Origin of the sequence: Schwartzia succinivorans DSM 10502 (genome assembly GCF_900129225.1) — a bacterium.
Classification (GTDB): Bacteria; Bacillota; Negativicutes; order Selenomonadales; family Selenomonadaceae; genus Schwartzia; species Schwartzia succinivorans.
Map to the genome: position 1 here is coordinate 88,221 of NZ_FQUG01000006.1, position 115,343 is coordinate 203,563.

At 47.8% G+C, this 115,343-nt stretch carries 88 protein-coding genes, 3 tRNA genes and 1 other RNA gene; 66 read left to right on the plus strand and 26 right to left on the minus strand.

Going from position 1 to position 115,343, the window contains the following annotated elements; all coding sequences use genetic code 11:
• Positions 1-260 precede the first annotated feature (260 nt).
• Together BUA83_RS08500 and BUA83_RS08505 are read right to left on the minus strand one after the other, a co-directional pair.
• Entirely contained in the window at positions 261-2,672 is a 2,412-nt protein-coding gene (locus BUA83_RS08500; protein ID WP_072935818.1) for a homocysteine S-methyltransferase family protein, read from the minus strand.
• Between the two features lie 324 nt (positions 2,673-2,996).
• Complete coding sequence (locus tag BUA83_RS08505) at positions 2,997-3,683, minus strand: hypothetical protein (protein ID WP_072935819.1); 687 nt, start codon at positions 3,681-3,683, stop codon at positions 2,997-2,999.
• Between the two features lie 1,632 nt (positions 3,684-5,315).
• Here BUA83_RS08505 and BUA83_RS08515 point away from each other — a divergent pair.
• From BUA83_RS08515 to BUA83_RS08555, 8 genes are all read left to right on the plus strand, one after another.
• Positions 5,316-6,083, plus strand: a complete 768-nt coding sequence (locus tag BUA83_RS08515) for a ParA family protein (protein WP_327288517.1) — start codon at positions 5,316-5,318, stop codon at positions 6,081-6,083.
• Entirely contained in the window at positions 6,076-7,056 is a 981-nt protein-coding gene (locus tag BUA83_RS08520) for a ParB/RepB/Spo0J family partition protein (RefSeq protein WP_072935822.1), read from the plus strand. Before BUA83_RS08515 ends, BUA83_RS08520 begins: the two co-directional genes overlap by 8 nt.
• 22 nt (positions 7,057-7,078) lie before the next feature.
• On the plus strand, positions 7,079-7,579 hold the full coding sequence (locus tag BUA83_RS08525; protein WP_072935823.1) for a DUF4446 family protein: 501 nt from the start codon (positions 7,079-7,081) through the stop codon (positions 7,577-7,579).
• Complete coding sequence (locus BUA83_RS08530) at positions 7,572-8,174, plus strand: SprT-like domain-containing protein (RefSeq protein ID WP_072935824.1); 603 nt, start codon at positions 7,572-7,574, stop codon at positions 8,172-8,174. The genes BUA83_RS08525 and BUA83_RS08530 overlap by 8 nt, the downstream gene beginning before the upstream one ends.
• A 78-nt stretch (positions 8,175-8,252) precedes the next feature.
• Positions 8,253-8,328, plus strand: a tRNA-Gln gene (locus tag BUA83_RS08535).
• A gap of 675 nt (positions 8,329-9,003) precedes the next feature.
• Positions 9,004-10,041, plus strand: a complete 1,038-nt coding sequence (locus tag BUA83_RS08545) for a TRAP transporter substrate-binding protein (protein WP_094756559.1) — start codon at positions 9,004-9,006, stop codon at positions 10,039-10,041.
• An 18-nt stretch (positions 10,042-10,059) separates the two neighbouring features.
• A complete protein-coding gene (locus BUA83_RS08550; protein ID WP_072935826.1) occupies positions 10,060-10,587 on the plus strand; it encodes a TRAP transporter small permease subunit in 528 nt (175 codons plus the stop codon).
• Positions 10,581-11,858, plus strand: a complete 1,278-nt coding sequence (locus BUA83_RS08555) for a TRAP transporter large permease (RefSeq protein WP_072935827.1) — start codon at positions 10,581-10,583, stop codon at positions 11,856-11,858. Before BUA83_RS08550 ends, BUA83_RS08555 begins: the two co-directional genes overlap by 7 nt.
• A gap of 171 nt (positions 11,859-12,029) precedes the next feature.
• On the opposite strand, the gene BUA83_RS08560 is transcribed toward BUA83_RS08555, so the two are convergent.
• Positions 12,030-12,668 carry an HAD family hydrolase gene (locus BUA83_RS08560; RefSeq protein ID WP_072935828.1) on the minus strand — a complete coding sequence of 213 codons (639 nt, stop codon included), beginning with the start codon at positions 12,666-12,668 and terminating at the stop codon, positions 12,030-12,032.
• Positions 12,669-13,046: 378 nt separating this feature from the next.
• Here BUA83_RS08560 and BUA83_RS08565 point away from each other — a divergent pair, with 378 nt between their 5' ends.
• The 3 genes from BUA83_RS08565 to BUA83_RS08575 all read left to right on the plus strand — a co-directional run bounded on the left by BUA83_RS08565 (position 13,047) and on the right by BUA83_RS08575 (position 16,019).
• Positions 13,047-14,249 (plus strand): ribonuclease H family protein, encoded by a 1,203-nt coding sequence (locus BUA83_RS08565; protein WP_072935829.1) that lies wholly within the window; start codon positions 13,047-13,049, stop codon positions 14,247-14,249.
• A 147-nt stretch (positions 14,250-14,396) separates the two neighbouring features.
• Positions 14,397-15,203 carry a bifunctional hydroxymethylpyrimidine kinase/phosphomethylpyrimidine kinase gene (thiD, locus tag BUA83_RS08570; RefSeq protein WP_094756561.1) on the plus strand — a complete coding sequence of 269 codons (807 nt, stop codon included), beginning with the start codon at positions 14,397-14,399 and terminating at the stop codon, positions 15,201-15,203.
• Between the two features lie 78 nt (positions 15,204-15,281).
• Entirely contained in the window at positions 15,282-16,019 is a 738-nt protein-coding gene (locus BUA83_RS08575; protein ID WP_072935830.1) for a sulfite exporter TauE/SafE family protein, read from the plus strand.
• A gap of 197 nt (positions 16,020-16,216) precedes the next feature.
• Here the strand turns inward: BUA83_RS08575 and BUA83_RS08580 are convergent.
• From BUA83_RS08580 to BUA83_RS12660, 3 genes are all read right to left on the minus strand, one after another.
• A tRNA-Gly gene (locus BUA83_RS08580) sits at positions 16,217-16,290 on the minus strand.
• An 88-nt stretch (positions 16,291-16,378) separates the two neighbouring features.
• Positions 16,379-16,771 (minus strand): type II toxin-antitoxin system death-on-curing family toxin, encoded by a 393-nt coding sequence (locus tag BUA83_RS08585; protein WP_072935831.1) that lies wholly within the window; start codon positions 16,769-16,771, stop codon positions 16,379-16,381.
• A complete protein-coding gene (locus tag BUA83_RS12660; protein ID WP_159430498.1) occupies positions 16,768-16,911 on the minus strand; it encodes a hypothetical protein in 144 nt (47 codons plus the stop codon). The genes BUA83_RS08585 and BUA83_RS12660 overlap by 4 nt, the downstream gene beginning before the upstream one ends.
• Positions 16,912-17,108: 197 nt before the next feature.
• Here BUA83_RS12660 and BUA83_RS08590 point away from each other — a divergent pair, with 197 nt between their 5' ends.
• On the plus strand, positions 17,109-17,594 hold the full coding sequence (locus tag BUA83_RS08590; RefSeq protein ID WP_072935832.1) for an Rrf2 family transcriptional regulator: 486 nt from the start codon (positions 17,109-17,111) through the stop codon (positions 17,592-17,594).
• A gap of 82 nt (positions 17,595-17,676) precedes the next feature.
• Here the strand turns inward: BUA83_RS08590 and BUA83_RS08595 are convergent, their stop codons facing one another.
• A complete protein-coding gene (locus tag BUA83_RS08595; RefSeq protein ID WP_072935833.1) occupies positions 17,677-20,106 on the minus strand; it encodes a tetratricopeptide repeat protein in 2,430 nt (809 codons plus the stop codon).
• A gap of 18 nt (positions 20,107-20,124) precedes the next feature.
• Entirely contained in the window at positions 20,125-21,036 is a 912-nt protein-coding gene (locus tag BUA83_RS08600; protein WP_072935834.1) for a Ppx/GppA phosphatase family protein, read from the minus strand.
• Positions 21,037-21,176: 140 nt separating this feature from the next.
• Here BUA83_RS08600 and BUA83_RS08605 point away from each other — a divergent pair, with 140 nt between their 5' ends.
• On the plus strand, positions 21,177-21,782 hold the full coding sequence (locus BUA83_RS08605; RefSeq protein WP_072935835.1) for a hypothetical protein: 606 nt from the start codon (positions 21,177-21,179) through the stop codon (positions 21,780-21,782).
• Positions 21,783-22,511: 729 nt separating this feature from the next.
• Here the strand turns inward: BUA83_RS08605 and gyrA are convergent.
• A complete protein-coding gene (gyrA, locus tag BUA83_RS08610; RefSeq protein WP_072935836.1) occupies positions 22,512-24,941 on the minus strand; it encodes a DNA gyrase subunit A in 2,430 nt (809 codons plus the stop codon).
• Between the two features lie 1,387 nt (positions 24,942-26,328).
• On the opposite strand from gyrA, the gene BUA83_RS12750 reads away from it, so the two are divergent.
• Both BUA83_RS12750 and BUA83_RS08625 read left to right on the plus strand, forming a co-directional pair.
• On the plus strand, positions 26,329-26,523 hold the full coding sequence (locus BUA83_RS12750) for a type II toxin-antitoxin system RelE/ParE family toxin (RefSeq protein ID WP_200796032.1): 195 nt from the start codon (positions 26,329-26,331) through the stop codon (positions 26,521-26,523).
• On the plus strand, positions 26,516-26,872 hold the full coding sequence (locus BUA83_RS08625; protein WP_094756562.1) for a helix-turn-helix domain-containing protein: 357 nt from the start codon (positions 26,516-26,518) through the stop codon (positions 26,870-26,872). The genes BUA83_RS12750 and BUA83_RS08625 overlap by 8 nt, the downstream gene beginning before the upstream one ends.
• Positions 26,873-27,045: 173 nt before the next feature.
• Here BUA83_RS08625 and BUA83_RS08630 read toward each other — a convergent pair whose 3' ends face one another.
• From BUA83_RS08630 to BUA83_RS08640, 3 genes are all read right to left on the minus strand, one after another.
• On the minus strand, positions 27,046-28,227 hold the full coding sequence (locus BUA83_RS08630; protein ID WP_144340524.1) for a linear amide C-N hydrolase: 1,182 nt from the start codon (positions 28,225-28,227) through the stop codon (positions 27,046-27,048).
• 136 nt (positions 28,228-28,363) lie between these two features.
• Complete coding sequence (locus tag BUA83_RS08635; RefSeq protein ID WP_200796033.1) at positions 28,364-29,191, minus strand: 5'-methylthioadenosine/adenosylhomocysteine nucleosidase; 828 nt, start codon at positions 29,189-29,191, stop codon at positions 28,364-28,366.
• 240 nt (positions 29,192-29,431) lie between these two features.
• The gene (locus tag BUA83_RS08640; protein ID WP_072935839.1) at positions 29,432-31,939 is read right to left on the minus strand and encodes a cell division protein FtsA; all 2,508 of its coding nucleotides are present in this window, start codon (positions 31,937-31,939) and stop codon (positions 29,432-29,434) included.
• A 176-nt stretch (positions 31,940-32,115) separates the two neighbouring features.
• Here BUA83_RS08640 and BUA83_RS08645 point away from each other — a divergent pair, with 176 nt between their 5' ends.
• From BUA83_RS08645 to BUA83_RS08660, 4 genes are all read left to right on the plus strand, one after another.
• Positions 32,116-33,414, plus strand: coding sequence for a DAK2 domain-containing protein (locus BUA83_RS08645; RefSeq protein ID WP_234988306.1), 1,299 nt, complete (start codon positions 32,116-32,118; stop codon positions 33,412-33,414).
• A complete protein-coding gene (locus BUA83_RS08650; RefSeq protein ID WP_072935840.1) occupies positions 33,408-36,647 on the plus strand; it encodes a DEAD/DEAH box helicase in 3,240 nt (1,079 codons plus the stop codon). Before BUA83_RS08645 ends, BUA83_RS08650 begins: the two co-directional genes overlap by 7 nt.
• A 45-nt stretch (positions 36,648-36,692) precedes the next feature.
• Positions 36,693-37,850, plus strand: coding sequence for a DNA polymerase IV (locus BUA83_RS08655; protein ID WP_072935841.1), 1,158 nt, complete (start codon positions 36,693-36,695; stop codon positions 37,848-37,850).
• 270 nt (positions 37,851-38,120) lie between these two features.
• Positions 38,121-38,489 carry an endonuclease domain-containing protein gene (locus BUA83_RS08660; protein ID WP_072935901.1) on the plus strand — a complete coding sequence of 123 codons (369 nt, stop codon included), beginning with the start codon at positions 38,121-38,123 and terminating at the stop codon, positions 38,487-38,489.
• Positions 38,490-39,504: 1,015 nt separating this feature from the next.
• Here the strand turns inward: BUA83_RS08660 and BUA83_RS12755 are convergent.
• Both BUA83_RS12755 and BUA83_RS08670 read right to left on the minus strand, forming a co-directional pair.
• The gene (locus tag BUA83_RS12755) at positions 39,505-39,660 is read right to left on the minus strand and encodes a hypothetical protein (RefSeq protein WP_200796037.1); all 156 of its coding nucleotides are present in this window, start codon (positions 39,658-39,660) and stop codon (positions 39,505-39,507) included.
• A gap of 240 nt (positions 39,661-39,900) precedes the next feature.
• A complete protein-coding gene (locus BUA83_RS08670; RefSeq protein WP_072935843.1) occupies positions 39,901-40,560 on the minus strand; it encodes a helix-turn-helix domain-containing protein in 660 nt (219 codons plus the stop codon).
• Between the two features lie 133 nt (positions 40,561-40,693).
• Here BUA83_RS08670 and BUA83_RS08675 point away from each other — a divergent pair, with 133 nt between their 5' ends.
• Complete coding sequence (locus BUA83_RS08675) at positions 40,694-42,853, plus strand: phospholipase D-like domain-containing protein (RefSeq protein WP_072935844.1); 2,160 nt, start codon at positions 40,694-40,696, stop codon at positions 42,851-42,853.
• 20 nt (positions 42,854-42,873) lie between these two features.
• On the plus strand, positions 42,874-43,482 hold the full coding sequence (locus BUA83_RS08680; RefSeq protein ID WP_094756563.1) for a hypothetical protein: 609 nt from the start codon (positions 42,874-42,876) through the stop codon (positions 43,480-43,482).
• 359 nt (positions 43,483-43,841) lie between these two features.
• Here BUA83_RS08680 and ssrS read toward each other — a convergent pair.
• Positions 43,842-44,020: non-coding RNA, 6S RNA (gene ssrS / locus BUA83_RS08685), on the minus strand.
• A 263-nt stretch (positions 44,021-44,283) separates the two neighbouring features.
• On the opposite strand from ssrS, the gene BUA83_RS08690 reads away from it, so the two are divergent.
• From BUA83_RS08690 to BUA83_RS08700, 3 genes are all read left to right on the plus strand, one after another.
• Positions 44,284-44,643, plus strand: a complete 360-nt coding sequence (locus BUA83_RS08690; RefSeq protein WP_072935845.1) for a hypothetical protein — start codon at positions 44,284-44,286, stop codon at positions 44,641-44,643.
• A 307-nt stretch (positions 44,644-44,950) separates the two neighbouring features.
• Positions 44,951-46,156 (plus strand): dicarboxylate/amino acid:cation symporter, encoded by a 1,206-nt coding sequence (locus BUA83_RS08695; protein WP_072935846.1) that lies wholly within the window; start codon positions 44,951-44,953, stop codon positions 46,154-46,156.
• A 212-nt stretch (positions 46,157-46,368) separates the two neighbouring features.
• Entirely contained in the window at positions 46,369-47,799 is a 1,431-nt protein-coding gene (locus tag BUA83_RS08700) for an alanine/glycine:cation symporter family protein (protein WP_072935847.1), read from the plus strand.
• Positions 47,800-47,874: 75 nt separating this feature from the next.
• Here the strand turns inward: BUA83_RS08700 and BUA83_RS08705 are convergent, their stop codons facing one another.
• Positions 47,875-49,140, minus strand: a complete 1,266-nt coding sequence (locus BUA83_RS08705; RefSeq protein ID WP_072935848.1) for a phosphatidylserine decarboxylase — start codon at positions 49,138-49,140, stop codon at positions 47,875-47,877.
• A 185-nt stretch (positions 49,141-49,325) separates the two neighbouring features.
• Between BUA83_RS08705 and BUA83_RS08710 the strand changes: the two genes are divergently transcribed.
• Both BUA83_RS08710 and cysK read left to right on the plus strand, forming a co-directional pair.
• The gene (locus BUA83_RS08710) at positions 49,326-50,270 is read left to right on the plus strand and encodes an AEC family transporter (protein ID WP_072935849.1); all 945 of its coding nucleotides are present in this window, start codon (positions 49,326-49,328) and stop codon (positions 50,268-50,270) included.
• Between the two features lie 322 nt (positions 50,271-50,592).
• Positions 50,593-51,525, plus strand: a complete 933-nt coding sequence (gene cysK / locus BUA83_RS08715; RefSeq protein ID WP_072935850.1) for a cysteine synthase A — start codon at positions 50,593-50,595, stop codon at positions 51,523-51,525.
• 64 nt (positions 51,526-51,589) lie between these two features.
• On the opposite strand, the gene BUA83_RS08720 is transcribed toward cysK, so the two are convergent.
• Positions 51,590-52,603 carry an amidohydrolase family protein gene (locus BUA83_RS08720; RefSeq protein WP_072935851.1) on the minus strand — a complete coding sequence of 338 codons (1,014 nt, stop codon included), beginning with the start codon at positions 52,601-52,603 and terminating at the stop codon, positions 51,590-51,592.
• Between the two features lie 259 nt (positions 52,604-52,862).
• Between BUA83_RS08720 and trkA the strand changes: the two genes are divergently transcribed.
• From trkA to BUA83_RS08835, 24 genes are all read left to right on the plus strand, one after another.
• Positions 52,863-54,209 (plus strand): Trk system potassium transporter TrkA, encoded by a 1,347-nt coding sequence (gene trkA / locus BUA83_RS08725; protein ID WP_072935852.1) that lies wholly within the window; start codon positions 52,863-52,865, stop codon positions 54,207-54,209.
• Between the two features lie 6 nt (positions 54,210-54,215).
• The gene (locus tag BUA83_RS08730; RefSeq protein ID WP_072935853.1) at positions 54,216-55,661 is read left to right on the plus strand and encodes a TrkH family potassium uptake protein; all 1,446 of its coding nucleotides are present in this window, start codon (positions 54,216-54,218) and stop codon (positions 55,659-55,661) included.
• A gap of 15 nt (positions 55,662-55,676) precedes the next feature.
• Positions 55,677-57,134 (plus strand): TrkH family potassium uptake protein, encoded by a 1,458-nt coding sequence (locus BUA83_RS08735; RefSeq protein WP_072935854.1) that lies wholly within the window; start codon positions 55,677-55,679, stop codon positions 57,132-57,134.
• A 1,831-nt stretch (positions 57,135-58,965) separates the two neighbouring features.
• Positions 58,966-59,574, plus strand: a complete 609-nt coding sequence (locus BUA83_RS08740; protein WP_072935855.1) for an RNA polymerase sigma factor — start codon at positions 58,966-58,968, stop codon at positions 59,572-59,574.
• An 82-nt stretch (positions 59,575-59,656) separates the two neighbouring features.
• Complete coding sequence (locus BUA83_RS08745; protein WP_072935856.1) at positions 59,657-60,964, plus strand: SH3 domain-containing protein; 1,308 nt, start codon at positions 59,657-59,659, stop codon at positions 60,962-60,964.
• Between the two features lie 487 nt (positions 60,965-61,451).
• On the plus strand, positions 61,452-64,823 hold the full coding sequence (locus tag BUA83_RS08750; RefSeq protein WP_072935857.1) for an ATP-binding protein: 3,372 nt from the start codon (positions 61,452-61,454) through the stop codon (positions 64,821-64,823).
• Between the two features lie 2 nt (positions 64,824-64,825).
• Complete coding sequence (locus tag BUA83_RS08755) at positions 64,826-65,920, plus strand: BMP family ABC transporter substrate-binding protein (protein WP_072935858.1); 1,095 nt, start codon at positions 64,826-64,828, stop codon at positions 65,918-65,920.
• On the plus strand, positions 65,913-68,678 hold the full coding sequence (locus BUA83_RS08760) for a hybrid sensor histidine kinase/response regulator (protein ID WP_072935859.1): 2,766 nt from the start codon (positions 65,913-65,915) through the stop codon (positions 68,676-68,678). The genes BUA83_RS08755 and BUA83_RS08760 overlap by 8 nt, the downstream gene beginning before the upstream one ends.
• A 5-nt stretch (positions 68,679-68,683) precedes the next feature.
• Positions 68,684-69,472: a response regulator gene (locus BUA83_RS08765; protein WP_072935860.1), complete on the plus strand. Its 789-nt coding sequence runs from the start codon at positions 68,684-68,686 to the stop codon at positions 69,470-69,472.
• A 32-nt stretch (positions 69,473-69,504) separates the two neighbouring features.
• Complete coding sequence (locus BUA83_RS08770; protein WP_234988307.1) at positions 69,505-70,356, plus strand: DMT family transporter; 852 nt, start codon at positions 69,505-69,507, stop codon at positions 70,354-70,356.
• Positions 70,357-70,966: 610 nt separating this feature from the next.
• A complete protein-coding gene (locus BUA83_RS08775; protein ID WP_072935862.1) occupies positions 70,967-71,374 on the plus strand; it encodes a hypothetical protein in 408 nt (135 codons plus the stop codon).
• Positions 71,375-71,690: 316 nt separating this feature from the next.
• Positions 71,691-71,930, plus strand: coding sequence for a hypothetical protein (locus BUA83_RS08780; RefSeq protein ID WP_072935863.1), 240 nt, complete (start codon positions 71,691-71,693; stop codon positions 71,928-71,930).
• A 22-nt stretch (positions 71,931-71,952) separates the two neighbouring features.
• Positions 71,953-73,518 (plus strand): PD-(D/E)XK nuclease family protein, encoded by a 1,566-nt coding sequence (locus BUA83_RS08785; RefSeq protein ID WP_072935864.1) that lies wholly within the window; start codon positions 71,953-71,955, stop codon positions 73,516-73,518.
• Between the two features lie 19 nt (positions 73,519-73,537).
• Positions 73,538-74,524: a helix-turn-helix transcriptional regulator gene (locus BUA83_RS08790; RefSeq protein ID WP_072935865.1), complete on the plus strand. Its 987-nt coding sequence runs from the start codon at positions 73,538-73,540 to the stop codon at positions 74,522-74,524.
• A gap of 16 nt (positions 74,525-74,540) precedes the next feature.
• Positions 74,541-75,488: a hypothetical protein gene (locus BUA83_RS08795; protein ID WP_072935866.1), complete on the plus strand. Its 948-nt coding sequence runs from the start codon at positions 74,541-74,543 to the stop codon at positions 75,486-75,488.
• A complete protein-coding gene (locus tag BUA83_RS08800; protein WP_072935867.1) occupies positions 75,489-76,325 on the plus strand; it encodes a hypothetical protein in 837 nt (278 codons plus the stop codon).
• Between the two features lie 36 nt (positions 76,326-76,361).
• Complete coding sequence (locus BUA83_RS08805; RefSeq protein WP_072935868.1) at positions 76,362-77,765, plus strand: PolC-type DNA polymerase III family protein; 1,404 nt, start codon at positions 76,362-76,364, stop codon at positions 77,763-77,765.
• A 112-nt stretch (positions 77,766-77,877) separates the two neighbouring features.
• Positions 77,878-78,033 carry a hypothetical protein gene (locus tag BUA83_RS12665; RefSeq protein WP_159430499.1) on the plus strand — a complete coding sequence of 52 codons (156 nt, stop codon included), beginning with the start codon at positions 77,878-77,880 and terminating at the stop codon, positions 78,031-78,033.
• Between the two features lie 82 nt (positions 78,034-78,115).
• A complete protein-coding gene (locus tag BUA83_RS08810; RefSeq protein WP_072935869.1) occupies positions 78,116-80,707 on the plus strand; it encodes a PHP domain-containing protein in 2,592 nt (863 codons plus the stop codon).
• A gap of 25 nt (positions 80,708-80,732) precedes the next feature.
• Positions 80,733-81,224: a 5' nucleotidase, NT5C type gene (locus tag BUA83_RS08815; protein WP_072935870.1), complete on the plus strand. Its 492-nt coding sequence runs from the start codon at positions 80,733-80,735 to the stop codon at positions 81,222-81,224.
• Between the two features lie 306 nt (positions 81,225-81,530).
• Entirely contained in the window at positions 81,531-82,502 is a 972-nt protein-coding gene (locus tag BUA83_RS08820; protein WP_094756566.1) for a YybS family protein, read from the plus strand.
• A gap of 36 nt (positions 82,503-82,538) precedes the next feature.
• A complete protein-coding gene (locus BUA83_RS08825) occupies positions 82,539-84,518 on the plus strand; it encodes a DHH family phosphoesterase (protein WP_072935871.1) in 1,980 nt (659 codons plus the stop codon).
• 199 nt (positions 84,519-84,717) lie between these two features.
• Positions 84,718-88,383, plus strand: a complete 3,666-nt coding sequence (locus BUA83_RS08830; RefSeq protein ID WP_159430500.1) for an autotransporter outer membrane beta-barrel domain-containing protein — start codon at positions 84,718-84,720, stop codon at positions 88,381-88,383.
• 74 nt (positions 88,384-88,457) lie between these two features.
• Entirely contained in the window at positions 88,458-88,838 is a 381-nt protein-coding gene (locus BUA83_RS08835; protein WP_072935872.1) for a hypothetical protein, read from the plus strand.
• 91 nt (positions 88,839-88,929) lie between these two features.
• On the opposite strand, the gene BUA83_RS08840 is transcribed toward BUA83_RS08835, so the two are convergent.
• Together BUA83_RS08840 and BUA83_RS08845 are read right to left on the minus strand one after the other, a co-directional pair.
• Entirely contained in the window at positions 88,930-90,378 is a 1,449-nt protein-coding gene (locus BUA83_RS08840) for an FAD-dependent oxidoreductase (protein WP_094756568.1), read from the minus strand.
• 2 nt (positions 90,379-90,380) lie between these two features.
• Positions 90,381-90,998: a hypothetical protein gene (locus tag BUA83_RS08845; RefSeq protein ID WP_072935873.1), complete on the minus strand. Its 618-nt coding sequence runs from the start codon at positions 90,996-90,998 to the stop codon at positions 90,381-90,383.
• A gap of 178 nt (positions 90,999-91,176) precedes the next feature.
• Here BUA83_RS08845 and rplI point away from each other — a divergent pair, with 178 nt between their 5' ends.
• The 8 genes from rplI to BUA83_RS08885 all read left to right on the plus strand — a co-directional run bounded on the left by rplI (position 91,177) and on the right by BUA83_RS08885 (position 99,367).
• A complete protein-coding gene (rplI, locus tag BUA83_RS08850; RefSeq protein ID WP_072935874.1) occupies positions 91,177-91,623 on the plus strand; it encodes a 50S ribosomal protein L9 in 447 nt (148 codons plus the stop codon).
• Between the two features lie 57 nt (positions 91,624-91,680).
• Positions 91,681-93,570, plus strand: a complete 1,890-nt coding sequence (gene lonC / locus BUA83_RS08855; protein WP_072935906.1) for a Lon family ATP-dependent protease — start codon at positions 91,681-91,683, stop codon at positions 93,568-93,570.
• Positions 93,571-94,058: 488 nt separating this feature from the next.
• Entirely contained in the window at positions 94,059-95,231 is a 1,173-nt protein-coding gene (locus tag BUA83_RS08860) for an ABC transporter substrate-binding protein (protein ID WP_072935875.1), read from the plus strand.
• Between the two features lie 73 nt (positions 95,232-95,304).
• Positions 95,305-96,192: a branched-chain amino acid ABC transporter permease gene (locus BUA83_RS08865; protein WP_072935907.1), complete on the plus strand. Its 888-nt coding sequence runs from the start codon at positions 95,305-95,307 to the stop codon at positions 96,190-96,192.
• Positions 96,193-96,202: 10 nt separating this feature from the next.
• Complete coding sequence (locus BUA83_RS08870) at positions 96,203-97,156, plus strand: branched-chain amino acid ABC transporter permease (protein ID WP_072935908.1); 954 nt, start codon at positions 96,203-96,205, stop codon at positions 97,154-97,156.
• Positions 97,156-97,923: an ABC transporter ATP-binding protein gene (locus BUA83_RS08875; RefSeq protein WP_072935876.1), complete on the plus strand. Its 768-nt coding sequence runs from the start codon at positions 97,156-97,158 to the stop codon at positions 97,921-97,923. Before BUA83_RS08870 ends, BUA83_RS08875 begins: the two co-directional genes overlap by 1 nt.
• Before the next feature lie 8 nt (positions 97,924-97,931).
• On the plus strand, positions 97,932-98,636 hold the full coding sequence (locus BUA83_RS08880) for an ABC transporter ATP-binding protein (protein WP_072935909.1): 705 nt from the start codon (positions 97,932-97,934) through the stop codon (positions 98,634-98,636).
• Between the two features lie 83 nt (positions 98,637-98,719).
• Positions 98,720-99,367 carry a CBS domain-containing protein gene (locus BUA83_RS08885; protein ID WP_072935877.1) on the plus strand — a complete coding sequence of 216 codons (648 nt, stop codon included), beginning with the start codon at positions 98,720-98,722 and terminating at the stop codon, positions 99,365-99,367.
• Between the two features lie 161 nt (positions 99,368-99,528).
• On the opposite strand, the gene BUA83_RS08890 is transcribed toward BUA83_RS08885, so the two are convergent.
• From BUA83_RS08890 to BUA83_RS08905, 4 genes are read right to left on the minus strand one after another with little or no spacing between them, the layout of a single operon-like run.
• Positions 99,529-99,927, minus strand: coding sequence for an HIRAN domain-containing protein (locus BUA83_RS08890; RefSeq protein WP_072935878.1), 399 nt, complete (start codon positions 99,925-99,927; stop codon positions 99,529-99,531).
• Positions 99,928-99,934: 7 nt separating this feature from the next.
• Positions 99,935-101,059, minus strand: coding sequence for a coiled-coil domain-containing protein (locus BUA83_RS08895; protein ID WP_094756570.1), 1,125 nt, complete (start codon positions 101,057-101,059; stop codon positions 99,935-99,937).
• Between the two features lie 14 nt (positions 101,060-101,073).
• Complete coding sequence (gene mcrC, locus BUA83_RS08900) at positions 101,074-102,123, minus strand: 5-methylcytosine-specific restriction endonuclease system specificity protein McrC (protein WP_072935879.1); 1,050 nt, start codon at positions 102,121-102,123, stop codon at positions 101,074-101,076.
• Positions 102,120-104,225 carry an AAA family ATPase gene (locus BUA83_RS08905; RefSeq protein ID WP_072935880.1) on the minus strand — a complete coding sequence of 702 codons (2,106 nt, stop codon included), beginning with the start codon at positions 104,223-104,225 and terminating at the stop codon, positions 102,120-102,122. Before BUA83_RS08905 ends, mcrC begins: the two co-directional genes overlap by 4 nt.
• 359 nt (positions 104,226-104,584) lie before the next feature.
• Here BUA83_RS08905 and BUA83_RS08910 point away from each other — a divergent pair, with 359 nt between their 5' ends.
• From BUA83_RS08910 to BUA83_RS08930, 5 genes are all read left to right on the plus strand, one after another.
• Positions 104,585-105,661 carry an ABC transporter substrate-binding protein gene (locus BUA83_RS08910; protein WP_072935881.1) on the plus strand — a complete coding sequence of 359 codons (1,077 nt, stop codon included), beginning with the start codon at positions 104,585-104,587 and terminating at the stop codon, positions 105,659-105,661.
• Between the two features lie 18 nt (positions 105,662-105,679).
• Complete coding sequence (locus BUA83_RS08915) at positions 105,680-106,486, plus strand: ABC transporter ATP-binding protein (protein ID WP_200796039.1); 807 nt, start codon at positions 105,680-105,682, stop codon at positions 106,484-106,486.
• Entirely contained in the window at positions 106,483-107,415 is a 933-nt protein-coding gene (locus BUA83_RS08920) for an ABC transporter permease (RefSeq protein ID WP_094756571.1), read from the plus strand. Before BUA83_RS08915 ends, BUA83_RS08920 begins: the two co-directional genes overlap by 4 nt.
• A gap of 488 nt (positions 107,416-107,903) precedes the next feature.
• Positions 107,904-107,992, plus strand: a tRNA-Ser gene (locus BUA83_RS08925).
• Positions 107,993-108,235: 243 nt separating this feature from the next.
• Entirely contained in the window at positions 108,236-108,547 is a 312-nt protein-coding gene (locus BUA83_RS08930; RefSeq protein ID WP_072935882.1) for a helix-turn-helix domain-containing protein, read from the plus strand.
• Positions 108,548-108,617: 70 nt separating this feature from the next.
• On the opposite strand, the gene BUA83_RS08935 is transcribed toward BUA83_RS08930, so the two are convergent.
• Positions 108,618-108,992, minus strand: coding sequence for a rhodanese-like domain-containing protein (locus BUA83_RS08935; RefSeq protein WP_072935883.1), 375 nt, complete (start codon positions 108,990-108,992; stop codon positions 108,618-108,620).
• Between the two features lie 286 nt (positions 108,993-109,278).
• Here BUA83_RS08935 and BUA83_RS08940 point away from each other — a divergent pair, with 286 nt between their 5' ends.
• Both BUA83_RS08940 and BUA83_RS08945 read left to right on the plus strand, forming a co-directional pair.
• Complete coding sequence (locus BUA83_RS08940; protein WP_072935884.1) at positions 109,279-111,159, plus strand: DUF2075 domain-containing protein; 1,881 nt, start codon at positions 109,279-109,281, stop codon at positions 111,157-111,159.
• A 94-nt stretch (positions 111,160-111,253) separates the two neighbouring features.
• Entirely contained in the window at positions 111,254-111,901 is a 648-nt protein-coding gene (locus BUA83_RS08945; protein ID WP_200796041.1) for a class I SAM-dependent methyltransferase, read from the plus strand.
• A gap of 75 nt (positions 111,902-111,976) precedes the next feature.
• Here BUA83_RS08945 and BUA83_RS08950 read toward each other — a convergent pair whose 3' ends face one another.
• Positions 111,977-113,014 carry a substrate-binding domain-containing protein gene (locus BUA83_RS08950; RefSeq protein ID WP_072935885.1) on the minus strand — a complete coding sequence of 346 codons (1,038 nt, stop codon included), beginning with the start codon at positions 113,012-113,014 and terminating at the stop codon, positions 111,977-111,979.
• A gap of 14 nt (positions 113,015-113,028) precedes the next feature.
• Positions 113,029-114,726, minus strand: coding sequence for a methyl-accepting chemotaxis protein (locus BUA83_RS08955; RefSeq protein WP_072935886.1), 1,698 nt, complete (start codon positions 114,724-114,726; stop codon positions 113,029-113,031).
• A 178-nt stretch (positions 114,727-114,904) separates the two neighbouring features.
• Between BUA83_RS08955 and BUA83_RS08960 the strand changes: the two genes are divergently transcribed.
• Positions 114,905-115,135: a hypothetical protein gene (locus BUA83_RS08960; protein ID WP_072935887.1), complete on the plus strand. Its 231-nt coding sequence runs from the start codon at positions 114,905-114,907 to the stop codon at positions 115,133-115,135.
• The last annotated feature ends 208 nt before the right edge of the window (positions 115,136-115,343 follow it).

Here is a 115,343-nt window from a genome sequence, read left to right on the forward strand (position 1 = left end):
TCCACCTTGGATGGGGATTTTGCCACCTCCCTCATGGAGGGGGCTTTTAACTGCCTCCACCTTGGATGGGGATTTTGCTGCCTCTCTCATGGAGGTGGGCTTTTAACTGCCTCCACCTTGGATAGGGATTTTGCTGCCTCCCTCATGGAGGGAGGTGGCACGCGTAGCGTGACGGAGGGAGTACTCTATGAGGTGTCAACATGTCGGTGGTATGTTGTCTTGGCACGCTGAAAGCGTGACGGAGGGAATTAATATGTATTTTATTTTTTCATAAGCTCCTTCGCCAGACGTACTGCGGCAACTCCGTCTGCGGCGTAGAAATCGGCGCCTGCTTCCTGAGCGTATTCAGGAGTAACGGCAGCACCGCCTACCATGACCTTTGCGGTGGAGCCTGCTTCACGGAGCTTCTTCACAACGTCGTCAATCTCAATCATGGTGGTTGTCATGAGGGCGCTGAGTCCGACGATATCTGCTTTTTTCTCAAGGGCTGCTTTTACAATTTCATCACTTGGAACGTCCTTGCCAAGGTCGATAAGCTCAAAGCCGCTGTTTCCTACGAGGGCGCCGACGATGTTTTTACCAAGGTCGTGAACGTCGCCCTTCACCGTTGCGATGATGAAGGTGCCGAGCTTTTCGGTGGTTTTGCTTGGAGCAAGGCGCTGCAGCTCGTTGAAGGCTGTACGCATGGCCTCTGCGGAGAGAAGAACCTCAGGCAGGAAGATACGTCCTGCGCCAAAGTCGTCGCCCATGTCGTTCATGGCATCCGTAAGTCCGTGCTCGGTGATGTCATTCGCAGGGATACCCGCGTCCAGGGCCTTCTTTATGAGCTCAGGCATTGCTTCCTTTGAACCTTCGGTAACTGCTTCTTTTATTTCAGCAAGGATTCCCTCAGGTGAATCCTTCGGAGCTGTTTCCTTCTTCGCGGCTTTTTCCGTACCGTTTGACATGAACTGCGTCTTGATTTCGCCCTTTGCCTGCATGGTCTTGCTGTAGAGGCGTCCGTTGGGGTCTTTCCCAAGCAGGGCGGAGCTTGCGAGAAGGGCAAGCTGCATGTCATCGTTGTAGGGGTTCATGATAGGCGCGTCAAGTCCGTGGGATAGGCACATTGCGAAAAATGTACTGTTGATAAGAGGTCTTGACGGCAGACCGTAGGATATGTTGCTGAGGCCCATTGTTGACGGGTAGCCGAATTCCTTACGGTAAAGGTCGAGGGTACGGAGTGTCTCTGAGCCTGCTTTGGCATCTGCCGCCGCAGTCATTACAAGGGCGTCGAGAAGAAAGTCGCCGTCATCAAGTCCCTGTTCCTTTGCAGCTTTGATGATTCCGCGCACAGCTTCGATACGCTTGTCTGCTGTTTCGGGAACGCCCTCTGCCGTGATAGGCAGGCAGAGGATTGCCGCGCCGTATTTTTTCGCAAGTGGCAGGAATTTTGCTATACGCTCAGGCTCCGCGCTGACGGAGTTGATGAGCGCACGACCCGGGTACAGGCGCAGACCTGCTTCCAATGCTTCCGCGTCGCTTGTGTCGATTGCCAGCGGGGTTGTTGTCATCTGGGCGATTTCCTTGATGGCGCGCTTCATTGCAGCCGCCTGGTCGATTCCCGCTACACCCATGTTTACGTCAAGAACCTTTGCTCCTGCCCGTGTCTGTTCAAGAGCGTCCTTTTTGACTGTGAGAAGTGAGCCTTCCTTGATTTCCGCGGCGAGCTTTTTGCGTCCCGTGGGGTTGATGCGTTCTCCGATAAGTACAGTCGGGAGGGAGGCGTCGATTTCAACTGTTTTGCTGCGGCTGGTGAGTCGGAGCATTTTTTTGACAGGTTTTCTTACTGCCTCGGTGCATTTTGCGGCAGCTTCGGCAACTGCACGGATATGCTCAGGTGTTGTACCGCAGCAGCCGCCGAGATATGTGGCGCCTGCTTCAATGAGCTTCGGGGTCCATCTTGCGAAGTCCTCAGGATTCATGGGGAAGATGGTTTTTCCGTTGACGAATTTCGGAAGGCCCGCGTTAGGCTGAACGCTGATGGGTTTATTTGTATTCTCAGCGAGAGTTTTTACAACAGGGAGAAGCTGCTCAGGGCCGAGGGAGCAGTTTACGCCGATAATGTCCGCGCCAAGGGCGTCAAGTGTTATTGCCGCCGTCTGCGGGTCTGTGCCCGTGACTGTTCTGCCGTCCTCACTGTAGGAAAGCTGGCAGATGACAGGAAGGTTCGTGGCATCCTTTGCGGCGATGAGAGCCGCACGTGTCTCCTGTATATCAATGGAGGTTTCTATAAGAATATAATCCGCGCCGCCTTCGGCAAGGGCGGAAGCCTGCTCGTAGTAGTTTTTGTATGCTTCCTCGAAATCAAGGTCGCCAAGGGGCTCGATAAAACGTCCCGTCGGACCCATAGAACCGGCGATTTTGGCTTTGCCTTCCACGGCTTCCTTTGCAGCCTTTACCGCGGCAATATTGATTTCACGGACCTTGTCTGAGCAGCCGTAGTGCTCCAGCTTTATACGCGTTGCGCCGAAGGTGTTTGTCTCTACGATTGTAGAGCCTGCTTCAACGTACGCGCGGTGAACTGCCTTGATCATTTCAGGGCGTTCGAGGTTTACAAGCTCAGGGCACTCGCCGGGCTTGAGACCTGCTGCCTGCAGCATTGTACCTGTTGCGCCGTCAAATATATGTATCATGGATATTTCCCTCATTTCTGTGAAACAAAATTGTACAGTATGTATTATTATAATGCCTTCAATCAAAGTTTGCCATAGGCAAACTTTCCTCTGCGGCATTTCAACGAGGCGGGAGATATGCTCACCGCCTGTTATTTGTCCTAGCCCCCACTTACGACGCGCAGCTAGTCCTTTAGGGCAGAAGTGGGGGACATCTTTTGCCGAGTTATATAACAAAAAGTGTATATATGTATATCGGAGCCTGACGAAAATTTATTTCGATTTTTGCGGTGTATTTTGTAGATAAAGGAGTCAAAAAAATAAGCTAATGTTTCACGTGAAACATTAGCTGTTGTCTGCGATGAGAATCTTTCGACGAAATACACATTCCTTTTTGCCACAGGATGCGCAGCCTTGCATGTCCTGAGGGATTCTTTCTCCGTCAGGATATAAACCTATGACGGCGGTAATTGATTTTACCGGTGAAAGCATGTTTAGCTCTGTTATGCTTATCCCTATATCCTGACCGTGGCAGAGGGGAAGAAGCTTTGCCTGTTCCTCCAATGGCCAGTCACCATATCCCGGAGAATAACGCCAGTGCATTTTATAGCCCTTTGCTGCGGCTTTTGGGGTAAGCATACGCTCAAGTGCATCTGCGGTCTGTTCCACGGCGGTAGTCGCTGCGGCATCCAGCAGAAGACCGTGGGTATATTCGCCCTTTTGAAAATAACTGTTGGCTGTATCTGTAAGGGCAGAGCCGATTGTTGCCGCGATGCAGATTATTTTTGTCGCACCACGAAGATGCGCCCCGGCTTTTTCACCTTTGATGTGAACGGTGGGATTTGATTTTATGATTTGGCTTTTGCAGTCGTAATCATAAAGCTCCCATGAGGTCTTGGGCTCTATGTAAAGGAGCGCCTCACTGCGGGCAGCCTCAAGCCGTTCCTCGCTGAAGGAGACTTTTTGGAGGCCTGCGTATCGGCGCATTTCGTTTATATTGATTTGTTCAAGCCTTGCGTTGTATATCGGCACGCCAAAGCCTCCTTTTTGAAATGAGGTGGGGAATAAATGTTTCACGTGAAACATTTTGAAAGACTTTGTGATGAGGATATTGTACCATATTTTTGAGGGTTTATTTATTTTAAATGTTTTTGTGCTGAAGATATTTTCGTAAATAATTACATTGTCTTAAACTGAAAACTTTTTTCAGACGGGGCTTTGCCCCTTCTGGCTTCCTCACAATGGAGCCTTGCTCCCTTGACCCTTGCTTAACCGCTCCTTCGTCGCTCGAGGAACCCGCGGCGTTACACTCGTGGCAGGCTGCACACTCCGTCTCCCGCGTCTTTACTGTATTACTGAAGCTGATTAGTGGTAGCTTTTTACATAGAAGCATATCTGATATTATTCATCACTGCTCAACAGCTAGTCGCTAATTGGCCTGGGCACGACAGTAGATTCGCAGGCGACGTGCATAAGAGCCTCCCTCTTTGAGGTGTCAACATGCCAGTGGCATGTTGGCTTGGCGCGTAGCGCCGGAGGGAGAGAATAAAATCACGCCGCGGGAAAAGGAAAAAAGCGAAGCGTTGTAGGAGGGTGTCCAGCGGGAACGTAGTTCCTGCGGTAGGGAAGAGCGAAGGGGCGACGCCCCGTCGCATATAAACATTTAGCTATAATATATCCTAAAATCATCACGTCATATTTAGAGATATATCCGATTAGTTTAAATGCTATTCAAAAGCGGGATTAAAAATTTTTATCCGATTGTCAAAATTTAGTTTCACATACTTTATACTCGTCCCAGCTATAAATTTCTCTCAGACGGGGCTTTGCCCCTTCTGACTTCCCCACATGGGGGGAGACCCCCATGCCCCCCTTTAACCGCTCCTCACGTCGCTCGAGGAACCCGCGGCGTTACACCCGTGGCAGGCTGCACACTCCGTCTCCCGCGTCTTTACTGTATTACTTGAACCAATTAGTGATAGGCCTAGAACTCGGAAAAGGAATTTAGGTATATGTAAAGCTAATCACTAACTGGCTCTACTACGACAGTAAATTCGCGGGTTGACGTGCAATTCGCTTTAAAATAAAATCACGCCGCGGGAAAAGGAAAAAAGCGAAGCGTTAAAAAGGAGGGGTCCAGCGGGAACGTAGTTCCTGCGGTGGGGAAGAGCGAAGGGGCGACGCCCCTTCGCATGGAGTGTATAGCTATAAAGAAGTCTAAAATTTACATAGAGAAAAATCAAACAAAGTTTGATGAAACGCTTAAAAGGTATATTTTGCCGTTGGCAAAATCTGAACTATGGCTTATAACTCGGCAAAGATGTTCTCCACTTATATAGGTGCTGCCTGTGGTAAATAACAGGCGGCGAGCATATCTTCTGCCTTGTTGAAACGCTGACAGAGGAAGTTTTGCCTGCGGCAAAACTGGAATGAATGCGTTATAATGCCTTGAATCAGAGTTTGTCGCAGACAAACTCACCTAAACTGCATTTCAACGCGATTATTGTAGTTTCATTATGGAAAAACTACAATAAAGGCGTTATATCAAACAAAGTTTGATGAAACGCTCAAAAGGTATATTTTGCCGTTGGCAAAATCTGAACTATGGCGTTATAATAAGAAATATGTAATCTGTATGATAACTCGTACAGGGGAGATAAGGCGGTGAACTTTTTGGCAAAGATAATCGCGATTGCCAATCAAAAAGGCGGCGTCGGAAAGACCACAACGGCGGTCAATCTTTCCGCGTGCCTTGGAAAGCTCGGCAAGCGTGTACTGCTTGTTGACTTTGACCCGCAGGGAAATGCGACCACAGGCTGCGGGCTGGACAAAACATCATTGGAGAAAAGCGTATATCAGGTCATCATGAGAGAATTGACACTGAAGGATGTTGTGCAGCATACGGAATATCAGATTGATGTTCTGCCTGCAAGCATTGATCTTGCAGGAGCAGAGGTGGAGTTGGCCACATCTGAGGAACGAGAAACCCGCCTTAAGGATGCCCTGGATACTGCAAGGGGAGATTATGATTATATTATCATCGACTGTCCCCCTTCATTGGGGCTTTTAAGTCTTAATTCTCTTGCTGCCGCCGATGGAATCCTCGTGCCGATTCAGTGCGAGTTCTATGCTTTGGAGGGACTCTCCCAGATTGTCGACACCATTGACCTGGTGCATGAGGAAATAAATCCTGACCTTCAGATTGCCGGGGTGCTTCTTACCATGTTTGACCCGCGCACGAATCTTTCCGCGCAGGTGGTTGAAGAGGTAAAGAAGTTCTTCGAGGATAAGGTGTTTGATACGATTATTCCGAGAACAGTCCGTCTAAGCGAGGCGCCTTCATACGGTATGCCCGTTATCGCGTACGATTCTTCGGCGAAGGGCGCGAAGGTATATATGGAACTTGCGGAGGAGGTACTCAGACGTGGCTAAGAAAAGCGGACTCGGGAAGGGCCTGGGCGCGCTGGGTCTCAAAAAAGATGCAAAAAAGGAAATAAAGCAGCCGGCTGCTCCTGCGCCTGTTGAGCTGAAGGAAGGGGAGGTCGTAAGGGAGCTTGCCCTGAAGGATATACGCCCCAACGAAAAGCAGCCGAGAAAAACCTTTGATGAGGATTCCTTGGACGAGCTTAAGGATTCAATCCGTCAGTACGGTGTCCTGCAGCCGATACTTGTAAAGAAGTCAGATAAGGGCTATGAGCTTATTGCCGGTGAGCGCCGTTACCGTGCTGCGAAGCTGGCAGGGCTGAAAACTATTCCTGCCATAGAGCGTAAATTCACCCGTCAGGAGCTTACAGAGGTTGCCCTCATTGAGAATCTGCAGCGTGAGGACCTTAACGCTATCGAAGAAGCGCAGGCATACGCTCATTTAATGAAGGAATTTTCAATGACGCAGGAGCAGCTGTCCGGCAAGATAGGCCGCAGCCGTTCCCATATCGCAAACTTCCTTCGTCTTCTGAAGCTTCCTGAAAGAGTTCAGGAGAGTCTTGTCCAGGAGGTCATCTCCATGGGACAGGCAAAGCCGCTGCTTTCGCTGGAGGATAATGAGCTGCAGCAGAAGGCGGCAAATTATATCATCGACCATGAGCTTTCGGCTCGTGAGGCGGAGTCTCTCGTCGCAAAGCTGAAGAAGGATCCGTCTCTTCTTGATGAAAAGGGGAAGACACAGAAGCAGAAGCCCCAGAGCACGGCGGATGTTTTCATGGCTGACGCGGAGGAACAGCTTCGTGTGTTCTTCGGCACAAAGGTAAAGATCATGCCGGGGAAAAAGCGCAGCAAAATCGAAATAGAATTTTATTCGCCTGAGGATCTCAGCCGTATAGTAGAAACGATACATGAGTTCCACGGAAATGATGTTGCAAGAAAAACGGAGCTTCTTCGTCAGGCTTCGAGAAAATTTATAACCTGATTTTGGGAGGCAGTCTAGTCGGATGAACGAACTTTTAAAATTGATTTCGGATAACAGCAGTTATATTATTTTAGGGCTCAGCGGAGTATCGGTTCTTCTGCTGATTGTAGTTATTTATCAGAGCATAAGCATTTCAGGCCTGAAAAAGCGCTATGACAAGATGATGACAGGCGAGGAGACAGGTACCAGCTTTGAAAAAATGATGCTCGACCACATAGAAGAGGTGCGCAGGGTTTCGGCAGCCAATGAAAAGCTCAATGAGAAGGCAAAGGACATGGACGCGCTTTTGAATCTGGCTATTACAAAGGTCGGTGTCATCAGGTTCCGTGCCTTTGAGGACATGGGAAGCGATTTGAGTTACGCGGTGGCGCTTTTGGATTCCAATGATGATGGCGTCATTCTCTCCAGTATTTTCGGACGTGAGGATTCCAGAAGCTATGTGAAACCAATCGAACATGGAAAATCCAGCTACACCCTGACGAAGGAAGAGGAAGAAGCTATGAGGAAGGCACTTAATGGCTGATACGGGTGTGATATCAGAGGAACAGAAAAGCCTTTGGGAACAGATGCTGAAAACGGCAGACGGCGACTATAGACGTCGCCGTCTTGTTCTATCTGTAATAGAGTTTTATCAAAGGCCAATGGAGGAGCTTTTGAGCGGATACGCGGAAAAGAGAATATCAATGCGCCGTCCCGAGCGAATCCATATCTCATCGGGCGTCAGGGTATACGGCACCTGCCGCATGGAGCGGGGGAAAAATGACGTCTGCTCCATGACCTTCAGCCGGCATCTCTTTTTCGACGGAAATGTAGAGCGCCTCAGAAATGTCGTGTGCCACGAAATGCTCCACGCGTGCCTTCCGTACAGGGAAGGACACGGGCAGAAATTTCATTTTTTCATGGAAAAGCTCAACGAAGCCTTCCATATAAATATAGCGGTTCATTCCCCCGAAGACGCCATCAGACAGTCTGAGAGCCTGTATAAGTACAAGGTTGTCTGCAAAAGCTGCGGGAACACGTCCTATTATCTCAGGGCAGGAGCGCTGGTAAAGCACCCGGAACGCTTCCGCTGCGTGAAATGCAGGGAGAGCAGGTTCGAGGTAGAGCAGCTCAGATGAAATATTGAGAAATTTTTAAAAAGGCCTTGACATAATATTAATTCGAGCCTATAATGTATTCTGTTAACAGCGAAATATTGGGGTATCGCCAAGTTGGTAAGGCAGTGGATTCTGAATCCACCATGCGTTGGTTCGAGTCCAGCTACCCCAGCCATGAAAATTCAGCACCGCAATGCGGTGCTTTTTTTATTGCCATCAGAGCTTTTTAGCTGTCCTGATATTGTGCGGTCACAAAGTCATGCCCTCAAAATCCATTATCCTGTCATAAAATACAAGTGTATATTTATAAAAGACTATATGAAAAGATATATTTTAAAAATTGTAAAATAAATGCTTGATTATCCTACGGAACAATGCTATACTGTATCCAATCTGAATTTTACATAATTACATTTTAGTAAAGGTAATGAACGGAAGCAATCGACAAATGTCCTCTACAGAGAGTCGTCGGCAGGTGCAAGGCGATGTGGATATGGCGAGTTCTCGTCCGGGAATCCGGCTGATGAAATCATTAGTCAGCCGCGTGTGGCATACGTTACAGGCTGAGAGTAAAATGCAGGGTGGTACCGTGCGGAATCCGCGCCCCGGCTGGTGGAAACATCGGTCGGGGCTTTTTTCATGCCGGAGCTTTTTCCGTCATGCGTTGTCAGCTGCCGCTCGACGTAGTGTTGCTGCGGCGTCGAGCATTTTCCCAGCTTGACGAAAAATCCATTGGCATGAACACGATTGACTCAATCAATGTGATTTTTTGGATAGAAGCGCGGTCAAAGAAGCAGGAGTGCGGACATTAAGTCCGTTTAGGTATCAACAAAATGAGGAGGCTGTCAAAATGGTAAGGTTATCTAAGGTATTTCGAATGGCATTGATTGGAATGCTGGTTGCGGCGATGGCACTGGCAGCAGGCTGCGGTGCAAGCAAATCGGCGTCACAGAGCGGCGGCGCAGGCGGTAAGGTGGAGCTTAAGCTTGCGTATCATCTGCCTGTAGACCATCATCTTTCAAAGAGCATTGAGCGTTTTGCAAAGCGCGTAAATGAGAAGTCAAACGGCCAGATTACGGTTACAACGTATCCTGCGGGCCAGCTCTATACAGATAAGAGCATGAACGATGCCATCATGTCGGGCGGCCTTGATATGGGCCTCAACTCCACGGCTATGTGGACGACGGTGGTTCCTGTCCTGAACGTCCTCGATGTTCCGTTCCTGCTCCCGAACTACGACTCCGTTGCGAAGGCTATCGACGGCGGTCTTGGAAAGACTCTCGGCGAGGAAATGGAAAAGAAGGGCGTATATCCTCTGATGTGGGCAGATTACGGCTATGTGCAGTTCGCAAACAACGCACGTCCGCTGCAGAAGCCTGAGGATTTCAAGGGACTGCAGCTCCGCGGCTACGGTCAGATTCCTGCAGAAACCATCAAGGCACTGGGCGCTTCTCCTGTAACAATGGGCTCCGGTGAGGTCTATATGGCTATTCAGCGCGGCACGATTGACGGTCAGACCTCCGGTACAACGGCTATGTACAGCCGCAAAATCTATGAGGTTGCGAAATATCTTACCATGACGAACCACGCATTCTGCGAGTTTGTTGTAGCAGTAAATAAGGCTAAATGGGACAGCCTCTCCGCAGACCAGAAGAAAATCCTGACGGACGCTGCCAACGAAACGCGTGATGAAATCCGCAAGGAAACAAAGGCTGCCGACCTTGAGTCCATGGAGGCTCTGAAGAAGCAGGGCATGGAGGTCTATGAGATTCCTCAGTCCGAGATTCCTATGTGGCAGGAGGCTACAAAGCAGGTGCGTGATGATTTCATCAAGGCAAACGGTGAAATCGGTAAAAAGGTCGTTCAGGAGTGCCTGAAGGCCAACTAAGGGAAGGGTGAACACGGGATGTTGAAGCTGATGGAATGGTATGACAGGGCAGTGCTTATGATAAGCCGTGCCGCGGCTGTTATTGCGGGCCTTTTCATTCTTGCGACGGCTTTCATTGTCGTATACGAAATCGTTATGAGGGGTATCTTCAATTCTCCTACTGAGTGGGTGCTTGAAATATCAACGTATCTTATCATCGGGGCAGGCTTTTTGGGAATGGCGGTAACTCTAAGGCATAAAGCGCATATTTCCGTTGATTTTCTTACAAGCCACCTTCCTGTGAAGGCACGCTGCGCCCTTGAGCTCGTAACGACGGTGCTTTCAATCCTGTTGTTCTACGTATTTATGACGGAAAGCACGGATCTTATGATTGTTTCCTATGAGGTAAACAAGCTGTCGCCGTCTATCCTGCGTTTTCCGCTTTTTATTCCGCAGAGCGCCCTTGTCATAGGCTCATTCCTTTTGGAGCTTGAGCTGATTCGTCAGCTGCTTGATGATGTGTGCATCGTCATGGGCATAAGAGATGGAGGCGAGGGCAAATGCTGATAGGCTTTACGGCGCTGCTGCTGGTATTGCTCGTGTCGGGCATGCCGGTTGCCTTTACCCTTATGATTTCGGGCGTTTTGGGAATGCTGTTCTTTTTGGGAGGCCCTGCTTCCTTTGCGCAGATTCCTGTTATCGCCTACAAAACTCTTGATGATTTCGTCCTGACGGCTGTTCCACTTTATATCCTCATGAGTCAGATTCTCCTGAAGGGACGGGTTGGAAATCAGCTTTTCGAGCTGGGGAGCCGCTGGCTGGGACATCTGCCCGGGGGCCTTGGCGTTGCTACTATCTTCGCCTGTGCGATTTTTGCGGCTATTTCGGGTTCCAGTGTGGCTACAGCCGTCACCATCGGCGCTATGGCTATCCCCGAAATGCTGAAACGGGGCTACAGGCGTGAGGTTGTTCTGGGCACCGTCGCCGCAGGCGGAACACTTGGAATCCTTATTCCACCAAGTATACCAATGATTCTCTACGGCTCCATTACGGATGAATCCGTGGGTAAGCTGTTCCTTTCGGGTATCGTACCCGGAACGCTCCTCACCCTCTTTTTCATCGCCTACGTTGTATGCCGCTCCTGGAGCATGGAACGTCAGGCACCGTCGCCGTGGAACGTCCGATGGGAAATACTGAGGGAAAATATCTGGGGACTGCTGCTTCCGATTCTCGTTGTCGGCGGTATCTATACCGGCGCCTTTACTCCGACGGAGGCCGCCGCTGTAGGCACACTGTATTCCCTTGTCATCACCTTTTTCGTGTACCGCTCGGTTACGGTGAAGGATATGCCGGAAATTCTTGAGGATACCGTGCGCACTACCTCGATGATTTTCGCCATCATGATAGGCGCAATGCTCTTCGGATTTATCCTTACGGTTCTGCAGGTGCCACAGGCTATCATGGCCCTTGTGACAGAAAGCGATTTGAACCGCTGGATTATCTTCGTAGGGGTAAATATCGTGTTGTTAATATTGGGTTGCATATTAGAAACGATTTCAATAATATTGATAACACTGCCTATGCTGTTCCCTGTAATGCGTCAGCTGGGGTTCGATTTGATATGGTTTAACGTGGTCATGCTCATCAATATGGAGCTGGCACTCATATCGCCGCCTATAGGTATGAATCTGTTCGTTATCAAGGGCATCAGCCCCGACAGCAAGCTGCAGCAGATTATCGCGGGCTCCATGCCATTCGCGGCAATCATGGCTTTGGAGATACTTCTCCTGTGCCTCGTTCCGGAGCTTGCAACATGGCTGCCCGGGGTACTGAAATGATGCTGCGCAGAGGATAAATTGTCTTTGAATATCTTGTTATGAAAAACAGCCATCTAGTTTTCGAAACTAGATGGCTGTTTTTATCTCATACAGGGAGGTATTTGAGCCCCACTCTCGGAGGGGGTGACAGCCAAAGGCTGTCGGGGGGAGTAAGATCAAAATAATGTCGAATCAAAGTTTAAGCAACATAGACAAATCATCCATAATGCTTATATGGGGGTAGCTTTCCAGCTGCTCTTTTTTTGTTGTTCCTGTGGTGACTCCTGCGAAATCTATGCCGGCATTCTGCGCGGCCTGGGCGTCCACGATATTGTCCCCCACGTATATTGCCTCGGATTTTTCTGCACCGAAACGGGAGAGTGCCAGAAGTATTCCCTCCGGGTCAGGCTTGAGGTTTTTTATTTCAAGATTTCCTATGATGAAATCTATAAGCTCTGCTCCGCCGTCACGGTCAAACTTTTCCTGAATCCTGCTGCTTGTCTTCGAGGATATGATGGCGATATGCTTTCCTGCCGCGTGGAGCGCGGAGAGCGTTTTCATGGTGGAGGGGAAAAAGTGGGTGCCGGGAGTCATATATTCATCGGCAAAGACCTTGTAACGGTTGATGAAATCTGAAATCACCGCGTCATCGTCTGTACCGAGAATCTGTCCCACGGCAATCGGCATGGGAAGTCCGATGGTGCGCGTTATATTGTCCGCAGGAACGTGGGGACGGCCGAGCTGCTCGAGAGTCCGCGTAAAGCAGCCCACAATGCCCTCGGAGGAATCCACCAGAGTATAGTCAAAATCGAAAAGGTAATATGAGTACATCAAGAGACTCCTTTCAGATGGAGAAAACGTAGTTCCATTTCGTGATAATTGAAGAGATATATGTATAGTACCATGTTAGCACATCATCCGTAAAATAACTGGACTATATACTTGCCTGAATTTCCTCCTGCTTTGTTATCGTCGCTTGACGTAGCTCTACTGCTACGACTGCGCTCCTCTGCCTCGCAGATGAAAATTCATGCTGCGTCTCTAATCCAGTTATTTTTCGTCCGATGTACCAGGAGGGTTTTGCAAAAATCTTTTCTGTATGGTAAAAAAGCAGCGAAGGCATTATAATTAAGGGTAGAGCCGTCTGTACGCAGAGGTCGGCAGGCGGCTCTGGACTACAACGCAAAAGGAGGTGAAAAAGAAGAAACTATGGCATGGATTTACGCAGTAAGAAAAGGACATAAGCCGGGAATCTACTATGATGTAGAAGCGTATCAGAAGGCGATTGACGGATTCCCGGGAGCAGAAGGCCGCCGGTTTCAGGACGAGGCGGCAGCAAAGCGCTACATGGACGGCGAGGATCCGGTAAAAAAAGGCATCTATGCGGTACGCCGTGGACGAGTACCCGGAATCTATTTTACGGCAGCGGAATGCGAGGAACAGGTACGCGGATACAACGGCGCGGAGAGCCAGAGATTTTCGAATCTTGAGGAAGCGAAGCGGTACATGTCGTCACGGGACGACAACGGAGGTAAGGTATCGTCTAGGGGCGCGTCCTTCGGACGGGGAGGCGCACGAAACCGTGAGTCCTACGGAGACCGTCGGGACGGTTCGCGGCACAGGGAGTTTCGCAGGCGCAGATTTGTGAGAGCGCCCCACAGCATACGCGGACAGTTTGAAAACCATCCGGGGGCGGCATCGCAGCTCCGTGAGGGCGGAGCCCGGGCAGGGGAGCGTGTAGCGCAGCCCATAATGGTCTACACCGACGGAGGCTGCCTTGTACATGAGGACGGCGCAGGCGGATATGCCGCTGTAATATGCCTTCCAAACGGAAACCGCAAGGAAATCTCCGGCGGCGTTGATATGACACGCAGTGACCGTATGGAGCTTCTGGCGGCAGCGGCGGCGCTTCGGACTCTTGATACATATGCTGACAAGGGAGACCGCGTACAGGTCTACACGGACAGCCAGTATCTGTATCAGGGCGTGACGAAAAAAATCTGGACGGAATGGAACGACACAGAAGCGAAAAAACCGCTGAACTACGACCTGTGGACAGACCTCAGGGAACTGACAGAGGAATACGACATCACCTGGTTCTGGGTGAAGGGGCACAGCGGCAACCCCATGAATGAACGCTGTGACTGGCTGGCAACAGAGGCTGCCAAGAGAACCGTAGCAGAAAAACAATGGGTTCCGGACTTTGCGGCGCAGCTTGAAGCCGCGAAAAACCGTATCAAAGAGCTTGAACGTGAGAACAAGAAGCTCGCCTCGGATGCAGACCGCTTCCGCCTTTTGGCAGAGGACAGACTTTCGGTATCCGACAGGGACCTGTTCCAGGCTGTCTACAATGAAAGCGTTTCGGGATTCCTCCGCTGGAAAATGAAGCGTTGGATGGCAAAGCGCAAATGAAAAAGAATCCCATCACGGTGAGAAGGAAAGTATGATACGGCGATTCTTCTCATCGGGTGGGGTTCTTTTTTGTTGAGAAATGCAGAAACGAAAATACATCAATGTTATGAAATATAGATAAATTTTACGAGTACAGAGGTGGTTTCCATGAAGCTGAAACCTGTTTTGACTATTGCAGGGAGCGATTCCAGCGGCGGAGCAGGAATACAGGCAGACCTGAAAACAATGCTGGCCAACGGAGTATTCGGCATGAGTGCAGTGACAGCCCTTACGGCGCAAAACACCCGGGGAGTTACGGATATTCTTGAGGCCTCTCCTGAGTTTTTGAAGGCTGAAATTGACGCGGTGTTTACAGATATTCCTCCGGCAGCCGTGAAGGTGGGGATGGTAGCATCTGTGCCGCTAATCAGGACAATCGCGGCGTGCCTGAGAGAATACAGGGCAGAGCATGTGGTGGTGGACCCTGTGATGGTTGCCACCAGCGGAGCGAGACTCATCGCGGAGGATGCAGTGGAGGCTCTAACGGAGGAGCTTTTTCCTCTGGCTGAAATCATCACTCCGAACCTGCCTGAGCTTGAGGTGCTTGCGGGATATGAGATAAAAACAGCCGATAAGGCAGTTGAGGCCGCGAAGGCTATCAGTGAAAAATACGGCTGTGCGGTTCTTGCAAAGGGCGGACACGCCATTGGAAATGCTGACGATTATCTCGTATGGGACGGAGGAGTAAGGGTGTTCCGCGGCGAGCATATAGACACAAAAAACACCCACGGCACAGGCTGCACCCTTTCCAGCGCCATCGCCTCGAATCTTGCCAAGGGAGCGGAGCTTTCCGGGGCGGTGGAAAAAGCCAAGGCATACGTTACGGGGGCAATCGCCGCAGGACTTGAGCTCGGGCATGGAAACGGACCCCTGGCACATGGATTTGACCTGACGGGAACATATATTGATGTGTAAACAGGAATTTCAGTGGAAGCAAAGCAGAATGTTCTTGATATTTTTAAATAGTTATTGAAACCAAGAAGGTGTAGTACGATGGAACAGTATTTGGCAGCTCATGCCGGTCCGCTCATGGTGGTTTTTGTTGCATCTTTTTTGCAGTCCATTACAGGCTTTGGTCTTGTCATGATTATGGCACCGCTTCTGATGATGTTTTATGATCCGAAATTTGCGGTTATACTCGTAATCCTTATTGCTTCCTTTGGAAATCTTTCACAGGCGGTCGTGCTGAGAAAAGAAACTGCGTTTCACATGATACTGTGGCTTTTTGTGGGCTCTCTCGCGGGACAGCCCCTGGGGCATTTATTTTACCGAAGCTTTCCGTCGGAGGCTATAAGACTCTGGGTAAATGTCATCGTTCTCTTTTCGATTACGACTATGCTGGTTGCGAACTGGAAGGTTCGTCAGTGCAGGAGGAATACTCTCATAACTGGCGCTATAGCAGGTGTTACCTCTGTAAGTGCCGGTATCGGAGGGCCGCCGCTGCTCATATATTTCGCCAGCACGGATATGACTCCGGCAGTGCTCCGGGCGACAAGCATTACCTTTTTTGCCGTGTGCAACGTCTGCGTTCTTATCTCCTACGCTGTTACAGGGGTGAACGTCATGCCGGCATTTCAGGAGGCGGTGATGCTTCTGCCTGCGCTGCTCTCCGGCATTGGTCTTGGATATGTTGTTTTTCCTCATATACCGTCGAAGCTGTTTCGGAAAATTTTATTCGTTGTACTGTACATAGTCTGCAGCTATTCGGTTTACACCACGCTGATAAAGTGATTGGATGTTTTACTTTACTATTTAATTTCTTATACGAGGGAAGCCCGGTGAAGGACCGCTGACTCTTGACTTTGGCCTTAATGGCCGGGGCGGCAGTATTCAAATGGGCGCGACCTGGAACTTCTGATTATTGCTAGTCATTATTTAAGGGGCTGTGAATAAAATGCTTTCGCATTTTTCACAGCCCCTTTATTTTCTGGAGCGGGCGGGGGGAGTCGGACCCCTCTCTAAAGCTTGGGAAGCTTTCATTCTACCGATGAACTACGCCCGCGCTCACAATGTGTATGTTACCATAAATTGCGGACGCCCGCAAGATTTTTCAGTTTTTGCAGGCTGGCGATAGTGCAAATGCCGTGGTTTTAAATATGTTCCTTAATCCAACAAGCCATTTTCTCATAGGATATACTTCCTTCTGCTACACCCAATATAATGTTTTCCAATTCGTCATCGGTGCATTCCAAGGTTTTTTCATTCAACAGCAGGAACATTTCCATGGCGTGAACCGCAGTACGCTTATTACCGTCAATAAAAGCATGATTATTTGCTATACCATAGCAAAGCCGGGCAGCTTTTTCATGCAGCTCGGGAAATAAATCTTCCCCTCCAAAAGTTTGAAACGGTGCGTTGACAGCAGCTTCCAGCAATGCAATATCTCTAACACCTTCTCCTACAGGTATTTCGCTTCCCTCTAAATCGGAATGAAATTGCAGGATATCAGTAAGAAGAAGTTGGACTGAATACTCTACGTTCATTTGCTTGCAAGCCTTCTGTATAGATTTTCATTTTTTTTCATAAGCTGCTTGGAAAGCTTTGACATAAGTTCTTTTATTGCAATGCTGTTTTGAGAGGTCAAGACAACGCGGGTTGTGTTATTTTTTTCTGTATTCTTCATATTTCAGTTCACCTCATTTTATTATGTGTAATACCCACATCTAATTATAGCGCCGTAGTTGGAGTTTTACTATATGCAAAATGAACCCATTGAGAGGTCTTCTCACGCTTCTAAAAACATGGTAAAATATAAATAACATGTGAGCGGCATGAAGGTGATTGGTGCCGCAACGGACGATTTGAAAGTGTGGGAAGAAAGTGAAATATTCATCAAAACTAAGTGACGCAGTACATATTCTGGCATTCATCGAGCTGCTGAGGGACCGCCTGCGGGCGTGTATGCCCTCCAAGCTTACCAGCGGAGAGATTGCACGGAGCATACATACCAATGCTTCCTTTGTGCGTCAGCTCATGATGCAGCTGAAGAAAGCAGGACTTCTGGTGAGCGAGCGCGGCGCGGCTAATCCCCGTCTCGGACGGCCCGCGGAGGAAATATCCCTCTACGATATATATCGTGCCGTGGAAGGGAACAAACCCCTTCTTCACCTGGATGAAAACGTAAACGAAATGTGCGTTGTCGGAGTCCATATTCAGCTTGCGCTGCAGGAATCCTTTGATTCCATACAAAAGGCGGCTGAAAAAGAGATGCGCTCCATAACTCTTGCGAAGGTTATAGAGGACTATCATAAAAGACTGCCTGAGGAAGCAGATGAAAAGCCCTGCTTTGGACGATTTGAAGGGTAAAGGGCCATGAACGGCTGTATACTCATAACTTCATAGAATGCAAAAGGAGCCGCGATGCGGCTCCTTTTTTGTGTTCTTTTAGTTATTTCTCCGCAAGTGCTTTCATGCGCTGCTGCATTGCGGCGATTTCCTTCATATTCCCGTAGAGTCTTTCGTTGGCTTTTCTTTCCCATTCCTGTGCCTTTTCTTCATCCTCGGGTATGCCGTCGCCGCTTCTGTAGAGGTCGGCAAGCGCCTGCATGGCATCGGGATAGCCGTAGCCTGCGGCACGTTCGTAGAGTGCGACCGCGCGGTTTGTATCCTTTGGGCCTCCCTTGCCCCGGCGGCAGAGCTCTGCCATCTGGTAATAAAGGTAAGGTGCGTTGTAGCCTTCATATCCGACGGAAATGACATCCTCGTAGAGGGAACGTGCTTTTTCGTAGTCCTGCGGGACGCCTCGTCCGAAGCGGTATATGTTTGCGAGGTAGAAGCGCGCTTCCAGGTTTCCTGCGGAGAGTGCTTTTTCGTAAAGCTCCTTTGCCTTTGCACAGTCCTGCTGTACATGCTGGCCTATGTCGTACATGAGTCCGAGGAGGGTTGTTCCCAGGCTGCTGCCTGAAGCGTCTGCCATGGAGAACCAGTGGAAGGCTTCGGCGAAGTCCTTCTCCTCTCCGAAGTATGCCAGTTCGCCAAGCTCGCACATGGCTCCGGGGTGACCGCCCTGGGCGGCTTTTTTGAACCATACTGCTGCTTCCGCGTCGTCTTCGGTTACGACTTTTCCTCGGGAGTAGGCAAGTCCTACCTCGTATTGTGCCGACGGGTTTCCTTTTTCGGCGGCTTTTCTGTAGCAGGCGAGAGATTTTTCCCCGTTACGGGGGAGTATGTTCTCAAAGCCTGATTCGTAGAGGCAGCCGAGAGCGTAGATGGCAGGAACAAAGTCCGTTTCCGCGGCCTTCTCAAGGCAGGATACTGTCTTTTCGGGAGCGGGAGCAGTGCCTTCCCAGCCGTCACGGTACATGATGCTGAGGGCGTAGAGGGCAGGGCCGTAGCTGTTTGCCGCGGCTTTTTCATACCATTTTTTTGCTTCTTCAGGATTTGCTTCAAGGTGAAAGCCTGTGCTGTCGGTCTTGTCCGACTGCAGGAGGTCTCCGATGGCGCAGGCGGCATCCTCGGCATAGATGCAGTCGGCATCAGCGGCGCAGATTTTGTACTCCTCTATTGCCCTTTTGAAATATGACGGAAGGGCGCGTCCGTCCTCGTGAAGCCGTCCGAGGAAAAAGTGTGCGGAGGAAGAGCCCATTTCCGCGGCTTTGTTAAACCATTCCAGGGCTTTTGTGAAGTCGGTCTCGGGGCCTCCCGCGTATGGCTCCGAGTATATGCGGCCAATCATGACCGCGCCTTCGCTTATGCCGTCCTCCAGAGCTTTTTTGTAAAATTCCAGTGCCTTCATCGGCTCCTGTTTTTTGAAAAGGAAAAGCGAGCCCAGCTCCATCCACGCTTCAATGTCCGGGTCGTTATCGGTCTGGGTTGCGGCGATGAAAAGCTCTGCCGCGCTGTCGTAGAGACCTTCTCCGCGGGCAATGCTTCCAAGCGCAAAGAGGGCGTCGCCGTTTTCTTTTTCTGCGGCGAGGTTAAGATATTTTTTTGCTTTTTCGATATCCGGCTTTATTTCCGGCTCGCAGCCTCTCCGGTAGAGCTGTCCCAGGTGGAGCATGCAGGATTCGTTCTCCTTCTCCACGCCTTTTTCAAAGTAGGAGACGGCGCGGCTGATGTCTCTTTCCGCGTAATCGTCCTGAGTGTAGAGGCTTCCGAGCCATGAGTAGGCTTCGTCGTTTCCATGCTCAAGTGCCTGCAGGAAGTAATTTTTTGCTTTTTCGTAGTCCTTCGGAACGTCAGTGCCTTCGAAGTACAGTGCGCCGAGAATACATTCTGCCATGTCGAAATGCTCCGCAGCAGCTTTTTCATAGCAGTCAATGGCGGCATTTATGTCGACCTCTGTGCCGATGCCCTCGCGGTACATACGTGCCAGTGCCGTGAGCGGGATGGACTCGCCGTTTGCTGCCGCGCGCTTCATGAAGGAAAAGGCTTTTTCCTCGTTTTTTTCAACTCCGTCGCCGTGCAGGTAGAGATGGGAAAGAGAGTACAGGGCAGGAGCGTAGTCCTTTTCGGCGGCTTTTTCAAAGTATTTGACAGCCTTTTCCATGTCGGAAGGTACTTCTTCGTCGCCGCCTTCGTATATCTGTCCGAGTGAGCAGGCTGCTTCGGCGCTGCCTGCTTTTTCCGCTTCCTCGTATATAGCTATTGCGCGTTTTATGTCGCGCTTTGTGCCTATGCCGTAGCGCAGGCTTTCCGCGAGGTAGTCTGCCGCGGCGGTGTGGCCGTGCTTTGCGGCTGCCTCAAAGTATTTATTTGCCTTTTCAAGGTCCTGTTCTCCGTCTTCACCGTTGCGATATTTTAAGCCGAGCAAAAAAAGCTCATCCGGGTTCTCCGGCATCGGCTGAATGGCGTTTTTTATCCAGTCTCCGATTCCCATATTTATGTGTCCTCCTGTTTATTGCATTTTTGAAAGTATTTCGCTGTATAAGAAGCCTTCCCGTACGCCTGAGTCACTGTAGACTGCCTGCTTTACGCCGAAATGGCGGAAGAGGGTGTCGGCTATGACGAGGCCGGGGAGAAGGGTGTGTATGCGGTCGGGGTCCGCGCGGAGCAGTACAAGAAGCTCGCCCTCGGGGATATTGTCTCCCAGGGCGAAGCGCGACAAAAGCTGGGATAGCTTTTCCGTGTCCATCGTGCGGTTGTCTGTGGGCAGCCCGAAGCATGAGTTGTAAACGGCGCGTGCTCCCTTGAAGGTTCCTCCGATGCCGCAGATGAAGGGGGCTTCTATTCCTGACCATGTGGAGAGGTCAAGCTCCTTTTCGGCGGTTTTCCGCATGGCGGTAATTTCATCGGGTGTGGGGAGAGTTGCCTTTACCCGTCCTGTTCTTAAAGCCAGGGAGCCGAGGGGGAGGCTGGCCTGCCGCTTTATTTCCTTCTTTTCGTAGAGTACCAGCTCAGTGCTGCCGCCGCCGATGTCTATGAGAAGACCGCTGTCCTCCGGGACATCATGGGTTGCGCCCACGAAATCAAAGAGAGCTTCCTCGTCGCCTGAAAGCACGCGTATGGATATGCCCGTTTCCTCCTCGATACGGGACACTGCCTCGCGGCTGTTTTTGGCGTTTCTGAGGGCGGCTGTGGTGAAGGCCGCGACGTTTTTTATGGAAAGGCGCTTCAGGAAGTCCTTGAACTCCGTTAGGACGGAAACGGCTTTTTCTATGCCTTCCTCCTGCATGACACCGTCCTTTACGTAGGAAGCCAGCCCGACTATCTGTTTTCTTTTCAGAAGCTGCTCGGGGCATCCGCTGCCGACCTCATATAGAGCCATGCGGACGGTATTGGAACCGATGTCGATGACTGCCTGTATCATAAAATTTCTCCTTTTACTTTGCGTCCGTTGGCTGGGGAAGCATTTTTCATGTACTATTATCCTACCATATTTTAACGCTGTATGTTGCGAAAATTTCTGAAAAGAAATATATTGTAACAGGATGTGTTTGGAGGTGCTTTATGGACAAGAATGAACTGCCGTATTTTACCGTGGGAGAAAACGGTTATGGCGGAGCACAGGGATGGTTTACCGACAAGTGGATGAATATAGGCGGCTGCGCGGCTGTCACCGCCTGCGATTCAAGCATATATTTCGACCTTTACAGGGGGACCAGGCTCTATCCGAAGGACATGAATAATATCACCCGTGAGGATTATATTGATTTCGGTATGGAAATGAAGCCATATCTGAAGCCCCGCTTCACGGGAATAGATACTCTCAAGATATATATCAACGGTGTCAAGGATTTCCTTTTTGACAAGGGAGAAGACAAGCTTTATCTGGCCCCCTTTGACGGGACGGAGCCGTACAGGTCAGCGAGGAGTCTGGTAAAGACACAGATAGATGATGGATTTCCTATACCGACGCTTACGCTGAGACACAGCGCGCCTGCAATGGCGGATTATGTGTGGCATTGGTACCTCATAACGGGCTACCGCTACGAAAACGGAGTGGATTTGGTGAAGGTAGTGACCTACGGAACCTGGCGCTGGCTGGCCTTTGATATGCTGTGGAGCACGGGCTACAGCAGAAAGGGCGGGATGGTGATTTGGGGGGAGAAGTAGGGAAAAATTGATAATTTTACGTTTTATGATTTATGTTAGTTTACTGCTTCATACTTGTTTCAGACGGGGCTTTGCCCCTTCTGACTTCCCCACACGGGGGGAGACCCCCGTGACCCCCTCTAACCGCCTGACGGCTCGAGGAACCCGCGGCGTTACACTCGTGGCAGGCTGTACACTCCGTCTCCCGCGTCTATACTGTATTACTAAAGCCGATTAGTGGTAGGCGTTATATTTCCGCAAATAAGTTAAACTCGTTTCAGCTTTCGTACAAGTTTCAGACGTGGCTAGCTCTGTCGTGCTTGCTCCCCCCGACAGCCTTCGGCTGCCACCCCCCTCTCGGAAGGGGGCTTTTAACGGCCTCCCTCCATGAGGGAGGTGGCACGCTGAAAGCGTGACGGAGGGAGAGAGTAGAGTTGGCCGCGGGAAAAGAAAAAAGCGAAGCGTTAAAAAGAAAGGTGTCCAGCGGGAACGTAGTTCCTGCGGTGGGGAAGTGCGAAGGGGCAAAGCCCCGTCTGAAAGAAGTATTAAAGCTGAGGTAAATATAGAGCACAAGGAAATAAATTTAGCCAATCGAATAAAATTTTTGAGTAGCATCTAAGCCAATCGAATATATTCGGGAATATGACATGATGATTTCAGGATATGTTATAGCTAAATGCTTGTATGCAGGCAGCAAAAAAGGGTTATCTCCAAAGCCTTGTGCTTTGTGAGATAACCCTTTAATATTTCTTATTCCGATTTCTGATCCATTACAGCCAACGACGCGACTCTGTCGCCGTTCTCTGTCTTCATCAGTGTCACACCCTGAGTGTTTCTGCTGATTACGGAGATTTCATCCACGTTGGTGCGGATTACTATTCCCTCCTGGGTGATGAGCATGAGCTCCTGGTTCGGTGTTACGACCTTGAGGCCTACAACAGCGCCGGTCTTTTCAGTGACCTTCATGTTGATGACACCCTTACCGCCTCTCTGCTGTACGCGGTACTCGGTGGCTGCCGTGCGTTTGCCGTAGCCTTCCTCTGTGACTGTCAGGACTTCGCTGTCCTCTTTGACAGTATCCATGCCTACGACTTCGTCCATGTCGTTCAGGCGGATGCCGTGTACACCGCGAGCCTGACGGCCCATGGAGCGTACATCGTCCTCCTCGAACATGATGGCAAGTCCGTCGCGGGTTCCGAGGATTATGCGGCGTTCACCGTCGGTGAAGCGTACTCCGATAAGCTCATCGTCTTCATCCAGCGTGAGTGCGATAAGACCGCCCTTGCGCGCTGTATCGTACTCCTTGAGGCCCGTTTTCTTGACGATACCTTTTTTCGTCGCCATGAAGAGGAAGCGGTCCTCTCTGTATTCGCGGATAGGAATGACTGCCGTGATAGTCTCTCCGCTTGCAAGGGGAAGGAGATTTACGATAGCCGTGCCCTTCGCCTGACGTGTCGCCTCAGGGATATCGTAGCCCTTGAGACGGTAAACAAGTCCGCGGTTCGTGAAGAACATGATGGTGTGATGTGTCGTAGTGATGAGAAGGTGCTCGACGAAATCCGTCTCCTTCGTTCCCATGCCCGTTACGCCGCGGCCGCCGCGTTTCTGGTTGCGGTATGTGGTGAGGGGCATGCGCTTCACGTAACCGCCGTGGGTTACTGTGATGACAACATCTTCCTCTGCGATGAGGTCCTCGATATCCATGTCAGCGCCGGAAAGTGTGATGCGTGTGCGGCGGTCGTCGCCGTACTGCTCTTTGACCTTCGTGAGCTCTTCCTTGATGATGCCGAAGATTTTTCCTTCGTCAGCGAGGACACCCTGCAAGTATGCGATGGTTTTCAAGATTTCCTGATATTCTTCCTCAATCTTCTCGCGCTCGAGACCTGTGAGACGCTGGAGACGGAGGTCGAGAATAGCCTGAGCCTGCTTCTCCGTAAGACCGAAGCCGTCCATGAGCGCCTGACGGGCGATATCTGCCGTGCGGCTTTCGCGGATGGTGGAGATGACAGCATCCAGATGGTCCAGAGCTATTGTCAAGCCCTGCAATATGTGAGCGCGGGCCTGTGCTTTGTTGAGTTCGTATTTCGTCCTGCGTGTGATGACATCCTTCTGATGCTCAACGTAGTAATGAAGCACCTCTTTGAGGTTCAGTACGCGGGGACGTCCGTCAACGAGAGCCAGCATGATGACACCGAAGCTGTCCTGCAGCTGGGTGTGCTTGTAAAGCTGGTTCAGAAGAACATTCGCGTTTGCGTCGCGGCGAAGCTCCATTACAATGCTCATACCGTTGCGGTCGGATTCATCACGGAGAGCCGTGATGCCCTCAATCTGCTTGTCGCGGACGAGCTCGGCGATCTTTTCCACGAGACGCGCCTTGTTGACCTGATACGGAAGCTCCGTAACAATGATTCGCTGCTTGCCGTTGGACATAGTCTCGATATGAGCCTCGGCACGCATTGTGATAACGCCGCGGCCAGTGCGGTAAGCGCTCTTTATGCCGTCAAGACCGAGAATCTGTCCTGCCGTCGGGAAATCCGGTCCCTTGATGACAGTCATAAGCTCGTCAACAGTCGTTTCAGGATTGTCGATGAGCATGAGAACACCGTCGATTACCTCGCGCATGTTGTGCGGAGGAATATTCGTCGCCATACCGACGGCGATACCAGACGAGCCGTTTACGAGAAGCTGCGGGAATTTCGACGGGAGAACGGAAGGTTCCTTTAAGGATTCATCATAGTTCGGAACGAACTCGACTGTATCCTTGTCGATATCCTGAAGCATAAGCTCAGCGATTTTCGACATGCGGACCTCTGTGTATCGCATAGCAGCCGCCGGGTCGCCGTCCACGGAGCCGAAGTTTCCGTGACCGTCAGCCATAGGGTAGCGGATGGAGAAATCCTGGGCCATACGCACGATAGCATCGTAGACCGAGCTGTCACCGTGCGGATGATATTTACCGAGAACCTCACCGACGATACGGGCCGATTTCTTGTAGGGCTTGTTGGAGCCCATGCCCGCTTCCTGCATAGCGTACAGAATGCGGCGGTGTACCGGTTTCAGACCGTCGCGGACGTCAGGCAGCGCACGCGCGACGATAACGCTCATGGCGTAATCGATGTACGAGTTTGACATCACGTCCGAGAGGTTTACCGGCAAAACTTTATCCTTGCCAAAATCCAAAAAACTCACCCCTGTATGTGTGATTTGTAGACATAATCAGACTCTTAATTATAACGTATTTTTTCGGATTTTTCCATAGGCTGCGTGTTGTACATTTATGTAGGATACGTTCCTTTTGATTTGATCTCTGCACAATCATTTGGGGATAACATGTCCAGAAATCATCATGTCATATTTGGAATATATCCGATTCTGTACGTATATCCATTGTACGCATTAAAATTTTATGAACGCATATAGTTCTGTGTATCGCTAGCCACAAATTGGCTTGGGCACGACAGTAAATTCGCGGGTTGACGTGCAATTCGCTTTAAAATAAAATCACGCCGCGGGAAAAGAAAAAAAGCGAAGCGTTAAAAAGGAGAGTGTCCAGCGGGAACGTAGTTCCTGCGGTGGGGAAGAGCGAAGGGGCGACGCCCCTTCGCATGGAGTATTTAGCTATAACGAGATTTAAAAATTTCTATCTGATTTCCACAAATAACTCCCATATATTCTATGCACGATTCAGCCATAAATTTCTCTCAGACGGGGCTTTGCCCCTTCTGGCTTCCCCACACGGGGGACAAATTCCCCCATGTCCCCTTTATTTAACCGCTCCTCACGTCGCTCTGGAAACCCGCGGCGATACACTCGTGGCAGGCTGCACACTCCGTCGCCCGCGTCTTTACTGTATTACTGAAGCCAATTAGTGATATTTTTTTACATAGAGGCATGTCCTATATTATTCATCTCTACACAACGATTTGTCCCTAATTGGCTCTGCCACGACAGTAAATTCGCGGGCTGACGTGCAATATAGCCTCCCTCCATGAGGGTGTCAACATGCCGGTGGCATGTTGGCTTTGCACGCGTAGCGTGACGGAGGGAGTGAATAAAATCACGCCGCGTGAAAAGGAAAAAAGCGAAGCGTTTGAGGTAGGTGTTGACATGCCGGGGGCATGTCAACTTAGCGGGAACGTAGTTCCTGCGGTGGGGATGTGCGAAGGGGCAAAGCCCCTTCGCATACAAGGTTTCGCTATAACGAAACATAAGATATTTATCCGATTTCCGAAAGTGAATCCGATATATTTCATATTTCGTCCAGCCATAAAAATGTTTCAGACGGGGCTTTGCTATAACGGATTTTTCGAAATAGCTTTTGCACATTTCGCCTTCATGTATTTCTTGCCTTATGATGATGTTTAAGTTATCATATAAATGGGATGGGGGATTGAACAGAAGTGTACAAAATATATTTTTATGCAGATAAAAATGGAAATATGCCTGTTCGTGAATATATCAAAGAGCTTGCAGCGAAGAAAGATAAAGACAGCAGGATAAAGTTGAATAAAATTCGGGACTACATCAACGCACTAAGCAATATGGAGCTACAATAGGGGAACCGTATATGAAGAAGCTGGAAGGCGAAATATGGGAGCTCCGTCCTTTGCGGGACAGAATTTTATTTGCGGCGTGGACAGGAAGTAGTTTTGTACTTATTAGTCATTTTGTTAAAAAAATACAAAAAACACCACTCTCTGAAATTGAGAAGGCGAAGCGTCTTTTGAAGGAATATCTCGAAAGGAGTGAAAATGATGGATAAAGAATATAAAAAAGCTATCGCTCACGCACAGGCTTGCCTGGAAGATGCAAGGCAGCGTGGAGAAGAAGCAATTGGTGGAAGTTGGGATGACGAGTTCGAGAAAGAGATTTTTACGCCGGAAGAAATCGCGGAAAGTGATTTGCGCGTTGCCCTTATCGGGGAATTGATTAAAGCACGGAACGAAAAAGGAATCACTCAGAGAAAGCTGGAAGAATTGAGCGGAGTGAGTCAGCCTGTTATTGCACGCATCGAAAAGGGAAATATCAGCCCGCAGATTGGCACGCTTATTAAACTGCTCGCGCCACTGGGAAAGACATTAGGAATTGTTCCTTTGCAGTCAAATTCGTGAAAACGAAAAGAACGGGTACTTTCAAAACTGAAAAATTTTAAGGTTTTGAACGCAGAATCAAACCGTAAACAAAAAACGAGCCGTCGATTGTAAAAATCGGCGGCTCTTGTCATTTCATCTTTAATCCCTGCGACCGTGATTTCTTCTACGGGTCCAGTTTTCTCCTTCAGCAATTACAGCTTGAAGTCGTAATGCTTGGAATAATCCTCCTGGATGTTCAGACGGAGTGTTTTGTTCTTAAGGTCGTAAACCGCCGTGTGCCATGTCTGCCAGAAGTTGTTCGGCTGAATTTCTCTGTCGCGCAGCTGGTAGGTATCCACTCCGGACTGAATAGCAGCTTTGAAATCCATCGGCGCACTGTCGATTGTCAGTGTTCCGCCGCAGGACTCTGTGTACCAGATTGGATTTGTATCAGCCTCATAGGTCCGGGTGTATTTCACGCGCTCCATCAGGCGTGCCATTCCTTCAGCGGACTCTCCGCCCTCTGCGTAATGCTCCCTCAGTATGGCGTAACGTTCAACTCCGCAGGCATGGGGTGTAAGGATTGGGAAGTTCTCATAGGTTTTTCCCACAACCTTCTGTCCTGCCCGCGCTATATGCTTTGCGTAATTAGTATTCGGCGCGTAGTTGATATAGAAATTTGTCATGATATTGTCCGTGTTGTTTCTTGCCACAAGCTCGCCGTCGATGCACTCAACAATGTAGGTTTCCTTCGGGTCGGAGAGCATCCAGTGAATCCCGCACGTGCCATAGCTGCCGTAAATGTCCATATTCTTCAGAAGCTCTACACCATGAGCAGCGGATTCTGCGTGGTCAAGAACGTAGCGGACTACAGCAAGAGCATGAATTCGCGGTTTGCCGTAATTGGTTGACTGCAATGTAGCAAAGTCCAGATCCTCGGCAGGAACGACGTTGCTGTTCATCGCCACGCCGTTTTCATTGATGCCGTCAAAGGTCATGTTTGGCATTGCCTGAAGATCAGCCTCCGAAACGTTGTCAACCTCACCGGATTTAAGCGTAAGAATTGCGGCCATTCCGATACTTGCGTAACGGCCCTTTGACTCGTCTCCGGCAACCTTGATTACGAACTCAGGGACATCTGCGTAATCCAAATCCAGATTGCGGCCGTAGAAGTTTCCGTTGCGAACGGCGGAGCAGGCGAAGCCTGTTTTGACCTTTTCCCCTGTTGTGAGGTCAGGAACATAGTCTGTGTACTCCATGTAGTACAGGTACTTATCCAGCTTTTGGGGAGCTGTGTATGAAGCAGCCTGCGCCGCCGAACCGCAAATGGCGAAGCTTAACGCCAAAAACGCGGCAAAAAAGAGACCCAACAATTTTTTTCGGATATGCATCATATCTCCTCCTTTTTGATTGAAAAAGGCTTACGTCCTGCGGCTTTATTAAACCGTATTTACCGCGCTTCGGGCGTTCCTTCTTCATCGTTGACACTTATGGACATCCTGCGCCGCATTTACCTGAGAACCTTAGGTATCAATCGGCGAAGGCAAAATCCTGCCAATGCTCCAGCATGAATTGAATCAGCGTGGAAGAATTTTTCGCCGCGGTTTTCGTAAACTCAGCGAAGTCCATGTGACCGCTGTCATCGGCCTTGTCCGAAATTGCCCGCAAAATCACGAAGGGGACTTCATTGAGGAAGCACACCTGGGCAACGGAGCCGCCTTCCATCTCCGCGCAATCTCCTGCAAATTCCGCAACAATCCTGTCCTTTTCCATATGGGAGGCAATAAACTGGTCACCGGAGCAGATTCTTCCTTCCACGGCGGCAATCCCCGGCAATGTCTTCTGTATTGCCCGGACCGCTCTTTGACGCAGCTCCTTATCCGCCGCAAAGGCGACCTTGCCTGTATAGGGAATCTCCCCTTTTTGGAAACCAATCGCTGTCACATCGAAATCATGCTGCACGGCATCCACCGCAACCACAATATCGCCGATATTCAGTTTGGGGTTCAGCGAGCCTGCCACGCCGGTATTGATAACATGCGTCACCGCGAAATCATCAATGAGAATCTGGGCGCAAATACCCGCATTTACCTTGCCCATGCCGCATTGGACGATAACGGTGTCTGTGTTCCCTATAGTTCCCTCGTGGAATGTCATTCCCGCTTTCTTCACTTGCCGTTTGAGTCGCATCGCTTTCTTCAGATTTGCGACCTCCGATTCCATCGCGCCAATGATGCCGACCTTTGCCTTTGCTGTTTTCTGCGCCGCTGCCGTCCCTGTTTCCATGAAAAAGGAACCGCCCAAAACGCCGGCAGCTCCCAAAGCTGACAACCGCAAAAACTCCCTGCGATTCATCATCTATCGCTCCTCTGTCAAAATTTTTTAATCGGACTCAGAAATTCATTAATGAGGACTTATTCGATATTTTGTATTTAATTTCCTGCCGAACCGAAAATGTTTTTACGGAAAATGCCGTTTTCAAAACTTAAAAATTTTTGAAGCTTTGAAAGTAGAAATAAAGCGCGCAAAAAAACACAGCCGACGATTCAAACGAATCGTCGGCTGTTGTTTATGAACATTTTAACCCGGCTGCTGCTCTCAGGAATGGAATTTCTTCCACGGGTCAGTTTTTTCTTCCTTCTGTGCAGGGGCTTTTTCTTTATCGTCCTTGAGCTTTGAGAGGTAGTCGCCAAGGAGGCTTTCCTTGAGCTTTGGCTCCGGCTCAGGAAGGGGAGTTTTTCCTTCTCCGATGGGTTTTACGTTGATGTCGAGGCTGTCACCGTTCTTTATGGGGTCGGTGAACTGTGCCGGTTTTTTGTTGACGAGTATTTCCACCGTGACACGGCTGGTGGCGGAGGGAGGCACGAAGCCTACCGCGGCCATGGCGTCGGCTACGTTTGTAGCGCGGCGTTCGCTCTTTGTATAGCGTACAGATGAGCCCTCCGTAAGTATGGTGTTCGTGGTGGCAGGGCGTCCGTTGACCTCAAGGCTTACTACGGCTGAAGGTATGTGTTTTTCTTCGCCGTTGAAGTCTATCACGAGGCTCGCCTCAAGCTCGGATATGTCCAGAACATCACCCAGCTTCGGTTCCTTCGGAAGCTCGTAGTCTATGCGGTCGCCTTCATGAACCTCTGTGGAGAGTGTCACAGGCTCGTCGTCAACTCGGATTTCGGGTGCTGCCGTGTACTGTGAGCTGCTGCCGTTCAGGGTGTAGGGAACCTTGCGGCCTGTCGGGGAGAAGCCTGCTGCCGCGAGGGTTTCCCCGATGGTGCGGAGCTTTTTCGCAGTTATTACGTCCCCGTCCTTCAGAGCGTGGTCCAGCGGAGTCGGTGTCTGATTCAGAAGCACCTGCGGTGTGAGGACCGTTTCCTCTCCGTTGATGTAAACGACAAAGGATGGCGGTGTGTCGAGAACATCGGCGAGAGTGATGTGCGGGATGACTCCGTCCTGCCCCGGTTCTATGGTTATGCGGCTGCCGTCGGAGATAGGCGTGTCCAGGGCGGCTTCTTCGCCGTTCATTGTGAGCTTTGCGAGAGTTCCCATGGTGCCGGGGAAGAATTTCGACTGTCCTTCTACGGTTACCATGATGCCGAGGCCCGGTTTGCCGTTGAATTTTTTCAGCTGAATGCCTGCATTCAAAAGCGCATCCGATACTGTGAGGTCGCGGAAGTTAAAGAGACGGTATTCAATGTCGTTGACGTATACCGTGAGGAAATGCAGGGTGTTGAGGGACGCGATTTTCAAAATACCCAGCGGCGTCACGGCATCAGGCAGCTTCAGCTCGTCGGGGAGCTCGCTGACTCCTTCGATTTTTTCGGGGTGGCGTACTGCCACTCGTCCCTTCGGGAGCTTCAGCACCTCTGTCAGAATGTCCGAAAGACGCGGTGTGAGCGCGCCGCCGCCTACGAGAAGCACTGCCTGGGGCTCGCTTCCGTTGAGGTCTATTATCTGCTTTGCTATCGCTTCCGCAAGCTTTTCGATATTCGGAAGAATCGGCTCGATTATGTCCTTAGGCTTCAGCTTGTAGTGCATGCCCAGGATGTCGTCAAATTCCACCTCTCTGCCGTCGGCAGCTTCACGCTTTATGTGCTCTGCCACGTTGAAATCCAGAAGGAAGCGCTGGGAGATGGCTTCGGTGATTTCGTCGCCTGCCTGCGGTACCATGCCGTATGCGATGACGGAGCCGTTTTTCGTTATGGCAACGTCGGAGGTGCCTGCGCCGATATCTACAAGAACGAGGTTCAGATGGCGCATGGTGGGCGGAATGAGTACGTTGATTGCTGCAATAGGCTCCAGGGTGATTGCGCGCATGCCGAGGTTAACGGACTGGAGCGCGGAGTCCATGGAGTCGATGACCTGACGGGGCAGGAATGTGGCTATTACTGATGCCTTTGCGATTTTGCCCCGCTGTCCCACGAGGGTTTTCAGCTGTACGTCGTCGAGGGTGTAGCGGATAGTGCTGTAGCCTACGCAGTAGTAGCGCGTAGGGTCGTCTACTGTGCCGCCTGTTGCCAGCTTCGTCTGTGCCGCCTGTACGCCTGCGAAGTCAAGGCGGCGTTCCTGCTCGGCTGTGATTATGCCGCTGACCTCCATTTCGGATTCGGCGGTGGTGGTGTAGAGGGCGCGGCCCGCGGCTGCGACAGCGACGTTATGGAGCACGCCGACTCTCTTTTCGAGAGCCTTCTTAACGTCCTTGATGACAGCGGCTACCTGCGGAACGTCGTGAATCTGTCCGTCCAGCATGGCGCGTGTCTTATGCTCCTCGCGCTCCGTATCAAGGAGTGTCAGCGAGCCGTCTGATTCCTGCTCTGCCACGATGCCTATGACGCTTCTCGTACCGATATCGAGGGCAAAAATGCGCTCCTTGCGCGGTTTCTTTTCTGCTGCTGAGGCAGTTTTCTTTTTCGTCGTCTTGCGCTTCGTTGTTTTCTTTGCGGTTTTTGTCGTTTTCGCTGCCCTTTTCCTCGTCGGCGCTGCTGCCTGTTCCTCGGGCGCGGCTTCCGGTACGGAGGTTATGACTGTTTCTTTTTTTGCTTTGGCGGCTGCCGTTTTTTTCGTTGTTTTGGCAGCGGCTGTTTCTGTTGTTGTCTTTTTTACAGTTGCCATTAAAATAACTCCTCTGGAAAAATCAAAATAAAATTCAAAATAAATTCAAAAATAAGAGGTATTCTAGTATATATTCGCGAATAAATATAAGAATACCTTTTTTTAATTTGATTTCTTTTAAAAAAATTTGCAGGACGTGCCTGCGCACGTCGGATAAAATTCGGGGGTTATTGGTCATGACATTGCGTAATCTGACAAATCAGGAGGTTATAACGGGGAGTGATTTCCGCCGCATGATAACAGGCGCTTACAGTGAGTTTCTTCTTGAATACGAGTCCATAAACGAGCAGGCGGACAGGGATAATCCTTCCCTTGTTACAAAGCCGGGGACTAATATTCTGCGGACAATGGGGGCAGCAGTTATGCCGCTGGAGGACGCTCAGGACGATACCATAGGCGGCCTTGCGCGGCGTGTGGCATCGGCAGCGGCTCTCGGGGCCCGGGGCTCGTCGGGAGTTGTCCTTTCCCAGCTTTTCCGCGGCATAGCAAAGGGGCTCATCGGTAAAATCGACGCTACCTCGTCGGAGTTCGGAAAGGCGTTCCAGTATGGCATTCTCTACGCGCAGCGCGTGCTGCCGGAGGATGTGGACCGTCCGATTGTCTCCGCGGCACGGGCCGTTGCAAAGGGCGCGTACAAGGCAGTGCGTGCAAATCTTCCGATTTATGAAATTCTCGCGGCGGCGATAGAGGCAGGCAGCCACAGGGACGATGCTCCCTTCGTCGTGGGCGAGCGCATAATGATGGATTTCCTCAAGGGCTGTCAGAAGGGCCTTACGGGAAATTTCGTTTCTCCTGTGCTGAGCTTTTCCGTGGGAACGGGGGACCAGAAGCTGGGAATCCCCGACCCGCGGCAGGACGAGGTGCACCCATACTGTATGACCTTTGGGATTGAGAACTCAAAGGGGGACAGCAGACGTCTTGAGGAATATCTGCAGGGAGACGCCAGCTTTATCGTGGCAACGAGACACCGTTCGCGTCTGGAGGTTCATCTTCACACGGCGCACCCGGGGCTTGTGCTGGAAAAATGCATCGGGTTCGGACGTCTTGAGTCCATACGCATAAATAACATGGCGGAGCCTCATGCAATGATTCTCGCCCATCATTCCCTGATGCCTGTGGCGCTTCTCGCGGCTGCCTATGATGAGGCACATGCGGAGAGACTGCAGAAGCAGGGTGTGAACCTCATTACTCTCGGAGGCGAGGACAACACGCCGTCGGTTGGCGCACTGGTGAATGCGGCCCACAGCGATCTCGCGGAATCCTACGTGATGGTGTCGGACGGCACAAGGCTGAATCTTGAGCTTCGTCAGGTGAAGCGTATACTGGGTGACCGCGTGGAGATTATAACGGTGGATAATCCCGAGGAGCAGGAAATCGCCGTACGCGCCTTTAACAGGCACATGTCCGCGAAGGAAAACGCCGCAAGAATGACGGAAAGTCTTGAGGAATACAGAGGGAGAGACGGGAATTGCTGACGGATATTGAGATACGCTCTGCCGCAAACGACGCGGCGTATCCAAGAGGGCTCCGTTATTACAGGAACGGAGCGGTAAAGGATATTACCGCGGTCTCCGAAAGAGGCGGAAAAATCACATACACAGGCCATGTGCACGGAAATCTTGATACATACGAGGTAAGCGCCGTTATAAGGGGCAGCGAAATTGAGGAATGGGACTGCACCTGCCCTGCCGCCGCGCAGTATTCGGGAGCATGCAAGCACGTGGTGGCTTTTTTGAAGCGGATACAGGAAATCGAGCGGCTGAAATCCGTGGGCCGGAGCACTATTTCCAGCAGAAGGGAAACAGGGCTCAGGCTCTTTTCTCTTTTCGGTGAAAAGAATACCGCCGCCGCAATAAGAAAAGAGGATGCGCCCCTGCGTATGGAGGCGAAGCTTTTCGTTTCCCATGAATACAGCAATGTGACGAACTGGCTGGAGTTTAAGCTGGGCCGTGACAGACTCTACGTAATGAGGAATATTCCCGACCTCATGCATACCGTTGACAGCGGTCTTCCTGTGGAGTTCGGAAAGCAGCTTACCCTTGAGCCTGAGGATTTTAGGTTTGAGCAGGGAGTGTCGGAGAAGCTGTGGGATTTTCTGAGGCGCGCGTACCGCGATGTAGCCAGCACGGAGGTCTACAGCTCCTATTTCCGTTCCTCATACAACAACGTAAGCACAATGTTCGAGCAGAAAAGGTTCAAGCTGACTCCATCGCATCTTCGGGAGTTTCTTGAAATAATGAAGGATACTCCCTTTGTGCTTGCCGCAGGAGACAGGGAAAGAACGGTATACATAAAGGATGAAAACCCCGAGGTGCGGATACGGGTGGAGGACGTGGACGGTGGAGGAAGGATTTCCCTTCTGGAGCCTGAGAACATGATACTTCTGGACACCACAGGGGAGCTTGTTTTCATTGAGGATACCATATACAGAACAGAAAAGGATTTTGCGGAAAAGCTTCGGGCGATAGACAGGGCCTTTACCCAGTCCCGTTCACTGCGTCTTGGAGAGGAGCATATGGGAGGCTTTTTCGCGGAGGTTCTTCCTAAGCTTGAAAAGGCCGCGCATGTGGAGGTAGCCTCATCATTTACTGAGCGGTATGAGATGATGCCGTTGGCGGCAGAGGTGCACCTGGATTATTTTATGGACGGAGCCGCGGCAGAGCTTATTTTCAGCTACGGAGAGGAGACCTTTAATCCTGTTATGCAGGAGCCGCCTGTGAAAATAGGGGACAGGAGCCTTATACGGGACACGGAAACGGAGCGCAGGATACGGGCCATTTTTGACGCATTTTCCTTTGAGCAGGTGGGAGATCGTCTCGTGCAGCCTGAGGAAGAGCCCTTTTACGAATTTCTTGAGGATGGGCTGCCTGAGCTTTCGAAGCTGGCGGATGTTTACTACGCGGAGACCTTCAGGCGAAAACCGATTTCGAAGATGCCGCCTGTGACACTTGGCGTCAGCGTAAACGACGAAAATCTCCTTGAGGTCACCTTTCAGAACCGTGATTTTGACTTTGACGAGCTGATAGATATTTTGAAATCCTACCGCCTGCGAAGGCGCTATCACAGGCTGAAGGACGGAGGCTTTATCTCTCTCGGCGACCAGCAGCTGGCATCCCTTGCGGAGTTCGTTGAGGGCGCGGGCATTAAGGGCGGCGAGGGAGAAAAGGCGGAGATTCCTCTGGCCCAGGCGATGTACCTTGATACCCTCGCCCGTGAGGACAGCACTCTGAGGCTTGAACGGGGGCGCAGCTTCAAGGCTCTCGTCCGTGATATAAGAGAACCGTCGGAGACGGATGCTGTTGTCCCCGAATCCCTTTCGGGAGTGCTGCGGAGTTATCAGGTCACGGGCTTTTCGTGGCTTACGGCCCTTGCGGCCCACGGACTGGGAGGGATTCTCGCAGATGACATGGGCCTCGGGAAAACCCTTGAGGTACTGACCTTCCTGCTGTCCCAAAAAGAGGAAGGTGCCGCCCCTTCGCTGGTGGTTACACCTACATCCCTCATGTACAACTGGCTTGACGAAGCGGCACGGTTCGCTCCGGAGCTTATGGTTACGGTCATTGACGGAACGAAAAGGGAGCGTGGAGAAAAGCTTGCAAGTACGGATGCGGACGTCATTATTACCACATACAACATGCTCCGCCGTGACATAGATATGTATGAAAAGAAAAATTTCCGCTACTGCTTCCTTGACGAGGCGCAGCATATAAAAAATCCCTCCACACAGAGCGCAAAGGCGGTAAAGCGTATACGCGCCGGAGTATCATTTGCTCTCACGGGAACACCTATTGAGAACACCCTTACGGAGCTTTGGTCCATTTTTGATTTCCTTATGCCGGGTTATCTCGGAAATCACAAGCGCTTTCATTCACATTATGAAGTGCCGATTGTCCGCGCGCAGGACAGGGAAGCCTCCGAGGACCTCAGGCGTCATATCGCCCCCTTTGTGCTGCGGCGTCTTAAAAAGGACGTCCTCACGGAGCTTCCCGACAAGGTGGAAAGCCGCATGACAGCGGAAATGACATCCAATCAGGAAAGAGTTTACGCAGCGTATTTCGCCCAGGCGCAGAAGGATTTTAGAAAGGAACTCAAGGCTCACGGCTTTGACGCCAGCCACATAAAGATACTGGCGCTCCTTACAAGGCTCCGCCAGATTGCCTGCGACCCATCACTCTTTCTTGAAAACTATGACGGCGGCTCGGGAAAACTTGACCTTCTGGAGGAAATTCTCAGTGATGCGGCAGCCGCGGGACACCGTGTGCTGATTTTTTCGCAGTTTACGACTATGCTGCAGCGCATCGGAAGGCGTCTTGAGGCAGCAGGACTTGACTACAGCTATCTTGACGGGGCAACGCCGCCTCTCACGCGGCTTACCCTTGTGAAGGAGTTCAACGCGGGGAGCGTTCCCGTGTTTTTGATTTCCCTCAAGGCAGGGGGTACGGGACTCAACCTCACGGGGGCCGATATGGTCATACATTTCGACCCGTGGTGGAATCCTGCCGTTGAGGACCAGGCAACTGACCGCGCCTACAGAATCGGACAGGAAAAGAACGTGCAGGTGCTGAAGCTGGTAACTAAGGGGACTATAGAGGAGAAAATTTTTGCCCTGCAGGAAAAGAAAAAAGCCCTCATCGACCAGATGATACGTCCGGGAGAGAGCTTTTTGTCGAAGCTCAGCGAGGAAGAAATCGCGGAGCTTTTCCGCTGAACACAGAGATTTTTGGAAATTCGGTTAGGAAAGGGGGGAGACGGCATGGACCGCTGGATACTGCATGTGGATATGGACGCATTTTTCGCGTCGGTTGAGCAGCGTGACCACGAGGAATACAGGGGAAAGCCTGTCATAGTCGGCGGCCTCGGCCCAAGGGGCGTCGTCTCCACCGCCTCCTACGAAGCGCGGCGCTATGGCGTGCACTCGGCTATGCCTATGGCCACCGCAAGACGGCTTTGCAGGGACGGAATCTTTTTATCGGGGAGCTACGAGACCTACCGCGCCGTTTCGAAAAAGGTCTTTTCCGTGCTTTCGCGATTTTCCCCTGTTATAGAGCCTCTCTCCATTGATGAAGGCTTTCTGGATATCACGGGGATGGAAGGACTTATGGAAAGCCGCAGGGAATACGGTCTCAGACTGAAAAAGGAAATATTTGAGGCAACGGGACTCGTCGCCTCCGTGGGTATCGCGCCGAATAAATTCCTTGCAAAGCTTGCATCGGATTTGGAAAAGCCTGACGGCCTCGTAATAATCGAAAAAGAAGACATCATGCGCGTGCTTTCGCCGCTCCCTGTGAGACGAATCTGGGGCGTGGGAAAGAAAATGAACGAAAGGCTCGCCCTTCTTGGCATAAAAACAATCGGCGAACTGGCGAATACGGATATAAAAATCCTTGAGGAAAATCTGGGAACCCATGCGGCACGTCAGCTTTATGAGCTGTCCCACGGCATTGACAACCGCCCCGTAGAGCCTGAGCGGGAGGTTAAATCCATCGGCCGCGAGGAAACCTTCACAGAGGATATATACAAAAGGGAAGATATAGACAAGGCGCTTTTGTATCTGGCGGAGCAGGTGGGGTGGCGGCTTCGGAAGGCAGGGACAATGGCGCATACCATTCAGCTGAAAATTCGATTCGGAGATTTCTCTACCTATACAAGGAGGAAAACCCTGGAGCAGCCTACGGCATACGACGAGGAAATATATGAAACGGCAAAGGAGCTGTGTTCATCTGTAACAATGCCGAGAGGCATGGGAGTTAGGCTTCTTGGCATAAGCGGCAGCGGCCTCGGCACATCCTCGGAAATCTCCCTTTTCTCCGCAAGGGATACACAGAAAAAAGAAAAGCTGTACGGAGCGATAGACGACCTGAAGGCACGTTTCGGCGAAGGCATAGTGACAAAAGGAAATCTGATTAGGTAGGGAAAACATGGCAGGGTACTCCCTCCGTCACGCTTCCAGCGTGCCACCTCCCTCAATGAGGGAGGCAGAAAAAGCCCCCCTCATTGAGGGGGGTGCCCTGGAAGGGCGGGGGGAGTACCAGGGAGAGTGTTGATTACAAGCGTCCAGGTGCGGGGAGTACAGCAGCACTGTGTGTGGCGTGCCCTTAAAGGGCGCACAGTACCATGCTTGGGTATTCTGAATGGCGGGGGAGTACCGAAGGTCGCAAAAAAACGAAATGGAGACTTTCAAATGTCACTGACATACAACAAAAAACTCATTCCGTTGGCAAAAGCATTAAGAACAAAAATGACAAGGCAGGAAAGACATTTGTGGTACGATTTTCTACGTAATTATCCAATACGTTTTCAACGGCAAAAAACCATTGATAACTACATTGCTGATTTTTACTGCCATAAAGCCAAACTTGTTATTGAGATTGATGGCAGTCAGCATTACACAGAAGAAGGACTGGAATACGATGAAATTCGTACCAATATTCTGCAAGAGTACAGACTGGAAATTATCAGATTTACTAATGTGGATATTGACAGAAACTTTGTGAATGTATGTCAGGCAATAGATAATAAAGTAAAGCAGGTACTGAGCACCACTCCGTAAGAGGTTCGTGATGCAACTGACACTCCCTCCGTCACGCTTACAGCGTGCCAAGCCAACATGCCACTGGCATGTTGACACCTCAGCGAGGGAGGCTCCAAAAGCCCCCAACATAGAAGGAAGCAGATAAAAGTTCTACTCAAAGAGTGGTACTCCCTCCGTCACGCCTTCAGCGTGCCAAGCCAACATGCCACCGGCATGTTGACACCTCATGGAGGACACTCTCTCCGTCACGCCTTCATTTAGCAAAGCCAACATGTCACCGGCATGTTGACACCTCAGCGAGGACACTCCCTCCGTCACGCTTCCAGCGTGCCAAGCCAACATGCCACCGGCATAGTGACACCTCAGCGAGGGAGGCTCCAAAAGCCCCCAACATATAAGGAAGCAGATAAAAGTTCTACTCAAAGAGTGGTACTCCCTCCGTCACGCCTTCAGCGTGCCAAGCCAACATGCCACCGGCATATTGACACCTCAATGAGGGAGGCCTCAAAAGCCCCCATTGAGGAGTGCTAAGGAAGGATGATCAGCATGACGGCAGCTCCAATAAAATCCACTTCATTTAGTGGTGCTAAGGAAAAATGATAAATATGTCGGCAGTTCCAATAAAAGCCCCCCTCATTGAGGGGGGTGCCCTGTAAGGGCGGGGGGAGTATTGTAGGAGATCGCAATACATCTAAAAATGATAAGCCTAAAGGTGGAGATACGTTACCACCACTATTGGAAAGGGTTCGGAGGAGAATCGAATAACTCAAAAAAGATATGAAAACGACAAGAAATGCCCCCACATACATCAAAAGCCCGGAACATAGGCATGAAGAAAATAATCAAGATTGTCCGTAGTAAATACTTCCGCAATTCCATTGGAACACCATGAAAAAGAGGAAGTCGCTTGGCTTCCTCTTTCAGTTTAATCGTTGTCTCCTCAAAACTCTTTAGCTCAATCGGGGATATCATCTCCAAAGCGTTTTTCTACCCAGTCTGGGTGATTTGGATTATGCATGGTCAAAACCTCATTTTACTTATGAGTGTTGTGATGTGCGGCGTTGTTTGGATTGCACTGATTTGCGTGGTTATTGGCTGCTGCCGTGTGTGCGGAGTTGTTGGGATTGCTTTGGTTAGCGTGGTGATTCATTTGGGATTGTGTATGAGTGTTTCCTGATACTTTAGCCATCAACTGCACCTCCTTTCATTAACTTGTGTCATGCTTGTTGCTTTTTCACCCTTTCAGACACCTGTATGGTTAAATATCGAGAACAAGTCGCTTTTGCAAAAAAATAAATTGGGTTGATTATATTCCTGCCTCTTGAATTGCTAAATCCGAATCTTTAGCCATCATAAAAGGTGCCTTCGCTTTTTGATGAATTAAGATTATCATCAAAGAACGAAGACGACAAACAATTCGTAGTTGTATTTAAAACTGTATGGTGGATGTGAAACCTATTAACGAAAGATAATGTAAATAGTCTTTATGTGAGAGCCATGGATTATTGATATTATGCGGCATCCCTGATGAACAAGTTAATCCCCAAGTCTTAAACATTTTATCAATCCAAGCTTTCGAAACTTGTTCTTTATTCCCGTTAAATTCTTTCAATTTGTTTATGCACCAAACATAATCTGCCGGAGTGTCTAATGCGAATTTTACGCCATATTCATCAAGAACAGACCAAAACTTCACCGCATCCTTTTTGTCTGCATTTAAAGTTTTATAGCTATCCATTTCATTTTTGGAAAGCCTTAGAATAACAGTCATTTTATTATTGCAATCTATAAGCGCTCGTTTCATGACTTCTTTAACCTGATTGCTTTCGCGTTCCATCCGAGCCTTATAATATGGGGTAAAATCAATGTATAAGTCGTAATGTTTTTCGTCACAATATAAATCTGGCAAAGCAACATCAAGGGCAGATGAAAGTGCTTCCAAAGTATCAATCGGAGGCATAATCTTTCCTTTTTCGATACGTCCCACATTTTGTTGTGTCATATGTGCTTTTTTAGCGAGTGTTGTTTGTGTTAAACCGCGAAGTTTACGATAAAACTTCACATTTTCGCCTATAGCTTTAGCATTCATAAATACATTCCTTTCAATATAGGTATTCTTTGCTGTCTAAAAATATTGACCTATTTCTGGATTACTGCTACACTATATTAAGCCGTCTAAATTTTGCATTTTATTTTTGGAATAATGTAAGGGGGATAATAGTATGGCAGAAAATCAAGTAATAAGTCTATTTGGAAATGAAGAATTACCTAAAGTAGTAAATGGTAATAATTCTACAATTAATAACAAAATAAAATGTCATTGGGTAAATTATAAAGACACGACTATGGAATGTCCATTAAGTCTTTTTGATGGGTATCAGGATTTAAAGGTTATATCATTTTCGTATAATTTTGGATTTATTGCACAGCTAACAGAAAAATTTGAGCAATCACAAATTATTCTTGGGGCAGAATTTATTGCTTCAAAAATGAATAAAACGATAGTAAACCAGATGAAAGAAGTAATGGCCAATGCTGATGAATTACGCTTGAATCTTCATCGAAATAAGAAATTGGCTAAACGGGTTGTTGAAGAAGTAGTGGAAATTCGGTGTCCGTTGATGGTGATAGACCATCGAAAAATATATCTGTTAAAATCGGATGGTGACCGAAAGCGCGTAATTATGCCGTCTGCTAATATTTCTGCCCGTGCCTGGACAGGACTTAATCAAATTGAGAACTTTAATGTTAGTGATGATCCGGCATTATATGATGTATATTTAGCTGAATTTGAAACTGCTTGGGAATTGTCGGAACCTGTAGTTCCGAATGCGCGAGTCACAAAAGAAATAAACGAAAAATCAATTGATGAACTTCCGGATAAAGATGTATCAGGAAAAGAAACGGAAATATATTCTGTTGAATCTGATAATCCCATACTGGAAAATGCCACCAAAGCTGTAATTGACAAGGCTATCATTGTAAAAGAAGTCGATGATATGGAAACAAAGCTTGAAATTATTGAATATGATAAAGATATGGAAAAATTAAAACAGTTTCATGCTGAGATACTAAAGGAGCTTAAATTAAAAAACAATAGAAATCAAATACAGCTTGTCCCTAAGATGATAGAGGAATATCGCTTTAACGCAAATAAAATTAGTAAGAAAAAAATGAATTTTGAAAAGAAATCGGTGGCATATCCTCGTATGATAGTAGATTACTCAACAGAGGAGATTTTTTTAGACAAACAAAAGATGGATTTGTCTCCAACTGATGATGCTGTAAAAAATGACATTAAAGAGATGCTTGCAGTTTTTTCAAACTTTGATAATTTTATTGGACAAGTTAATAAAGCAAGGGAAAATTTTTTTAAACTAATGGTTGCGTTATTTTCCTCACCGTTTAATGCAAAGCTTCGCTGTGTTGCGTTTTTAAAAGATAAAGCAACTCAGGGCCTGCCATTGTATATCTTGTTAAACTCCCCTAGAGCAAATTGCGGTAAAACCTTTATGGTTAGGTATTTCCTGAAAATGATGACGGGTAAAAAGCAGCTTGGTTATAAATTTGAAAAAATAAAATCAAAAGAGTTGGAAGCTTTTTTGAAAAGTGATGAAGTACAGCATAAGGGTATTCCGATTTTTATTGATGAGGTAACTTCTGCTTTTAAAATATCGTTTTCGGGGATGATTAGAACAGTAGATTCTTGTGAAGAGGAATTTCGGGAATGTCAGCCGTTGACGATATTTGCTTCCAATGATGTACCTAAACCTGACGAACCTTTGCGAAAAAGAATGGTATTTATGAATTTTGATATTGGACTGCCAAGTGATGTAATGCCGCGCGAAATGGATACAATAGGCAGACAGTTAGTTAATCGGGTAAATACTGCGTTTTATCGCAAATATTTATCCTATATGCTTCCATATGTAACGGGTGAATTACGTAAAATGACTACAGGCGAAGGACTTACAGATGAATACTCTCCGGAGCTTATGAAAAAATCGTCCGAAATTATTATTGAAATAATAAAAGGATATGGGTTTGAGATTCCTGAGTATATGAAAATTTTATCCTGGGATACTGATTATGCAGCAAATTCCCAATCAATTTATGAAGATGAATTAAACAAAATAATTGAACTATACAAGACGGATAGAAAGCTGTTTAATATCGATGAAAGATATGTTACTATTTGCTTGAACGATGATGGAACAGGCTCTAAAATGATATCAAACTGGGTAAACCTTCTCCCTGGTGAAATTCAAGCAGAAAAACTTCCTAATTTTAAAATTCGCATGAATCGTAAAGCATTGGAAAAGCATCTTGATTATCATTTTGAAACAGGCCTCCGCGCGAAATTAAAAGACTGGTTTTCATAATTGAAAGGTTGATTATATCAATGAAAAAAATTGATAATATTTACATATATGCAAAACAGAAAGACAACATAGAAGAACTGAAATATGTCCTCCTAAATATTGATGCATTTCATAGGTGCGATAATGTTTATATTAGTCAAGAACCGAGACGAAGCTTTACTGAGCTTGAAAAAATAAAGGAAGTAATCAAAGAGAATGATGTTTGTATTATAACAAACCCTGCATCGTTAGGACTAAATGAAGCTGAAATTGTCAAGCAAATTGAGTGGTTTATTCAAAAGCCGAGGATATTGTTGATATACGATTTTTCGGCTACATACTCATGGGGTATTTACCAGCCTATGAATCAAGCTATTCTTCAAACAATACAGCAATCGGTATTAATTCAGTCAGGAAAGCATATTGTAAAAATGCCGGAAAACAGAAAATCGAATGCAGGGCGAAGTCGTGTAGACTTTCCTGAAAATTGGGAAGAACTATATGACGAATGGGAAAGGAAAATAATAACGTCTAAGGAATTCTTGGAGAAATCAGGGTTAAAAAGAGCTACTTTTTATAATATGATAACGGAATATAGAGAAATTAAAGAGGAAAAAAACAAGTTTTATAATTCATACAAAACACTATAAGGTGGGTTGCTGGGGAATGTTTATAGTCATTCTAAGAAATAAAACCTTTCTTTATATTCCCGTATACTGGTGGCTAAGAACAAATAAAGGTTAAAATAACGCAGATATGTCCGCTACTGGGACCACCAGCTGAGAGCATTAAGCATTTTGTATGTTTATTTTACACAGAAAAAATGGCTATCATGTTTCGATTACGTCTGAATGGGATGAATTTTAATGTATTTTCGTCAGACGATGAATCGGTCGTTACGGAGTAGCATGGTCTACGCCGAGTATCAGCTGACACAGCATGGCGGAAAAAGACAAGGAAAAAGACCACACAAAAAGGACCTACCGCAAGCAGTAAGTCCTTTTCAAAGATGGGGTCCAAAATGCCGTCGGCAATATCTGCCTAAACCTGCATGTGCAGGTGGGTACCCTAAGCCGTGTCTTTGATCATCGTCCTAAACGCTACATCAGCCACATGGTTCAAATCAGGTTCCCTGAAGGTAAAAGTCGGTTAGACATCAATATCTGCCAACGCACACCCCAGACGTTTCCTTCTTCACCTGTATAGTAGCACAAAGCAATGGCCAAAACAAGTCTTGACAAAGCGTTATGGCAGTGCTTTTCGAGCGTTTTTTATTGGATTTTCGGAAAATGTTTTTCATATTTAATATACCTCGGTCAGAATTGGGAAAACTGTACGGGAACGCAATGATTTCGGGAGAACGGGGGAGCGAATCTCATTTTAGGTTGGCAAAACTTGAATTAATGCGTTATAATCATTAGATAGAATCTACGGATGAAAGGAAGAAAAAAATGGCAAACAAGTTCAGCGTAGCCGTCCATTACAATGATGTCCTGGGCTATATCGAATATGATGAGGATACACATAAAGCTGTTGTAACGCTGCCTGATGAAAAGGGCAAAAAGCTCGCGGAGGAATATCTCGGCACAACCCATAAAATCAACGTACCTCAGAGCAATCTCGTTGATTTCAAGGAAGAAACCATTGACCCGCTGGCGGATGTAAGAAGCTTTCAGATTGCGCTCACACGTATCTGGGAGGAGACTGAGGTCTACGTTGACTGGAGCCGTCCGGTAGAGTTCATTAAAAAATATCCGACTCTCGACAGCCTGCCGAAGGGCGGAGAGCATTTCGAGCTTTCGGAAAACTAAAGCTGTACTATGAATTAAAGGGCACTGACTCTTATTGAGCCGGTGCCTTTTTCTATGCTCAGTGCCGGAAAACTCCAAAACGCAATAGTGGGATTCTGAGCATCACTCTGATATTTGTTGCTGTCCCGGAGATATACGACCGCGTAATACGTACATATATGTATACAATATACCACTATGAAAACCATGTACAATTAGGAAATGTCCACTTATAATGTTAAATGTCTTATTTTGTATATCGGAGATGGACGTGCGGTATGTTCAGAGTGGATTCTGCCCGCCCGGAGTTCTCCGAGGGAGGGGTTTTATGAACTTATCAATTAAAATTTTCATTGCTCTGGTTTTGGCTGCCGTCGTCGGTGTCGCCGCAGGTCCCGAGGGACTTCCTTTCATTAAATGGTGGATTGCTCCTATCGGAACGATTTTCATCAATCTTATCAAGATGATGATTGTTCCTGTAGTATTTACATCTCTTGTCGTTGGCATGACAAGCCTCGGAGATACAAAGACTCTTGGCCGTATCGGAATCAAGACGGTTCTTATCTATCTCGTTACGACGGCTGTCGCTATCGTAATCGGCTTCGGTGTTGCCAGCTTCGGTCATCCTGGCACAGGCATTCAGCTTGCCGCTGATGCAACGGTCACGGTAAAAGAGGCTCCGTCAGTCATGCAGGTTTTGGTGAACATGGTTCCGACGAATCCTGTTCAGTCCATGGCAAAGGCTGAAATCCTGCCTGTCATCATGTTCGCTATCTTCATCGGCTACGGTATCATTGAGGTAGGCGGCAAGAAGGCTGAGCTTTTGATGGTGGTTTTTGATGCTGCCGCTGAGGTCTGCTACAAGATTATTGCCGCAATCATGAAGGTTTCTCCTATCGGCGTATTCGCGCTCCTTCTTCCTGTTGTTGCCGCAAACGGCCCTAAGGTTCTTCTTCCGCTCATTTCCGTTATTGCCTGCATGGCAGTCGGAAGCATTATACATGTAGTCGGCGTTTACTCCACTATCGCAAGTGTCGGTGCGCATATTTCTCCGGCTAAATTCTTCCGCGGCATGGCTGAGGCTATGCTTATCGCTTTCTCCACCTGCAGCAGCGCAGGTACGCTTCCCGTCAACATGAAAAATCTTCAGGAGAAGCTTGGCTGTTCCCGTGAGGTCACCAGCTTCGTTCTTCCGCTGGGCGCGACAATCAACATGGATGGAACAGCGCTCTACATGGGCGTATGCTCCCTCTTTATCGCAAATGTATTCGGTGTTGACCTTTCTGTACAGCAGATGCTGATGATTGTCTTCACAGGTACGCTTGCTTCCATCGGTACGGCAGGTGTTCCGGGCGCAGGTCTTATCATGCTCGCTATGGTTCTCCAGTCCGTAGGTCTTCCGATTGAAGGACTTGCACTGGTAGCAGGTATTGACCGTGTTCTTGATATGTTCCGTACATGCCTGAACATCACAGGCGATGCTGCTGTTGCTCTCGCTATCGACCGCACTGAGCATCATAAGGTTGTTGCGTAATATCCCCGAAAACTCAAGATTTTCAGAGACCGTCCGCAGAAAACGGACGGTCTTTTCTTTTGCCTTTTTCTAATAAACATAAAATATTTAAGGGATATACCTGAAATACCTTAATGATTTCTTGATTTTGCCGTTATATGGTTACATTGAGTTTACAAAATTAAGCTGCGCCCCTATACTTATATACATACTTAACATCGGAGGGGTTTCAGATGGATTTTGCAAAGCTTTTGGCTGATATAAATAACTTCGTGTGGGGACCCGTCATGCTGGCGCTTCTCGTCGGCACAGGCGTATTTCTCACGGTTCGGCTTCACTTCCTGCCCTGGAGAAACCTTTTTTACGCCATGAAGCTCATTTTTACAAAAAAAGGAGAGACTGAGGGCGATATTACGCCGTTCCAGTCCCTGATGACGGCGCTTTCCGCTACCATCGGTACAGGAAACATCGTCGGTGTCGCTACGGCTATGGTGCTGGGCGGCCCGGGTGCTCTCGTGTGGATGTGGATCAGCGCGGCCTTCGGACTTTCCACGAAATACGGTGAATCCGTTCTTGCGGTCAAATATCGTGAGACCAACAGCATCGGCGAGATGTCAGGCGGCCCGATGTATGCCATGCGTAACGGCATAGGCGGTACGGTGGGCAAGGTAATGGGTGTTATGTTTGCCTTCTTTGCGGCAACGGCGTCCTTCGGAATCGGAAACATGACACAGGCCAACGCAATGGCAGCGGCACTTGAGAGCGGATTTTTTGTGCCGACGTGGATTACGGGCGCGGTTGTCATGGTTGCCTCTCTTATCGTTTTGACACGCGGCATAAGAAGCATAGGCGCTGTATCCGGGGTAGTGGTTCCTGCTATGTCAGTTTTCTACTTCTGCATGACGCTTATCGTTATCGTTATGAATTTCTCCGCTATTCCTGCAGGTCTTTCCGAGATATTCCGCATGGCGTTTTCCTTTGACGCTGTGGCAGGCGGCGTCGGCGGCTCCATAATCGCAACCATCCTCACCTCCATGCGCTGGGGTGTTGCCCGCGGCGTATTCTCCAACGAAGCAGGTCTCGGCTCCGCTCCTATAGCTGCGGCTGCCGCGCAGACAGACCATCCGGCGCGTCAGGGCTATGTAAATATGACAGGAACCTTCTTCGATACCATGATTGTATGTATGCTCACGGGACTTGCCATCTCCTCGTCGGGAGTTCTCGGCACTGTGGACCCTGAAACGGGAAAGCTTGTATCGGGAGTACAGCTCACGGTCCTGGCTCTCGGCACGGTATTCGGTGAATACGCGAAATACGTCGTGGCAGTTGCTCTGGCACTGTTTTCCTTCTCAACTATTCTCGGCTGGGAATATTACGGTGAAAAATCCTTCGAGTACCTTTTCAAAAACCGCAAGGCCATCATGGGCTACCGCATAGTCTACAGCATGGCGACCTACATCGGCGCAACAATGGCACTTGATATGGTCTGGAATATCTCCGATACAATGAACGGCCTCATGGCTATTCCAAACCTCATCTGCCTGCTGTGGCTCAGCAAGGACATTGCAGATGTGACCTTTGATTACGAGGAAAATGTAGTGGCTCTCGAAAAAAAGGGCGTAGAGAATAACTGCAAGGACACTTTTGCAGATACAAATCAATGAAATAAGCAAAGAAAAGGCTTCCGCGCCATGAAGTGCGGAAGCCTTTTGCTATTCAGTGTTTAGTATTTAGTATATTCAGCGTTTAACAGGGGTCAGCTTTGCGTATGCCTCACCCATGAGGAGATGCTTGAAGGTTCCCGCTGCTTTTCCCGGCGGACAAACCAAAGATACATCCACGCAGGACTGGAATACCATTACGATATCGCTGCCTCCGAAGAGGAAGTATCCCATGGGGTCGCCCTTCTTGACGACTTTGCCCACAGCAAGGTCTTTTTCCCAGTTGCAGGAGCATATCTGCGACATGCCGATGGGGAGAATAGCGACAAGTCCGTATTTTTCAGTTTCAACCACAACGCAGTCGCGGGTTTCGAGCATCTGCCATCCGGGGATGGTATCCTCGAGAACATAACGGGAGCTCTTGGGATCCCATACGGTGATGCCGCCGGCACCGTTGACGGCAGGAATTTTCCGAAGTTCAACAATTTTTCCGCTGACAGGGAAGTGATAGCGGTGATAGTCGTTTACATCAAGGAAGGTATGTGTCAGCGTGCCGCCCTTAAACGCGTCGGCGTAAGCAGAGCCCGGGCCCAGGAGCTGGGCAACGGAATTAAAGGTTGCGGACTTGATGGCAACGCCTTCTTTTTGCACCAGGTTGCCTTCATTGTCGATTTTCCAGATTCCCTGTGGCTGGGCATCCGCAGGAGAAACCACCTCGGATTTTGCAATCGGACGGACAGACGGGTCAATCAGATGACGGGCAAACCAGTCGTTAAAGCTGACCCATACGTTTTCCTCTGCATACCATCCGTGCTGCATGTTCATGGAGGGGTCCTGTTTTATCTTCTGATAATAGCTGTCGTTCCAGCTTTCCTTCGTTGAAAGATATTTTCCCCATTCAATGGAATATTCACGGAGCCATGAAGCGAGGGGCTCATGGTATTGAAGGGTAGGATAATAATATCCGTGCCCTTCCAGCTCCTCCAGAGGCTGGTCAAAAAGGAACCAGATGTAGTCCACGCTCTGGTCAATATGGCTATAAAGCGTGGGGTAGGAAGCATCCTTCAGAACGTTCCACGGCATACATGTAGCAGCCCAGTCCAGAAACGGATAAAGCTCCTGAACGCTCTGAACCGGATTCGTATTGCGGTCCGGATTGATTTCCTTCGCCTTTGCGATGGATTTTTCCATCAAAACCATAAGCTCCGGGTCGGATTCCAGACAATTCATCATTGCGATGGCGGGCTTCGAGTGGGGCGTATACGGGGCGGATGCCGCCTGAACACTTAGACTGAAGACCACGAGCAAAAAGCCGAGCAGCAGAGCAGAAAGCTTTCTTCTCATAAAAACTCCCCCTTTGTCATTATAAAAAGATTTTTGTACTTAAATTTTGACTGAAATAGAGAATATTGTCAATTATCTGTAAAATGTTTTTTGCCTGCAAATAACTCTGCCGCAGCTGAATTTAATATTTTTTTATGGAAAAACTTCATCGGGGGCAGTATATTAGAAGGGAAGGAGGGGCTTATATGGATTTTTCGGGCTTTCAGATTGCGTTTCAGGCTGTTGCCCCTGTGTTTGTTCTCATAGGCATCGGACTTGTCATACGCGCCCGTCATCTTTTGACGGATGAGGAGCTGAAACGGGTAAACGGCATGGTATTTCAGATATTCTTCTTTATCATGCTTTTTTACAGCACCTACACGACTAATATCCGTCAGACCTTTCAGCCGAGGCTCATCGCCTTTGCCTTATGCTCCCTTGCCGTTATCTACATTGTGCCCTTTCTGCTTGTGCCGCGCTTTGAGCCATCGGACAAACGCCGCGGCGCCATGATACAGGCGATATACAGAAGCAATTTTGTCCTTTTGGGCATTCCCTTAATAGCGAATCTTTTCGGCGAGGAAAATATCGCTGTAACAACCATGATGGTTGCTGTTGTTGTGCCCATATACAATGTCCTGGGTGTCATGACTCTTGAAATATTCCGGGGAGGAAAGGTCGCGCCCCTTACTCTCATGAGGAACGTTTTCAAAAATCCCATGATACAGGGAGCAATCGTCGGAGCATTGTTTCTTATCATTGGAATCCCTGTGCCGGAAATCGTGATGAAGCCCCTCAGACAGGTCACCGCAGCCACGAGTCCTATCGCCCTCATCATTCTGGGGGCGTCCTTTCATCTCGGCAGTACAGCTGACCACATGAAGCAGCTCGTTACCTGCGTTGTGAGCCGTCTTATTATCATACCGGGAGTGGTGCTGTCGTCGGCAGCCCTCTTGGGCTTCCGCGGCGTGGAGTTTGCCACTCTCATCGGAATCTTTGCGTCACCCTGCGCGGTAGCAGGCTTTGCCATGGCGCAGCAGATGGACAGCGACGCGGAGCTCGCCGGGAACTGTGTCGTGTTTACCACCGCTCTTTCCTGCCTTACACTTTTCGGGTGGATTGTTCTTTTCCACACTCTTGGCGTTCTTTGAATATCTATGAGAATTTAAGCTAAAACCCTTCGGGATATCCACGATACTGTGTGGATAACTTGAAAGGTTTTTCGTATTTTCGGGCAGGTTATCCACAGTTATGCACAGAGAACGGCTGTTTTGTGAATAAAATTGGGGATAACTGTGGAAAAATACATGATATTCCCGGTGAAAAATTTCCGACACCAGATATTGTATTGTTTTGCATATTTATGAAAATATGCAAATTAAAATAAACCCTATTGACAAAGTATGAAATAACCATTACTATATAAACATAGCAATCAACTATGTTATGTATTTTTTCAGGAGGCAGAGAAGCATGGGAAAAATCTATCAAAGTATTACGGAATTGATTGGGCATACACCGCTGCTTCAGGCAAACAACTTCATCAAGGCAAACAAGCTTGAGGCGAACATTCTTGTTAAGCTGGAGTATTTCAATCCGGCAGGCAGTGTAAAGGACCGCATCGCAAAGGCTATGATTGAGGACGCGGAGAAAAAGGGAATTCTCACGAAGGACTCCGTCATCATCGAGCCTACCAGCGGCAACACAGGTATCGGACTTGCAAGCTTTGCCGCGGCCCGCGGCTACCGCGCAATACTCACGATGCCTGAGACGATGAGTGTGGAGCGCAGAAATCTTTTGAAGGCCTATGGCGCGGAGATTGTTCTGACCGACGGAGCCAAGGGAATGAAGGGCGCAATCGAAAAGGCTGACGAGCTTGCGAAGAAGACACCCCATTCATTTATTCCGTCGCAGTTCACGAACCCTGTAAATCCCGCGGCACATAAGGGCTCCACAGGACCGGAAATCTGGGAGGACACAGACGGCAATGTGGACGTATTCATCGCAGGTGTAGGCACAGGCGGTACTCTTACGGGAGTCGGCTCGTATATTAAGGAAAGAAAGCCTGAGGTCAAGGTGATTGCCGTAGAGCCTGCATCCTCCCCGGTGCTTTCCGAGGGCAAGGCCGGAGCGCACAAGATTCAGGGTATCGGCGCAGGGTTTGTTCCTGATACACTGGATACGTCGGTGTACGACGAGGTTATCCCTGTTGCCAACGAGGATGCCTTCCGTTATGGCCGTGAGTTCTCCAGGACAGAGGGTGTTCTTGTGGGTATATCCTCGGGAGCAGCTCTGGCAGCCGCAGTGCAGGCAGCAGGCCGTCCCGAGAACAAAGGAAAAAATATCGTGGTTCTTCTTCCGGATACAGGAGACCGCTATCTCTCAACAGAGCTTTTCGCTGACTGAGCAGAAAAAATCCCGGCACGTTTTTCGTGTCGGGATTTTTTATTGGAATAATTGAGGCAAAGTCTTATTTCCTTAAAATATACTTCTCGGCATTCAGGTGGAATACCTTTTCTTTTTCTTCGTCGGTCAATTCCAGAGAATCCATATATTTCATCATAGCAGACAAGCATTCATAAGGATAATCCGAAGCAAAAATAATGCTGTCAATACCGAGAGCCTTCTTTGTGCATTCAAAAGCAAGCTTGGACATATTACCGCTTGTTGTTACAACAACATTTTTGTTCTTGAAGTAATACGAAACGGAATGCTTCATTTTTACTTCATCATCCCTGATCCATTCAAAGCGGTTATCAACTCTTTCCAATATAAACGGGAAGTATTCACCCAGATGACCAAGAATCATTCTTAATTTCGGGAATTTATCAAATGTCCCGTTTAATATGAGTCTTAATGAAGTTTTCATGGCGTCCAGGCCAAAACCGAGTCCCGGGGAAGAATACACGTAACCCATATTTTTCATATCTGCGTCATCGGATGCCTGCGGATGAACATAAACCGCGCAGCCCAGCTCTTCAGTCTTGGCAAGCAGAGGAAGATATTTTTCCTCATATAAGTGTTCAGTCTTATAGTTGGAATGTGTATGCCAATATTCAAACCCTAATTCATTTATACAGCGTTCAAGCTCTTTGATTGCTTCATCAACATAAGGAGTTGGCAAAACTGCGGCGCCAAGGAAACGGCCGGGGTATTTTTTCATTATTTCAGCAACTGCGTCATTAGACTTCTTCGCAAACGCAACCGCTTGTCCCTTCGGCAGCTCTTCCAGAGCCGGAGAGGAAGACAGAACGCTTACATCAATACCGTTTTTATCCATAACGGCAACTCTTTCTGCGCCAAAATTCAATAATTCATCAATAACAGGATATTCATTTGTTACACCGTCAAAGCGGGCAAAAACCTTATCCCGCACCTCCAGGACTTTAGTTTCCGGATAGTATCGCATTGCCTCCTTTCGTGTGGAAAGATAGTCCATCATTTCAGGTAAGTAGTAGTGGAATTCGCAGTCAATGATTTTCATAATATCCCCTCCAATGATAACCTTTTTATAATAATAGAATATTATTCTTTGATTGTAAAATGATTTCTACCGTGTAAAAAGGAATTATGACGAGGCAGCTTCTTTTTTGGACAGATTTTAGAACATACAGACGTGACATTTCGTGTTCTGCACGAAAAACAGTAGCATTTTCGCATGGAATAGAGTATGATTTATTATCATGTACGGAATAGAGTATGAGTTATTATCATGTATCGAAGGAAACAGGGAGTGAAGAATTGTGAGAATCGTCGTTGTGGGTGCAGGAAAGCTGGGCTACAGCATTTCCGAGCTTTTGTCCCGCGAACAGTATGAGGTCGTTTTGATTGACCGTGACGCGACGCGTCTGGAGGAGGCAAAAAACCGCCTGGACGTGCTCACCATCATGGCGAACGGCTCCCATCCGCAGACGATGCAGGATATGGACGTAAAAAAGGCGGATGTTCTTATAGCGGTTACGGCAAGCGATGAGACGAACATGGTCAGCTGCATGCTGGCAAAGAAAGCAGGTATACGCCATACTGTCGCCCGTATCAGCGACCTTCTCTTTATTGAGCGTTCAAAGGACGAGATAAAGAGAATGTTCAACATTGACCTTCTTCTGATGCCTGAATACATAGCTGCCCGTGAAATCAACCGCATTCTCATGACACCTGCTGCTCTCAACGTAGAGGATTTTGCGGACGGCAAGGTGCGTCTTTTCGAGACAAAGGTAAAGGCCGACTCCAAATACGTAGGCGTGCCGTTCAAAAAGCTGAATATGCCGCCGTCCATTCTCGCAGGCATGATATTCCGCGACCATCGGATGATTATTCCTCACGGTGATGACTGCCTTATGCCCATGGACAACGCGTATTTCATCGGAAGCACAAAGGATATTGAGGCCTTCAGCAAAAACTTCGTACGCCGTGAGGCCCACAAGCTGGAGCGCGTTCTCATAATCGGCGCGGGCCGCACAGGCCGCTCCCTTGCCACCATGCTTGACAGGCAGGGTGTAAATGTAAAGATTATAGACAAGGACCGGGAACGTTCGCAGCTTGCGGCGGAGCGCCTCAAGAACAACGGTATTTCAATACTGGGTGACGGAACGAATATCGACCTTTTGAACGAGGAATCCGTAAGCGCGGCTGATGTGGTTGTCTGCCTTACCCAGGATGACAAGCTGAACATGATGATGGCACTTCTGGCGAAGCATCTTGGTGCCCGCGAGACAGTAGTGCGCGTTGCGAGAAGCGAATACAACGACCTTATGGAGAAGGTCGGTATCGACATAGTTATTTCAGCGAGACTCCTTGCAGCCAGCGAGGTGCTTGCGTTTGTACGCCGCGGCGGTGTCGTATCCGTGTCTCTTCTTGAGGGCGCACAGGCTGAGGCGGTGGAGGTCATCGTACAGGAAAAATCCCTTGTGGCGGGACGTCCGCTGAAGGAAGTCCGTGTACCGAAGGAATGTCTCGTCTGCGCTTACGTCAGAAACGGAGAGGCATTTATCCCTAACGGTAACTCGGTGCTGATGCCCGGGGACCGCGCCGTGCTCTTCATTCAGCCGAAGTTTTCGCAGAAGGTCATGTCGTATTTCAAGAGAGGTTAAGCGTTCATGAGTATCCGGCTGATTTCATATCTTCTGGGTCAGACGACAATTCTGGCCGGAATATCTATGCTGATTCCACTGGTATATACAGTGGTGAAAAAGACAGCAGAGATGCCGGCCTTTTTTGCGTCCGCGATTATCGTCATGTGCGCAGGAGAGCTGTTTCTTCATATAGGAAAAGAGCACCCCGACCGCATGAATGTCATGGAGGGAGCGGCCTTTATGTTCGGAGGCTCCGCCGTGCTTGCGGTCTGCGGTATGCTTCCATATCTTCTGTCTGGAAACCTTTCACTGGTGGATTCGTTTTTTGAAAGCGTATCAAATCTCACCACTACGGGAATTACCTTCTTTTCCCAGGACAGTCCGTATTCCCTGCGCTTTTGGGGAGGTATCATAAGCTGGCTGGGCGGGCTTTGCTTTGTCATGATACTGGTCACGATACTGCCTCAGGTGGTGGGGGGCTTCGGACTCACCATATCAAGGGAGCAGAATCTCATGTTCAGCCCTGTGCTGGGGCGTATGCGCCGTATGGCAGGACAGGCAGCGATGGTGTACCTTGCCATGACAGCCTTCACAACGCTTCTTTATTACATTGCGGATCTTGGCCCTATTGACTCCCTGCTGGCGGCAATGCTCACCCTTTCCACCAACGGCGGAAGCCAGCAGATGGGCTTTATAGTGAGGAACAGCGTCGCCCTTGAGATGGCGGCGATTATTGCCATGCTCATAGCCAGCACGAACTTTCTTATGCTTTGGCAGGCGGTGCATCACCGTTCCTTTAAGGAATTTTTCTCCGACGTGGAGCTTCGGGTATTTCTTCTCATGGTTGCCGTGTTCACATTGATTGTGGCATGGCATCTGAACTGGACGGGCACCTATGACAGTATTTCTGAAAGCCTCAGGTATTCCCTTTTTGCCGTTGTTTCCTTTGCATCTACCAGCGGCTTTATTGCGGCTCCTGTGGAGGACTGGCCTGACTTCGACCGCTTCGTTCTGCTGCTTCTTGTATTCGTCGGCGGCTGTATAGGGTCATCCACCGGCGGACTGAAGGTCAAGCGTTTCCTGATTCTTTTCAAAATGGCACTTTCAGAGGCAGAACGAACCCTGCATCCCCACATGGTTGCGGATATCCGTGTGGGAGAGCAGCATGTTTCAAGGCTGGGCGTTCTGCGCGTGCTTTCCTATTTCTTCCTGTTTCTGGCCACCTTCTACGTGTTCATCCTTTTCCTGACGATAGCGGATATTACAATGCCTGAGGCAGCCGGAATGGCAGTCGGTATGCTTTCCAGTGTCGGCACCGCGTCAGGACTCTACGGACACGAGACACTTATAGACCTGCCCGGCTGGACAAAGCTGGGCTGCTGCTTCTTTATGCTTCTTGGACGGCTTCAGATATTCGGAGTCCTGCTATTGGTCTCCGGAACCTCGCGCCGTCAGGAAAATCGATGGTAAGGGGGGCGTGCTTCAATGGACTTTTGGATTGTAGCAGAGGTACTGGGCGCGCTTTCATACTGTGTGAGCGCGGCGATGATGATACCTCTTGCCTATGCGGTATATGCGGCTGAGGGAGATGCCGCAGGAGTATTTTTCTATGCATCATTTGTAAGCCTTCTTCTTGGCGGCGCACTTCGTCAGAAAGGACACAAGCCGGACAGGGATTTTACCCTCAGGGAAGGAATTGCCATCACAACCCTTGGCTGGATGATGGTATCCGTTCTGTCAATGCAGCCGTATCTTTACGGCGGTTGGCTGGGGCTTCTCGACAGCATAACGGAATCCGTGTCGGGACTCTCAGGTACGGGCGCGACGGTCATGGACGTTCTCGACCATCTGCCCAGAAGCCTTTTACTTTGGCGAAGCCTCACAAACTGGGTGGGAGGTCTCGGAATCATCGTCATATTCATGGCGCTTCTGCCCCAGTTCGGACGCGGCGCCGTCTACATGATGCAGGCGGAATCCACGGGCCCGACCAAGGAACGCCAGCTTCCACGGATAAAGGACAACGCGGCGGCACTTTTCAAAATATACCTGACCTTTACAGTGGTGTGCGGGATAGTGTATATAGTCTGTGGCATGACGCCCTATGACGGAGTCAACCACGCTCTCACCACCATAGCGACAGGAGGCTTCTCGACCCACGGTGAAAGCTTCATATACTATAACAGCTCCCTTCTCGAGGCGTGGGCAGTCTTTTTCATGGTAATATCCAGCGGCAGCTTCGGCATGTATGTTATGGCATGGCGCCATGGCGGACATGTGATACTGAAAAATACGGAATTCAAGGTATTTCTAGCTGTTTTCGTAATTGCTACGATAATTGTGACGATTGACCTTGTGACGGAAATGGGCTTTAACTTTACCCATTCCCTTCGCTGCTCCGCCTTTCAGGTTGCAGCGCTCTTTTCCACTACAGGCTACGTGTCCGACGACTTTGACCTTTGGCCCTCATTTTCAAAATCCGTGCTGCTTCTTCTGATGTTCGTTGGCGGCTGCGGAGGCTCGACAGCAGGCGGACTCAAAGTAATGCGTCTTGTGGTGCTGATGAAAATGGTAAAGGCTGCCGCGTGGCAGAAGCTTCATCCGCAAATAGTGGCTCACGTCCGCATGAACGGAAACATAGTGCCTCCCGATGTTCTATACGGAATCGCGCGGCACTTCTTCATCTATGTCATGCTCACGGTACTCTTTGCCTTTGCAATGATACTCGACGGAATATCCATGATAGACGCGGTCAGTGTTGCCGTATCTACAATGGGAAGCGTAGGACCGGGCTTCGGTATCGCGGGCGCGACGAGTACATACGCGCTTTTGCCGCCATTTTCAAAAGCAGTGGCATGCTTTGCAATGTTCCTTGGACGTCTTGAGATATTCACGGTACTGGCGCTGCTGCAGCCGGAGTTTTGGAGATGGCACAAGGCATGGTGATTTTTACGCCATGCTGTGTCAGCGGCCGCTCGGCGCAGCGATATTTTCGTTTATTGGAGAAAAAGAAGGTTTGTCTATGACAAACCTTCTTTTTGTGTATTACGCTTGGTTTTAGCTTTAACTTTGTTTCAGACGGGGCTTTGCCCCTTCTGACTTCCCCACACGGTGGGAGACCCCCGTAAGTTGATATGCCACTGGCATATCAACACCCTTTAACCGCCTGACGGCTCGAGGAAGCCGCGGCGTTACTCTCGTGGCAAGCTGCATACTCCGTCGCCCGCGTCTATACTGTATTACCGAAGCTGATTAGTGGTAGGCGTTATACTTCAGTAAAAAATTTACACTCGTTTCAGTTTTAGTACTAGTTTCAGACGGGGCTAGCTCTGTCGCGCTTGCTCCCCCCCGACAGCCTTCGGCTGCAAGCCAACATGCCACCGGCATGTTGACACCCTCCCGGAGGGGGCTTTTAACTGCCTCCCTCTCAGAGGGAGGTGGCACGCCGTAGGCGTGACGGAGGGAGTGATGTAGCGAAGGCTAAAGATATTTATCTGATTTCCATAAAATAAATCCGATATTTTCATATTTCGTTAAGCCACAAACTTCTCCTTAAAGAAGACACGGTGGGAGACCCCCGTAAGTTGATATGCCACTGGCATATCAACACCCTTTAACCGCCTGACGGCTCAAGGAACCCGCGGCTATACACTCTTGGTAAGCTGCACACTCCGTCTCCCGCGTCGTTACTGTATTACTGAAGCTGATTAGCGGTAAAGTCTAGATACTCCTAAGGCATTTAATTTTATGTAAAGCTACACGTTTTCTATGGAAATATTTAGTTATGACATACGCATTTACTTCTATGTAAAGCCAGCCACAAACTGGCCTTACCACGACAGTAAAATCGCGGGCGACGTGCATAACGGCCTCCCTCCATGAGGGAGGTGGCACGCGTAGCGTGACGGAGGGAGTGAATAAGCCACACCGCGGGAAAAGGAAAAAAGCGAAGCGTTTGAGGAGGGTGTTGACATGCCGGGGGCATGTCAACTTAGCGGGAACGTAGTTCCTGCGGTGGGGAAGAGCGAAGGGGCGACGCCCCGTCGCATACGATTATTTAGCAACAAAATATTCTGGGAGTATCTTGTCAAGTTGAAAAATATATCCTCAGGTTTTTATATCATATGTACAAATATATTCGGTTGTCCAAATTTACATCCATATAATTTATGTTCGTATCAGCTTTAACACTTTATTTCAGACGAGGCTTTGTCCCTTCTGACTTCCCCACATGGGGGGAGACCCCCATGGCCCCCTTTAACCGCCTGACGGCTCGGGGAACCCGCGGCGTTACTCTCGTGGCAAGCTGCACACTACGTCGCCCGCGTCGTTACTGTATTGGTGAAGCTGATTAGTGGTAGGCTTATGGTATATCTAAAGTACTTAATGCTATGTAAAGCTGTACGTTTTCTATGTAAACATTTAGTTTTGACGTACGCATTTACTCCTATGTAAAGCCAGCCACAAATTGGCTCTGCCACGACAGTAAATTCGCGGGCGACGTGCAATTTAGCCATAGAGTAGAGTTGGCCGCGGGAAAAGGAAAAAAGCGAAGCGTTAGGAGGAGAGTGTCCGGCGGGAACGTAGTTCCTGCGGTGGGGAAGGGCGAAGGGGCGACGCCCCGTCGCATACTGTCTTTGGCTATGACATGTCTAAAATCATCATGTAATATTTTGAAAAATATCCCCTTTTTACAATTTCATTAACATCAAGGCTGGAAGCTCCAGCCCTTTTCTGTTATACTTTAGTTATCGTAACAATAACGGAGGCGATACGAATGATAATTACGGGAGAACACAAGCTGACTGTCGGACGGCTTTCACTTTCGGCCATCAACACAGGCGCCCGCAAACGTCTTGCACGCAAAATCGTAGACGTGGATGATGTATATCTTCTGAATCTGAACCGAGAAAAGGGACACCTTCTTGTGCTGGCTGTAGAGGGAGAAACATGGAAGCTTATAGATGACACGGCAGCAGATCCTGAGAAGGGCTACAGTGAAATCTACCGCGAGAATACCATTGACCGCGAGGGCATTGAGCTTATCATCCGCGCGGCACAGAGCCAGCTGGCACGTTCTCCGGGACGTCCTGCACGGTACAAGGATGCCGAGGAAGGACAGGAAATTTTTGTCGCTCACATATATGAAGGAAAACCTATCCGGCAAATAGCAAAGGAAATGCACATGAGCCCGTCCACTGTACAGAAAATACTGAACCGTGTGCGCCTCAGGGTTGCCGATGACCTTGTAAACGGAGTGCTGCCGCTCAACCCTGAATCCGGGACATATTCCCAGAGCCTTGAGATTCTCCGCTGGGCTGTCAAAAACAGCACAGGAGAAAAACAGGAAAAATACCGTATGTTTCTGCACGAAGTTTTAATGTAATATCCGTGTTACAGAAATGCTAACGATAACGCAGCACACAAGCAGGGAGGATTGTCTGCGTATATCGGGGAGGATGGATTTGATGAAACAGATAGGTTTTTTGCTCCTTTGTCTATGTATGCTTTTCCCGACAGGGGCACAGGCAGCATCAATGATGGAGGTATCCTACTGGGAAGCGCGGGCAGGCTCCCTTGGAGATGTAGAGGTGGCAGGTCGTGATGAAATCAGGCTGATGAATGAAGCCCTCCGCGAAAAGGATACGCTCTCCGTTGATTTTTCAGCATATCCCGATGAACTGTCAGGTGATGTTGTTTCCACATACATAAAGGAAGCAACTCCATCTGCCGATGGACTTTCTGAGCTTGGAAAGGGCGGAGCAGTGAGCCGTCTTACCTCTGAGGACGTGGATGAGCTCCTTGCACTCAGAAATCTTGAGGATGTTCCTGCGGTCGTACCCGTGCGGTACGCTGTGACGGTGACAAGGGCAAACCTCAGATTTCTTCCGACGGCTACGGCATGGGTTGATGCTTCAGGCGTTCGGAAGGAAGACCGTCTGCAGGGAACGGCTGTTGACCCTGCAGAGCCTTTGGCAGTACTCATGGACAGCGACGACAAGAAATTCTGCTTCGTGCAGATGCGAAACTACCGCGGCTGGGTATCGAAGGACGACATTGCCTTTACTGACCGTGGAACATGGATGAACTACGCCGCGCCGTCGAGATTTCTCGTAGTCACTGCGAACCTTGCGATGGTAGATGTTGGCGGAAGAAAAGAAATATTTCAGATGGGAAGCCGCATTCCGCTCATTGACCACGCGTGGCAGACATGGAAGATATCCGTGCCCACAGCAGATGTGTCGGGACGGCTGGTGGAAAAGCGCGTATCCGTACCACATGATGTGAAAATTTTCCATGAAGGATGGCTTTCCTACACAACAAATAACATCATCCGTCAGTCCTTCCGATTCCTGGGCGACGCGTACGGCTGGGGCGGACTGGATAACAGTGTGGACAGCTCGGCATTGGTGGCAGATGTATATCGGACGGTAGGAATAGAGCTGCCAAGAGACAGTGCCCGACAGGAGCTCGCCATGAGCCATCGGGTGGAGCTGCCGCCTATACTTACTGAAGATGAAAGAAACTCCGTAATTGCCTCCGCAATGCCGGGAAGCCTGCTTTTCCAGCCGGGACAGGTCTCGGTGCTTCTCGGAACAACACATGAAGGAAAACCGATGGTGCTTCAGGCACTCTACCAGTGTGGAGCAAGCGGACTGAACGGAACAGAGATGCAGTACCCCTGCAGAGTACTTCTTTCCAGTCTTGCGCTTCTGGGAGATGACGGAAGGACGTTTTGCAAGAGGATTACGAGTGTGGGAACGATGATACCGTGAAAATGAAAACAGGAGTGACCGAAAAGGTCATTCCTGTTTTTTATGGTTTTGAAATATATCCGACTAGCTTAAATGCTGTATAAAAATTTATTCTATTGTCCAAGTTTAGTTCTATGTGCTCTATGTTCGTTTCAGCTTTAGTACTAGTTTCAGACGGGGCTTTGCCCCTTCTGGCTTCCCCACATGGGGGAGTCCCCCATGGCCCCCCTCTAACCGCTCCTTCGTCGCTCGAGGAAGCCGCGGCGTTACTCTCGTGGCAGGCTGCACACTCCGTCTCCCGCGTCGTAACTGTATTGGTGAAGCTGATTAGCAGCAGGCCTGAAACCCGATAAAGGATTTTAGGTTTGAGTAAAATCTCGTCGCATGAATTAAAAAAATATGAAATGTTTTGCGATTGTAATTAGATTTGCAGGAAAAAGGTATTGAATATCGAATTATAGAATTATGACGAAGTGTTTTTTCAGGTCACTGCAGAGGAGAAAATTTTATGCAGCAGAAGATATACAGACTCTTCCTTGATAAGAGTGTTCTGGGAACGGCAGAAAAAAAGGAATTAAAGCATTACTGCGAAGAGATGAAGGAGCTGGCCGAAAAGAGCGGGGCGAAGTGCGCCCTTTTGAAGGTTCTTTTTCAGGGCATTTTTATGGTTGAGGCCGAGAAGATTGTAAAAAGCCTTCGAAAGCAGCTCCCGGGCATCGAGGTAGTCGGTGTATCGAAGACCTATTATGAAAAAATGAAGGGCCGCAGAAGCATCGAGCTCTGTTTTATCACGACGGAGCAGGCTTCAATCACGGTCATGGATTATAACGGTCTTGTGGAGGACTATGACGAGCTGGGGAAAAAGTTCGGAGAACAGGCGAAGGCCGTGGAAAACCTCAAGGCTGTCGAGGTCTACGTCACAGGGCTTAATACAGCCTTTTCGCGTTTTGTTGAAAGGCTTGGGGACGAGATTCCCGAGGTACCTGTTTTCGGAGCTATGTCGGGAATGTTTTTCCAATATAAGGGGGAGCTTCTGCAGGAGTCTATTTTTGAGCTTATAGGACGGGAGCTTTCCATCCGTCAGCCTGTGGAGCCGGAGGAGAAGATCACTTCGGATTACCGCAAAATCGCGGAGGCTGTTCATTCGCTTCTCCCGAAGGAGATGGGAAAGGCCGCGGAGTCTTCGGATATGCACCGGATTTTTATCGGATTTTTGCAGAAGCTTGATGAAACCTTCGGCATGAAGCTGGAGCAGTATGTTATTGGTAAAAAGGGAATACACATGGGTGCTCTCATGATTTTTTACAGTGGTGAGAGTCTGCACGTTCATGGGGAGCATATACTTGGGTGGAAGCCCATCGGAAAGGAAATGGTCATTACAGAGACTTTCGGAAACAACTGCCTTTCAAGGATTGATGATGAGCCTGCGACAGAGATTTATAAAAAATACCTTGGGGTAGAGGCCGGTAAAACGCTCTTTTTTGCGAATATTGTCGAGTTTCCAATGGTCATTGAGCGTGATGATGTGCGGATAGCCCGTGTGCCCTTCTTTTTTGATGAGCAGCATCGTCTTTATATGGTCGGCGATGTGCGGCAGGGCGAGAGAGTGCGCCTTGCCTACGGCAATCCCCGGGAGATTCTTTCGGAGAGCCGCAGGGCGAGCCTGCGTATGGAGGTGTTTTCGCCTCAGGTGCTTTTCATGTGTACCTGCAGCAACCGTCAGGTGTTTATGGGAGAACTGGAAAACACGGAGATAGGTTATTTCAGCCGTCTTGTTCCCGATGTGGCAGGGGTTTTGGGGCAGGCAGAGGTGTTCCGCCATCATAAAAAGGGCGGTATCATGAACAATACTGTTGTCTTCCTCGGTCTTCGTGAGGGTGATGAGCGGACTGATTATCAGGAAGAGGTCGTTGCGGAGGATAAAAAGCCCGTCGGCGTTATTCCTTTTTCCACCCGTCTTGCTTCTTTCCTTGATGCGACGATGAAGGAGCTGGAGGAGAAGAATGAAACTCTTGAGGAAATGGCCCACGCTCTGGCGGACAAGACGCAGGAGTTCGGTCATCTGGTGCAGAAGGCTGATGCGGCTAATATTGCGAAGTCCCAGTTCCTTTCAAATATGAGCCATGAAATCCGCACGCCTATAAATGCCGTGCTGGGCATGGATGAGATGATTCTCCGTGAGACGAAGGAGCCCTTTACCCGCGAATACGCGGAAAATATCCGTGGCGCAGGCAACAGTCTGCTGTCTCTCATAAATGATATTCTTGATTTTTCAAAGATTGAGTCCGGGCGCATGGATATCATCCCTGTGGAGTACGCATTGAGTTCCGTCCTGAACGATATCATGAACATGCTGAGCAAGCGGGCAGGAGACAAGGGGCTCAGGTTCATCATAGAGGTAGACCCCTTCCTGCCAAGTGTTATAAAGGGTGATGAAATCCGCATAAAGCAGATTCTCACGAATATCATAACCAACGGAATCAAGTATACGGAAAAGGGACAGATTACTCTTACTGTGCGCGAGAAATACAGGAAGGACGGCGAGGTGCGTCTTTATTTCGAGGTAAAGGATACGGGAATCGGAATAAAGAAGGAGGACATTCCGAAGCTTTTCTCTGCCTTTGAGCGCATAGAGGAGGAAAGAAACCGCACCATAGAGGGAACAGGTCTGGGCATGAATATCACCCAGCGGCTTCTTGCGCTTATGGGGGCGGAGCTGAAGGTGACAAGTACCTACGGCAGGGGCTCTAAGTTTTTCTTTGAGCTTACACAGCCCATAATGGATGAAACACCCATGGGCAATTTCGGCGATGCCGTAAGACGTATGATGCAGAACGAGGTGTACAGGGAGAGCTTTACAGCGCCTACCGCGCGCATTCTCGTAGTAGACGATACGGAGATGAATCTCACTGTTGTTAAGGGGCTTTTGAAGCAGACGAAGCTCGTCATTGACACGGCAGGCGGCGGAGAGGAAGCGCTGCGGCTTCTTTCCAAGCGTGATTACGACGTTATTTTCCTCGACCACCGCATGCCTGTCATGGACGGTATTGAAACCCTGAAGGCGTTCAGGGCTTCTGATTCTCCCCACAACAAATCCACTCCTGTGATTTCCCTTACGGCGAATGCCGTGTCGGGAGCAAGGGAGATGTATATAAAGGAAGGCTTTACGGACTATCTCACAAAGCCCATAAACAGCAATCAGCTGGAGGCAATGCTGGTGAAATACCTGCCCCCGGGAAAGGTGAAAATCACCGTGGCGGACAAGAAGAAGTCCTCGGATTCGGATCTTCCGAACTGGCTCTTTGGCATGCGGGAGCTTGATGTGAAGGCAGGTATAGAAAACTGCGGAACCTCGTCGGACTATCTTTCTACGCTGAAGGTCTTTTACGAGTCTATCCCCGAGATGGCCCGGGATATACAGGATGCCTATGACAAGAACGACTGGAAAAACTATACTATCAAGGTTCATGCCCTGAAGAGCACGGCGCGTATCATAGGCGCAATGGAGCTGAGCGAAAGGGCAAAGCGGCTTGAAAACGCCGGAAACGCGGGATATATAGAAGAAATCCAGAAGGATACGGAGGCTATGCTGACACTCTATAAAAAGTATCAGAATCTCCTGTCCATGTTCGGAGACAGCAAGGAGGAGGCTGACGAGAAGCCTGTCATTGGCAAGGATGAACTTGCCGAGGTTATAGGAACCATAAGGGAATTTGTGGAACAGTTCGATTACGACAGCCTGGGCTATGTGTTCGAGGAGCTTGCCGAGTACCGTATGCCCGAAAACATAAAGGGCTGGATGGAGAAGGTGAAGGCGGCTGCCATGAAGCCTGACTGGGACGAAGCAAAGCGCCTTTTGGATGAAGAAAGCAGAGGATAATCATGAAAGGCTTCAGAAATATGCTGAGCGGCAGATATGTCATAGTCCTTTTGATTCTTGTTTTTTTCACTGTGGCGGCAGGTGTCATCATGAGCTTTGCGGGCTCCGGGGAAAAGGAGCAGACCGCGGTGGGCATGGTGCTGCCTGCCAACTACGGGGAAATCATGGCGGCATCCGCACAGTATGATGGGATGAAGGCGGCCTGCGAGGAGATGAATATAAAGCTCATTGTCAGGAAAAATTCTGATATAGAGCTTCTTGACGACGATATACGTGCTCTTTCCGAGCAGGGCATCGGAATGATTTTTCTTTCAACTCCGAGCTACGTTCAGGCGGCAAAGGCATTGGTTGGAGGTTATCCAGACATAGCATTTTCCACCTCTACGCCAAATCAGTACAAAAAGAACATGACGGGATATTTCATACGCATGTTTGAAGGCCGTTACTACGCGGGTGTTGCGGCAGGAATGATGTCCGATTCCAATGTGGTAGGCTACTGCACAGGAAAGGAAACGGGAGAGGTGCGGGCTGACATCAATGCCTTTGCAATGGGAGTGAGGAAGGTAAAGCCTGACGCACGTATTCTGGTAATCACAGCAAGCAGCGAAGAGCTGATGGATGGCAAAATTAAAAGGGCCGTCAGGGAAAATAAGCTGGATGTCATCACATATCACCGTCTTGAAAGAAATGTAGAAAAGACTGCCGATGAGCTGGGGATAGATTACATAGGGGCATTTTCTCCGTCTCCGTCAAAATCTCCTCATCATCTGTTTGATGTATGCATCAGCTGGAAAATGTATTTTATTGACATGCTTAAAAGCTACAAAAAGGGTGATCTGAATTATGTGGATAATCACTGGACAGGCATGGAGACGGGAACAGTGTATCTCACCGGATATTCGGAGCGTGTTACCCCCGAGGCACGTAAAAAGGTACAGGAATGCATCGGCAAAATAAATGACGGGGAGTTTATTTTCACAGGGCCCGTCTACGACAACAGTGGCGTTCTTAGGATTAATGACGGCGATATAATGCCTGACAGCGCTATGATGAGTAATCTTTCATGGTATGTGAAGGGAGTGGAGAAGTTTGATTAAGGAATGGATCCACTTCGAATCTGAGGAAGTAAGAAACCGTTTTCTGCGGCGTATTACTGTAGAGTTTGCCCTGCTGTTTCTGCTGCTGACAGGCCTTGGCTTTATGCTGCAGACGAAGGTCGTCGGCCTTTTGAACGCCTCCATGGAGGACAGCCTTACCCAGATGGCGGAGGATGTAGCGCTTCTGATGGAGGCGCGGTTTCAGACGGAAACAGGAGAGCTTGGAAAGGCTGCCTCGGCTGCGGCCGAGCACCCTGAGGATATTCCCATAATGCTGGCCCATCTTAAAGGTGAATCCGATGAGGTTGGAATCCTCTACGCAAAGGACCGCTTTGATACGAGCCGCACGGTGAACAGAGTTGTTTTCCCGGGAATCGGGAATGCCTTTTTGGGCTATCCTGTGATGGACTTTGCGAGAGGCCACGGACTTGTCTTTGCGGTGCCGGTCATGCGCGGAGGCAATGTGCAGGGGATTTTTTACAGATATTACAAGCAGGAGAATCTTGCCAAGCATTTCAGCATCGCGCGGTTCAAGAGAAATGCCGCCCGCTTTATTATCTGCAGGAATGACTGTACCCCTGTCATGCCCTATGAAGTCTATGCCGACGATTACATGGACATATTCCTTGATGACACTGTTTATAACGGATTTTCCGACGTCGGCGAAAAGCTGAAAAATGAAAAGGCAGCGGCGCTTTATTACGGAGCCGGCGGTGAAAGATATTTTCTTATGGCGGCGGACATTGCCAATTCAAATCTCAGGGTGCTTGGCTTTGTGCCGTGGGAAGCTGTTGCGGGAGACCAGTTCCATATATATGACCTGGTGCTGGGTGTATTCGTGCTTTTGATGGTGCTTTTCGTCGCCATCAGCATGTATCTTTTCTATCAGCAGGCGAGAGCCGAGGAAAGCGACGAGCTTCGCCGGGCGAAATCCACCGCAGAGGAAGCAAGGCGGGTGGCGGATGATGCCAACAGAGCAAAGAGCGAGTTCCTTGCCAACATGAGCCATGAAATCCGCACGCCGATAAACGCGGTGCTGGGGCTGGATGAAATGATTCTCCGTGAGACGAAGGAAGCCTCCACGCGGCAGCACGCAAAGGAGATTGCCAGCGCGGGAAAGAGTCTTCTGGGACTCATAAATGATGTTTTGGATTTTTCAAAAATTGCTGCTGGGAAAATGGATATTATTCCTGTAGAATATTCAGTAGGATCCGTTATAAACGACATGATAAATCTCATTCACGGACGGGCAGAGGCAAAGAACCTAACCCTGAAGGTGGATGTGGACAGCGCTGTCCCCAGTGTGCTTCGGGGCGACGAGGTCAGAATAAAACAAATTATAACAAATCTTTTAACAAATGCGGTAAAATATACGGAGAAGGGAAGCATCACCCTGTCCGTAAAATTCGAACCGAAAACGGAGAAAATGCTCATGCTGGTGGTATCCGTGGCGGATACAGGAATCGGCATAAAGGCGGAGGACAAGGAAAAGCTTTTCACCGCCTTTGAGCGCATTGAGGAGGAGCGCAACCGTACCATTGAGGGAACGGGCCTCGGAATGAATATCACGAAGCAGCTCCTGACACTCATGCACGGCTGGATGGGTGTGGATTCCGTGTACGGCGAGGGCTCTGTCTTTACCGTGCATATACCCCAGGAGATAATAAACAGTGTTCCTCTGGGAGATTTCGACGCTGCATACACCGCATCAATCACCCAGACGGACATCTACGAGGAAAGCTTCAGGGCACCCGGCGCAAGGATTCTCATAGTGGATGACACGCCTATGAATCTTGAGGTGGCGAAGGGGCTTCTGAAGCAGACTGAGCTTCAGGTGGATACCGCGGGAAGCGGCGCGGAAGCGCTGAAGCTTTTGGCGGAAAGGGACTACGATGTGGTGTTCCTTGACCACAGAATGCCGAACATGGACGGTATAGAAACACTGGAAAAATTCCTCGCCTCCGAGGGAACGAGAAACAAAAAAATCCCCATGATATCCCTCACGGCAAATGCCGTATCGGGAGCACGGGAAATGTATATAAAGGCAGGCTTTACGGATTATCTGACAAAGCCCATAAACAGCGCGCAGCTGGAGGCGATGCTGATACAGTATCTGCCTGCTGAAAAGGTGCAGAGGGTGGCGGCAGAGGAAGAAAAGCCGATGGAGCCCCTGCCGGACTGGTTGTATGCCGTGGGAGACATACGCACGGAAAACGGTCTCGCTAACTGCGGGGGGACGGATGCGTACCTTGCGACACTAAGGGTATTTTATGATTCCATCCCCGAGGGACTTGCAGAAATCCGAAGTCTCTATGATAATGAAGATTGGAAAAATTATACCGTCAAGGTCCACGCCCTCAAAAGTACGGCGCGCATTATAGGAGCCGAGGAGCTCAGCAACCGCGCAATGCGCCTTGAGGACGCGGGGAACGCGGGGTATATAGAAGAAATAAAAAGAGACACGGAGGCGCTTTTGAATTTGTACGAGGCCTTCCGTGAAAAGCTCTCTCCTCTTGGCGAGGAAGAAGCCGATGAAAGCGAAAAGCCTCTCATCGGAGCTGACGAGCTGGAGGAGGCCGTGGGCGCTATCCGTGAAATGGCGGCGTCCTTTGACGAAGAAAGCATACGCTTCGTCTTCGAGGAGCTGAAGGAATACCGGATGCCCGAGGACAAAAAGGCATGGATGGAAGAAATCAGGCGCGCGGCAGCCCGTCTGGACTGGGATAAGGTAAAGGATTTGCTTGAAAGGAAAGCGTGAAGAATATGGAAGAGAAAAAGATTTTGTTTATCAACAGCGGAACCTCATTCATGGTAAATGCGGTACGCAAAAATCTCAAGGCGGCAGGATTTACAATGATTGAAATATCCTCGACGCTGAGTGAGCTGGAGGAGCATGAGGACGAAACGGATCTCTATGTATTTTTCCTTGATGGATTTGTCTCGGAAAAATCTGAGATACTGGCTGAACTCCGCGAAGTCTGCACTGAAAAGGAAAAAATGCTGGTGCTGCTTGGAAACCCTGTGGAGCTTGAGACTGTCGAAAAAACGATACCTGCTCCGCTTCTGGCGGCACGGTTTGTGCGTCCCTTTGACATGCAGAAGCTTGTGGACGAACTCAATCACCTTCTTGAGATTAACTCCGATAACTCGCGCCGCAAGAGTATCCTTCTTGTGGACGACGACAGCGCGTATCTCAAGATGGTAAAGGGCTGGCTCATGAACTACTACAGGGTTACCATCGTCACCAGCGGAACTCAGGCGCTGCTGCACCTCGCTGACAACCATCCCGACCTCATACTGCTGGATTACGAGATGCCTGTCATCAGCGGCCCGCAGGTGCTTGAAATGATAAGAAGCGAATACAAGGTGGATAAGATTCCTGTCATCTTCCTCACGGGCAAGGGCGACCGTGAGAGCGTAATGAAGGTAGTGTCCCTGAAGCCTGACGGATATTTCCTGAAATCCGCCAGCCGTGACGCGCTCCTCAAGGGGCTTCATGAGTTTTTTGAAAAACGCAGATATGAAATGCTGCATCAGAAGGGAGTCGTCTGAGAAGGATGAATGTCCGTACCAAAGGAGTCCTTATGGCAGTATCCGGGGGGACACTTTGGGGCGCTTCGGGTGTTGCGGGACAGTATCTTCTGCAGGACTGTGCCTTTCAGCCTGAATGGCTGGTGGCATCGCGCATGATATTTGCAGGGATTGTCTTCCTCGCTATCGACGCTTTCAGAAGCAGCGGTCACATATTTGATATATGGAAGAACCGCCGTGATGCTTTTATGCTCATATTCTTCGCGCTTGTGGGAATGCTTCTCGTGCAGTATTCCTACTTTGTCAGCATCATATACGGAAACGCGGCGGCAGCAACTGTGCTGCAGTACACAATGCCGGCTTTCCTTGTTGTGTACATGTCGCTGAAAAGCCGCAGACTTCCACGGCCGATAGAAATTTTATGCGTTCTGCTCGCTATGGGCGGAACGTTTCTTCTTGTCACACATGGAAGCCTTGAGACCTTCGTGATACCGCTGCCCGCTCTTGTGTGGGGACTCATATCGGGCGTGGCAGGTGCGGTCTATACACTATCACCGAAGGGACTTATCCGTGACTGGAACGCGCCCCTCGTCATCGGCTGGGGCATGATAGCAGGCGGCCTGCCACTGTCCATAATCGCGCCGCCCTGGGACAGCACGGGAGTGTGGAATCTGTACTCATCACTGGCTTTTATCTATATACTCATATTCGGAACAGTGTTCGCCTTCTGGCTCTACCTCGGGAGTACGCAGTACATCCAGCCGGGTGAGGCAGGGGTACTGGCATCTGTGGAGCCGGTGACAGCAATAGTGATTTCATCCCTGCTTCTGGGACAGTCCTTTGTGCCGATGGATTTTATAGGCAGCGCGCTTATACTTGCCAGCGTGTTTTTGCTGGCGAGGTAGAATGATAGGATTGTTTTCGATGCTTGCACCATGATATACGTTGTGCTATGCTTTAGATAAAGAAAAGGTGCTGCCGGTAGACGGTCGCCCAGAATACTAGAACAGAGATAGCCGCCTAGTTTTCCAGACCGGGGCGGTTATTTCTGTTTATTGGCGTTAACACCAAGCGTGTAGCCCAGTGCGAATATCGTAGCCGTATATCCGAGAACGGATAAAAGCTCTGATATCGACATGGCATCAGCTCCCTCCTTTGAAAGATTCCCGTAAGGGTTTCTATGTCAACGAAGGGTCACAGTCCCTCCGCAGAGGGCGAACCGCCTACCGTCAATGGTAGCACCAAAGAGAATTGTACACCTATTTGAAGCAATCTGTCTATAATTTTGAAATGCTTGTTCGGTGTTTGATTCATAGACCAGCTTTCTCGCATTGGAACGATATGATAAAAATCCCTGGGTAGAGATGCCATCTGATGATACAGTTTCGCAAAATACAATCATGATATTTTGGCAGTACGTCTTTACTGCTGAAGTTGAAGACGCATAGATTTACTGGCAATGGCGGACCGATTAAAGGGTTGTTAACTGGTATTTGTTTGAGCGAGGTAGTACAAATGGCTATTTCCAGAAGAGAATTCCTTAATAATTTAGAAGATTACCATGACATATTTATGGAACGGATTTTTCTATTAGGAGCTTATCCTGATTCGCCTGATGTTAATCATTGGATAAATGAATTAGTTACTTTCTGCCTGATATTTGATGGTGTAAAAGTGAAGTCTAATGAGCCGACATCAAACGATTATCTAACGTTTCTGTTGACAAAAGTTGATACAATTTCAGATGTTAAATTCTTTACAGGGGTACATGACGGTAAGCCAATCCAATTTAAGAATGATGATGATTGCGAAAGGTTTATCAAAATTTGGAAAGACTTAAGAATAGATTTAGCCAATAGTTTTTCTTCTGAAGTGAATAACACCAAGTCTTACTACAGTGATTTGATTAAACAGCTAATATAATGCGCATCTCTAACCAAATTGGATTAGAGAAACTGAACAATATGACTTTTCTTAGACTGGCAGATTCGTCTGCCGGTCTATTTTTTATGCTGCCGGATACATGCTGCGATTCTCGAAACGGCGATTATTCAAGGGATGTGATGAAAGTACACCGAGTAAGTAATTGTGTGCAGGAATAAAATATCTGATGTCGAATCTAGACATATAAATGACAAATTTGTTTATATGTATAAATGGTACAATTTTTTGCACAGTCACATTGCTATAATGACATTACAAAGAGGAAACGGAATCTGTATGAAGGAGGCAAAGTATCATGATTGGTGGATTGTTTCTCGACGGCTATGAGTTGTTAGATGCAGAAGGCAACACTATAGCAAAAAAATACGTTGTACATCACTTAAGAATGGTTATTGCTGACCGTGAAGGAGTTAAACCTGGCGAGGTGTATACAGTCCGTTCAGTTACAACCGGTCGGACATTCAAGGTTACCAGTAAAACACCATCGGCTGCATGGCATGAATTTGACAGAGAGTGTGCTATGCTTATTGACTAATAATGTGGGAGGGACGGACAAAATGAGCGATTATCCATTTGACTATAAGTCCTATATGAATCTTTTGCATGATGATGATTATATTGCATTGTATGACTACTATTCCAAAGAAACCATGATGGGAATATTAGGGGTAGCTCGTCAAGAAAATCCTCATAGTAGTTTTTTGCGCTGGCTTTTGGATATGAATAGCGAGCACGGTTATGGAAGTATTCCTATGCGCAATTTTTTCCATACTATATGTTTTATGAATAATGAGATTTATGCAGGTGCTGCTTGTGAAAATCCTACTGATGAAAATAATTTGCTTGGCAAAGATAATGATTACTTACTAAATGAGATTCAGTACGGGAGATATGAAATTATTAAACAGTATATTGTAACGGAGCTTGTTCTTGAAGGGAAACGTCGTGCTGACATTGTTGCTGTCGCACAATTGAAATTCCAACGATTTAATGAAAAGAAAAATGTTCGCAATATATTAATACTTATTGAGAATAAAATTCATAGTTATGAGCATGATAATCAGACAAAATCATATGTGTCAGATTTAAAATCTCCTAAAGTGGTTAAGAAAATAATTGAGAATTTGCCATTTGACGAAGCAGATATAAAAACCGCTATAAAGCTATATGTATATTTGAATGCCTTTTCAACAACGGAACTTAAATTTAATGCCAAAGAGAAAAACACGGGGCAATTAAAGCAATTTGCAACGTCCTCGGATTATATCACCATTAATTATCAATCCTTGCTTGATGGCCTTATTGAACCATTGGCACATATTTCAACGGATGCAATAACAACACAAAGAATAAATGATTACATTCGCTGTCTTGGGCAGGCGAAAATAACATCAATGGACAAGGAAACCGAAAAAAAACATAAACATAATAAAATTAATGATGAGTACTTAATTATGGCTGTTTCTAACCATGAGCAAATATTAGCTAGACAGCTATGGGGAAAGTATCATGAAGTTATTCTGCCTATATTGGAATCGATATTTAATGAGGCGCAATATAAGGGATTTATTTTAAGAGAGAGCGAAAAGGATTTTTGGCTGTCCATAGCTAATTTATATCGTTTTATGGAGATAGATAGTAAATTGCAGGAGATAGTCAAAAACTCTAATAAGCGTTCAAAATTTATATTTAATGAGCTCGAATATATATCGAATAATAGGGGAAGAAATATTGGTGTTCTTGCCAGAGATATAATTTGTGATTTTATACAACAGCATGAACAGCAATGTGATATTAAATCATTAAGAAGAAGGCTACAAGAGAAATTTAGAAGTAATTGGCTGAAGGAAGTGATTTTGTTTGAATCCGAGATAATAAAAATAAAAAATAATTATGAGGATTATAAAAAGGAATATGAAGGTAAGTATAAATATCTTACCGAAAACATAGCGGATTTTGAAGGCTATTTTTTCTCGGATAAAAATATGGCAATAAAGTTAGAAAATGGAGATTTTGCTTATGTAGCTAAATATTGGTCAGCTGATGGTATTGAGGAATTGATTAAAATGCTTGATAGTGTATATTCCACTTCATACACTACAAAAGTTGAGAGAGTGTCTTAAATAATGAGGAATAGTGACTATGTACGGAAATGACAGGAAGAAATTACTTATACTCCTAATACTGGAAGTTTTGCAGCAGTATACGGATGAGGATCATCATCTTTCCCAGCAGGAAATACTTCGTATTTTAAAGAGGGATTATGATATCACCTGTGACAGGCGATCAGTTAGGTCAAATGTGCTTGATTTGATTGATCTGGGGTATGACATCTGCATGGATGATGGCTATTACTTTGCCAGTCGGGATTTTGAAAATGCAGAATTACGGATGCTCATTGACAGCGTTCTGTTTTCCCGACATATTTCTCCAACCCAGGGGAAACGCTTAATAGATAAACTGCAGGACCTGGGCAACAAATATTTTAAACCAAAGGTTTCCCATGTAATTGCCTTGCCGGATTTGAATCATACGGACAATAAACAGGTGATGATAGTTGTAGACACACTTAATGATGCTATAGAGGAAAAGAAGAAGGTGGAGTTTACATATAATTCCTATGGCACGGATTTTAAGCTTCATCCCAGAGAGCACAGCCCTTATCTTGTCAGCCCGTATCAGATGGTGGCCAGTAATGGCAGATACTATTTATTGGGCAGCATTGACAGATATCAGGGTATTACCCATTTCAGAATTGACCGGATTACAGATATTAAAATGACTGATATACCCATAAAGCCAGTAAAAGAAGTGGAAGGTCTGGAAAATGGATTCAATCTGCCTAAACACATGGCGGAACATACCTATTTGTTTTGTGGCGAAAGTGTTCCAGTCAAGCTAAAAACTTCCGTTTCAATGATGAATGATCTTATAGACTGGTTTGGGAAGGATTTCAGTATCATTGAGAAGAATGATGACGAAATTACAGTAAGTGTAAAATGCAATTACAATGCCATGTTTTACTGGGCCTTACAGTATGGAGCGAATGTTGAAGTATTGGCGCCCAAGGAATTACGCAAGGAATTAGCAAAGACGATTCAGGATATGAATAATAGGTATAAGCTGTAGATTGGAGGAGATCATTATGAAAATAAGTGATATTCGGAATGAGTTAAACCGTATAAATATGCATGAAAATCCTATAGAAATTCCCGGTACAGCCAAAGAAATGCTCCAGGGTGCAGGCGTGATGGAAAATGATAAGCTCATTCCATTGCAAAATATAGATAGTATCATTGCTCAAGATGGGGCAAAAAGTAATTGTGGTAAGCCATGGTTTAATACTATTCCTTTTGGTACGCCTAGTGATACATTTCCTTATTTGCTTGCAGTATGTAGGGGAAAAAGCACTTTAAATAATATTTTGAGAAATATCAAGGAACAATGTTCAAAAATGGTCGAAGAGGACCGATATAAGGACACTGAAAAAATAGTAGTTTTATTAACTGATAAGTGGGATAACAACATATTTGAAAAATACGATAAAGTTTTTTTAAATCATGTATTAAGAGATAAATTCCGCTTTATCATATTATTAGTTACTTCATATGGCTATACTCAAATTCCATTTTTTCCTAATAACAGAAATGCGTTAGAGAAGCTCGTCAATGAAGTAGTTGAAGATGATTTAACTATTGAAAATGTATATGAACTTTTGGAATCTGAATCTTTTGAGTACATTTATTGGGGCGGAACCTGGAAACAGTACGAGGGTTATACGTATCATTTTGATATTATGGCAAGAGAATGGCGTAAAATCAATGTTATTGAAGAATTGGGTTATGGAAAAATTCCAAAGAATGCCTTATTAAAATTTTTTAACAGCGTGCTTTGGATTAAGGATCGACGTGAACGTAGAATTGAACCAAAATCAATCACCAGTGCCAAAGACTATCCTAGCTACACGTTACATATTTTTGGTAAAGAGGTGTGCTGGTATCCTGTATCCAAAGACGAAGATAAATTATTTGGTGAATTAACTGAAAATATGGAAGAATTTATGGAAAAATGTGATAAAAAATGGAGAAAATAGATGGATGTTTTATCTTTCGTCAATTCCAAAGATATAAGAGAGTATCTGCATGAAATCGATTATAAATGTGATTCAATGCAAGCCGCATGGCTGGTATACCAAAGTGCAGATAAGACAATGGAAGAAAAGCACGCTGCTTATCGCTGGATTATCGATAATATGCCTGACTGCCCTATGCCTAAACGTCGCTTTGCTGTTGCCAGGGAAAGCCTTCATGCCTTTTTGCAGGAGCATATGGATTTTTGTGAGAAACATAAGGCTCAGATTGACCGGAACCAATATCTGGAAAATTTAACCGATGATGAACAAGACTTGTATAGGGATGCTTTTGAAAGCCGTTGGTACTGCTTTCCAACTCCGTTCAGAAAAGGGGACTTGGTGCATCTGTTTTGGGAAAATCCGCATAAACATAGGTGCTGTGGCGGTGTTTTTGTGCTTGATAACATCGCAAATAATGAGGAGGATATCAAGAGATGTGTCCATGGTGATACATCAGATATGAACGCCTATGGATGGTTTCAGGATCCCGATGGTACTGTATATAACGAAGTAATGTTTAATTACATGGATTTGGTGAAATTTAAGGGAGAGTTATACGGACAAGAAAGACTCCTTATTGCCATAAGCAACTTTGTTCAGGGAAAACTTGAATTTGAACTATTATTACAGTCACAAAGGACTTTGATGATGCGGGATTACGGGGAGTCATGGATGCCTAATTGGTATACGGATGAAGGTATGGAGCTTGCCGGGTTATCTAAGCTGCCTAAAATGACTAAACGGCAAAAGAAGGCTAACCGATTGCGTAGGCGAAGAGAGGGCCGATATTACACATGAGATTAAAGTAATAGGGTATAAACTTGAGGGCGTTATATGTCGATTATACAAAATGCCGATAAAACTTTAAAAAATATAGCATATGAGAAAGCGCATAGAGAGTACGGACATAATCTCCCGGTAATTGTACAGGACAGACTTGAAACGGAGCTTAAGATTATTATTCAGCACGATTATTCCGAGATGTTTATGATTTCGCAAGAAATTGCTCAACAATTACGCGATGACGATTATCCGTTTTGTTACAGCGGAGTGATTGGCTCATCGTTGGTTGCATATTTGGCGGGAATCACAAATGTTAATCCGCTCCCGCCCCATTGGCATTGTCAAAAGTGCTGCCATAGTGAATTTGTCACTGATGGAACTTATGCGTCAGGCTTTGATTTGCCCGACAATGATTGCCCCGATTGTGGCGAACCTATGACAAAAGATGGGCATGATATCCCTTATGCGGTTTTATTTGGGATAGACGGCGGTAGGAAGCCGTATATCGCTATAACCATTCCCATGCATGAACAGCCTTTTGTCAAAAGGTTTATCGAGCAGCTGCTTTTAGGGAAGGATAATGTATCAATTACAGAAACTGTTGAACCACCACCGTATGAAACTATGAAGCCATATGTTCAAGTGCATTTAGGCGAGCATACCTTGTATATTCTCAAGTACAATGAGTTGGATTTGCTCAAAAAGCTGGAGGATAACACGCATTGTTCCCTTTTGGACATATCTTTTGACGATTTTCATACGCTTTCATCAATTCGCTTTGCTGAACCACCTGGGTTTGAGGAGTGGAGATATGAAACCAGTATGCGGGGGATTAAGGGATTTTCAGATCCTGATGTTTGTCAAATTCTATCGGAAATTAAACCCAATTGTTTCAGCGAACTTGTAAAAATTTCTTCTCTATCACATGGATCAGGCACTTGGTGGGGTAACGCTGAGGCGTTAATACGAGATGGCGTGTGCACAATCAGCAATGTGGTGGCGAATCGTGATGATGTTATGCTGTATCTTATTCGAAAAGGTATTAAGCCATCGGACGCTTTTAGGATAATGGAGACTGTACGCAAGGGTAAAAAGGTTGACCGGGATACGGAAGAAATGTTAAAAGCACACGATATCCCTGGTTGGTACATTGCTTCATGCAGAAAAATCCAGTATCTAGTTCCTCGTGCTCATGACGTAAGTTGTGTTATGGCTGCATATCAACTGGCGTATTACAAGGCTCACTATCCGGAGGATTTTTATCGCGCGTATATTGAGGTGTTTGCAGACAAATCCGATATTGAAGTGATAAAAGATGGGAAGAATAAAGTGAATGAAGAATTGGATAAAATAATGGATGCTAAATATTTAGGTAAAGGAATGGAAGAATGGGAAGAAAAGTTAAACTTGTTTAAAATTGCACATGAAATGTATCTGCGTGGATATACTCTTTGAAATTTTTAATTACCTTTGATGGAGGGGAGCTCCTATATCTGGTGTACTCCGTAATATATTTGCTCAAATATATTTCCATAGTAGAAATTTTATCAAACAATGAGGTAGGAAAATGTGGTGGATTAAAAAGGATAAAAAATATACAGAGTTACATAGAAAAGTTGAAGACATAGCATCAACTTTAACTTTTGATGATTTTTTATCTCTGTGTTTGCGTGGGAATCCGGTTCGGATATATGACGGACTTGATTTTCAACGGAAAAAATGACCATTTATGCAGAAGTATTATGTAATAACGGCTTTTATAGGTATATGTTGCAGAATCAATAGGCAGATGGAGTGATGATGTTATGATTACAAAAAACAATTATTATTTTGATGAATATATTGCTTTTTTTAATACAGATACAGCTTTAAATAAGCGTGTGGAACTTAATGCACAAACAAAAATGAGTTTGAATAACTCTGTGATGTCAGTGAAAGATTATATAGAAACAGCAGCCCGTTGGGGGTGGAAAGCTGTTGCTATTACGGATATATGTACAGTAGAGGCATTTCCTGAAGCTAGACAAGTTGTTGATTTGGGAAAGCTGGATATAAAAATCATTTACGGTATGAAGGTTTGCATGGAAGGCGACACGTGGGAACAACATGTTTTAGGCCACGCTGTTATTTTAGTAAAAAATAGTGCTGGTCTGCGTAATCTATATAAAATTGTTACGTTATCCCTTCTTGAACCTTGTGATATTGACCATTGCATCTCAAAAAAAATTCTGCAAATCAACAGAGAGGGAATACTTCTGGGATCAGCAGGGATGGATGGCGAACTGGTAAGAGCGATAGCTTCACAACAAAGTAATGATAATCTTTTGGAAATTGCCGATTTTTATGATTACTTGGAAATACAGCCAATCGATAATTATGCTGCACTGATTGATGATGTTGATTATCCAAATATTTCCAGTGATGAAGATTTACGTGAAATAAACAGAAAGATTGTTGAACTGGCCAAAACACTTGATAAACCATTTGTTGCTACAGGAGATGTACGTTACCTGAGGCCTGAGGATAATGTATGCCGCAATTTTATAGCCATTGAACTCGAAGAAAATCTTGATATCAGAGGCTCACAATTTTTACGTACCACAGATGATATGTTGGAAAACTTTATGTATCTCGGCAAGGCAACAGCATTTGATGCTGTTGTCTATAATCCGAGGCGTATTGTTGATATGATTGAAGATATTGTTCCAATTCCTGAAGGTACACATTTGCCGGTTTTACCTAATGCCGATGAAAGTATAGAAAATATTTCATATGAAATGGCACACAAATTATATGGGAAAAAACTACCTGCTGTCGTGGAAACCAGACTCACTAAGGAACTGAAGAATATTATTAATCATGGCTATTCGTCTGTTTTTTTAATTTGGCATACACTTGTAAAGAAAATCCATGAAAGAGGTTATCATACTATACCATATAAGTTCATAGCTTCATCGTTTGTTGCATATCTTGTAAAGATTACAGATATTAATCCCTTACCACCTCATTGGCGTTGCCCAGAATGTCAATACAGTGAATTCGTTTCCGATGGAACATACATGTTTGGAACAGATTTACCTAATCGAGATTGTCCTCATTGTGGCAAGCGCCTTGGTAAAGATGGATATGATATGCCTTATGAGATATTTTTTGGTGATGATCATATCAAATCCACGGAGATGATTGAAATCGGTTTTCCATATGAGCGGAAAGATGCTGTTTTTTCACATATAAAACAAATCCTCGGACAAGATAAGGTGTTCCATTTAGGCCTAACTCGTATCATTTCAGATAAATATATCTTCTTAGAGGTTCAAAGTTACCTCGAAAACATGGACAAAGAACGACTAACTGAAGTATTTGGTCATACTTTGACTAAATTTCATTACAATGGTGATGATGAGTACGTGCAGAGGTTTATGGAGAAGAGACTCCACGGAGTAAAAGTTTCAAATGATGGACTTCATGGTCAGCTAGTGGTTATTCCACAGAATATGGATTCCAATGATTTTACACCACTTCTAAGGACATTCGAAAAATATGATGATGGTTGGCTGACAACACTTTTTGATAAGGAGGCACTGGGATGTCAGCTTATGTTACTTAGTGTTCCAGTAGCACGTGAACTGGATGTTTTAAAAAAATTGGAAGAAAAAACTGAATGTATGGCTTCGGATATATCATTGGATGATGTTGACACGCTTTCCTTATTATGTTCTGGGGGCACGCCTGGTATTGTGGATGAAGATTGTATAATGTCTCCTGATATATTTGACATTGTGTACTTTGGATTGCCTGATTTTAGTCGACTTCTATCAAAAATAAAGCCCAACAGCTTTAGTGAATTTGTAAAAGTTTATGGCTTGTCTCTTCGCCAATATATGATGATTAAGAAGATTAATACCGAGGAATTAATCAGTAGTGGTTTATGTAACATAAATGATGCGATAGGATCTCGTGAAGATGTTATGACATATCTCATCAGAAAAGGAATTGAACCAATTAAGGCCGCTCATATAATGGAAAATGTACGCAGAGGAAAAGGTATCAGCAAACATACGAGAAAAATGCTCAAAGCACACGACATTCCTGATTGGTACATAAATTCATGCCAAAAAATTTACTACTTACATTCCCGTGCCCAATTCATTGGCCGTTTAACAGTGTCATATCAACTGGCGTATTACAAAGTTCATTATCCAGAGGAATTTTATCGTGCGTACATTGAAAGTTTTGCAGACGAATCCGATATGGACGTGATAAAAGACGGAAAAAATAGAGTACAGGACGAATTGAATAAACTAAAAGATATTGGAGACTTGGATGAAGACTTGCAAGATAAGTTAAAAATTTTAAAAATTGCTCAAGAAATGTATATTCGAGGATATACACTATAAAATATTTATCTTAAGGAGACCGGCTATGAAAATAAAAAAGATATATTTTGATCTGGACGGAGTGCTGGCAGATTTTGACCGTGGTGTTAGGGAATTATGCGGCATGGAGCCTGTTGATCAGAGCAATAAAAATCAAGGCGATGATGACCGTCTCTTTGAAGCCATCAAAAATGTGGACCATTTTTATAATAAGCTGGAATTATGCCCTGGTGCCAAAGAGATGTTTCAGCAACTTGATAAAGAATACCCGGGTGCCTGTGAAATCCTGAGCGGTATTCCTAAGCCGAGAAGGGGTATTGACACAGCCGCTGATGATAAAAGTGAATGGGTACGCAGAAACCTTGGGAAGCACATCAAGGTCAATATCGTTTACAGGGAAGAAAAGAAAAACTATGTTACCGGGAGAGACTGCATTCTGATAGATGATTATGAGAAAAACATCAGGGAGTGGGAAAAAGGCGGCGGGACAGGTATTTTGTTCATCTCTGCCGAAGAAACATTGAAGCGGTTTCGCTGAAAAGAATTCTTGTGGCGGCGCGTTAAAACGGGAGGCTATGGCAGCCCGTGTTTGCGGGGCTGCCCAAAATACTTATGTGATTGCGACGGGGCTGCATACGCAGCTCCTTTTGCATTTGTAATACGCTTTTGATATAGCTCGGCTAAAATTATCTCTCAGGCCCGCGTGACGCGAAGCCCGCTCCTTTAGGGAAAACGCGGTCGCAGGAAGTTTTGCCTGTGGCAAAAGTTAAGCGAATGCGATATAATACTCTATTATCGATAGTTTCACCATGGGAAAGTGTTCCTTCATGGAGCTTTGAAAGGATTGATTTCTGAATATATGGAGCATAGAGTAAATTCCTTAACCGAGAGCGGTATTCTTTCCGCCGTTACGGTGCTGATGGCGCTTATCGGCGTGTATGTGCCGTTCCTCGGTCTTGTGGCGATTCTTTTGTGGCCGCTTCCGATAACGGTATTGGTGGTAAGGCACGGGTTTCGCTGGGGCGTGATGGCTGCCGTCGTGGCGAGTGTGCTCATCGCTGTTATCATTGAACCGACTGTTGCCGTGCGTCTTGCGCTGGCGTTTGCTCCCGTGGGACTTGCGCTGGGATATGGATACAGGCTGGGCTGGTCGGGTATACGGCTTGTTACCGCGGCTATTGTAGTTTCTGTTCTCGCCAAGGGAATTGCCCTCATGATGGTGTTTTTCCTCACGGGGATTCATCCTTTTTCGGGACAGCTGGAAATGCTTCGGGAGTCATACACCCAGGCGGCCGAGATGTACAAGGGCATGGGCATGAACGAGGTTCAGATTGAGATGGCGAAGCAGTCCTTCGAGCATAATCTCGGTGTCATAGAAATCCTCCTGCCGTTGGTGGTCGTTACTATGGGCCTTTTGGATACGATGGTTAATTTCATCGTGGCAGGAAAGGTTTTCAAGCGTCTCGGCATGGAGGTGCCTGTGCTGCCTCCCTTCCGTGAGTGGCGTCTGCCCCAGGCTTTCGCGTGGCTGTTCGGTGCGTCTCTTGTGGCGGCATATATCGGACATGCCAATGAGATACCCATTCTTTTTCAGGCAGGCATGAACGGCTACATGGCGGCTACTCTCGCGGGCCTCGTGGAGGGCGTTGTGGTTTTTGAGTACGCCATGGCTCATTACAACTGGTCAAGATGGGCCAGTACGATTTTCCTCATAATGATTTTTATGAATGGTCTCTTGTTCCAGATTCTTGCTATAGCGGGTATTCTGGATACTGTTTTTGATTACCGCAAAAAGTTTTTCGGAGCTGAGCGGTGAAGTCCGTCGGATGGCGGAAGAAATGAGGTGACAGTGTTGCCGAAGAATTTATCGGCGTGGATTGACAGCTGTGTTTTTCTTGCAGTCTACGGCATTATGGTTCTGGTTTTGGCCGCGTTCAATATGTACATGGGCGTTATCAGCCTTGTGGTATGGATATGCCTTGCTGTTTTCGCGCGTGAGCGCTGCCGGGACAGACAGGAGAAGTTTGAGCAGTATTGCCGCGAGGTCGTGTGCAACGTAAACGCGGTGTCAAATTATGCTATAAATTATATTCCGCAGGCAGTGCTCATTGTCAGCCCTGACGGACGTCTTCAGTGGTCAAATCCCGCCCTTAGGGAGTTTGTCGGCCATACCTGCGAGCAGGGCACTATGGTGGCAGATTTTTGGCCGGATATGATTTTGAAGCCCATCTGGGGCATGACGGGAGAATACATTTTTACCGAGGGCGAAACAAGCTATCGGGCAATGTACCGTCCCGTAAAGATTGAGGATGCCGAAGAGGGCCTCATGGCGTTCTATGTGCAGGATGTCACGGATGTGGCAAAGCTCCGCAAGGCATACCATGACAGCCGTACGGCTATTTTCTACATTGAGATTGATAACTACGACGAGGTGCTGCAGGGCCTTACCGAGGCTGAGCGCACGGCGCTTCTCTTTGACGTAAACCGCACTGTTGACGAGTGGATGCGCAAGCTTGGCGGTTTCCTGCGCCGTGTCGGTGATGAAACGTTTGTGGCAGTCCTGGAGCGGAGCGCTCTTGAGAGGGCAATGCAGGATAAGTTCGAGGTGCTTGACAAGGTACGCGCGCTGCACGGCTCCAACAAGCTGCCTGTAACGCTCTCTATGGGAATCGCGGTGGCAGACAGGCAGTCCTTCAGCGAGCTTGCAATGCAGGCTCATTCGAATCTTGAGCTGGCACTGGGCCGCGGCGGCGATCAGGTGGCACTGCAGATTGACGGAAAGACGCAGTTCTTCGGTGGCAAGTCTCAGGCCGTTGAGAAGCATACACGCGTGAAGGCACGTGTGGTAGCACATGCGCTCCGTGATTTGATTGCGAAGGCGGACGAAGTTTTCGTCATGGGCCACCAGAACGAGGATTTTGATGCTCTCGGTGCTGCCTTCGGTGTGGCGAAGATGGCCCGTGAAGGCAGAAAGCCTGTCCATATAGTCCTGAGCGATATGAACGAAGGCATAGACAAGCTGACGGATATGCTGAAGGAGAAGCCGGAGTACGCTGACCTCTTTATAAAGGAAAACGAGGCTGTGGCGATGGCGCCTTCAAATGCGCTGCTTATCGTGGTGGATACTCATATCCCGCATCTTGTAGCCTCTCCGAAGCTCTTGGAGAAGTACAAGAATGTGGTGGTTATCGACCATCACCGCCGCAGCGAAAGCGTGATTCAGAATTCGGTGCTGATGTATATTGAGCCGTCCTCCTCCTCTACCAGTGAGCTTGTGACTGAGCTTCTTATGTATCTCAGCAATGATTTGGTTCTCACAAGACTTGAGGCTACAGCGCTTTATTCAGGTATCGTTGTTGATACGAAAAACTTCGGGGTGCAGACGGGTGTCCGTACCTTTGAGGCGGCGGCGTACCTCAGGCGCGCAGGGGCGGACCCTGTGGTGATACGGTATCTTTTCCGCTCGGATTACGAGACAAGCACTACCATCGCAAAGGCGACGGCGGCGGCGAAGCTCTACGAGGGCGGCCTTATCGTCACGACGTGCCCTGATGTGATTCCGAATATCCAGGCAATCGCCGCGCAGGTGGCAGACTCGCTGCTGCGTATCGAGGCAGTGCGTATGAGCCTTGTTTTTTTCAAGCTTGAGGAGGATGTGGTGGGTATCAGTGCCCGTTCCTCGGGAGAGCTTAATGTGCAGGTCATCATGGAGCATTTTGGCGGTGGCGGGCATCAGAACGTCGCGGGAGCGCAGATAAAGGATGCTGTGCTTGAGGATATAGAAGCAGAGGCAGTTGAAATAGCGAAAAAGTATATAGAAGAAAACGGATGATAAATTAGACTGTGGAAAGATAATTTTCCACAGTCTTATTTTTTTCTAAAATTTTTTGAAAATGAATGACTTTGCAGGAATTTTTTGAATTTTGTCGAATATTGTTTATATAAAAAGTATAGAATGTTATTTACATTGAAGCTTAGGGGGTTCGTTGATGGTAAGGCAATAGATGCCTTTCGGAAAGGATGTGAGGGCAATGGGCAGAATGGGAAGGAAATCACGCAAAAGGATTTGCGCGATGACAGCAATGATTCTTGCAGGGCTGTTTTCTGCACTGCCTTCGCACGCATTTGCGGATGATACCGAAGATGTGTCGGTTAAGACTGTTTACCACAATGGGGAAAAATTCGCTGAAATCAGCTTCTTCCCCGAGGGTAAGGGATTAGGATTAGACAAGGAGAAAGACTGGTTCGTAGATCCGTCGAAATATACCCCTTCAGTGGAGCTGAAAAAGGCAACTGTATCCGCTGCGGAATATTGGGCGGATATAATTGGTGACGGAGCAAAAAACAAAGATGCATGGACAATATATCTTAATACTAATGAGGAAAAGAATGCTGGAGCCGCCTCCTATTCGATAAGAGCCACCGGCGATAAAAACAGTTTTCTGAAGCATGAAGCATTTATTAAAGACCAGCTTCAGGACGGAAAAGAGCTTTTGGTAATTGACCAGGATTATATTAATCAGCATGGCACTATTCTGCCGGCAGGTGATTATGGATTCAGCGAAATAACCGTAGGCAAGTATTTCGGAGCTAAACGTACCAGAGGTGCCGGCGTAGCAGATTGCGGCTGGTGGGTGGATGCGGATACGGTGCTTCCGACAAACGAGCAGGCGGCAGATTATGTGGGAACAATACGTCATGAGCTGGGGCATGCTTTGGGAATCTCTCTTGTAAAAGGAGAGCGGACAATCGACAGCAAAAAGTATTCAACAATATATTCCCAGGTGCGCTCTGAAGATTCATGGCAGCTGCATCTTATGGACCAGACAGGGAAGATGGCAAAGCCCGGCATGATTATTTCTACCTCTTCGGATATACCTGCAGGCTGGTCTGAAGATGATGTGTTTATAGTGGATAAAGCTACGACCTCTGATGGAAAAGGCTTTGCTTATTTCGTTGGGGATAATGTCAGGGATGCTCTGGACGGTGCAACCTTCTTAGGGCGCTCGGCGCTTCCTGTGAATGGCTGGGAAGGGGAGGGTAAAAGCAAATTTGATGGCTCTCATCTGCAGACCGCGGGCATGATGAGTCACAGAGCATACAGCAACTACACAACCTTCCTGGAGGTAGAGCTGGCTGTCATGCAGGATCTGGGATACGACATTGACCGCAGGGCGCATTTCGGAAGGTCTGTTTACGGTAACGGATTGACAATAAATAATACCAACGGATACTTCGCACGTAATTCCGATGGCACGGCGTATCTTGCAAATACCTACAGCACTGTTCCTCTGGGTGTAGGACTCCATATATACGGCTCAAACAACACGGTAACCCAGTCTGCCAATATCCTGACACGGGGTACAGGCGCAACGGGCGTACGTGTGGACGGTATGGGCAATACCCTTATTATCCCCGAGAACACCGAGATTCATGCAGACGGCTATCGGGGCAATGGTATCCTTGTAGCCTACGGCAGAGGTCAGACCGTGAACCAGGCAGGTACTGTTACGGCCAGCGGACAGGGGGGGACGGGAATACGCTTTGACTTCGGCTCCAGTACCAACGGAGCCGGTGATGAGTACAGAGGCTCCTATATCCGTTATGTACGGAGTGTATCTGGCGGTGAAATAACCGATTCACCGGAAAATGCCAAGCTGACAGATATGAGCGTAACTGACTATAATGTCGCGGCAGATGAGCTGAATGGCGCTATGGTGGAAAACTACAATCTGTCAGGCACTCTGGTTGGCGGAGAAAACGCCATCTACATCGCAAAGAATGCCTTCGTAAAAAATATCAATGTTAACGAGGGCGCAAGCATAAGAGGAAATATCACCTCTGACTGGAAACAGTTCGGTGATGATGCTTGTGAAGGAAGTTATGATAAAGGCAATAAGCCGCTTAGGATTCAGTACGGAGAAAATCATCTGGGAGAAAACGGATATGAGTATTCTCTTTATATCCCCGACCTTGTTACGCATCTGAATTTCAATACCGGCATGAAGTATAACTGGTTCATCACCGGTAAAGACAACATGAAGGTGTTCTTTAACAATGGAACCTCTGAGTATGGCGGAACCGCAGATGTCGTCACCGTAGAGGTTGGAAAGAACGCGAAGCTTTATGGCGGAAGCTATATCCTGAATGATATGAGCGGGAAAATGGCTCAGGGCTTTTCCGATAACAGCACGGGCTGGTTTATCAACCACGGCGTTATAGCACCAATCTCCACATACGATATGGCAATCGTAGGAAAACTTGATTCCGATGGTGCTATCGGCATTGCCACATACAATAACGGGCAGCAGGCAAGTAAGATTGTTGTCGAGAAAAATGCTAAAATTACTGATACAGAGCTTGTGAATATAGAAGGTCAGTCGTATCTTCCCGGACAGGAATACACATTCCTTTCTGTAAAGGGCAATATTACAGGCGAGCTTGATACCCACCCCGGAGATTATTTCTCAGGCTTCCTGAATGTCGGTGCTACAAATGGTAAGACAACGGCATCACTGGTACGTGCCGACAACATCGGTGCTATGGACGGAAATCAGCAGGCGATATACAACAGCCTGGATATGATTTACAACAACACCGACGCGGCAGGAAAGGGCCGTGTAGGAAAGGTCTATTCCCTCGGCACTGCTTCAGCCAAGGAAGCACTCACTGATATGTCGTCGGGAACGGCAATGAGCGCGGGCCTTGTCATGAGACAGAATACGGTAATGAACGCTCTGACGGCGCGCCACCGTTATCTGACTCATCAGGCGAATGTACCTGTAAATGTTCCGCTGAGCAGCTTTGTTAACAACTACACCGCGACAGCTCCGAAGCCCTCCGCGTCCTCTGCGGACCCTGGACTTAGCCTGATTGTTCCCGTTGAGCTCAGCGAAGGCGGCGGACTCTGGTTCAAGTTTGCCAAGGGCTGGGGAAGCTATGGCGGAGATGTATCGGGACACGGCTTTACCGCTTCTGTGGGAGCTGACTATGTGGCCAGCCCGAAATGGAAGCTGGGTGCTCTCTACTCTTTCAGCAAGCAGTCCTACGGCGGTCAGGGCGATCACAGGGATACGAAGGATCACCGCTTTGGCCTGTACGGCGACTGGAGAGTCGGTCCCCACAGCGCGTTCCTGTATGTTGGAGCAGGCTGGCAGAACCACGACCAGAAAAGACACTTCTACGCCGGGGACAACTACAATGCAAAAGCTGATTACAGCGGCAAGACAATAGAATTCAACGGTCGTTACAGTTATGACTTGGATTATGGAAAACAAGGCTGGCACAATAAGCCCTTCGCTTCCTTCCAGGCGGTGCATTATCGTCAGGGAGCCTACAGCGAGACAGGCGCTTATGAGTTCGGTCAGGTTGTAGACAGCGGAAGCAGCACCTATACGGCGGCTGCTATCGGCTGGGATTTTGCCCGTGACTTTGGCAAGGACGGGTATGTAGAGGTCGAGCTTGGAGTATCACGCACCCTGGGCGGAGCAAATCCGTGCTACGGGGCACGTCTCGCAGGCGGCGGTGAAAAGTTCTCCATGCGGAGCCGTTCGATGGATAAGACAAGGGTTCTGCTTGGTATCTACGGAAGTCGTGCCATCAGTGACCGCTGGCGTGTTGGCGGAGAGCTGGGTGTAGCACAGGGACCTCATGACAGGGATATTACCGCAAGCGTATCGCTGCGGTTATCATGGTAATACTATATTGTCAGCGACAGGGGAATCAAATATATGCATCAGGAAAACGATGGTTATTAAAGGGAGGTAATTGCATGAAGAAATTCCGCTTTGCAGGTCTTTTAATTGCAGCATTTGTTTTGACAATGGCTTTTGCCAGCGTCGCTATGGCAGGTTCCCGCGGCAGCCAGAACTTCGTCCTGGAGAACGGCACGGGCCGTACAATCACTGAGATTTATCTCAGCCCGACTCACAAGAGCACCTGGCTTTATCAGGACGAGCTCGGCAAGAACCAGGTTCTCTGGCCGGGACAGGAAATCTTCCTGGATTTCGACCCGATGGACAACGTACAGTATTGGGACATCAAGGTTGTATATGATAATGGTGATGAGGAATATTGGTACGGTCTTGACCTCTTCCGCATCTATCACGTAACAATTCGTCCGGGTACTATCGCAACTATCGACACAGTCTGATCAGGCAAATCAGCCGCTTAAAATTTAACTCCCCTGTTCATAAAAAGATGCCCGCAGAAGAATTTCTCCTGCGGGTTCTTTTTTTACGATTTTATCCTTCACTTGAATAGCTTCGTTCTTCCTTTGGAATATCCTCCCAGCGGATGGCGTTTGCCTCAATATCATGGGAGAGTCCCCATGCCGCCGCTATTCCTGCGGCTTCACCCATGCTCATGCAGGTGGGCTGTATACGGAAGGAGGCCTGGGCGGCGAAGCTTCCGCTGATGCACCGTCCTGCAACAATCAGGTTTGAGATTTCGTTTGTTACGAGAGCTCGGTATGGGATTTCGTAACATTGTCCCTTTGCGAGTTTTTCGCCGAAGCTCAGCTTTACGTCGTGAATGTCGATAGGATATGCGGTGCGGCAGACAGCATCAGGGAAATGCCGGGCGCTCCAGTAGTCCTCTGCCTCAAGATGGTATTTTCCCCGTATGCGCCAGGATTCGCGCACCCCAAGCATGCTTGCTTCACGGCTGATATATGCCTTTTCAAAGCCGGGGATATTCTTCACGAAGTAAGCCGCGAGCCTGTGCATCATGCGGCGCCCGAAGCTTACAGCACGGCTTCTTGACAGGGCGTCTGCAGCGCTGTAGTCAAGGGGAGGCATTTCGGGGCAGTTGAGGGCCATTGTGTTAGGCTTTCCCGGGATGGAGAAGCCCTGAATATACAAAACATCATCCTGTGTCAGCTCGCCCGTTTCCACGGCCTTTTGGAAGAAAGCTTCATTGCTCTTTATTTTCGCAAATTCCATAAATGGGGGACGTCCGTGGGCCATGTCGTCCTTCCATTTTTCTATGAAGGAAGGCTCCATGCGTCCGTCCTTCAGCGTTTCGTCGAAGAAGCGGATAACTCTGTCCACGTCAATATTTGTCATTTCAAAGCGCAGGCTCATGGGCTGGTTCCGTCCTGTGGTTTCGGAGCCTTTTTCCACGGGAACTCCCGCGAATCTGGAAAGAAGCGCGTCGCCTGTGGCATCAATGAAGGTCTTTGCCCGTATTCTGCCGAGGCCCTCCACGGTCTGGACGATGCACTCGGTGATTTTCCCGTCCTTTGTGACAGCGCCGATGAGGGATGCATCGTAGAGAATGGATACGCCTGCTTCCTCACACATTTCCTCGTAAACGAGGGAGAGAATCTCGGCCGTGTAGACGGAGCTGCCGCCGCCGTTGTAGCGTTCGCTTTCAACGCCGAGTACCGGGGAAACACCCTGATTTTCCATTCGTCTGTTCAGGTCGGTTATATACGGCGTATCGCTGCCGTCAACATAGGTGGGCATACATGGGTAGACGCAGCCCATTGTCTGCAGTCCGCCCAGTAAAATGCCGCGCTCAACAATCACTGTCTTCGCTCCCCTGCGGGCCGCGGATACGGCGGCTGCAGTTCCTGCCGTGCCTCCGCCTGCGACGCAGACATCCGTATCAAGCAGCAGCGGCAAATCTGCTTCTGAAAAGTCTGCGCCGCTGATTGAGCATGATGCTGGAATTGAAGAGGTTGTTTTCATAATTATATTTCCTTTCGGATTACATTATCCTTTGCACCTGCGGAATCTTTTGCCACAGGCATTTTTTCCCGCAGAACCTTGTTGAGTCCCTTGTTTACCTTGTTAAGCGCTTCGAGGGCAACGGATTTGTTTCCTACGGTGCCGATCCATGTGCTGTCGTAATGCTTCTCAACAAATTTTCCGTTGTAGATGTAGCGGTCTCCCTTTACGTCAATGATTTTCACCGGGACAGTGGCAATTATCTCAATGCCCTGGGTGAAAACGCTGAATTTTTCCTTGCGCTGGAAGGGTTCAAGGGTGAGGCAGAGGATGTAGTCAAAGCCCTCATCAGCGACCACGTCCATTATATCGCGGCGCTCTGCCATGGAGAGGTCGGTCATGCCCTTGTCGGCAAGCTTCTGTATGACGGCGTCGCTTCTTGAAACATTGAATTTGCCTGACAGCTCTTTATCAAGATTTTGCAGTATGCAGTCGTTGATGGCATCGTCGTAGGTCGTGTTAGCGTTATTTGCATAAATTATTGCAACACGCGGCATTTCGGCGGCCATCGCGGCAGACAATGCTGTCAGCATGAGAGCAAGTGTCAGAAAGAGAATTTTTACCGGGGAAAAGTTTTTCATTGGAGTACTCCTTTCGGGATATGGATTTTTGAATAGCGCCAATAGTACTTACTTCGACATTTGACGGGCGTATTCCTGCCTTTAGGGGATTTTACGCGCGCACTGTGTTATACTATAATATAATATACTCTCATGCAGGGTGTGTTACAAAATTTTGTATATAAGGAGACTGATTGATATGAAGGTTATCTTGAAGCAGGACGTAAAGAAGCTCGGCAAGGCCGGAGATATCGTAGAAGTATCCGAGGGCTACGGCCGTAATTTCCTTCTTCCCCGCAAGGCGGCTGTGGAGGCTACGGCACAGAATCTGAATCTCGCAAAGCAGAAGGCAGGCTCTGAGGCAAGAAAGAAGGCTATGGCTGCCGATGAGGCAAAGCTCATGGCTGCTCAGCTTGCAAAGGTCGAGGTCACGATCAAGGTACGTGTTGGCGAGGGCGGCAAGCTCTTCGGTTCCGTTACGGGCAAGGATGTTTCCGAGGCTCTCAAGAAGGACCACGACATCGATATCGAGAAACGCAAAATCACTCTTAATAAGGAGGTTACGGCTCCGGGCGAATACGAGGCTGCCGTCAAGGTACATCCTGAGGTTGCCACGAAGGTCAAGGTTCACGTCGTCGCGGAGTAAAATATGGGAAACCTTTTTAAATTTTTCAGTAAAAAAGATGATGAACAGCCGAAGGACATGGAGTACCGCGAGAGCGACAATCCTCTGGACAGGGAGATAGATGCCCTCTACAGTATGCTCTCTGATGTCATAGGCCCTGACAAGCTTGTTATAAAGGCAGGAAAGATGGACGCGCTGAAGTTCATGCGTTCTCCGCGTCATGGTGAACGTGTGCTGGCTCTCCAGCGCATTATCATGGAGAATCCTACCATAGAACATATCCCCACGGATTCTGAGATTCCGAAGCTCATTTCCGTTCTCTCCGAGCATGTGGCTGACATGATGGCACGCCGCACGCTGGAGGATAAAATAGAAAAGAAGATTTCGGAGAAGCTGGAGGAAAATCATCAGGAATATGTGAAGGATATCCGCATGCAGATTCTTGATGAGGAAAAAGCTCCTGTGGAGACACCTCAGGCAGCGAAGAAGCGTGAAAAGCTGGAGGCCATGGACAAGGTGAAGCTTACCCAGTCCGTGATGGAGCTTTTACGGCCGCAGTCAATGGATGAGGTCGTGGGACAGGAGCGGGCGGTTCATTCCCTCTTGGCGAAGCTCTCCTCACCGTATCCACAGCATCTTCTGCTTTACGGCCCACCGGGCGTCGGCAAGACGACGGCGGCACGCCTTGTGCTTGAAGCAGCGAAGAAGGTAAAGGAATCTCCCTTCGGGGAGGAAGCGCCCTTTGTAGAGACAGACGGCGCGACGCTTCGCTGGGACCCGAGGGACATGACGAACCCTCTTCTTGGCTCTGTTCATGACCCTATCTATCAGGGCGCAAGGAAGGACCTCGCGGACAACGGTGTTCCTGAGCCGAAGCCGGGACTTGTCAGCGATGCCCATGGCGGCGTTCTCTTTATAGATGAAATCGGAGAAATGGACCCGATGCTCCAGAACAAGCTCCTGAAGGTGCTTGAGGATAAGAGGGCATTCTTTGAATCCACGTATTACGACCCCACGGACGAAAAGGTTCCGCCTTATGTCAAAAAGCTGTTCGAGGACGGCGCTCCTGCGGATTTCGTACTCATAGGCGCGACTACGCGCGACGCCAGGGATATAAGCCCTGCGCTCCGTTCACGCTGCGCGGAAATATATTTTGAGCCGCTGACACCGGCACATATAGTAAAAATCATTGAGACTGCCGCGAAAAAGCTCTCCGCGGAGCTTGAGGAAGGCACGGCACAGCTCATAAGCGAATATACAATAGAAGGCCGCAAGGCAATAAATATCCTCGCCGACGCCTACAGCTTCGCCATCGAGAGAAGACGTGGGGGCGCGGAGGATGAGCCTGTATTCATTAAAAAGGATGACATCTACGCTGTGGTTCAGGTCAGCCGCCTTAATCAGTTCGTCACGAAAAAGGCATCTGACCGTGCGGAGGTAGGACATATCTTCGGCCTTGGAGTGGCAGGCTATATCGGCTCGGTTATCGAGATAGAGGCAGTGGCTTTTCCTGCCCGTGAAGCGGGAAAGGGCAAGGTACGCTTCAATGAAACCGCGGGAAGCATGGCGAAGGATTCCGTGTTCAACGCGGCGTCTGTCATGCGGCGCATCACCGGGAAGGATCTGGCGGATTACGACGTACATATAAATGTAGTGGGCGGCGGAAATATCGACGGCCCATCAGCAGGTACGGCAATCCTCGCTTCTATTATCAGCGCAGTGGAGAACCGCCCTATCCGTCAGGACGTGGCGGTGACCGGAGAGATTTCCCTGTACGGGCGCGTGCGTCCCGTCGGCGGCGTAAATGAAAAGGCCTACGGCGCGAAACAGGCAGGTATAAAGACGCTCGTTATCCCGAAGGAAAACGAAAAGGACATCGGAGAGAACCATCTCGGACTCGATGTTCATGCTGTGGAAACGGCAGAGGAAGCTTTTTCCTATATCTTCGCGGACGACAAAACAGAATAGAGGTATATGAGAGCTGAGAAAAATGCTCTTATCTTGCCTTCCCCTTCAGGGGGAGGGGGACCGCGTCAGCGGTGGAGGAGGTGCACAAAAGCTTACCACTATCTACATGGTAGGAAATTTGGGGATTACCTCATCCGAGCCCTATGGGCCCACCTTCTCCTAAAGGAGAAGGCTTATTTTGTACATTGTAAAATTTTTAACAAAATATACGCTAAATGGACGGTTGACTCTTGGATATGTGCGTCCTATAATTATGTTTAGATTGGTTGACAGCAGAAGGGCTGTCCGATGGGGTACAGCCTCGTCGGGCAGCTTTTCTTTTATTGTCCGCCTGCAGAAAACAAAAATGCAAATAAAGTTGAAATAATTTACAAAAAACCATTGACTATTGTAAACATGTAACATATAATAAGGTTCATCAGTTGAACCATAGGCTGTACGGGGAAGGCAAAGCATATGGTTCTTCTATATTTTAAGGAGGGATTTATATGTTATTTGGGAAAAGAGGCCGGCGCGTTGCCGGGATGCTTCTTGGTACCATGTTACTTGGCGGAGTCCTCGCAGGCTGCGGCGGCGGAGACAAGGCAAAGAGCGATGAAATCAAGGTCGGTGCCAACTTCGAGATGACGGGTAACGTCGCCAACTACGGCAATGCTACCTTCGAAGGTCTGCAGCTTGCTATTGATGAGGCGAACGCTGCGGGCGGTATCAACGGAAAGAAAATCACGCTCGTAAAGGCAGACTCCAAATCAGAGGCTTCCGAGGCTGCAAATGCCGCTACGAAGCTGATTTCCGATGATAAAGTAAGCGTCCTCGTTGGACCGGCTACCACGGGCAGTGTCCTCGCTGAGGTCCGCATCGCTACGGATGCCAAGGTTCCTATCATTGCACCCTGCGCAACAAGCCCGAAGGTAACTGTTGAGAATGGCAAGGTTCAGCCGTATGTATTCCGCAGCTGCTTCATCGACCCGCAGCAGGGTGATGTCATGGCGGCTTTCGCAAAGGACAACCTCAAGGCAAAGACGGCTGTTGTCTATGTTGACTCCAGCTCCGATTACTCCAAGAGCCTCGGCCAGGTCTTCAAAGAAAAATTCGAGGCTGCAGGCGGCAAGGTTCTGATGGAAGAAGCATTCCTCCAGAAGGACCAGGATTTCAAGGCTACTCTTACAAAGCTCATGACGGCTAACGCTGATGTCATGTTCGTACCGGCTTACTATGAAGAGGTCGGCAAGATTGTTAAACAGGCACGTGAGATTGGCTTCACGAAGCCGATTATCGGAACGGACGGCTGGGATGACCCGAAGGTTGCGGACATCGCAGGCAAGGACGCTCTGAACAACACGTATTTCTCCACGCACTACTCCGACAAGGATGAGAGCGTGAAGCCTTTCATTGACGCATTCCAGAAAAAGTATAACAAGGCTCCGAACGTTTTCGCAGCTCTCGGCTATGATGCCGGCAAGATGCTGATTGATGCTATCAAACGCGCAGGCGGCGTTGATTCCGAAAAGATCACGAAGGCTCTCGCTGAGACGAAGGATCTTAAGGTCGGTACAGGTATTCTTTCGATGGATGCAAACCACAATCCTATCAAACAGGCAGTCATCCTCGAAAACAAAGACGGCGACCGCGTGATGGTTGCAAAAATTATGCCTAAATAAGCAAATGAACAGGCAGTAAAAAGGCAGCGGGGCCGCAGGGATGCGGTCCCGTCTTGCTATGGGAGTGATTTTTATGGACTTTGGGAGTCATCTCATACAGCAGCTCATCAACGGCATTTCGCTGGGAAGCGTGTATGCCCTGATAGCTTTGGGATATACGATGGTCTACGGTATCATCAAGCTCATCAATTTTGCCCATGGTGATATATATATGGTCGGTGCTTACGTCGGCTTTTTCGCCATTACGGTGGCACATATGGGGATTTTTCCTGCCCTCATCGTTTCGATGGTGGTGACGGGACTTCTCGGAATGGTGGTGGAGCGCCTGGCGTACAAGCCGCTTCGCCATGCACCGCGTATTTCCGTTTTGATTACGGCCATCGGTGTATCTTTTTTCCTTGAATACGGAAGCATGTATTTCGTTTCCCCGACACCGCGCACGTTCCCACGGGTTTTCGAAACGGAGGGACTTACGATTGCCGGCTTTACGGTGAACGGACAGCAGCTTTTGATTTTTGCCATCACTCTTGTGCTGATGGTGCTTTTGACGTATATCGTGCAGTACACGAAAATCGGAAAGGCCATGCGCGCTGTTTCCTTTGATACGGAGACTGCACAGCTCATGGGTATCGACGCGAACCGTGTCATTTCCGTTACCTTCGGTATCGGTTCCGCGCTCGCTGCAGCAGGCGGTGTTCTTGTAGGTGTTTATTACAACTCTATCGACCCGCTCATGGGTATCATGCCGGGCCTCAAGGCATTCGTTGCGGCGGTTCTCGGCGGTATCGGCATCATTCCGGGAGCTATGGCAGGCGGCCTTATCCTCGGAATTATAGAGGCTCTTGTATCGGGATTTATCTCTTCGACCTTCCGCGATGCGGCAGCCTTCGCTATCCTTATTCTGGTTCTGCTGTTCAAGCCGTCCGGTCTCTTCGGCAAGAACACGCAGGAGAAAGTATGAGGTGGGCACTATGAATATACAGCGTAAAAACGATCTGATGTATCTGGTGCTTGGGCTCGTGATTTTCGGCATCGTATACGGGCTCATGGAGGGAGGCATGATAGGCTCCTTCTGGAAGCTCAATATCATCATTATCTGCATCAATATAATAATGTCGGCAAGTCTGAACCTTATCAACGGCTATACGGGACAGTTCTCGCTGGGACACGCGGGATTCATGGCGGTGGGCTGCTATGTCAGTGTTATCCTGACCACGAATTTCCACATGCCCCTTATCGTGGGCATGCTGGCAGGCGGCGCTGCGGCGGCACTTTTGGGCTGCCTTATCGGCCTTCCGACACTCCGCCTGAACGGTGACTATCTCGCCATCGCAACCCTTGGCCTCGGTGAAATCATCCGCATCGTTATCATGAACATCAACTATGTGGGCGGTGCCGCAGGCTTCACGGGAATACCGCATCTTACCACGTTCCCGTGGGTATTCTTCACCATGCTTGTGACACTTTTCTTCATTAAAAACTTCGTCAATTCTACCCACGGACGTGCCTGCATTGCTATCCGCGAAAACGAGATTGCCGCAGGGGCAATGGGTATCAACACAACGAAGTACAAGGTCATGGCGTTTACTATCGGAGCAGCCTTTGCAGGAATCGCAGGCGCGCTTTTCGCTCACTGCTTCTACATTATCAACCCAAGCTCCTTCACCTTCATGGCGTCCTTCAACTATCTCATCATGGTTGTTCTTGGCGGCCTGGGTTCGCTTACAGGCTCTGTGGCAGGCGCATTTGTTGTTACGGCTCTTTCAGCGGCTCTCGCAAGCTGGCCTGAGTTCCGTATGATTATCTATGCTCTGGCGCTGATTCTTTTGATGTTCTACCGCCCGCAGGGACTCTTCGGGTATGTGGAGCTTACAGCGTTCAAGCCCTTCAGATTTCTTGACCGCACGAAAGGAGGCCGCGAATAATGAAACCGCTCTTGAAAGCATCCCATGTTGTTGAAATGTTCGGCGGCCTCAAGGCTGTATCGGACTTCAATGTATATCTTGAGCAGGGCGAGCTTATCGGACTTATCGGGCCGAACGGCGCCGGTAAAACCACGGCATTCAACCTCTTTACAGGGGTTTATCAGCCCACCAGCGGCGAAATTGAATTTGACGGACAGTCCATCGTGGGACTTGCGCCGTATCAGATTACGCAGCGCGGCATAGCCCGCACGTTCCAGAACATCCGCCTCTTTTCCGAGCTTTCTGTGCTGGACAACGTAAAAATTGCCTTTCATGACCATGTAAAATACGGTCTTTTGGAGGCTGTTCTCCGTGTGGGACGCTACACTGAGGAGGAAAGGCAGATTGAAAGAGACAGCCTTGAGCTTTTGAAGATTTTCCACCTCAAGGACAAGGCATACGAGACCGCGAAAAACCTGCCCTACGGTGCACAGCGCCGCTTGGAGATTGCCCGTGCCCTTGCGGCAAAGCCGAAGCTTCTGCTTCTGGACGAACCGGCAGCAGGCATGAATCCGCAGGAAACGCAGGAGCTCATGGAGATGATTCGCTGGATCCGCAAGGAATTCAACCTCACAATTCTTCTTATCGAGCATGACATGAGCCTCGTTATGGGAATATGCGAGCGTATCTATGTGCTTGAGTACGGTCATATCATTGCGCACGGCACACCGGAGGAAATACAGAATAATCCGGAGGTTATCCGCGCTTACCTGGGAGGTGCATCGTAATGGCAGCGATGCTGGATATAAAGGATATCAACGTATATTACGGAGCAATCCATGCCATAAAGGGCATCAGCCTTACCGTAAACGAAGGAGAGATTGTAACCCTTATCGGAGCCAACGGCGCGGGAAAATCCACGACGCTCCGTACCGTATCGGGGCTTTTGACACCGAAGGAGGGCGAAATAAAGTTCCTCGGAGAAACAATATCGGGACTCCCCGCGCAGGATATCGTCCGCGCAGGTATCTCCCAGGTGCCTGAGGGACGCCGTATCTTCGCCAACATGACCGTCATGGAAAACCTGGAGCTGGGCGCTTATATCCGCACGGACAAGGAAGGCATCGAAAAGGACTATCAGATGGTTTTCGAGCGCTTCCCACGCCTTGCGGAGCGCAAGGAACAGCAGGCAGGCACACTCTCAGGCGGCGAGCAGCAGATGCTGGCTATGGGACGTGCCCTCATGAGCCGTCCGAAGCTGCTGCTTTTGGACGAACCCTCCATGGGACTTGCTCCGCTTCTTATCCGTGAGATTTTCAACATCATTGTAGACATCAACAAGGCAGGCACTACGGTTCTTCTCGTCGAGCAGAACGCGAACATGGCGCTTTCCATTGCAAACCGTGCCTATGTCCTTGAAACGGGACGCATAACCCTTTCGGGAGATGCGAAGGAGCTGGCGGCAAGCGAGGATGTCCGAAAGGCATATCTTGGCGGCTGAGTTGCTTTTTATGCCGCGGCGCGGTACTATTTTCATAGAATATTTCACCATGATACAAATCATCATGAAGGAAGGGATATTACATGTTCGTACGTAATCGCATGTCAAAGGACCCTGTCAACGTTACACCGGAAACATCCATCGATGACGCGCTGGCACTTTTAAAGGTACATAAAATCCGCCGCCTTCCTGTGGAAGAAAGCGGAAAGCTGGTTGGAATCATAACGGACAAGGACCTTATGAGAGTCATGCCGTCGGATGCCACGACGCTTTCAAAATTTGAAATCAACGATCTGCTGGCAAAAATAAAAATCAAGGATATAATGGCAAAGAGCGTTATCTCCGTCAACGAGGGAGCTCCTATCGAGGAAGCGGCCCTTCTCATGAGCCGCAACCACATCAGCGGACTTCCCGTTATCAGCAACGACGGCGCTATTGTTGGTGTTATCACGGAGACAGATATCTTTGACGCATTTGTTGATATCATGGACCTGGAAGAAGGAAAGGTGCGTCTCACCCTGGAGGTCGATGACAAAATCGGCGTCGTAAAGGATATCGCCACAATCTTTACCGAAACGGGCAACAATATCGACAGCTTTGTTACCTGCCCCAAGACAGGTGGCAAATACGATATCATCATCCGCGGCAACTTCGAGGACGTGGACGGGCTGACAACAAAGCTTACGGAACACGGCTACACCGTAATCCAGGCATCCCATATCGGACACTGAAACTGGGGAATGAAAAGTTATTTAATCGGTGATTCAGCAAAAACAAGAAGAAACTCTGCTCAAGCGGGCAGAGTTTTTCTTTTTGCAAAAAGTGTGGTATTGGAAACTTAAAATCTATGGTATTAATACTGTAAAAAGTATGGTATTAGGGGCTTTTCGCGTTACTCATGCAAGTAAATTTCAATGGTAATTTTTAGCCATTTGCCCTTCCATTTCTTTGAGGAAATTCGTCCAAAAAGCAGTTTCCCAGCATCCATGAGCCTTGAAAAGATGATATTGTCATGCTGGGGAACATAGCCGATTTTGATGCCGTCGGCATTTTTGATTACAATGGCGCTTTTGTCATGAGGATTATCCGGTTCGCGGAAAAAGTCTAATTTATCATTTTCAGCAAGATGCGGTTCCAACTCGTCAATACCTTCTATATGGCTTGTACCTGCTACTGTCGTGGTGAAGAGAAAAATATCTCTTTCAAACGGGATTGGCATATCAAGTGCGCCGCCTTTGCCGTGCAGCAGGCTGACGAGATTCGTGTTTTCTGATGTGGTCAGTTCACCCATGGTATTGTCACCTCACTAATTTACTAAGCCGTTCCTGATAATATCCGATCATATCCTGATACTGTCGGATAACAGCGTTTAATTCCTGCTTTTTTTCCTCTATTTTCCTTTGGTCGGCTAAAAAGGCCTTCATTGTGTACGGGAATTCGGATTTGATTACAGTGATTTCCTTTTTTATGGCGGCCAAAGCTTTTTCCAGACTCTCCTTTTGCCTGTATAATGCGGTTGAGGTGTCTGCTTTGTCGTCAGATGGACTCTCGTCCTCACTCATGGTGTGGATGAGGCGCAGAGTTTCCAGATCACCGTTTTGATATGCCTGAACTGCATTTTGAAAGAGGCGTTTTTGAGCATCGCTTAAGTCTGGGTGCAGGTCGGGATGGAGTATTTTAACGATAGAACGGTAAAGTTTTTTGAACTCATTTGTTTCCTCGTCCGACAAGAACTTGCCATGACTGTGTTCAATGGCTTGGTTCATTTTTTCGATTTGCTCATTGAGCTTCTTTTGGTATTCGGAAAATTCTTCGTCAAGTGCTTGCTCGATTTGAGACAAGATAATTTTCTCTTGTCGATTACGTTTGGCTTGAATCATTTCGATTTTTCGTTTTAAGCGGAGCATGTGGCATTGTGTTTCATACGCTTTATGCTCTAAAGCACCAACGGCAAGCATATAGGCTGTTTCGAGATTACGGCACTCAACATAACGAAGTTCATCGCGCTCTAAAACAAGCATTGAAATTTCCGTGCGGAGCTTTTCAACTTCATGTTTTAGCTCATTCTGCTCTGGGAGAGTTAGGAGGTTATTATTTTTTTTACGTAAGTGTTTTATTACAAAAGAACAATGAAAGGGGAGTCCTGTTCCACAAGCTATGTCGTCATCTTCTGTGGAATATATCCGTATTCCGTAATGGTTAGCTTTTTTTAGTAGCAGGCGGGTAAGTTCAAAGTACTCTTTTTCAGAAAGAGAAAAATCTTTATAGTTGTAAAAATCATCTTTGTAATCAATGAATCCGTATATCGAATTGACTAATCCTGAAATGGAAATTTCTGTACCATCTGGGAGCTGGTCTATCTTGTCTAATAAAGATAAGATAATGTTATTCAATTTCTTTTTGCCTGAATGCGTTTTCTTCATAATACACCTCTGATTTAAGGGAGAGCCGGCTCTAAGCCAAAAAATTCCTTCGCGATTCGGTTCAAGTGGTTGCTGATATGTGCAAAGTCTTGGTTAAGATCGAGTGATTCCACGCTGATTCGATTTCCACTCATGGAATATGTGGAATTTGGTGTAAGCTCATCGTCTGTCTTTGCGTATAGCAGAAGACCAGCTACCTCATGCGCTGTTCCTTTCAGCACAGCGGCATTCTTTACATAAGTGAAAATTTGATAAAGATGTGCCGAGCGTATAGTTTGCTTGTCGTATTGTGACTGCAGGGCGTGGCTATAATATTTCGCATCAATGATGAGCAGCTTGTTGTTATGCGAGAGGGTAATATCTGTCTGCATAATAGGGAGCAGTGCATCCTTGCTTTCCTCGTTAAGCTGCCATGGAATCTGCAATGGCTGTGGAGAAAGCTGTGGGAAATGACGTCGGTAGTAAGCCAGCAGGAATTTTTCATAGAGGCGTGATTTATGCTGCTCATCAATAAAATCCATCAGCTTTGTACTTCCGTGAGATTTCGTCTGCAAAAGTCCTCTGCACAAAAGAAAACAAATAGCCATGAGCATCTGATATGATTGATTGTTTCTGTGGTAGCGAAAACTCCAATCGACTGTCCGCAGGTCTATTTCCCTTACGTCGCCGAAGTAGTTCATTAAATGTCGTAGGGTTTTCCTGCGTGGTTTCGATATATCAGAATGAATGAGAAGGATTGCCGACGATTTAAGGATTCGGTTCATACGGGTGTCGGGCGAAAAATCATCATAGGAACAGACAAGTCTTTTTTTGAGATATGTCTGCTTTCGTATTGACTCCGCAATATCCAGTTTGCCCTTTGGCATCGAAAGACTTTCTGTCGCTTCGACATATTCTCGTCCGAGTCCGCGTTTTACTTGAATGGTAATACCGTTGATGAGTATAGCCGCAAAAAGCTCTGCTGCATTTTCGAACGCCTCGGTTTTTACCTTTTTATAACTGTCTGCACGTAAAATGCTAAATGCGTAGGACAGCATGTAGTAAATATTCTTGACGGGGATCATTGTAAGGCTCTCCTCAGGCGTTCACTCCATTCTCTTACTTTGGCAGGTTCGTCAAACCAATATTCTTTTAGGAGCGGAATAATATCGTATTCTACAATGGAAGAAAGGGCTTCATCATTCAATTCCTCTGGTGTCAATCCGCAGAAATAGCTGTGACCAATGCAAAAACCTTCCCCAAGGGTTTCGTCTTTCGCAATTGTATCGTTCAGATTCTTAATGCATCGTATCACATTGTCGAATTTTTCACTGGAAAGTTCCTTTTGATACGATTGGAATCCGTCGGTATCAAACCCGGGAAGTATTTCAAAGAAAGAAAAACGGCGGCGAAGTGCATAATCGAGCATAGCAAGACTGCGGTCCGCCGTGTTCATAGTACCAATCAGGTAGAGGTTTGGCGGAACGGAAAAATTTTCATCCTTATAGAGAAGCTGAACCTCTTCGCCGCGCTTATCTGCTTCCAAAAGCATGAAAAGTTCACCGAAAATCTTATTAAGATTGCCTCGGTTTATTTCGTCTATAATGCAGTAGTAATCGTTTTCGTTATCATCGGTGGCTTTCTTGCAAAAATCATAAAATGCGCCTTTATGAATATCGAAGCCCTTTTCTGTGGGGCGATAGCCCATTATGAAATCTTCGTAGGAATAGCTTTGGTGGAACTGTACCAGCATGACTCGTTCTGTATCTTTTTCACCCATGATGGAGTAAGCAAGTTTTTTCGCAATGAAAGTCTTTCCGACTCCTGGCGCGCCCTGTAGTATGATGTTCTTTTTCTTTTTAAGCAGAGCAGTGAGAGAGGCGTATTGTGATTTATTCATGTAGACTTCGTGAAGAAAATCTTCTTTTGTGTAGGGCGGATAGATAGTAATACTGTCGCCGGTGTCATCTTCTTCGAATAGTTCGCGTATTTTCGTCACTAAGTCATTATAGGGAGTGATGTCTGTTAATGTTTTCATTGGAAACATCGTATCTGGAATTGTCCAGTCACCCTTGTGTGTCCATTTCACGCGAAGTATATTTTTGTACGAATTTCGTGTAGCGTCGAATGTATAATTGGATTGAATAATGCCACGACCTAAAATAGTCCCCATACGCCCCTTTTTTACGAAGACAATGTCACCTGGCTTCATTTCATGAGAAAACAACCAAGTCATATGAGCGGAGTTTTTATAACTGGTTCCTTCTCCATATACCTCTTGCATTTTTTCATTGATCGCTTTTTTCGAAGGAAACGAAGAAAGGTCTCCAACTTCGTCCCAGCCAAGCCCCATAATGCCAGAAGCATAAAATTCTTCCCATTTCTCTGCATCACGTCCCGGAGCATAAATCCAATAGTGAGGGGATCTTTCATTATTATCGGTGCTAGGCGAATGTGGTTGAGGGGTTTTCCATGCGGCATAAGAAAATTCAGGGAAGCTTTTATAAGGACTTCCTTCTTTGGCGAAAACATCTAGCAGGGCGTCACGCATAGCTAGATATGAAGTGGCGTCTGGCAGATTGCCGCTATTTAATGAAGTGAGTGCTTCGGGGAACCCGTTTGCTTTGGCTCTAAGGAAATCACGATTCTTGGAATCAAGGCTAATGAATGCATAAGGTCGAATCCAATACAGTCCAAAAGTAAGATTCCATTTTATTCTATACTGATGGCGTACAACATCGAACGCATTGATAAACAGATTTCGATTTTCATCATTATCTGAGGCGGCCAGGTTTAGCGCTGCTTCAAACACACGCCATAGGTTGTCTATATCATGTTCCTGCCTGTCGCTGCCAAATCCGTAAAAAGTTGCTGACATATTATTAAGGACAGGAATTCCCGTAAAGTCTGAAGGAACCGTTGAATTAAGGCTGAATTCTGCTTTTATGTTTTGCGCAAGTTTTATGCGGTTGGAATCACTGATACCTTTGTTGAACAGACCGAAAATCGTAAACGGGTCGATGTCAGATATGTTATTGCCATTTTCTAGTGTTGGCAAAGATAGTTTAGCTGATGTATAGACCTTACGAATTTTTTCTATGACACTTGTTCGGTTGCCTTTGAACGAGAGTAGTTTTGAGGCAAATTCTTCATAAAATGCAATCCATGTATATGTGCTTGATTCCATATATCAGCGACCTCCTTGTGGTCTGTGGTTGGGATGATAAGAAACTTTCGCTCCATACATAATTCTCCACCAATTCGACGTTTCCTGCCGTTATATTAAAGAAGTTTTAGCCCCGCCGAAAAATTTTTCTCCAACTGCTTGACAATCTCATACTAATCCGATATGATATAGAAAAGTTAATCATACATAAACGATATGTTTTAACGGTTATCTGAAAAACGGAAGCCGGGTTTATGACGTGATTGGCTGAAAATACAGGTCATCTGAACAACAGAAGCCTGTCAGGGAGACGTGTGCTCATTTGCGCTGCACTCCTTGGCAGGCTTTTTTGTTTAAGAGAGAACAGAGGGGGAAAAAACATGGGAAAGAAATTTTTGGCAGTTGTGAGTGTGATTCTGGGGCTTATTCTTGCTGCAGGCTGCGGTGGAACGAAGTCGGCAAGCAAGGACGGAGCAGGTGAGCCGCTGGAGGTTCAGATCAATACGAACCGTGTCAGCAGTGCGCTGACTGTGCTGGCAGAGAATGGTGGATTTAATAAGGAAGAAAATATCAAGGTAAATCTTCATGTTATGAATGTAGCTTATGCGGATATTCTGAGCGCACTCAGCTCCAACAAGGTGCATGTGACGACAGGCGGTGTCGGTTCTACTGCTCCTCTCCGCATGATGGAAAACGGTGCTGACTTCGTTGTTATCGGCGGTCAGATGGGTGAGGGCGCAGATATCGTAACGCTCCCTGAGCGTGCCAAGGAGTGGGAGAACATCACGGCTGAGACGGTTAAGGGCAAGAAAATCGGCGTTGTCCGCACGGCATCAGGCGATATTGCTCTCCGCGGAGCACTTTCCCGTATGGGCATTGACCTCTCTACGATTGAGTATGTAGAGCTTGGAAACGAGCCGGCAATTATTGAGGCTATCAAAAAGGGTGAGCTGGATGCAGGAAATGTGCAGGCAAATCTCCGTGACACGGCACATCAGGCAGGTCTTGTTTCCGCGCTTCATGTGGACAAGGTTTCTCCGAATTTCATCTGCTGCCGTGTTCTGACGCGTCCTGAGACTCTTAAGACACGCCGCAGCGATCTGGTACATTTCATGCGCGCACAGCTCAAGGCTTACCGCTATCTCCACACGCATCAGGATGAAGCACTTGCTCTTATCAACAAATCCATTGAGGTAGACGAAAAGGTTCTCAGAAGCCAGCTCTTTGAGGATGAGCATCTGAAGCTCGAACCGGACCCGACGGGCAAACGCGTAGAGGAATTTTATGACAGCATGAAGCGTGTCGGCTATATCGAGGGCAAGATTGATATCAAGAAGCAAATTGATGTCTCCCTCTATCGTGAGGCATTGGAGTCTCTTCTGAAGGAAGAACCGAACGACCCGACGTGGCTCAAATTCAGAGCGGATTACGAGAAAAACAACGGCGCTTGGTCATAAGACAGCAGAGGAGGCGGCATGGAAATGAAGAAAATAGAGTTTTCCAATGTGTCGCTGACATATGATGACGACGGCACAGTATACAACGCGTTGAATCAAATGAATTTTTCGGTGGAGCAGGGAGAGTTTGTCAGTATCATAGGCTCGTCCGGATGCGGCAAAAGCTCGACTCTCAGCATACTGGCCGGCCTAAGAGAACCAACGGAAGGACAGTATTTGATTGATGGAAAGGTAAGTCATGGAACAGGCAGAAACAGGGGCGTTGTCTTCCAGCATTATTCGCTGTTCCCGTGGATGAGGGCTGATGAAAATATCGCCTTCGGTATCAAGCAGGCTTTCCCCGAAACGACGGACAAGGAAGCTGCGGATATTGCGAAAGAATATCTGGAAAAGGTGGGGCTGGCGGGCTTTGGGAAGAAGTATCCCTATCAGCTTTCGGGCGGTATGCAGCAAAGAACCGCGATAGCAAGAACGCTTGCTATGCAGCCTGAGATACTGCTTCTTGACGAGCCCTTCGGTGCTATCGACGCACGGAACAGGATTCTCCTGCAGGACCTTCTTTTGGAGGTTTTGGGCAAGGAAAAGGAAAAGAAGACTATCGTGTTTGTCACTCATGACGTGGATGAGGCGATTCTGCTTTCGGACCGTATCCTGTTCATGGACAAGAAGCGTATTCTTGAGGAATTTGAGGTTCCCTTTTCACGCCCGAGAAAGCGTGAGGAAATCTTCCAGTCCCGTGACTACATAAATCTTCGTCAGTCATTATTGAGCTGCTTTTTCAGCGGCATTCAGGAAAAAATCGGTGGAGAGGAGGTCGTACTATGACAACGGCAGCTTTAGAGGAAAAGAAACGGTTTTCGTTCTCGTGGCCTGCGGTACAGTGGTTCATTCCCCATGTACTCTTTGCGGTGCTTTTGGCGCTCATTTTTACGCCGGGAGCGGATGATTCAACTCCCCATGGCGCATTTCTGGCAGTGCTGGGGATAAGCGAGGCAGCGCTTCTCATCAACAGAAAATCCAGAGCTTTGACCGATATAATGACGATTCTCTATCTTCTCTTTATCGCGTGGGAGTTCGGTACGACGAAGGCTGACAGTGTCAATCTCCTGCTCTATCCTTCTCCTGCAAAGGTATTTGCCATTTTTGCATCGGACTGGCACAAGATTCTCGACGGAATCCGTTCATCCATGTACCTGTTGGGCGTAGGCTTCACGCTGGCACTGGTGCTGGGGGTTCTGCTGGGTATTCTCACAGGCAGTGTGGCGCGTCTTCGTGATTCGCTGCTGCCTCTCGCTAAGGTCATCAGCCCGATACCGCCGATTATCTATACGCCGTATGCGGTGGCGGTGCTGCCGACCTTCGAGATTGCATCCATTTTCGTTATCTTCAGCAGTATCTTTTGGCAGATTTACATTCAGACGGCACTCAGCGTTTCGGGCATCGACAAAAAGCTTTTGGACTCGGCAAAGACGATGAATCTTTCCGCGCCTGCGATGTTCTTTCATGTACTGTGGCCGTACTGCCTGCCAAATATCATGAAGACACTGCCGATTTCTGTGGCGAACGCCTTCATGGTTCTGACGGCAGCCGAGATGATCGGCGCTACGTCGGGCCTGGGCTATTTCGTCAGATACTATGCGGACTTTGCGGATTACACACGTGTTATCTCAGGTATTATCATAATCGGTATCGTGGTTTCGGTTTTGAACTATGGGATCGCCGAGCTTGAGCGCAAAGTCGTCCGCTGGCACTAAGCCCCTCTGGGAAAAGCACGGAATAAGCCCCGGGATATGACTTATTCTGTGCGTCCCTGTAAAGAGAGCTGTGAAAAAAGCATTTCTTGCCTTCCCCATTGGGGAAGGGGGACCACGTAGTGGTGGATGAGGTACACCAAGGATAGCCGCTATTTATGTACATAGTAGGCACTTTGGGGAGCACAGCTTTGCATAAGCGATGAGCAAGCAATCAGCCAAGCGTGATTGCTGCTCCCTGCGCATCATCCGAGCCCTGCGGGCCCAAGCCGATATGCCACAGGCATATCGACACCCCTAAAGGAGAAGGCGTTCTTGTTGCTTTTTTTACAGCCCCTTTCTTTTTTGAGTTGGATGCGCGGTCTGCGTGTCGGACAAGGCGCGTGTACACGCCTGAGCACCCGTGCGCGGCAGGGACAGACCTTGACGGGCTTGGATAAAAATGATACCATAGAATGCGTGACAGCAGACGTGTGTCACATCGTTCCAATGGAGAGGTGTCCGAGTGGTCGAAGGTGCTTGACTCGAAATCAAGTGTGGTGATGAGCCACCGTGGGTTCGAATCCCACCCTCTCCGCCACTGAAATCAAGGCTCCGCGAGTTTTTCGCGGAGCCTTTTTTGTGTCGTTTTTTGAGTAAAAAAATTCAATTTGTTACTATTTTGTTACTACTCTGTTCCAACAACTGATAAATTGTTTCGACTTACCCTATTGAATAGGGTAAAATATAAGCGGAGAGAAAATCTATCTGCTGCTGAAAAAAATAACATCAAGGTTTTAATAGATAAGCTTGAAACTGTGTACAACAGAAAGGATGTGTGAACATGAGCAAAGCATACGATATGATTTCAGCTTCTTTGAATGAGATTATTGATGATGTGGAAAAAACAAATGGTGCTAACCTCAAACAGACTGTGCTCATAATAGAAGTTGATGAAGTAAAGACCTTTACTCCAAGTGAGATAAAAGCTATTCGCCTTCAAAACAATTTGACTCAAAACCTAATGGCAAAATTTTTGTGCGTTAGCAAAAAGACAGTTGAAGCATGGGAGTCTGGCAAGAATAAGCCTAATGGACCCTCCAGTAGGCTGTTGGAATTATTAGCAAGAAAAGCCATTTCGCCAATTTATTCTTAATTGAGTTCAATTGAAATCAAGGCTCCGCGATTTTTTCGCGGAGCCTTTTTTATCTTGCTTACTTGATTATTTACCCATGCCAGTCAATAATCCCGCCGAAATCAACGACATTTTCATATCCGAGTTCAACGAGTTTGTTGGCGGCCTCTTTGCTGCGGCGGCCCGAACGACAGTAGATGAAAAGCAGCTGCTTCTTGTCGGAAAGCTCTGTCGGGGGCTGTTTGCCTATGCTCTCGTTCGGAATGCATATTGCATTTGGGATGTGACCTGAAGCGTATTCTTCAGGAGTCCTTACATCGACAATCCGGTAGCCTGACTCTTTTTTCATAATCTGCTGCGCCTCTTCGGCAGAAACACGGCGGTAAGCGGCTTTCACCTGTCCTCCAATACATCCTGTAAGAAGTAATGCCGCACCTAATATTGCCAATAACATAATATGTTTCATGAGTATTTCCTCCGTTTCTGTACCGGTTTTCGCGAATGATGCTATTTAAATTTTACATTTTTTTCAATGCACTGTCTTCATAAGATTGAGTTAGAAATTTTGATGGCCTCTGCGCTTTCTGATGAATGGTGATGTAATGGAAAATAGGAGATATATTTATAAAATAAATTATAATCAAGCGATTTTTCCCGGAAATACATGCTATACTGGTAATAAATGAGAAACGGATTTATGCAGGGGGATAAATATACGGCCTTTGCAGCTGACAGGAATGGAGGGGTGCAGTGTGATTGTCTACGAAGGAGTGAAACGTGAATTTTTGGATAGTGTACTTAATGATACTATTGCATCTGAGATAGAAAAATGCGTTTTAGAAAAAATGCACAAACACACAGTAGAGAACGAGTTTAGGTCATGGGATAATTCCATGCAGTACATGTATAAGGTCGTAAGTGACCCTGCAATACCGGAAGATGCCGGAATAGCCATAGAGTATAATATTCCTCAGACTGCAAAACGTGTCGACTTTATGATTTCCGGTTATGATGATAAAGATAATCCGGGAATGGTAATAATAGAATTGAAACAATGGGAAGAACTGAACAAAGTAGAAAATACAGATGCTTTGGTTGAGACATATACGGGAAATGGAATAAGGAAAGTAGTTCATCCATCATATCAGGTATGGACTTACTCACAGCTGATAGCAGATTATAATTCTGCCGTTGACGAATCGGATATTCAGCTTATTCCGTGTGCATTCCTCCATAACTATGTCCGTAAAGATAATGACCCTATCGATGATGCGCAATATGATACATATACATCTGTTGCACCCGCTTTTACAAAAGGACAGGTTCCTGCTTTGGTTGAACTTATTAAAAAATTTGTAAGGAAAGGGGATAATAAAAAGGTTCTTTATCTTTTGGATCATGGAGAAATCAGACCGTCTAAAAGTCTGCAAAACGCGATTGCATCAATGATGAATGGTAATCGCGAGTTTACCATGATTGATGAGCAGCGTGTAGTTTACGAGGAAATACTTAAGCTGTCCTTAAAATGTCAAAAAGATAATAAGAAAAGAACGGTTATTTGTAAGGGTGGACCAGGAACGGGGAAAAGCGTAATCGCTGTGCAGCTGTTGGCGGAACTTACGCAAAGAAATCAATTTGTGCAATATGTATCAAAAAATCAAGCACCTCGGCAGGTGTATCTGCAGAAGCTGAAGGGAGATAATAAACGCTCTGGCGTAGTTAATCTTTTCAAAGGGTCGGCTGTGTATGTGGACGTGGAAAGAAACAAGATTAATACGCTTATCGCAGATGAAGCACACAGACTTGAGGAAAGAAGTCAATATACGAAGAAGACCGGGAATGAAAATCAGATAAAAGAAATTATCCATGCGGCTGTCTGCTCTGTATTTTTTATAGATGAGAGTCAGAGAGTGACTATGGCGGATATCGGCTCGGTGAATGAAATAAAGAAATGGGCAGAATATGAAGGTTCGGAGATAACTGAAATGGAGCTTGTTTCACAGTTTAGGTGCAATGGTTCCGACGGGTATCTTGCGTGGTTGGATAATCTTTTAGAGATTCGTGAAACAGCAAATTTAAATCTTGATGGTATTGCTTATGATTTCAGATTAGTTGATAATCCTGAAGAGGTTCGGCAGCTGATAGTTGAGAAAAACAGAGAAGCCAACAGAGCGAGGATTCTGGCAGGATATTGTTGGGACTGGCCTAAAGATGGAAGAGGCGATACAAATGCGCATGATATAAAGATCGGTGATTTTGAGATAAGCTGGAATCTGGATGACGGACAGGTTTTCGCGCTCAGCGAGACCTCGGTAAATGAAGCCGGATGTATTCATACGACACAAGGGTTGGAGTTTGATTATGTAGGAGTAATTATCGGGGATGATTTGCGATACGAGAATGGTAAGATTGTTACGGATTATACAAAAAGAGCAAGAACGGATCAGTCAATAAAAGGCCTGAAAAAGATGGATAAAGAAAATCATGAACTTGCGTTGGCAAGGGCTGATGAGATTATCAAAAATACATATCGTACACTCATGACACGGGGAATGAAGGGATGCTATGTTTACTGTACAAATCCAGGCCTTCGTGAATATATAAAATCCCGTTTGGGATCGGCTTGGAAATAAGGATAATTGGCGGTAAATGGTTTTTGAACAGTCTTGACAATGAAAATGAATTCATCTCCATATTGATAACGATTATCAATATGGAGATGCTAACGTGAAAAGAAATATATTCCAAAATATGGCACACGGTGTTTTACAAAATTGTGCGAAGCCTGAGGGCAGGATAGGAAAGCTGGTTGTCAGAATGATGAATTCGGCGCATACGCCTCTGTCAAAGTGGGGGCTGGCGCATCTTGAACTGGCACCTGATGCTGATGTCATTGACCTGGGATGCGGCGGCGGGAGCAATGTCTCTGCTATGCTTGAGGCGTGTCCTGCGGGGCACGTGACGGGATTTGATTATTCTCCTGTCAGTGTTGAGGCATCCAAAAAGAAAAATGCCACTGCCATAGGCGAGGGACGATGCAGTATTCTGGAGGGAGATGTTGCGGAGCTGCCTTTTTCTGATGATTCCTTTGATGCAGCGACTGCATTTGAGACTGTATACTTTTGGCCGGAAAATTCTTTTGCGGGTGTTCGAAGGATTTTGAAACCGGGAGGAAGATTTTTGATTGTGTGTGAGGCAGACGGTTCATGTCCCGGGGATGAGACGTGGCCGAAGCTCATTGATGGTATGAAGCTAAAGTCACGGGATGAGCTGGTATGTGAACTTGAAAATGCAGGGTTTAAGGACGTTTTTTCTGACAGCAGGTCTGTGATGGGAGAAAAGGGACGCTGGCTGTGCGTGTGCGCAAAGAAGTGATTTTGGCTCAATAGGAGTAAAAAAGCTGCCGCAAGGTTGATTGCCTGCGGCAGCTTTTAACATTACTATAGGAAGTTATTTTACCTCTGAAAGATTACCCTGGTCGATGATGAGCGGGGTGCAGAGGTAGGACGGTACTGTGATAACACCGTTATTGTAGGTTTTCGTGTCGTTGATATCCGGCTGTGTGCCGTCAACAACGGCTTTTATCATGCGTACTGTTTTTGCGACGAGCAAATCAGGGGATTTGTAGATGGTAAAGGTCTGTTCACCGTTCTTTACCGCTTCCAGTGCTTTCGGCTCTGCATCCTGTCCCGACATGCGCGGCATTGCTGTGTAGCCTGCTGCTTTCAGTACGTCGCGGATACCTCCTGCGACTCCGTCATTCGGTGCGAGAATTACATCAATCGGGGCACCGCTGTCAGGGCCTGCGAGGAGTTTTTGCATGCGTGCGCCTGCGGTTTCGGGTTTCCAGTCTTTTGTGGCTACCTGATCAAAGGTGGTTTCACCCGATGGTACAATGAGCTGTCCTTTATCTATGTAAGGCTTCAGGATATCCATCGCGCCTGAGAAAAAGAGGTGGGCATTGTTGTCTGACGGATCTCCTGCGAAAAGCTCTATGCGGAAAGGTCCTGCGCCGCTTTTGAGGTTCATGACGGCCTCAAGGTATTCGCCCATTGCTTCGCCGACAAAACGGCTGTCAAAGGATGCGTAGTACGATACTGCATCCGTGTTCATGATGAGACGGTCAAAAGCGATGACCGGAATCTTTTTTGCTTTTGCTTCGGCAAGCACGTCACCGAGCTTTTCACTGTCCACTGCACCGATTACAATGCAGTTCGGGTTTGAGGCAATCTGTGCCTTGAGCTGCTCGTTCTGCTGTGCGGCAGAGTCGGCAAACTGAAGGTCAACTGCATAGCCTTCTTTTTCAAGTGAGGTTTTTATGGTCTGGCCGTTTTTCTGCCAGCTTGCGGAAGAGTTAGCAAAGGATACTGCAACTTTTTTTCCTCCGCTGTTTGATGAAGAGCCGCAGCCGGCTGAAATTACCGCAAAGCATGCAACCAGTATCAGGCAGAGCAGCGGAAAAAGCTTCTTTTTATTATATGAAATCATATGCGCGCGCCCCCTCAGATTTTGAATTTTTTCGTAGAGTCTGTGAGCTCTCTGGAAAGGTCCGCGAGCTTCTGGCTGGCATGTGCGACCTCGTCCATGGAAGCGGATTGTTCTTCAGTCGCTGCAGATACCGATTCAGTTTCGGCGGCAACGTCACGGCCTGATTTGTTTATGCTGTCCATGACCTCGACAAGGGCCTCTGCTTTCGCGGAGGAATCCCGTGCCTCTGTGAGAATCGCATCGGCGTGGTCTGTGAGGGAGGATACGGCATCGACTATGGAGTCAAAGGAACGTCCGGCTTCGGCGATAACCTTGCGGCCGCTTTCAACATCCTGCGTGCCCTTGGTCATTCTTTCAACAGCCTGGGCGGTATCCTTCTGAGTTTCTTCAATAATTAATGCAATCTGCTGGGCCGCAGTATCGGAATCCTTTGCCAGTTTTCTGACTTCCTCTGCAACGACGGCAAAACCGCGTCCTGCGTCACCTGCGCGTGCGGCTTCGATGGCGGCGTTGAGTGAAAGAAGATTCGTCTGCTCTGCAATGCCGGAAATGGTCGTGCTGATCTGTCCGATTTCGGAGGAACGCTCAGCCAGTTTTTGTATTACACGGGCGGAATCATTAACCGATGCAGAAATCTCAGACATCTGCGAAACGGCACCGTCAATGGAGGCCTTTCCTGCGGAGGCAAGCTGCGAAACGCTGCGTGCGGCACCTGCAGAGGCATCCGCCTTGTCTTCAAAGCCGTGCAGGCTTTCAGTCATGTTCTTGATGTCCGAGAGAGAACGGTCAACTGCTTCGCCCTGCTGGCTGGTGTTGCCGGCCACGTTTGTTATGGAATTGGCAACGAGCTGTGTAGCCTGTGCGGACTGATTGGCGTTCTCTGTCAACTGATCAGCAAAGTTTGATACATCATCAGCCGTCTGCTGAATGTGCTGAATGAGAGAACGAAGGTTGTGAATCGTATTTCCGTACGCCTGCGTCAGCTGTCCAAGCTCATCATCTGTCTGCGCTTCTGCTTTCACTGTAAGATTGCCGGCAGCAACCTGCTCGGATATTTCCATAAGATAACGGATGGAACGCATGATGCTTGAGCTGAGATAGAAGGCCATGAACGCGGACAAAAGGACAACAACGACAATGCAGCCTATCAGCATCCACTTTGTTGCCTCGTATTTTGCGGAAGCATCGGCGCTTTCCTTATGGATGAAATCCTTGCTGCTGTCAACAACCCGTGCCAGACGGTTGGAAATGTTGGCAAACTGCGAATTTGAACGCTCCAAAAGCTTCAGCGCTTCCTGCTGCTGATTGTTCTTGGCGAGAAGGATAAGGCGGTTGGAATTCTGCTTGTAGGAATCCCAGGCCTGACGCATCTGCGTGAAATCTTCCTTTACCTCCGGAGCGACAGCCGGTTCAAGACTGTCAAAAGCGATGTCAAGCTGGTCAGCACGTTTTTTTGTTTCCTGAGCAGCCTGAATTCGGCTTGGGAGTGTAACGGCAGTAACGACTGCGTACTCTCCCTGACGGTAATCGGAAAGCGTGCGGCTGCTTTCCTCACCGGTCAGAACCGTTGAAAGATGTTCGGTTGCAATGCGGAGCGCGCCGCTGTTGATGCTGTTCAGGCTGTAGCCTGTATACGCTCCGTTCGCGATAAAAATCGCAATCAGCACTCCGAATACAAGAAAAAGCTTTTGCCTTATAGATAATGAATCCAAAATAAAAGCCCCCCTCTTCGTGTATAAATAGTTTCATTCTAATTATACTGCTTTTGTGCAAATATTAAAAATATAATGTAAAATTTTTTTATTTTTTTGTGACACAAAATTGACACATACAGATGCCATAATACAGACAACAAAGAAATCCAAAACAAAATTTGAGGAGGAGAAAATCATGAAAAAATTATTGATGGTAATGGCGGCAGGTTTTATGCTCACGGTGGCAGCGCCGACTGAAGCAGCTGCTGCGGAAACAAATGAGAGCAATGCACCTTACTGCTATGAGCAGCAGGGCAACGGCTGCTGGGGGAATCCCGGACGCTGGAGCGAAGATGAGGGCGAACGCGGATATCGCGGAGGATGCCGCGGCGGCTATGGCGGACGTGGTGGACGCGGCTGCTGGTAAGAAAATGACATGAGAACGCACCCGTGCGAAAAAAGTTTCGCACGGGTGTTGACTTTTATAATCAAACTTGATATTATATACAAGCTGACTCGTGAGCACGGCTCCGATGAAGCGCAAGGTGTTCCTTGAAAACTAAACAATGCAGAAATGAATCATCTATTGATTCAAGCCAGATGTCGGGCATGAAGCAATGCTTCATGAACCAACA

Excerpts from the sequence above, each read along its gene's own strand:
- BUA83_RS08500 (WP_072935818.1), bottom strand. The coding sequence starts at position 2,672 with ATGATACATATATTTGACGGCGCAACAGGTACAATGCTGCAGGCAGCA.
- BUA83_RS08525 (WP_072935823.1), top strand. The coding sequence starts at position 7,079 with ATGAACGAACTTTTAAAATTGATTTCGGATAACAGCAGTTATATTATT.
- BUA83_RS08530 (WP_072935824.1), top strand. The coding sequence starts at position 7,572 with ATGGCTGATACGGGTGTGATATCAGAGGAACAGAAAAGCCTTTGGGAA.
- BUA83_RS08545 (WP_094756559.1), top strand. The coding sequence starts at position 9,004 with ATGGTAAGGTTATCTAAGGTATTTCGAATGGCATTGATTGGAATGCTG.
- BUA83_RS08550 (WP_072935826.1), top strand. The coding sequence starts at position 10,060 with ATGTTGAAGCTGATGGAATGGTATGACAGGGCAGTGCTTATGATAAGC.
- BUA83_RS08555 (WP_072935827.1), top strand. The coding sequence starts at position 10,581 with ATGCTGATAGGCTTTACGGCGCTGCTGCTGGTATTGCTCGTGTCGGGC.
- BUA83_RS08560 (WP_072935828.1), bottom strand. The coding sequence starts at position 12,668 with ATGTACTCATATTACCTTTTCGATTTTGACTATACTCTGGTGGATTCC.
- BUA83_RS08565 (WP_072935829.1), top strand. The coding sequence starts at position 13,047 with ATGGCATGGATTTACGCAGTAAGAAAAGGACATAAGCCGGGAATCTAC.
- thiD (WP_094756561.1), top strand. The coding sequence starts at position 14,397 with ATGAAGCTGAAACCTGTTTTGACTATTGCAGGGAGCGATTCCAGCGGC.
- BUA83_RS08575 (WP_072935830.1), top strand. The coding sequence starts at position 15,282 with ATGGAACAGTATTTGGCAGCTCATGCCGGTCCGCTCATGGTGGTTTTT.
- BUA83_RS08585 (WP_072935831.1), bottom strand. The coding sequence starts at position 16,771 with ATGAACGTAGAGTATTCAGTCCAACTTCTTCTTACTGATATCCTGCAA.
- BUA83_RS12660 (WP_159430498.1), bottom strand. The coding sequence starts at position 16,911 with ATGAAGAATACAGAAAAAAATAACACAACCCGCGTTGTCTTGACCTCT.
- BUA83_RS08595 (WP_072935833.1), bottom strand. The coding sequence starts at position 20,106 with ATGGGAATCGGAGACTGGATAAAAAACGCCATTCAGCCGATGCCGGAG.
- BUA83_RS08600 (WP_072935834.1), bottom strand. The coding sequence starts at position 21,036 with ATGATACAGGCAGTCATCGACATCGGTTCCAATACCGTCCGCATGGCT.
- BUA83_RS08605 (WP_072935835.1), top strand. The coding sequence starts at position 21,177 with ATGGACAAGAATGAACTGCCGTATTTTACCGTGGGAGAAAACGGTTAT.
- BUA83_RS12750 (WP_200796032.1), top strand. The coding sequence starts at position 26,329 with ATGAAGAAGCTGGAAGGCGAAATATGGGAGCTCCGTCCTTTGCGGGAC.
- BUA83_RS08625 (WP_094756562.1), top strand. The coding sequence starts at position 26,516 with ATGGATAAAGAATATAAAAAAGCTATCGCTCACGCACAGGCTTGCCTG.
- BUA83_RS08630 (WP_144340524.1), bottom strand. The coding sequence starts at position 28,227 with ATGATGCATATCCGAAAAAAATTGTTGGGTCTCTTTTTTGCCGCGTTT.
- BUA83_RS08635 (WP_200796033.1), bottom strand. The coding sequence starts at position 29,191 with ATGATGAATCGCAGGGAGTTTTTGCGGTTGTCAGCTTTGGGAGCTGCC.
- BUA83_RS08640 (WP_072935839.1), bottom strand. The coding sequence starts at position 31,939 with ATGGCAACTGTAAAAAAGACAACAACAGAAACAGCCGCTGCCAAAACA.
- BUA83_RS08645 (WP_234988306.1), top strand. The coding sequence starts at position 32,116 with ATGACATTGCGTAATCTGACAAATCAGGAGGTTATAACGGGGAGTGAT.
- BUA83_RS08655 (WP_072935841.1), top strand. The coding sequence starts at position 36,693 with ATGGACCGCTGGATACTGCATGTGGATATGGACGCATTTTTCGCGTCG.
- BUA83_RS08660 (WP_072935901.1), top strand. The coding sequence starts at position 38,121 with ATGTCACTGACATACAACAAAAAACTCATTCCGTTGGCAAAAGCATTA.
- BUA83_RS12755 (WP_200796037.1), bottom strand. The coding sequence starts at position 39,660 with ATGGCTAAAGTATCAGGAAACACTCATACACAATCCCAAATGAATCAC.
- BUA83_RS08670 (WP_072935843.1), bottom strand. The coding sequence starts at position 40,560 with ATGAATGCTAAAGCTATAGGCGAAAATGTGAAGTTTTATCGTAAACTT.
- BUA83_RS08675 (WP_072935844.1), top strand. The coding sequence starts at position 40,694 with ATGGCAGAAAATCAAGTAATAAGTCTATTTGGAAATGAAGAATTACCT.
- BUA83_RS08680 (WP_094756563.1), top strand. The coding sequence starts at position 42,874 with ATGAAAAAAATTGATAATATTTACATATATGCAAAACAGAAAGACAAC.
- BUA83_RS08690 (WP_072935845.1), top strand. The coding sequence starts at position 44,284 with ATGGCAAACAAGTTCAGCGTAGCCGTCCATTACAATGATGTCCTGGGC.
- BUA83_RS08695 (WP_072935846.1), top strand. The coding sequence starts at position 44,951 with ATGAACTTATCAATTAAAATTTTCATTGCTCTGGTTTTGGCTGCCGTC.
- BUA83_RS08700 (WP_072935847.1), top strand. The coding sequence starts at position 46,369 with ATGGATTTTGCAAAGCTTTTGGCTGATATAAATAACTTCGTGTGGGGA.
- BUA83_RS08705 (WP_072935848.1), bottom strand. The coding sequence starts at position 49,140 with ATGAGAAGAAAGCTTTCTGCTCTGCTGCTCGGCTTTTTGCTCGTGGTC.
- BUA83_RS08710 (WP_072935849.1), top strand. The coding sequence starts at position 49,326 with ATGGATTTTTCGGGCTTTCAGATTGCGTTTCAGGCTGTTGCCCCTGTG.
- cysK (WP_072935850.1), top strand. The coding sequence starts at position 50,593 with ATGGGAAAAATCTATCAAAGTATTACGGAATTGATTGGGCATACACCG.
- BUA83_RS08720 (WP_072935851.1), bottom strand. The coding sequence starts at position 52,603 with ATGAAAATCATTGACTGCGAATTCCACTACTACTTACCTGAAATGATG.
- BUA83_RS08730 (WP_072935853.1), top strand. The coding sequence starts at position 54,216 with ATGAGTATCCGGCTGATTTCATATCTTCTGGGTCAGACGACAATTCTG.
- BUA83_RS08735 (WP_072935854.1), top strand. The coding sequence starts at position 55,677 with ATGGACTTTTGGATTGTAGCAGAGGTACTGGGCGCGCTTTCATACTGT.
- BUA83_RS08740 (WP_072935855.1), top strand. The coding sequence starts at position 58,966 with ATGATAATTACGGGAGAACACAAGCTGACTGTCGGACGGCTTTCACTT.
- BUA83_RS08745 (WP_072935856.1), top strand. The coding sequence starts at position 59,657 with ATGAAACAGATAGGTTTTTTGCTCCTTTGTCTATGTATGCTTTTCCCG.
- BUA83_RS08750 (WP_072935857.1), top strand. The coding sequence starts at position 61,452 with ATGCAGCAGAAGATATACAGACTCTTCCTTGATAAGAGTGTTCTGGGA.
- BUA83_RS08755 (WP_072935858.1), top strand. The coding sequence starts at position 64,826 with ATGAAAGGCTTCAGAAATATGCTGAGCGGCAGATATGTCATAGTCCTT.
- BUA83_RS08765 (WP_072935860.1), top strand. The coding sequence starts at position 68,684 with ATGGAAGAGAAAAAGATTTTGTTTATCAACAGCGGAACCTCATTCATG.
- BUA83_RS08770 (WP_234988307.1), top strand. The coding sequence starts at position 69,505 with ATGGCAGTATCCGGGGGGACACTTTGGGGCGCTTCGGGTGTTGCGGGA.
- BUA83_RS08775 (WP_072935862.1), top strand. The coding sequence starts at position 70,967 with ATGGCTATTTCCAGAAGAGAATTCCTTAATAATTTAGAAGATTACCAT.
- BUA83_RS08780 (WP_072935863.1), top strand. The coding sequence starts at position 71,691 with ATGATTGGTGGATTGTTTCTCGACGGCTATGAGTTGTTAGATGCAGAA.
- BUA83_RS08785 (WP_072935864.1), top strand. The coding sequence starts at position 71,953 with ATGAGCGATTATCCATTTGACTATAAGTCCTATATGAATCTTTTGCAT.
- BUA83_RS08790 (WP_072935865.1), top strand. The coding sequence starts at position 73,538 with ATGTACGGAAATGACAGGAAGAAATTACTTATACTCCTAATACTGGAA.
- BUA83_RS08795 (WP_072935866.1), top strand. The coding sequence starts at position 74,541 with ATGAAAATAAGTGATATTCGGAATGAGTTAAACCGTATAAATATGCAT.
- BUA83_RS08800 (WP_072935867.1), top strand. The coding sequence starts at position 75,489 with ATGGATGTTTTATCTTTCGTCAATTCCAAAGATATAAGAGAGTATCTG.
- BUA83_RS08805 (WP_072935868.1), top strand. The coding sequence starts at position 76,362 with ATGTCGATTATACAAAATGCCGATAAAACTTTAAAAAATATAGCATAT.
- BUA83_RS12665 (WP_159430499.1), top strand. The coding sequence starts at position 77,878 with ATGTGGTGGATTAAAAAGGATAAAAAATATACAGAGTTACATAGAAAA.
- BUA83_RS08810 (WP_072935869.1), top strand. The coding sequence starts at position 78,116 with ATGATTACAAAAAACAATTATTATTTTGATGAATATATTGCTTTTTTT.
- BUA83_RS08815 (WP_072935870.1), top strand. The coding sequence starts at position 80,733 with ATGAAAATAAAAAAGATATATTTTGATCTGGACGGAGTGCTGGCAGAT.
- BUA83_RS08830 (WP_159430500.1), top strand. The coding sequence starts at position 84,718 with ATGGGCAGAATGGGAAGGAAATCACGCAAAAGGATTTGCGCGATGACA.
- BUA83_RS08835 (WP_072935872.1), top strand. The coding sequence starts at position 88,458 with ATGAAGAAATTCCGCTTTGCAGGTCTTTTAATTGCAGCATTTGTTTTG.
- BUA83_RS08840 (WP_094756568.1), bottom strand. The coding sequence starts at position 90,378 with ATGAAAACAACCTCTTCAATTCCAGCATCATGCTCAATCAGCGGCGCA.
- BUA83_RS08845 (WP_072935873.1), bottom strand. The coding sequence starts at position 90,998 with ATGAAAAACTTTTCCCCGGTAAAAATTCTCTTTCTGACACTTGCTCTC.
- rplI (WP_072935874.1), top strand. The coding sequence starts at position 91,177 with ATGAAGGTTATCTTGAAGCAGGACGTAAAGAAGCTCGGCAAGGCCGGA.
- lonC (WP_072935906.1), top strand. The coding sequence starts at position 91,681 with ATGGAGTACCGCGAGAGCGACAATCCTCTGGACAGGGAGATAGATGCC.
- BUA83_RS08860 (WP_072935875.1), top strand. The coding sequence starts at position 94,059 with ATGTTATTTGGGAAAAGAGGCCGGCGCGTTGCCGGGATGCTTCTTGGT.
- BUA83_RS08865 (WP_072935907.1), top strand. The coding sequence starts at position 95,305 with ATGGACTTTGGGAGTCATCTCATACAGCAGCTCATCAACGGCATTTCG.
- BUA83_RS08870 (WP_072935908.1), top strand. The coding sequence starts at position 96,203 with ATGAATATACAGCGTAAAAACGATCTGATGTATCTGGTGCTTGGGCTC.
- BUA83_RS08875 (WP_072935876.1), top strand. The coding sequence starts at position 97,156 with ATGAAACCGCTCTTGAAAGCATCCCATGTTGTTGAAATGTTCGGCGGC.
- BUA83_RS08880 (WP_072935909.1), top strand. The coding sequence starts at position 97,932 with ATGCTGGATATAAAGGATATCAACGTATATTACGGAGCAATCCATGCC.
- BUA83_RS08885 (WP_072935877.1), top strand. The coding sequence starts at position 98,720 with ATGTTCGTACGTAATCGCATGTCAAAGGACCCTGTCAACGTTACACCG.
- BUA83_RS08890 (WP_072935878.1), bottom strand. The coding sequence starts at position 99,927 with ATGGGTGAACTGACCACATCAGAAAACACGAATCTCGTCAGCCTGCTG.
- BUA83_RS08895 (WP_094756570.1), bottom strand. The coding sequence starts at position 101,059 with ATGAAGAAAACGCATTCAGGCAAAAAGAAATTGAATAACATTATCTTA.
- mcrC (WP_072935879.1), bottom strand. The coding sequence starts at position 102,123 with ATGATCCCCGTCAAGAATATTTACTACATGCTGTCCTACGCATTTAGC.
- BUA83_RS08905 (WP_072935880.1), bottom strand. The coding sequence starts at position 104,225 with ATGGAATCAAGCACATATACATGGATTGCATTTTATGAAGAATTTGCC.
- BUA83_RS08910 (WP_072935881.1), top strand. The coding sequence starts at position 104,585 with ATGGGAAAGAAATTTTTGGCAGTTGTGAGTGTGATTCTGGGGCTTATT.
- BUA83_RS08915 (WP_200796039.1), top strand. The coding sequence starts at position 105,680 with ATGGAAATGAAGAAAATAGAGTTTTCCAATGTGTCGCTGACATATGAT.
- BUA83_RS08920 (WP_094756571.1), top strand. The coding sequence starts at position 106,483 with ATGACAACGGCAGCTTTAGAGGAAAAGAAACGGTTTTCGTTCTCGTGG.
- BUA83_RS08930 (WP_072935882.1), top strand. The coding sequence starts at position 108,236 with ATGAGCAAAGCATACGATATGATTTCAGCTTCTTTGAATGAGATTATT.
- BUA83_RS08935 (WP_072935883.1), bottom strand. The coding sequence starts at position 108,992 with ATGAAACATATTATGTTATTGGCAATATTAGGTGCGGCATTACTTCTT.
- BUA83_RS08950 (WP_072935885.1), bottom strand. The coding sequence starts at position 113,014 with ATGATTTCATATAATAAAAAGAAGCTTTTTCCGCTGCTCTGCCTGATA.
- BUA83_RS08960 (WP_072935887.1), top strand. The coding sequence starts at position 114,905 with ATGAAAAAATTATTGATGGTAATGGCGGCAGGTTTTATGCTCACGGTG.